At 74.8% G+C, this 115343-nt stretch carries 84 protein-coding genes, 1 tRNA gene and 9 pseudogenes (2 of these 94 running past the window's edge); 62 read left to right on the forward strand and 32 right to left on the reverse strand.

Going from position 1 to position 115343, the window contains the following annotated elements:
- Positions 1-1032, reverse strand: partial view of an APC family permease gene (locus AC1VL8_RS08505; protein WP_483076212.1) — the 5' portion only. Its footprint begins 567 nt before the window's first position; the window shows 1032 of its 1599 coding nt (coding positions 1-1032); it begins with the start codon at positions 1030-1032; the stop codon falls past the left edge of the window.
- A gap of 153 nt (positions 1033-1185) precedes the next feature.
- Positions 1186-1596, reverse strand: a pseudogene (locus AC1VL8_RS08510) (tRNA (cytidine(34)-2'-O)-methyltransferase); the annotation flags it as partial.
- 89 nt (positions 1597-1685) lie between these two features.
- Here AC1VL8_RS08510 and mgrA point away from each other — a divergent pair.
- Both mgrA and AC1VL8_RS08520 read left to right on the forward strand, forming a co-directional pair.
- The gene (gene mgrA / locus AC1VL8_RS08515) at positions 1686-2726 is read left to right on the forward strand and encodes an L-glyceraldehyde 3-phosphate reductase (protein ID WP_483074880.1); all 1041 of its coding nucleotides are present in this window, start codon (positions 1686-1688) and stop codon (positions 2724-2726) included.
- The gene (locus AC1VL8_RS08520; protein WP_483074881.1) at positions 2723-3526 is read left to right on the forward strand and encodes an alpha/beta hydrolase; all 804 of its coding nucleotides are present in this window, start codon (positions 2723-2725) and stop codon (positions 3524-3526) included. The genes mgrA and AC1VL8_RS08520 overlap by 4 nt, the downstream gene beginning before the upstream one ends.
- A gap of 112 nt (positions 3527-3638) precedes the next feature.
- Here the strand turns inward: AC1VL8_RS08520 and AC1VL8_RS08525 are convergent, their stop codons facing one another.
- Both AC1VL8_RS08525 and recQ read right to left on the reverse strand, forming a co-directional pair.
- Positions 3639-4598, reverse strand: a complete 960-nt coding sequence (locus AC1VL8_RS08525) for an AEC family transporter (protein WP_483074882.1) — start codon at positions 4596-4598, stop codon at positions 3639-3641.
- On the reverse strand, positions 4598-6751 hold the full coding sequence (gene recQ / locus AC1VL8_RS08530) for a DNA helicase RecQ (protein ID WP_483074883.1): 2154 nt from the start codon (positions 6749-6751) through the stop codon (positions 4598-4600). The genes AC1VL8_RS08525 and recQ overlap by 1 nt, the downstream gene beginning before the upstream one ends.
- 607 nt (positions 6752-7358) lie before the next feature.
- Between recQ and mgtE the strand changes: the two genes are divergently transcribed.
- From mgtE to AC1VL8_RS08550, 4 genes are all read left to right on the forward strand, one after another.
- Complete coding sequence (gene mgtE, locus AC1VL8_RS08535; RefSeq protein ID WP_483074884.1) at positions 7359-8759, forward strand: magnesium transporter; 1401 nt, start codon at positions 7359-7361, stop codon at positions 8757-8759.
- Positions 8760-8783: 24 nt separating this feature from the next.
- On the forward strand, positions 8784-9575 hold the full coding sequence (locus AC1VL8_RS08540; protein ID WP_483074885.1) for an IclR family transcriptional regulator: 792 nt from the start codon (positions 8784-8786) through the stop codon (positions 9573-9575).
- Between the two features lie 351 nt (positions 9576-9926).
- Positions 9927-10574, forward strand: a complete 648-nt coding sequence (gene eda, locus AC1VL8_RS08545) for a bifunctional 4-hydroxy-2-oxoglutarate aldolase/2-dehydro-3-deoxy-phosphogluconate aldolase (RefSeq protein WP_483074886.1) — start codon at positions 9927-9929, stop codon at positions 10572-10574.
- Between the two features lie 76 nt (positions 10575-10650).
- Complete coding sequence (locus tag AC1VL8_RS08550) at positions 10651-11751, forward strand: sugar kinase (RefSeq protein ID WP_483074887.1); 1101 nt, start codon at positions 10651-10653, stop codon at positions 11749-11751.
- Between the two features lie 123 nt (positions 11752-11874).
- Here the strand turns inward: AC1VL8_RS08550 and glpK are convergent, their stop codons facing one another.
- The 3 genes from glpK to AC1VL8_RS08565 all read right to left on the reverse strand — a co-directional run bounded on the left by glpK (position 11875) and on the right by AC1VL8_RS08565 (position 16287).
- Complete coding sequence (glpK, locus tag AC1VL8_RS08555) at positions 11875-13395, reverse strand: glycerol kinase GlpK (RefSeq protein WP_389225705.1); 1521 nt, start codon at positions 13393-13395, stop codon at positions 11875-11877.
- Positions 13396-13613: 218 nt separating this feature from the next.
- Positions 13614-14360, reverse strand: coding sequence for an MIP/aquaporin family protein (locus AC1VL8_RS08560; RefSeq protein WP_483074888.1), 747 nt, complete (start codon positions 14358-14360; stop codon positions 13614-13616).
- 109 nt (positions 14361-14469) lie between these two features.
- A complete protein-coding gene (locus tag AC1VL8_RS08565) occupies positions 14470-16287 on the reverse strand; it encodes a glycerol-3-phosphate dehydrogenase/oxidase (RefSeq protein WP_483074889.1) in 1818 nt (605 codons plus the stop codon).
- A 194-nt stretch (positions 16288-16481) separates the two neighbouring features.
- On the opposite strand from AC1VL8_RS08565, the gene AC1VL8_RS08570 reads away from it, so the two are divergent.
- The 3 genes from AC1VL8_RS08570 (at position 16482) to AC1VL8_RS08580 (ending at position 18799) form a co-directional block, all read left to right on the forward strand.
- Positions 16482-17432, forward strand: a complete 951-nt coding sequence (locus AC1VL8_RS08570) for a sugar-binding transcriptional regulator (protein ID WP_389225714.1) — start codon at positions 16482-16484, stop codon at positions 17430-17432.
- Positions 17433-17504: 72 nt separating this feature from the next.
- On the forward strand, positions 17505-18209 hold the full coding sequence (locus AC1VL8_RS08575; RefSeq protein WP_483074890.1) for a TetR/AcrR family transcriptional regulator: 705 nt from the start codon (positions 17505-17507) through the stop codon (positions 18207-18209).
- A gap of 41 nt (positions 18210-18250) precedes the next feature.
- Entirely contained in the window at positions 18251-18799 is a 549-nt protein-coding gene (locus AC1VL8_RS08580; protein WP_483076213.1) for an amino-acid N-acetyltransferase, read from the forward strand.
- Between the two features lie 2 nt (positions 18800-18801).
- Here the strand turns inward: AC1VL8_RS08580 and AC1VL8_RS08585 are convergent, their stop codons facing one another.
- Positions 18802-19770, reverse strand: coding sequence for an HhH-GPD family protein (locus AC1VL8_RS08585; RefSeq protein ID WP_483074891.1), 969 nt, complete (start codon positions 19768-19770; stop codon positions 18802-18804).
- Between the two features lie 282 nt (positions 19771-20052).
- Here AC1VL8_RS08585 and AC1VL8_RS08590 point away from each other — a divergent pair, with 282 nt between their 5' ends.
- Entirely contained in the window at positions 20053-20610 is a 558-nt protein-coding gene (locus AC1VL8_RS08590; protein ID WP_483074892.1) for a hypothetical protein, read from the forward strand.
- A gap of 58 nt (positions 20611-20668) precedes the next feature.
- Here AC1VL8_RS08590 and disA read toward each other — a convergent pair whose 3' ends face one another.
- Entirely contained in the window at positions 20669-21745 is a 1077-nt protein-coding gene (gene disA, locus AC1VL8_RS08595) for a DNA integrity scanning diadenylate cyclase DisA (RefSeq protein ID WP_389225726.1), read from the reverse strand.
- Between the two features lie 147 nt (positions 21746-21892).
- Here disA and radA point away from each other — a divergent pair, with 147 nt between their 5' ends.
- From radA to AC1VL8_RS08610, 3 genes are all read left to right on the forward strand, one after another.
- The gene (gene radA, locus AC1VL8_RS08600) at positions 21893-23302 is read left to right on the forward strand and encodes a DNA repair protein RadA (RefSeq protein WP_483074893.1); all 1410 of its coding nucleotides are present in this window, start codon (positions 21893-21895) and stop codon (positions 23300-23302) included.
- A 151-nt stretch (positions 23303-23453) separates the two neighbouring features.
- A complete protein-coding gene (locus tag AC1VL8_RS08605) occupies positions 23454-24659 on the forward strand; it encodes a hypothetical protein (protein WP_483074894.1) in 1206 nt (401 codons plus the stop codon).
- Between the two features lie 150 nt (positions 24660-24809).
- Entirely contained in the window at positions 24810-25745 is a 936-nt protein-coding gene (locus AC1VL8_RS08610) for an aldo/keto reductase (protein WP_389225735.1), read from the forward strand.
- Between the two features lie 13 nt (positions 25746-25758).
- On the opposite strand, the gene AC1VL8_RS08615 is transcribed toward AC1VL8_RS08610, so the two are convergent.
- The 4 genes and pseudogenes from AC1VL8_RS08615 to AC1VL8_RS08630 form a co-directional block, all read right to left on the reverse strand.
- Positions 25759-26253, reverse strand: coding sequence for a sensor histidine kinase (locus AC1VL8_RS08615; RefSeq protein ID WP_483076214.1), 495 nt, complete (start codon positions 26251-26253; stop codon positions 25759-25761).
- Between the two features lie 94 nt (positions 26254-26347).
- Positions 26348-27253 (reverse strand): annotated as a pseudogene (locus AC1VL8_RS08620) (histidine kinase dimerization/phospho-acceptor domain-containing protein); the annotation flags it as partial.
- A 104-nt stretch (positions 27254-27357) separates the two neighbouring features.
- Positions 27358-28092: a response regulator transcription factor gene (locus tag AC1VL8_RS08625; protein ID WP_389225741.1), complete on the reverse strand. Its 735-nt coding sequence runs from the start codon at positions 28090-28092 to the stop codon at positions 27358-27360.
- Between the two features lie 79 nt (positions 28093-28171).
- Positions 28172-28552, reverse strand: coding sequence for a VOC family protein (locus tag AC1VL8_RS08630; protein WP_483074895.1), 381 nt, complete (start codon positions 28550-28552; stop codon positions 28172-28174).
- Between the two features lie 181 nt (positions 28553-28733).
- Between AC1VL8_RS08630 and AC1VL8_RS08635 the strand changes: the two genes are divergently transcribed.
- The 3 genes from AC1VL8_RS08635 to topA all read left to right on the forward strand — a co-directional run bounded on the left by AC1VL8_RS08635 (position 28734) and on the right by topA (position 33199).
- Positions 28734-29150, forward strand: a complete 417-nt coding sequence (locus tag AC1VL8_RS08635) for a hypothetical protein (RefSeq protein WP_483074896.1) — start codon at positions 28734-28736, stop codon at positions 29148-29150.
- Positions 29151-29259: 109 nt separating this feature from the next.
- Complete coding sequence (locus tag AC1VL8_RS08640) at positions 29260-30282, forward strand: phosphatase PAP2 family protein (protein WP_483074897.1); 1023 nt, start codon at positions 29260-29262, stop codon at positions 30280-30282.
- A gap of 106 nt (positions 30283-30388) precedes the next feature.
- Positions 30389-33199 (forward strand): type I DNA topoisomerase, encoded by a 2811-nt coding sequence (gene topA, locus AC1VL8_RS08645; protein ID WP_483074898.1) that lies wholly within the window; start codon positions 30389-30391, stop codon positions 33197-33199.
- Between the two features lie 6 nt (positions 33200-33205).
- On the opposite strand, the gene AC1VL8_RS08650 is transcribed toward topA, so the two are convergent.
- Together AC1VL8_RS08650 and AC1VL8_RS08655 are read right to left on the reverse strand one after the other, a co-directional pair.
- Positions 33206-34558 carry an alpha-amylase family protein gene (locus tag AC1VL8_RS08650; RefSeq protein ID WP_483074899.1) on the reverse strand — a complete coding sequence of 451 codons (1353 nt, stop codon included), beginning with the start codon at positions 34556-34558 and terminating at the stop codon, positions 33206-33208.
- A complete protein-coding gene (locus AC1VL8_RS08655) occupies positions 34558-35715 on the reverse strand; it encodes a glycerol dehydrogenase (RefSeq protein ID WP_483074900.1) in 1158 nt (385 codons plus the stop codon). Before AC1VL8_RS08655 ends, AC1VL8_RS08650 begins: the two co-directional genes overlap by 1 nt.
- Positions 35716-35825: 110 nt before the next feature.
- Here AC1VL8_RS08655 and AC1VL8_RS08660 point away from each other — a divergent pair, with 110 nt between their 5' ends.
- Complete coding sequence (locus tag AC1VL8_RS08660; protein ID WP_483074901.1) at positions 35826-36830, forward strand: Gfo/Idh/MocA family protein; 1005 nt, start codon at positions 35826-35828, stop codon at positions 36828-36830.
- Between the two features lie 25 nt (positions 36831-36855).
- Here AC1VL8_RS08660 and AC1VL8_RS08665 read toward each other — a convergent pair whose 3' ends face one another.
- On the reverse strand, positions 36856-38622 hold the full coding sequence (locus AC1VL8_RS08665; protein ID WP_389225768.1) for a GAF domain-containing SpoIIE family protein phosphatase: 1767 nt from the start codon (positions 38620-38622) through the stop codon (positions 36856-36858).
- Positions 38623-38697: 75 nt separating this feature from the next.
- Between AC1VL8_RS08665 and tmk the strand changes: the two genes are divergently transcribed.
- The 4 genes and pseudogenes from tmk (at position 38698) to AC1VL8_RS08685 (ending at position 42233) form a co-directional block, all read left to right on the forward strand.
- Complete coding sequence (gene tmk / locus AC1VL8_RS08670; RefSeq protein ID WP_483074902.1) at positions 38698-39375, forward strand: dTMP kinase; 678 nt, start codon at positions 38698-38700, stop codon at positions 39373-39375.
- Positions 39372-40507: pseudogene (locus AC1VL8_RS08675) on the forward strand (DNA polymerase III subunit delta'). The gene tmk and the pseudogene AC1VL8_RS08675 overlap by 4 nt, the downstream one beginning before the upstream one ends.
- 30 nt (positions 40508-40537) lie before the next feature.
- Positions 40538-42070: an alpha/beta hydrolase gene (locus tag AC1VL8_RS08680; protein WP_483074903.1), complete on the forward strand. Its 1533-nt coding sequence runs from the start codon at positions 40538-40540 to the stop codon at positions 42068-42070.
- Between the two features lie 90 nt (positions 42071-42160).
- Positions 42161-42233 (forward strand) — tRNA-Thr (locus AC1VL8_RS08685).
- A 49-nt stretch (positions 42234-42282) separates the two neighbouring features.
- On the opposite strand, the gene AC1VL8_RS08690 is transcribed toward AC1VL8_RS08685, so the two are convergent.
- On the reverse strand, positions 42283-42597 hold the full coding sequence (locus AC1VL8_RS08690; RefSeq protein ID WP_483074904.1) for an STAS domain-containing protein: 315 nt from the start codon (positions 42595-42597) through the stop codon (positions 42283-42285).
- Between the two features lie 136 nt (positions 42598-42733).
- On the opposite strand from AC1VL8_RS08690, the gene AC1VL8_RS08695 reads away from it, so the two are divergent.
- Positions 42734-43123, forward strand: coding sequence for a VOC family protein (locus AC1VL8_RS08695; RefSeq protein WP_483074905.1), 390 nt, complete (start codon positions 42734-42736; stop codon positions 43121-43123).
- Positions 43124-43205: 82 nt separating this feature from the next.
- A complete protein-coding gene (locus AC1VL8_RS08700) occupies positions 43206-43499 on the forward strand; it encodes a hypothetical protein (protein WP_483074906.1) in 294 nt (97 codons plus the stop codon).
- A gap of 8 nt (positions 43500-43507) precedes the next feature.
- On the opposite strand, the gene AC1VL8_RS08705 is transcribed toward AC1VL8_RS08700, so the two are convergent.
- Genes AC1VL8_RS08705 through AC1VL8_RS08715 form a run of 3 tightly spaced genes read right to left on the reverse strand, consistent with a single transcriptional unit; the run spans position 43508 to position 48176 of the window.
- Positions 43508-44494, reverse strand: a complete 987-nt coding sequence (locus tag AC1VL8_RS08705) for an NAD-dependent epimerase/dehydratase family protein (protein WP_483074907.1) — start codon at positions 44492-44494, stop codon at positions 43508-43510.
- The gene (locus AC1VL8_RS08710) at positions 44491-47157 is read right to left on the reverse strand and encodes an alpha/beta fold hydrolase (protein WP_483074908.1); all 2667 of its coding nucleotides are present in this window, start codon (positions 47155-47157) and stop codon (positions 44491-44493) included. The genes AC1VL8_RS08705 and AC1VL8_RS08710 overlap by 4 nt, the downstream gene beginning before the upstream one ends.
- Complete coding sequence (locus AC1VL8_RS08715; protein ID WP_483074909.1) at positions 47154-48176, reverse strand: 3-oxoacyl-ACP synthase III; 1023 nt, start codon at positions 48174-48176, stop codon at positions 47154-47156. Before AC1VL8_RS08715 ends, AC1VL8_RS08710 begins: the two co-directional genes overlap by 4 nt.
- 252 nt (positions 48177-48428) lie before the next feature.
- Here AC1VL8_RS08715 and AC1VL8_RS08720 point away from each other — a divergent pair, with 252 nt between their 5' ends.
- Entirely contained in the window at positions 48429-49262 is an 834-nt protein-coding gene (locus AC1VL8_RS08720) for a sulfurtransferase (RefSeq protein ID WP_483074910.1), read from the forward strand.
- Between the two features lie 24 nt (positions 49263-49286).
- Here the strand turns inward: AC1VL8_RS08720 and AC1VL8_RS08725 are convergent.
- The 3 genes and pseudogenes from AC1VL8_RS08725 to tkt form a co-directional block, all read right to left on the reverse strand.
- Positions 49287-50373, reverse strand: a pseudogene (locus AC1VL8_RS08725) (DNA polymerase domain-containing protein).
- 83 nt (positions 50374-50456) lie between these two features.
- The gene (nrdI, locus tag AC1VL8_RS08730; RefSeq protein ID WP_389225812.1) at positions 50457-50894 is read right to left on the reverse strand and encodes a class Ib ribonucleoside-diphosphate reductase assembly flavoprotein NrdI; all 438 of its coding nucleotides are present in this window, start codon (positions 50892-50894) and stop codon (positions 50457-50459) included.
- A 291-nt stretch (positions 50895-51185) separates the two neighbouring features.
- Positions 51186-53351 carry a transketolase gene (gene tkt, locus AC1VL8_RS08735; RefSeq protein WP_483074911.1) on the reverse strand — a complete coding sequence of 722 codons (2166 nt, stop codon included), beginning with the start codon at positions 53349-53351 and terminating at the stop codon, positions 51186-51188.
- A 215-nt stretch (positions 53352-53566) separates the two neighbouring features.
- Here tkt and AC1VL8_RS08740 point away from each other — a divergent pair, with 215 nt between their 5' ends.
- Positions 53567-56242 (forward strand): phosphoenolpyruvate carboxylase, encoded by a 2676-nt coding sequence (locus AC1VL8_RS08740; protein WP_389225818.1) that lies wholly within the window; start codon positions 53567-53569, stop codon positions 56240-56242.
- Positions 56243-56327: 85 nt separating this feature from the next.
- Here the strand turns inward: AC1VL8_RS08740 and AC1VL8_RS08745 are convergent, their stop codons facing one another.
- The 3 genes from AC1VL8_RS08745 to AC1VL8_RS08755 form a co-directional block, all read right to left on the reverse strand.
- The gene (locus AC1VL8_RS08745; protein WP_483074912.1) at positions 56328-57536 is read right to left on the reverse strand and encodes a cobalamin-independent methionine synthase II family protein; all 1209 of its coding nucleotides are present in this window, start codon (positions 57534-57536) and stop codon (positions 56328-56330) included.
- Between the two features lie 118 nt (positions 57537-57654).
- A complete protein-coding gene (locus AC1VL8_RS08750) occupies positions 57655-58338 on the reverse strand; it encodes an alpha/beta fold hydrolase (RefSeq protein WP_389225821.1) in 684 nt (227 codons plus the stop codon).
- Positions 58339-58476: 138 nt separating this feature from the next.
- Positions 58477-61464 (reverse strand): helix-turn-helix transcriptional regulator, encoded by a 2988-nt coding sequence (locus AC1VL8_RS08755; protein WP_483074913.1) that lies wholly within the window; start codon positions 61462-61464, stop codon positions 58477-58479.
- A 397-nt stretch (positions 61465-61861) separates the two neighbouring features.
- Between AC1VL8_RS08755 and AC1VL8_RS08760 the strand changes: the two genes are divergently transcribed.
- Together AC1VL8_RS08760 and AC1VL8_RS08765 are read left to right on the forward strand one after the other, a co-directional pair.
- Positions 61862-62578 carry an HAD-IA family hydrolase gene (locus AC1VL8_RS08760; protein WP_483074914.1) on the forward strand — a complete coding sequence of 239 codons (717 nt, stop codon included), beginning with the start codon at positions 61862-61864 and terminating at the stop codon, positions 62576-62578.
- A gap of 121 nt (positions 62579-62699) precedes the next feature.
- Complete coding sequence (locus tag AC1VL8_RS08765; RefSeq protein ID WP_483074915.1) at positions 62700-63032, forward strand: PspC domain-containing protein; 333 nt, start codon at positions 62700-62702, stop codon at positions 63030-63032.
- Here AC1VL8_RS08765 and AC1VL8_RS08770 read toward each other — a convergent pair.
- Entirely contained in the window at positions 63029-63778 is a 750-nt protein-coding gene (locus AC1VL8_RS08770; RefSeq protein ID WP_483074916.1) for an amino acid deaminase, read from the reverse strand. The two genes, AC1VL8_RS08765 and AC1VL8_RS08770, sit on opposite strands and share 4 nt — an antisense overlap.
- Before the next feature lie 156 nt (positions 63779-63934).
- On the opposite strand from AC1VL8_RS08770, the gene AC1VL8_RS08775 reads away from it, so the two are divergent.
- The 6 genes from AC1VL8_RS08775 (at position 63935) to AC1VL8_RS08800 (ending at position 69046) form a co-directional block, all read left to right on the forward strand.
- On the forward strand, positions 63935-64741 hold the full coding sequence (locus tag AC1VL8_RS08775; RefSeq protein ID WP_483074917.1) for an HAD family hydrolase: 807 nt from the start codon (positions 63935-63937) through the stop codon (positions 64739-64741).
- Between the two features lie 2 nt (positions 64742-64743).
- The gene (phnD, locus tag AC1VL8_RS08780; protein WP_483074918.1) at positions 64744-65721 is read left to right on the forward strand and encodes a phosphate/phosphite/phosphonate ABC transporter substrate-binding protein; all 978 of its coding nucleotides are present in this window, start codon (positions 64744-64746) and stop codon (positions 65719-65721) included.
- A gap of 71 nt (positions 65722-65792) precedes the next feature.
- A complete protein-coding gene (gene phnC / locus AC1VL8_RS08785) occupies positions 65793-66548 on the forward strand; it encodes a phosphonate ABC transporter ATP-binding protein (RefSeq protein ID WP_483076215.1) in 756 nt (251 codons plus the stop codon).
- Positions 66545-67375 carry a phosphonate ABC transporter, permease protein PhnE gene (gene phnE / locus AC1VL8_RS08790; RefSeq protein ID WP_483074919.1) on the forward strand — a complete coding sequence of 277 codons (831 nt, stop codon included), beginning with the start codon at positions 66545-66547 and terminating at the stop codon, positions 67373-67375. The genes phnC and phnE (AC1VL8_RS08790) overlap by 4 nt, the downstream gene beginning before the upstream one ends.
- A 20-nt stretch (positions 67376-67395) precedes the next feature.
- On the forward strand, positions 67396-68205 hold the full coding sequence (gene phnE, locus AC1VL8_RS08795; protein ID WP_483076216.1) for a phosphonate ABC transporter, permease protein PhnE: 810 nt from the start codon (positions 67396-67398) through the stop codon (positions 68203-68205).
- Positions 68189-69046, forward strand: a complete 858-nt coding sequence (locus AC1VL8_RS08800; protein WP_483074920.1) for a MurR/RpiR family transcriptional regulator — start codon at positions 68189-68191, stop codon at positions 69044-69046. Before phnE (AC1VL8_RS08795) ends, AC1VL8_RS08800 begins: the two co-directional genes overlap by 17 nt.
- Before the next feature lie 7 nt (positions 69047-69053).
- Here the strand turns inward: AC1VL8_RS08800 and AC1VL8_RS08805 are convergent, their stop codons facing one another.
- Both AC1VL8_RS08805 and AC1VL8_RS08810 read right to left on the reverse strand, forming a co-directional pair.
- The gene (locus tag AC1VL8_RS08805) at positions 69054-69302 is read right to left on the reverse strand and encodes a hypothetical protein (RefSeq protein ID WP_389225847.1); all 249 of its coding nucleotides are present in this window, start codon (positions 69300-69302) and stop codon (positions 69054-69056) included.
- A 103-nt stretch (positions 69303-69405) separates the two neighbouring features.
- Positions 69406-70884 carry a DHA2 family efflux MFS transporter permease subunit gene (locus tag AC1VL8_RS08810; RefSeq protein WP_483074921.1) on the reverse strand — a complete coding sequence of 493 codons (1479 nt, stop codon included), beginning with the start codon at positions 70882-70884 and terminating at the stop codon, positions 69406-69408.
- A 120-nt stretch (positions 70885-71004) separates the two neighbouring features.
- Between AC1VL8_RS08810 and AC1VL8_RS08815 the strand changes: the two genes are divergently transcribed.
- A complete protein-coding gene (locus AC1VL8_RS08815) occupies positions 71005-71451 on the forward strand; it encodes an ATP-binding protein (protein ID WP_389225853.1) in 447 nt (148 codons plus the stop codon).
- Between the two features lie 7 nt (positions 71452-71458).
- On the opposite strand, the gene AC1VL8_RS08820 is transcribed toward AC1VL8_RS08815, so the two are convergent.
- On the reverse strand, positions 71459-72244 hold the full coding sequence (locus AC1VL8_RS08820; RefSeq protein ID WP_483074922.1) for an endonuclease/exonuclease/phosphatase family protein: 786 nt from the start codon (positions 72242-72244) through the stop codon (positions 71459-71461).
- 57 nt (positions 72245-72301) lie between these two features.
- On the opposite strand from AC1VL8_RS08820, the gene AC1VL8_RS08825 reads away from it, so the two are divergent.
- The 9 genes and pseudogenes from AC1VL8_RS08825 to AC1VL8_RS08865 form a co-directional block, all read left to right on the forward strand.
- The gene (locus AC1VL8_RS08825; protein ID WP_483074923.1) at positions 72302-72943 is read left to right on the forward strand and encodes a nucleotidyltransferase family protein; all 642 of its coding nucleotides are present in this window, start codon (positions 72302-72304) and stop codon (positions 72941-72943) included.
- Positions 72944-73037: 94 nt separating this feature from the next.
- Positions 73038-73559 (forward strand): RNA polymerase sigma factor, encoded by a 522-nt coding sequence (locus AC1VL8_RS08830; RefSeq protein ID WP_483074924.1) that lies wholly within the window; start codon positions 73038-73040, stop codon positions 73557-73559.
- A 99-nt stretch (positions 73560-73658) separates the two neighbouring features.
- Positions 73659-75101 carry a hypothetical protein gene (locus AC1VL8_RS08835; protein ID WP_483074925.1) on the forward strand — a complete coding sequence of 481 codons (1443 nt, stop codon included), beginning with the start codon at positions 73659-73661 and terminating at the stop codon, positions 75099-75101.
- A gap of 545 nt (positions 75102-75646) precedes the next feature.
- On the forward strand, positions 75647-75811 hold the full coding sequence (locus AC1VL8_RS08840; protein WP_483074926.1) for a hypothetical protein: 165 nt from the start codon (positions 75647-75649) through the stop codon (positions 75809-75811).
- Positions 75812-76152: 341 nt separating this feature from the next.
- Positions 76153-78171: a beta-galactosidase gene (locus AC1VL8_RS08845; protein ID WP_389225872.1), complete on the forward strand. Its 2019-nt coding sequence runs from the start codon at positions 76153-76155 to the stop codon at positions 78169-78171.
- Between the two features lie 130 nt (positions 78172-78301).
- Positions 78302-79546 carry a sugar ABC transporter substrate-binding protein gene (locus tag AC1VL8_RS08850; protein WP_483074927.1) on the forward strand — a complete coding sequence of 415 codons (1245 nt, stop codon included), beginning with the start codon at positions 78302-78304 and terminating at the stop codon, positions 79544-79546.
- A gap of 101 nt (positions 79547-79647) precedes the next feature.
- Positions 79648-81282, forward strand: a complete 1635-nt coding sequence (locus tag AC1VL8_RS08855; RefSeq protein ID WP_483074928.1) for an ABC transporter permease subunit — start codon at positions 79648-79650, stop codon at positions 81280-81282.
- Between the two features lies 1 nt (position 81283).
- A complete protein-coding gene (locus tag AC1VL8_RS08860) occupies positions 81284-82162 on the forward strand; it encodes a sugar ABC transporter permease (protein WP_389225882.1) in 879 nt (292 codons plus the stop codon).
- Between the two features lie 247 nt (positions 82163-82409).
- A pseudogene (locus AC1VL8_RS08865) lies at positions 82410-83696 on the forward strand (glycosyl hydrolase 53 family protein); the annotation flags it as partial.
- A gap of 35 nt (positions 83697-83731) precedes the next feature.
- On the opposite strand, the gene AC1VL8_RS08870 reads toward AC1VL8_RS08865, so the two are convergent.
- Entirely contained in the window at positions 83732-84595 is an 864-nt protein-coding gene (locus AC1VL8_RS08870; RefSeq protein WP_483074929.1) for a hypothetical protein, read from the reverse strand.
- A gap of 485 nt (positions 84596-85080) precedes the next feature.
- On the opposite strand from AC1VL8_RS08870, the gene AC1VL8_RS08875 reads away from it, so the two are divergent.
- Together AC1VL8_RS08875 and AC1VL8_RS08880 are read left to right on the forward strand one after the other, a co-directional pair.
- Positions 85081-86091, forward strand: coding sequence for a LacI family DNA-binding transcriptional regulator (locus AC1VL8_RS08875; protein WP_483074930.1), 1011 nt, complete (start codon positions 85081-85083; stop codon positions 86089-86091).
- A 55-nt stretch (positions 86092-86146) separates the two neighbouring features.
- The gene (locus AC1VL8_RS08880) at positions 86147-87139 is read left to right on the forward strand and encodes a 5'-3' exonuclease (RefSeq protein WP_483074931.1); all 993 of its coding nucleotides are present in this window, start codon (positions 86147-86149) and stop codon (positions 87137-87139) included.
- A gap of 314 nt (positions 87140-87453) precedes the next feature.
- Here the strand turns inward: AC1VL8_RS08880 and AC1VL8_RS08885 are convergent, their stop codons facing one another.
- Positions 87454-91653: a S8 family serine peptidase gene (locus tag AC1VL8_RS08885; protein WP_483074932.1), complete on the reverse strand. Its 4200-nt coding sequence runs from the start codon at positions 91651-91653 to the stop codon at positions 87454-87456.
- 545 nt (positions 91654-92198) lie between these two features.
- Here AC1VL8_RS08885 and AC1VL8_RS08890 point away from each other — a divergent pair.
- The 17 genes and pseudogenes from AC1VL8_RS08890 to rplB all read left to right on the forward strand — a co-directional run.
- Complete coding sequence (locus AC1VL8_RS08890; RefSeq protein ID WP_483074933.1) at positions 92199-93722, forward strand: M15 family metallopeptidase; 1524 nt, start codon at positions 92199-92201, stop codon at positions 93720-93722.
- Between the two features lie 104 nt (positions 93723-93826).
- Entirely contained in the window at positions 93827-94264 is a 438-nt protein-coding gene (locus AC1VL8_RS08895) for an OsmC family peroxiredoxin (protein WP_483074934.1), read from the forward strand.
- 255 nt (positions 94265-94519) lie between these two features.
- Positions 94520-97441: an FAD-binding and (Fe-S)-binding domain-containing protein gene (locus tag AC1VL8_RS08900; protein ID WP_483076217.1), complete on the forward strand. Its 2922-nt coding sequence runs from the start codon at positions 94520-94522 to the stop codon at positions 97439-97441.
- Positions 97442-97799: 358 nt separating this feature from the next.
- On the forward strand, positions 97800-98330 hold the full coding sequence (gene rplJ, locus AC1VL8_RS08905) for a 50S ribosomal protein L10 (protein ID WP_389225903.1): 531 nt from the start codon (positions 97800-97802) through the stop codon (positions 98328-98330).
- Between the two features lie 81 nt (positions 98331-98411).
- Positions 98412-98805, forward strand: a pseudogene (rplL, locus tag AC1VL8_RS08910) (50S ribosomal protein L7/L12).
- Between the two features lie 307 nt (positions 98806-99112).
- A pseudogene (rpoB, locus tag AC1VL8_RS08915) lies at positions 99113-102620 on the forward strand (DNA-directed RNA polymerase subunit beta).
- 131 nt (positions 102621-102751) lie between these two features.
- Positions 102752-106616: pseudogene (locus AC1VL8_RS08920) on the forward strand (DNA-directed RNA polymerase subunit beta').
- A 376-nt stretch (positions 106617-106992) separates the two neighbouring features.
- Positions 106993-107362, forward strand: a pseudogene (rpsL, locus tag AC1VL8_RS08925) (30S ribosomal protein S12).
- Positions 107363-107366: 4 nt separating this feature from the next.
- Positions 107367-107837, forward strand: coding sequence for a 30S ribosomal protein S7 (rpsG, locus tag AC1VL8_RS08930; protein ID WP_179687208.1), 471 nt, complete (start codon positions 107367-107369; stop codon positions 107835-107837).
- Between the two features lie 42 nt (positions 107838-107879).
- Complete coding sequence (fusA, locus tag AC1VL8_RS08935) at positions 107880-109997, forward strand: elongation factor G (protein ID WP_389225917.1); 2118 nt, start codon at positions 107880-107882, stop codon at positions 109995-109997.
- A gap of 119 nt (positions 109998-110116) precedes the next feature.
- Positions 110117-111307, forward strand: coding sequence for an elongation factor Tu (gene tuf, locus AC1VL8_RS08940; protein WP_483074935.1), 1191 nt, complete (start codon positions 110117-110119; stop codon positions 111305-111307).
- A gap of 1044 nt (positions 111308-112351) precedes the next feature.
- Positions 112352-112516, forward strand: a complete 165-nt coding sequence (locus AC1VL8_RS08945; RefSeq protein ID WP_483074936.1) for a hypothetical protein — start codon at positions 112352-112354, stop codon at positions 112514-112516.
- Between the two features lie 471 nt (positions 112517-112987).
- Complete coding sequence (gene rpsJ, locus AC1VL8_RS08950) at positions 112988-113296, forward strand: 30S ribosomal protein S10 (RefSeq protein ID WP_122147693.1); 309 nt, start codon at positions 112988-112990, stop codon at positions 113294-113296.
- Positions 113297-113318: 22 nt separating this feature from the next.
- The gene (rplC, locus tag AC1VL8_RS08955) at positions 113319-113978 is read left to right on the forward strand and encodes a 50S ribosomal protein L3 (RefSeq protein ID WP_389225927.1); all 660 of its coding nucleotides are present in this window, start codon (positions 113319-113321) and stop codon (positions 113976-113978) included.
- A 5-nt stretch (positions 113979-113983) separates the two neighbouring features.
- On the forward strand, positions 113984-114676 hold the full coding sequence (rplD, locus tag AC1VL8_RS08960; RefSeq protein ID WP_483076218.1) for a 50S ribosomal protein L4: 693 nt from the start codon (positions 113984-113986) through the stop codon (positions 114674-114676).
- A complete protein-coding gene (gene rplW, locus AC1VL8_RS08965) occupies positions 114673-114975 on the forward strand; it encodes a 50S ribosomal protein L23 (RefSeq protein ID WP_389225934.1) in 303 nt (100 codons plus the stop codon). The genes rplD and rplW overlap by 4 nt, the downstream gene beginning before the upstream one ends.
- 33 nt (positions 114976-115008) lie before the next feature.
- On the forward strand, positions 115009-115343 hold the 5' end (the start) of the coding sequence (gene rplB, locus AC1VL8_RS08970; protein WP_389225937.1) for a 50S ribosomal protein L2. 502 nt of this gene lie beyond the right edge of the window; the window shows 335 of its 837 coding nt (coding positions 1-335); the start codon lies at positions 115009-115011; the stop codon falls past the right edge of the window.

A 115343-nucleotide genomic window follows, 5' to 3' on the forward strand; every position in this document is an offset into this window, starting at 1 on the left:
GGAGGTCAGTCCGACGAGGATGCCGATGGAGATGACCTTGCCGGCCCAGTCGGCCCCGACCAGGACGAACGCGGTGGTCAGCGACGGGGACCCGGACGCGGCGAGGTCGGTGTAGGACACCATGCCGGTGACCACGACGGTGACCAGGATGTAGAGCACGGTGACGATGGCGAGACCGCCGAGGATGCCGCGGGGGACCGCACGCTGCGGGTTCTTCGTCTCCTCCGCGGTGGTCGCGACGACGTCGAACCCGATGAACGCGAAGAACACCAGCGCCGCGCCGGACAGCAGGCCCATGACGCCGTAGGTCGACGGGTCGAACCCGGACAGGAACGCGAACAGCGGCTGGTGCAGACCGGACTGGCTCTCCGCGGGCTGCGACGGCGGGATGAACGGCGTGTAGTTCTCGGCGCGGACGTAGAAGAAGCCCGCGACGATGACGAACAACGTGATGCCGACCTTGATGATCGTGAACACGCTGTTGATCCGGGTGCTGAGCTTGGTGCCGATCGCCAGCAGGGTGGTGAACACCCCGACGACGAGCACCGGGCCCCAGTCGAGGTCGACCGGCCCGAGGCTGACGGTGGTCGGGATGTCGACGCCGAACAGGGAGAACGCGTCGCCCAGGTACACGCCCCAGAACTTCGCGATCACGGCGGCCGCGAGCAGCATCTCGAGGATGAGGTCCCAGCCGATGATCCAGGCGACGAACTCCCCGGCGGTCGCGTAGGAGAACGTGTACGCCGACCCGGCGACCGGCAGCGTCGAGGCGAACTCGGCGTAGCACATGATCGCCAGGGCGCAGACGACGGACGCGATGAGGAACGAGACGATGACGCCCGGTCCGGCGTAGTTCGCGGCGGCGGTCGCGCCGACGGAGAAGATGCCCGCGCCGACCGCGACGGCGACGCCGAGGACGGCGAGGTCCCAGGCGGTCAGGTCCCGCTTGAGGGACCGGTCCGGGTCGTCCGTGGTGGCCAGCGAGTCCTCGACGGACTTCCGGCGCAGGATGCTGCGGTTCGTGGTGGCCACCGGGAGGCTCCCTCGGTCGACGGTGCGTGCCGCGTGAGCATGGCGGACCTCGTGCGGCGCTGCACGAGATGGTCCGGCATGTAAGACCCGATCGGGCGACTTGTCAGATACCGCCCGGGAAGCCTGCTGCCGCCACGCCTCGTAGACAGCGGTGGCGGCCGCGTTGGTGAGGTTGAGCGACCGGCGGCCCGGCTGCATGGGGATGCGCAGCTGCTCGGTGACGCGGGGGTGCGCGAGGGCCTCCGGCGGCAGGCCGGTGGGCTCGGGGCCGAACAGCAGCGCGTCGCCGTCCTGGTAGGCGACGTCGGTGAACCGGGTCGTCGTGTGCGTGGTGAACGCGAACACCCGCCCGGGGAGTGCCGCCATCGCGGCGTCGAGGTCCGCGTGCACGACGACGTGCGCGAGGTCGTGGTAGTCGAGGCCGGCGCGCTTGAGGCGGGGCTCGTCCATCACGAACCCCAGCGGCTCCACGAGGTGCAGTGTCGCCCCCGTGGCAGCGGCCAGACGGATGGCGTTGCCGGTGTTGCCGGGGATGCGGGGCTCGAAGAACACGACGTGCAGCACCGGGCGATCCTCTCACCTGCCGGGACGTCGGTGGCGGCGGCTAGCGTGGTCCCGGGTGCTCCCGCCCGCCTACGAGAAGAGGATCGTCGATGCCGACCATGCCCGTTCACCGCGCCGCGGACGACCGGTACGCGTCCATGCCGTACCGCCGCACCGGACGCAGCGGACTCGACCTGCCCGCGCTGTCGCTGGGTCTGTGGCACAACTTCGGCGACACCACGCCGATGGAGACGCAGCGCGCGGTCATCCGGCGGGCGTTCGACCTGGGCATCACGCACTTCGACCTCGCGAACAACTACGGCCCGCCCTACGGCTCGGCCGAGGCGAACTTCGGGCGGCACCTGGCGCAGGACCTCGCTCCCTACCGCGACGAGCTCGTCATCTCCTCCAAGGCCGGCTACGACATGTGGCCCGGGCCGTACGGCGACGGCGGCTCGCGCAAGTACCTGCTCTCCTCGCTCGACCAGTCGCTGACCCGGCTCGGTCTCGACTACGTCGACGTCTTCTACTCGCACCGGCCCGACCCGTCCGTCCCGCTGGAGGAGACGATGGGCGCGCTGCACACCGCCGTGACCAGCGGCAGGGCGCTGTACGCCGGGGTGTCGAACTACTCGCCGTCCCGGACGCGCGAGGCCGCGCGGATCCTCGCCGACCTGGGCACGCCGCTGCTCATCCACCAGCCGTCGTACTCGATGTTCAACCGCCACGTGGAGCGGGTCGCCGAGGGCGAGTCCGAGTCGCTGCTCGACGCCGTGGGCGACCTCGGCGTCGGCATGATCGTGTTCTCCCCGCTGCAGCAGGGGCTGCTCACCGGCCGCTACCTGTCCGGCGAGGTGCCCGCGGGCTCCCGCGCCGCGACCAGCCACTTCCTGTCGGCCGACACCATCGACGAGCCGTACCTGAGCCGGGCCCGGGCCCTGAACGAGGTCGCCGCCGGCCGCGGGCAGTCCCTGGCGCAGCTCGCCCTGTCCTGGGTGCTGCGGGACGACCGCGTGACCTCGGCGATCATCGGCGCGTCCTCGGTCGCCCAGCTGGAGGACAACGTCGCCGCCCTGTCCGCGCCGCCGCTGTCCGCCGACGAGCTCGCGGCCATCGAGCCGCACGCCGTCGACGGCACCGCCCGCCGGTGAGCAGCACCGGGGGCCGTCGGGCGCCGGTGCCGGTCGTCCTGCTGCACGGGCTCACCGACTCGTCCGCCTGCTGGCCCACCGTCCTGCCCCGGTACGCCGCGGCGGGTCGGCGGGTCGTGGCGCTCGACGCCCGCGGGCACGGCGGCACGCCGCTGCCGGACGAGACGTTCTCGATCGGCGCGCTCGCCGCGGACGCCGCCCGCGCGCTGCGGGAGCTCGACCTCGGGCCGGCGCTGGTCGTCGGGCACTCGATGGGCGGGGTGACCGCCGAGGAGCTCGCGCTGGTGGCCCCCGAGCTGGTGGCCGGGCTGGTGCTCGAGGACCCGGCGTGGGTCGGGCCGGACCCGGGCGCCGGGGCGGATCCGGGCGCTGCCGCGGACGCCGTGCACGCGGGCGGTGGCCGCCCCGCGTGGCTCGCCCCGGCGCTCGCCGCGGTCGCCGGGCGGTCGGTCGCCGAGATCGCGGCGGTCGGCCGGCGGGAGAACCCGGGCTGGTCGCCGGAGGAGGTCCTCGGGTGGGCGGACGCGAAGAGCCGCCTCGACCCGCGGCTCGCGGACGTGCCGCACGACTGGACCGGCCGCGACTGGGTGGGTGCGCTCGCGGACGTCCGTGTGCCCGTCACGCTGCTCACCGCGGCGCCGGGCGCGGGTGTCGTGACCCCCGCGCAGGCCGCCCGCGCGGCGGCGGTGCTGGGCGACCGCCTGACCCACGTCCCGGTCCCGTCGGCGGGCCACAACATCCGCCGCGACGCCCCCGGGGCGTACCTGGCGGCCCTCGACGCCGCGGTCGCCCGCGCCTGATCCACCCCGCGGGTCCCGAGGTCGAGGGTTTCGTCACCGTGTGCGGCGTGTCGCCCGGCGTGTCGCGCGAAACCCTCGACCTCGGCTGCCGCGCGCCCGCGGGGAGCGCGGGTCAGCCGAGGACGGCCGCGACCACCAGCAGCGCCGGGACCGCGAGGACCGTCGTCACCAGGCCGGCGTCGCGGGCCAGGGCGGTGCCGTGCCGGTACTGGATCGCGTACACGAGGACGTTCTGCGCGGTCGGCAGGGCCGAGACCACGGCGACCGCGAGCAGCGCGTGGCCCTCGAGGCCCAGCAGCGTGCCGAGCCCGATCGCCAGCGCCGGGTGCACCACCGACCGCAGCACCGCGACCAGCACGACGTCCCCGCGCGGCGCCGACTCGGCCGCCACCCGGGGCGCGGCCAGCGACATCCCGAACGTCAGCAGCGCGAGCGGCGGGGCGGCGGCGCCCAGCATCGACAGCGGCTGGAACACCACGGCCGGCAGCGACCACGGCAGGGCGGCGAGCGCGAGCCCGGTCAGCGTGCCGATGATGACGGGGTTGCGCAGGGTCCGGCGGACGACCGAGCGCACGGCGGCGAACCGGTGCCGGTCGGTCGGGGTGGCGACGTCCGCGCCGCGGGCCCGGCGGTTCCGGGAGTCGAGGACGACCAGCGCGAGCGGGCCGAGCAGGAGCTGCTGGTAGAGCGTCGGCGGCACGACGCTGACGACGCTGCCCAGCAGGTACGCGGTCAGCGGGATCCCGATGTTCCCGGCGTTGACGTACGACGACGCGAGCACGCCCACGACGACGTCGCCCGCGGACCGGCGGCGCACCACCCCCAGCACCAGGGCCGCGACCAGCGCGACGACCGTGGTGCTCGCGAACGTCACCAGGGCGGACCGGGACACCAGGAGGTGCAGGTCGGCGTGCGCGATCGTGTCGACCAGCAGGGCGGGGGTCGCGACCGTGAACGCCGTGGCGGCGAGCACCCGCTGCGCGCCGTCGCCGAGCGCGCCCGTCCGGCCGACGAACCAGCCCACCCCGACGATGACGGCGATCGTGCCGAGCGCGGACAGGACGGCGAGCATCAGGCGCCGGTGCCGCCGTCCTGCGCGAACAGGCCCGACGCGGCGGCCGCGGCGGCGGTCTCCTCGGCGGTCGGCGGCTCGCGCCCCTCGACGGTGGCGATGACGCCCGGGCCGTAGCGGTCGAGCTTCGCCTGGCCGACCCCGCCGATCTGCGCGAGCGCGGTGACGTCGGTCGGGCGAGCCGTCGCGATGTCGCGCAGCGTGGCGTCGTGGAACACCACGTACGCGGGCACGCCCTGCTCCTTGGCGGTCGCGGCACGCCAGGCGCGCAGCCGCTGGAACAGCGCGGCGGCGTCGTCGCCGAGCTCGACCTCGGGGGCCGCGGCGGCCCGGCTGCGACCCCCGCCGCCGGAGCGGGACGACCGCCCGGCGGGCTTCGCGTCGTGCCGCAGCGGGACGGGCCGGTCGCCGCGCAGCACCTCGGCGCTCGCCTCGGTGAGCCGCAGCGTCCCGTAGCCGTCGCCGTCCACGCCGAGCAGCCCCTGCGCGAGCACCTGGCGGACCACGCCGCGCCACTGCGTGTCGGACAGCTCGGCGCCCAGGCCGAACGTCGACAGGGCGGTGTGCCCGAGCTGCTCGATCCGCGGGGTGCGCTTGCCGACCAGGATGTCGACCAGGTGCCCGGCGCCGTAGTGCTGGTTCCGCTCGCGCTCCAGCCGGACGACCGTGGACAGCAGCTTCTGCGCGGGGACGGTGCCGTCCCAGGTCTCGGGCGGCGACAGGCAGGTGTCGCAGTTCCCGCACGGCCCGGTCTCCTGACCGAAGTACGCGAGCAGCTGCACCCGGCGGCAGGTGACGGTCTCGCAGAGCGCGAGCATCGCGTCGAGGTGCTGCGAGAGCCGGCGCTTGTGCGTCGCGTCGCCCTCGGACGTGTCGATCATGCGGCGCTGCTGGACGACGTCCTGCAACCCGTACGCGAGCCAGGCCGTCGACGGCTGCCCGTCGCGCCCGGCACGGCCCGTCTCCTGGTAGTAGCCCTCGACGGACTTCGGCAGGTCGAGGTGCGCGACGAACCGCACGTCCGGCTTGTCGATGCCCATGCCGAACGCGATGGTCGCGACCATGACCAGGCCGTCCTCGCGCAGGAACCGCGACTGGTTGCGCGCGCGCACCTGCCGGTCCAGGCCTGCGTGGTACGGCAGCGCGGGCACCCCGTTGGTGGACAGGAAGTCCGCGGTCTGCTCGACCGAGTTCCGGGACAGGCAGTAGACGATGCCGGCGTCGCCCGCGTGCTCGGTGCGCAGCAGGTCCAGGAGCTGCTGGCGCGGGCTGGCCTTCGGGACGATCCGGTACTGGATGTTCGGCCGGTCGAACGACGCGACGAACTGCCGCGCGTCGGTGAGCTCCAGCCGCTCGGCGATCTCGGTGCGCGTCGCGGCCGTCGCGGTGGCGGTGAGCGCGAGCCGCGGGACGCCCGGCCAGCGCTCGTGCAGCACGGACAGCTGCAGGTAGTCGGGCCGGAAGTCGTGGCCCCACTGGGACACGCAGTGCGCCTCGTCGATCGCGAACAGGCTGATCGCGGCGCGGTCGAGCAGCGCGAGCGTCTCCGGCACCCGCAGCCGCTCCGGGGCGAGGTAGAGCAGGTCGAGCTCCCCGTCGAGGAGCGCCTGCTCGACCGCGCGCCGCTGGCCGAGGTCCTGCGTGGAGTTGAGGAACCCGGCGCGCACGCCCAGCGCGGACAGGGCGTCGACCTGGTCCTGCATGAGCGCGATCAGCGGCGAGACGACCACGCCGGTGCCGGGGCGCACGAGCGCGGGCACCTGGTAGCAGAGCGACTTGCCGCCGCCGGTGGGCATGAGCACGAGGGCGTCGTCGCCGCGGACGACGGTGTCGATGATCTCGGCCTGCTCGCCTCGGAACGCGTCGTAGCCCCAGACCTCGCGGAGCACGTCGGCGGGGGAGCGGCCGGTGGTGGTGTCGTGCGCCGGGCGGGCGACGGGGCGTGCGACCGCCGGGTCGCCGTGGGCTGCGGCGTCGCGGGCGTCCCCGGGTGCGCTGCTGGTCCGGGCGGGCGACGCGACCGACGAGCGGGCGGCACGGCGCGCCGGCTCGGGCTCGTACGGCGGCTCCTCGGACGGGTCGTACGGGGGCTCGGCCGGCGGCTCGTCCGGGAAGGGCCACTCGTCGTCCCATGCCTGCGTCACGCCGTCCACCCTAGTGGCGGTGGGGGGACCGGCCGCCCTCGTCCACAGGCCCGACCGCGGGCACCCGAGCACCCACCGGTCGTCCTCGGGCGGGGGTTGGCACGGCCCGCGTCGCGGCGTACGGTGCCACCGGGCAACCGGCCGACGGCGGCCCGGCACCGCACGACGCGAGGAGGTGGACGCATGGACGACAGCGCGAGCAGTCGGCATCCGTCGACGCCCGTCGTGCCGCGCACGCAGGCCTGAGCCGCCCCGCACCGGGGCGAGCCCGCCCGCGTGCGTCGCAGGGCCGGCGTCGTCGGAGCACCGGCGTCGCCCACGGGCGGCGCACCCGGTCCCCGCGCGCGTCCCCGCGCCGAGGGCCTCCGCCCGGGCCGAGCCCGGGATCCGCCACGGCCCCGCCGTGACGTCCGTCCGCCCCGCGACCTCCCGACCGTGCCGCGCCGCCCTCGGCGCGCCCGCCCGTGCCCCGCACGCGACGAGCGCGCCGCCGACGGTGCCGCACCGGTGCGGGGAGCGCCCGGCGGAGCACCGCCGCCCCGGCGCGCCCTCGTGCGCTCCGGGGCCCGGCGGTGTGGGCGTCCGCGCGCGGCCCCGCCCCGCCTAGGAGTGCGACATGACCCCCACCACCACCCGCACCAGCCGCCGCCCCGACGCGACGCTCCCGATCGACCTGCACGACGTGGTCGCGATGGGCACCCGCCGGGCCCTCGAGGTCTGGCTCGCGTCGACCCCGGGGCCGCGCGCCCGCGCCGACGAGCTCGCGGACCTGTCCGACGCGCAGGTCCGGACCCTCGTCGGGCTGCTCGACCCCACCAGCGCCGCGGACCTGCTCGGCTCGCTCGACGCGCACGCCGTCGCCGAGGTCGTGCACGTCGTCCCGCCGACGGTGGCCGCCGGCCTCGTCGACGCGCTCGACCCGGACGAGGCCGCGGCGCTGCTGCGGGTGCTCCCGGACGCCGAGCGCGCGTCCGTGCTCGCGGCGCTGCCGGTGGTCCGGTCGGCCGTCGTCCGCGGGCTGCTCGCGTGGCCGGCGGAGTCCGCGGCCGCCCGGATGAACCCCGACGTCGTCACCGTCCGGCCCGCCATGACCGTCCGCGAGGCGGTCGACGCCCTGCGCGCGCAGCCCGCGTCCACGGCGGAGGCGGGCGAGGTCTACGTGACCGGCGACCCGGTCGCCGGGGACGGGGTCGCCCTGCTCGGTGTCGTGACGTTCCGCGACCTGGTGCTCGCCGAGCCGGGTGCCCGCGTCGCGGACCTGATGCGCGAGGACGTCGTGACCGTCGCGCCCGAGGCGGACCGGGAGGTCGCGGCCCGGCTGCTGCAGGACCACCAGCTCGCCGCGCTGCCGGTGGTGGACGACGGCCGCCTGGTCGGTGTCCTCACCGGGGACGACGTCGCGGACATCCTCGAGCGGGAGGCCACCGAGGACGCGGTGCGCCAGGGCGGCGCGGAGCCGCTCGACGTGCCCTACCTGCGGGCGACGCCGCTGATGCTCTGGCGCAAGCGGATCGTCTGGATGCTGGTGCTGTTCGTGGCGGAGATGTACACCGGCACCGTGCTGCGGTCGTTCGAGGACGAGCTGGAGACGGTCATCGCGCTCACGTTCTTCATCCCGCTGCTGATCGGCACCGGCGGGAACGCGGGGACCCAGATCACCACCACCGTGATCCGGGCGATGGCCGTCGGCGAGGTGCGGCTGCGGGACCTCGGGCGCGTCGTCCGCAAGGAGGTCGGCACCGGCCTGCTCGTGGCGGTGACGATCGCCGCGCTCGGCTGGGTGCGGGCGTGGATGCTCGGCGTGGGGCCCGAGGTGTCGCTGACCGTCGCGGTCACCGCGGCCGCGGTGATCGTGTGGGCGTCGCTCGTCGCGTCCGTGCTGCCCCTGCTGCTCCGCGCGGTGCGGGTCGACCCGGCCGTGGTGTCGGGGCCGATGATCACCACGCTGGTCGACGGGACCGGGCTGATCATCTACTTCGAGGTCGCCCGGCTGCTCATCTCGTCGATCGGCGGCTGACCGGCGCGCCGTAGGGTGGGCGCCGTGGTGGACGAGCAGGCCGACGGCGCGACGACGGCGGGGTCCCCGGTCGAGAGCGTCGACCGGGCCCTGCGCGCGCTCGACGTCGTCGCGGGCGCCGGTCCGGCGGGTATCGCGCTCGTCGACCTGGCCGCCGCGCTCGGGGTGCACAAGACGACCGTGCACCGGTCGCTCGCCGCGCTGCGGCACCGTGACTACGTCGCGCAGGACCCGCTGACCGGACGCTACGGGCTCGGCCCGGCGGCCGTCGGGCTCGCCGACCGGTACTTCGCCGAGGACGACCTGCCCGCCCGCCTGCACGGTGCGCTGACCGCGCTGTGCGCCGCCACCGACGAGCTCGTGCACCTCGGGGTCCTCAGCGGCGTGCAGGTGGTGTACCTCGACAAGGTCGAGCCCGAGCGTCCGGTCCGCGTGTGGTCCGCCGTGGGCCGGCGCAACTGGGCGGCGACGACGGCGCTCGGGCGCGCGATGCTGGCGTTCCGGGACACCCCGGCGTCCGCGCTCGACGGGTACGTGGACGCCGTCGAGCCCGCCGGCCGGGTGGATGTCGCGCACCTGGCCGACGAGCTCGCCCGCGCCCGCGACCGCGGGTACGCCGTGGAGCTGCAGGAGAACGAGCCGGGCATCGCCTGCCTCGCCGTCCCGGTGCTCCGCGGCAGCCGGCCGGTGGCGGCGCTCAGCATCACCGCGCCCGCCGACCGGATGACCCCCGCGCGCATGGCCGACCTGCACGGCCGGGTCCGCGCGGTCGTGCCCCCGCTGCTCCCCGCCGGCCTGGCGCTGCCCCCGGCCTGACGCCACCCCGGGTCACCGGCGCGCGGGCGTCCGCCGCCGAGGGAGGACCGGCGCGTCGACTTCCGGCGCCGAGGTAGGACCGGCGCGTCGACTTCCGACGCCGAGGTAGGACCGGCGCGTCGACTTCCGACGCCGAGGTAGGGCCGGCGCGTCGAGACAGGGCGCCCGGCGGACCTACCTCGTGCGAACGGACCGATCTCGGCGCCCGCCGGTCGGATCCGGCGCCCGCCGGCCGCTCGGCGAACCCGGGCGGCCCGGCGAGTCCGGCGTTGCCGCGGGAGGTCGCCGTGTGCCACGATGCGTTGCGGAGAGCGCAGCGCGCGTTGCGCCTAGCGAAACGAAGGAGTTCCGATGTCCGAGGTGCTGGAGCAGCTGGCGGCCCACCGGATCGTGCCGGTGGTGGTCCTGGACGAGGTCGCGGACGCCGGCCCGCTGGCCGAGGCGCTGGTCACCGGGGGTCTGCCCGTCGCGGAGATCACGTTCCGCACGGCCGCCGCGGCCGACGCGATCCGGGTCATGGCCGACCGCGGCGACGTCCTCGTGGGCGCGGGCACCGTGGTCAGTGCCGACCAGGTCGACCGGGCCGTGGCCGCCGGCGCCCGGTACGTGGTGTCCCCGGGGACGTCGCGCGCGGTGGTCGAGCGCGCCCAGGAGCACGGCGTCCCCGTGCTGCCCGGCGCGGTGACGGCCACGGAGGTGCAGGCCGCGCTCGAGCTCGGGCTCGGCACCGTGAAGTTCTTCCCGGCCGGCACGTCCGGCGGCCCCGCGGCGATCGCGGCGCTGGTGGCCCCGTTCGGAGCGGTGCGGTTCGTGCCGACCGGCGGTGTCGGCCCGGCGGACCTCGACCAGTACCTCGCGCTGCCGTGCGTCGCCGCGGTCGGTGGCTCGTGGATGGTGCCCCGCGACCGGGTCCGCGCCGGCGACCTCGCGGGCGTGCGGGCCCTGGTGGCCGAGGCCGTCGCGCTCGCCGCGAGCCTGCGTCCGCTCGTCCACGCCTGACCCGGCCGTCCGCCGCAGCCCCGGCCCGCACCCCGACCCGACACCGCCCCGACACCGCCGTCCCGAGGAGGACCCCGTGACCCTGCAGATCCGCCCCGCCGCCGACACCCGCTACGACGCCGTCTCCCTCGGCGAGGTGATGCTGCGCCTGGACCCGGGGGAGGGCCGGATCCGCACCGCCCGCCAGTTCCGCGCCTGGGAGGGCGGCGGTGAGTACAACGTCGCGCGCGGGCTGCGCCGGGCGTTCGGGCTGCGCACCGCGGTCGTGACGGCGCTCGCGGACAACGAGGTCGGCCGGCTGGTCGAGGACCTGGTGCTCCAGGGCGGCGTCGACACGTCGTACATCCGGTGGGTGCCGTACGACGGCATCGGCCGGGGGGTGCGCAACGGGCTGAACTTCACCGAGCGCGGGTTCGGGGTGCGCGGCGCGGTCGGGGTGTCGGACCGCGGGCTGACCGCGGCGAGCCAGATGGCGCCCGGCGACGTCGACTGGGACCACCTGTTCGGCGAGCTGGGTGTGCGGTGGCTGCACACCGGCGGCATCTACGCGGCGCTGTCGGAGTCGACCGCGGAGGTGGTGGTCGAGGCGGTCACCGCGGCGAAGCGGCACGGGACCGTGGTCTCGTACGACCTCAACTACCGGCCGAGCCTGTGGAAGGCGATCGGCGGCCAGGCCCGCGCGCAGGAGGTCAACCGCGAGATCGCCGGTCTGGTCGACGTGATGATCGGCAACGAGGAGGACTTCACCGCCTCGCTCGGGTTCGCCGTCGAGGGCGTGGACGAGCACATCTCCGCGATCGAGGTCGACTCGTTCGCCGCGATGATCGACCGGGTCGCGGCGGCGTACCCGAACTTCCAGGTGATCGCGACGACGCTGCGTACCGTGCGGTCGGCGACGGTCAACGACTGGGGCGCGCTCGCGTGGTCGCGGGAGTCGGGCCTGGTGCAGGCGACGCACCGTCCGGGGCTGGAGATCCTCGACCGGGTCGGGGGTGGGGACTCGTTCGCGTCGGGCCTGGTCTACGGCCTGCTGGAGGGCGAGCCGCTGGCGACGGCCGTCGAGTACGGCGCCGCGCACGGTGCGCTGGCGATGACCACCCCCGGCGACACGACGATGGCGTCGAAGGCCGAGGTGCTCAAGCTGGCCGGCGGCGGGGGAGCGCGCGTCGACCGCTGAGGACGTCCGCCGCGCCCGACGGTCCCGCTCCTCCACGCCCGACGGCCCCGCTGCTCCACGCCCGACGGCCCCGCCCCCACGCAGGAGGGACGGGGCCGTCGGCCGTGCTGGTGCGGTGCGGCGTCAGCGCACGTCGTCGTCGACCCAGTCGAGGGTCTTCGTGACGGCCTTCTTCCACAGCCGGTACTGGCGGTCGCGCTCGTCGGACTCGAGGTTCGGCGTCCAGCGCTTGTCCTCGGCCCAGTTGTCGATGACGTCCTGCTCGCCCTCCCAGAACCCGACGGCGATGCCCGCGGCGTACGCGGCACCGAGGGCGGTGGTCTCGGCGACCTTCGGGCGGATGACGGGCACGTCGAGGATGTCGGCCTGGAACTGCATGAGCAGGTTGTTGGCGGTCATGCCGCCGTCGACCTTGAGCTCGGTGAGGTCCACGCCGGAGTCCGCGTTCATCGCGTCGAGCACCTCGCGGGTCTGGAAGGCCGTGGCCTCCAGCGCCGCGCGGGCGATGTGGTTGCGGTTCACGTACCGGGTGAGGCCGACCAGCGCGCCGCGGGCGTCGGAGCGCCAGTGCGGGGCGAACAGGCCGGAGAACGCCGGCACGAAGTACGCGCCGCCGTTGTCGTCGACCTTGTTGGCCAGGTACTCGATGTCCGGCGAGTCGGTGAACATGCCGAGGTTGTCGCGCAGCCACTGCACGAGCGAGCCGGTGACGGCGATCGAGCCCTCGAGCGCGTAGACCTGCGGCTTGTCGCCGATCTTGTACGCGACGGTGGTGAGCAGGCCGTTCTTGGACTGCACGGGCTCGGTGCCGGTGTTCAGCAGCATGAAGTTGCCGGTGCCGTAGGTGTTCTTCGCGGTGCCGACCTCGAAGCACGCCTGGCCGAACGTGGCGGCCTGCTGGTCGCCGAGGATGCCGGCGATCGGCACGCCGGGGACGAACCCGCCCTTGCGCCCGTGGCCGTAGACCTCGGACGAGGACCGGATCTCGGGGAGCATCGACAGCGGCACGCCCATCTCCGCCGCGATCTCCTCGTTCCAGGTGAGCGAGTCGACGTTCATCAGCATCGTGCGCGACGCGTTGGTGACGTCGGTGACGTGGATGCCGCCGTCGACGCCGCCGGTCATGTTCCACAGCACCCAGGAGTCGGTGTTGCCGAACGCGAGCTCGCCGCGCTCCGCCTTCTCGCGCGCGCCCTCGACGTTGTCGAGGATCCAGCGCACCTTCGGGCCGGAGAAGTACGTGGCGAGCGGGAGGCCGACGCGCTCCTTGTAGCGCTCCGCGCCGCCGCCGAGCGCCGCGAGGTCGTCGCAGATCTTCTGGGTGCGGGTGTCCTGCCAGACGATCGCGTTGTAGACGGGCTGGCCGGTCGTCCGGTCCCAGACCACGGCGGTCTCGCGCTGGTTGGTGATGCCGACCGCGGCGATGTCGGCGTAGGTCTTGTTGGCGCGCGACAGGGCGACGCTGACGACCTCGCGGGTGTTCGTCCAGATCTCGTTCGGGTCGTGCTCGACCCAGCCCGCCTTCGGGAAGATCTGCTGGTGCTCGGTCTGACCGACGGAGACGATCTGGCCGCCGTGGTCGAAGATGATCGCGCGGGTCGAGGTCGTGCCCTGGTCGATGGCCAGGACGTACTGCTCGGACATGTGTCTTCCTTCGCGTCGAGGTGGCCCACGTCGGGTGTGGGCGCGGCACCGCGGGGGCGGCGCTGCCGGGAGCGGTGCGGCACGGGGCCGCGGGGTGCGGCGACCGGGGCCGCCGCGGGTGACGGCCTGCGCCGTCGGGGGTGACGGCTCGCGCCGCCGGGAGTGCCGGCCCGCCCGACCCCGCAGGGGTGGGGACGGGCGGACCGTGCGTCAGGGGGTCAGGCGACCCAGGACAGCGACATCGCGACGAAGCCGCCGAGCACCCCGCCGACGACGGGACCGAGCACCGGCACCCACGCGTACGACCAGTCGGACGAGCCCTTGCCCTTGATCGGCAGCAGCGCGTGGGCGATGCGGGGGCCGAGGTCACGGGCGGGGTTGATGGCGTAGCCGGTGGGGCCACCGAGGCTCGCGCCGATCGCGACCACGACGAGCGCGACGCCCAGCGGGCCGATCTCGGCGGGGGTGTTCCCGCTGATCGCGACCCAGAACACCAGCACGAAGGTCGCGACGACCTCGGTGACGAAGTTCCAGCCCTTCGAGCGCAGCTCCGGTCCGGTGGAGAACACCGCGAGCTTGATGCCGGGGTCGGCGTCCTCGTCGAAGTGCTTCTTGTAGACCAGGTAGGCCAGCGCCGCACCGACGGCCGCGCCGGCGAACTGCGCCGCGATGTACATGAACCCGTTGGCGGCGTTGACCTCGATGCCGGGGGCGAACTCGTCCTTGCCGGCGGCCCACAGGCCCAGCGTCACCGCGGGGTTGAGGTGCGCGCCGGACTGGAACGCCACGTACACACCGGTGAAGACCGCGAGGCCCCACCCGAAGTTGATGAGGAGCCAGCCGCCGCCGAACCCCTTCGTCTTCGGCAGGATCACGTTGGCGACCACGCCTGCACCCAGGAGGAGCAGGATCGCGGTGCCGAGGAACTCGGAGATGGCTGCATCACCGATCGAGATGGACTCCACGGTCGACCTCTTTCTTGACGGACGTCGTTGTCTCGCAGGGATCCGGCGGGTCGATCTGCGGCCTGCCGGAGTGCGGCCGGGGGACCGCGTCTACTTCAGGTACTGCTGATCATGTCCCTGCCGGGCCTGCGCTGGCAGGGGTCTGGGTCGACGAACCGGGCTTGGTCCCGGGCCGCACGGGGGTGGTGTGCAGGTCGACCAGCGGGGCGAGGTCCTCGGCGACGTCGCGCGCGGCCTGCGCGGCGGCGTCGTCGGGCTGCTGCGCCGCGGCGTTCTCGGCGTCCGCGCGCTGCCGGTAGGCGTCGATCTCGCGGGCGCGGGTCGCGTCGTCCCAGCCGAGGCGGGGGGCGACGAGGTCGGCGATCTCCTCGAGGGCGCCGACGCCCTTGTCCACCTGCTCGTAGTTAAGCCGGGTGCGGTGCATGAGGATGTCGTCGAGGTGCAGGGCGCCCTCGTGGGTCACCGCGTAGACGGCCTCGGCGCCGATGTAGGCGGGCGCGTGCGTCAGCGGCTCGCCGAGGCGCGGGTCCTCGTCGACCATCTCGAGCAGCTCGCCGAGCAGGGAGCCGTACCGGTGCAGCAGGTGGTCCATCCGCCCGCGGTCCCAGCCGTAGCGGCCGCCGATGTCGCGGGACTGGCGCTGCAGGACCTCGAGGCCCTCGGCGCCGACCAGCGGGATCTTGTGCGTGATGGACGGCAGCGTGGTGGCGCGGGAGCCGATCGCGAAGTCGACGGCGTCCTTGGCCATCACCCGGTAGGTGGTGAGCTTGCCGCCGGCGATCACCGTCAGGCCCGGGGTGGGGGAGGCGACGGTGTGCTCGCGCGACACCTTGGCGGACGACGTGCCCTCCTTGGTGCCGGGCTGGAGCAGCGGCCGCAGGCCGGCCCAGGTGCCGATGACGTCCTCGCGGGTGATCGGCCGGGACAGCACCGCGTTCGCGTGGTCGATGACGTAGTCGATGTCCTCGCTGGTCGCCACGGGGTGCGTGAGGTCCTGCTCGTACGGGGTGTCGGTGGTGCCGATCACCCAGTAGCGCGACCACGGGATGACGAACAGCACGGACTTCTCGGTCTGCAGGATCAGACCGACGTTGCCGGCGATCCGGTCCCGGGGGACGACGATGTGGATGCCCTTGGACGCCAGCACGCGCAGGCCGCCCTCGGTGCCGGCGAGCGACTCGGTCTGCTCGGTCCACACGCCGGTGGCGTTGATGACGTGCCGGGCGCGGACGGTGAACCGCTCGCCGGTCTCGAGGTCCTGCAGCTCGGCGCCGGTGACGGCCCCGCCGGAGGTGGTCGTCAGGCCGACGACCTGGGTGCGGGACGCGGCGTGCGCGCCGTACGAGGCGGCGGTGCGGACCAGCGTGGACACCAGGCGGGCGTCGTCGACGTTGGCGTCCCAGTACTGGATGGCGCCGACGGCGGCGTCGTGCCGCAGGTCGGGGAACTTGCGCTCGAGGCCCTTGCGGGTGACGTGCTGGTGCAGCGGCATGGCGCGCTTGCGGCCGCCGACGCTCGCGAGGGTGTCGTACAGGGCGATGCCGGCGCCGACGTACGCGCGCTCCCAGACCCGGTTCTCCAGCGGGTAGAGGAACGGCACGGGCTTGACGAGGTGCGGGGCGAGGTCGCTGATGAGCAGGTCGCGCTCGGTCAGCGCCTCGCGGACCAGGTGGAAGTCGAGCATCTGCAGGTAGCGCAGCCCGCCGTGCACGAGCTTGCTGGACCGGCTGGACGTGCCGGACGCCCAGTCCTGCGCGTCGATGATCGCCGTCGACAGCCCGCGGGTCACGGAGTCGAGCGCGATGCCCGCACCGGTGACGCCGCCGCCGATGACCAGGACGTCGAGCTCCGGCCCGCCCTCCGTGGTCGCTCGCAGGGTCGCCAGCGCGTCGTCACGCAGTCGGGGGGTCAGTGCTGCGGTCCTCATGTCCCACTCCATCGCGGTGTCGCCGTGCTCGGCCGCCGGTCGCCGAGTCGCGGGGGACGAGTCGCCCGCAGACCGGGACCTCGGTCCTGTCTGTCCGCTATCGTCACCACAGACGAACAGACGCGCAACCGCAGTGCACGAATGTGCAGGACCGAGGTCCCAGGGATGGGACGACGACGAGGAGGTCGTGGGTCGTGGCAGACCGGGAGCAGGACGTGCTGCGCGCGGCGTCCATGTACTACCTGCAGGACGTCAAGATGGAGGTCATCGCCCGGCACCTGGGGACCTCCCGGTCGACGGTGTCCCGGCTGCTGAAGCGCGCCCGCGACACCGGGCTCGTCGAGATCACGCTGCGGCCGTCCAGCACCCGCGCGCCGAGCCTCGGCCGGTCGATCTCCGCGGCGTTCGGCATCGACACCTACGTCGTGCCCGTCCCGGACTCCGGGGAGCAGCTCGACACGCTCGACCAGGTCGCCCGCGCCACCGCCCGGCTGCTGGCGTCCTGGTTCGACTCCGACATGATCCTCGGCGTCGCCTGGGGCACCACGCTCGCCGCCGTGTCCCGCCGGCTCCAGCCCAAGGTCACCCACGGCTCGGTCGTCGTGCAGCTCAACGGCGCCGCGAACACCCGCACCTCCGGCATCGAGTACGCGAGCGACCTGATCGCCTCGTTCGGCACCGCCTTCGGCGCGACCGTGCACCACTTCCCGGTCCCCGCGTTCTTCGACTACCCGGAGACGAAGCAGGCGATGTGGCGCGAGCGGTCCGTGCGGCGCGTGCTCGACGAGCAGTCCCGCGCCGACATCGCGCTGTTCTCGGTCGGCTCCGTCGCCGGGTCGGTGCCCTCGCACGTGTACTCCGCGGGCTACCTCGACGACGACGACGTGACGCTGCTGCACGACCAGGCAGTGGTCGGCGACGTGTGCACGGTGTTCCTGCGCGCCGACGGGTCCTGGCGCGACGTCCCCCTGAACGCGCGCGCGACCGGGCCGTCCCCCGACCAGCTCCGCCGCATCCCGCGCCGGCTGTGCGCGGTCGCCGGGGACAACAAGGCCGTGCCGCTGCTCGCCGCGCTGCGCGCCGGGACGATGACCGACCTGGTCGTGGACGAGCGCACCGCCGCCCGGCTGCTCGAGATCGCCTGACCGGGTGAGCCCGCGCGGGGCCGCCCGGCTCGGACACACCCGCGTGACACGCGGCTGCTAGCGTCCGCGCGCATGACCCCGCCCTCCGGCCGCCCCCGCACCGGGGCCGACCGCGACACCCGCGGCGCCGTGCTCGCCGCCGCCGCCGTCCTGTTCAGCAGCGTCGGCTACACCGCGACCTCCACCTACGCGATCGCCGACCGGGCCGGGGTGAAGCAGGCGTCGATCTACCACCACTTCCGCGGCAAGGACGCCCTGCTGCGCACGCTGCTGCTCGAGACGGTGCGCCCCTCGCTGGCGCTCGCGGACCAGCTGCTCGCCGAGCCCGGCGACCCGGCTGCGCGCCTGTGGGCGCTGTGCGACGCCGACGCGCGGTGGCTCGCGGACGGCCCCGTGAACATCGGCGGGCTGATGCAGCTCCCCGAGGTCGAGGGGGAGGCGTTCGGCGAGTTCCACGAGGAGCGGGCGGCGCTGCGCGGGCGGTACGACGCGCTCGTCGCCGCGGTGCTCCGGGCGGTGCACGGCCCGGACCGGGTCACCACGGGGGTCGCGCCGCCGGAGGCCACGCTGGTGTTCGGGCTCGTCGAGAGCGTCATCACCGCGCGGCGCACGGGCGGGACCTCCGCGGTCGCCGACCTGGCGCCGGTCGTCGCGGACGCGGCGCTGCGGGTGCTCGGCCTCCACGGACCCGCGCTGGACGGGGCCAGGACCGCCGGCGCGGCGCTGGTGCCGGGCCTGGACCGCTGGGCGTCGGCGCCGGTGCACGACGTAGGTTGAGGGGCGTGACCGAGCCCGCCGCACCGCCGTCCGCCGCACCGCTGTCCGCAACGCCGTCGTCGTCCGCACCCACGGCGCCCGCCGCGTCGTCGTACCGGGTGCGACCGGCCCGGCCCGCGGACGTCCGGGGCATCCGCGACCTGGTGCAGCCCTACGCCGACGAGCGCATCCTGCTCGCCAAGGAGTGGGTCGGCTACTACGAGGCCGTGCAGGAGTTCGTCGTCGCGGAGGCGGAGGACGGCACCCTGATCGGCTGCGGCGCGCTGCACGTGATGTGGCAGGACCTCGCCGAGATCCGGACACTCGCGGCCGCCCGCGCCTGGCGCGGCCGGGGTGTCGGGCACGCGCTGCTCGAGGCCCTGACCGAGCGCGCCCGCGACCTCGGCCTGCGGCGCCTGTTCTGCCTGACCTTCGAGGTCGACTTCTTCGCCGCGCACGGCTGGGGCACGATCGACGGCGCGGCCGTCCCGCCCGAGGTCTACGCGGAGCTGCTGCGGTCGCACGACGACGGCGTCGCGGAGTTCCTCGACCTGGCGCGCGTGAAGCCGAACACGCTGGGCAACACCCGGATGATCGTCGACCTGGACTGAGCTCAGGCGGTCGGGGCGGTCGGGTCCGTGGCAGCCGTCGCGACCGCTGCCGGCAGGCGGTACCGGGGCTGCTCCGGGTCCTCGCCCGGGACGACCTCCACCAGGCGGTCGACGAGCAGCGACGCCAGGCAGCGGTCGCGCTGCACGTCGTCCGGCCACACCGCGGCCACCGCGTGCGCCGGCGCGGGCTCCAGGGCGTCGCGCAGCAGCGCCATGATCCGGCCACGCACCTGCCGGTCGGTTCCCGCCCACGCCTGCGTCCGGCGGCGCAGGGCGTGCACGTCCGGCGGTGATCCGGCCCGCCGCCACGCGCAGACGTCCCGCACCGGGCAGGCGTCGCACCGCGGGGCGCGCGCCGTGCACACCAGGGCGCCGAGCTCCATCGACGCCGCCGCCCACCGCGCCGCGCCCGCGTCGTCGGCCGGGACCAGCTCCTCGGCCAGCCGCCGCTCGCCGACCGTCAGCGCCGGCGCGGGCAGCGCCTCGCCCGCCACCACCCGGGCCAGCACCCGCCGCACGTTCGTGTCCAGCACCACCGACCGCCGCCCGAACGCGAACGCCCGCACCGCCGCCGCCGTGTACGAGCCGATCCCGGGCAGCGCCAGCAGCGCCTCTTCGTCGTCCGGCACCGCGCCGCCGTGCCGCTCGACGAGCGCCCGCGCGCAGTCCTGGAGCCGCAGCGCGCGCCGCGGGTAGCCGAGCCGGTCCCACGCCCGCAGCACGTCCGCCGGGCTCGCCGCCGCGAGGTCCGCGGGCTCCGGCCACCGCGCCAGCCACGCCCGCCACGCCGGCTCCACCCGGACCACCGGGGTCTGCTGCAGCATCACCTCGCTGACCAGCACGCCCCACGGGGTGCGGTCCGGGGCGCGCCACGGCAGGTCGCGCGCGTGCTCCTCGAACCACGCGACCACCGGCTCGCGGACCGCGGCGGCGGGCAGGGGCAGGACGGGGGAGGACGGCACGGGGGCCATCCTCACCCGCCGGCGCCGCGCGACCGAATCGCCGCCCGCCCGCCCGCCGGTCGGTCAGCGCCGCCGAGATAGCACCGCGCCGCCGAGACAGGGCGGTAGGGCGCCCTGTCCCGGCGCGGAGGCCCTGTCTCGGCGAGCGGCAGGGGGGGCCAGGAGGCCAGGCGTGTCCTCGGGCGGGTCCCCGGGGGGTGCGGCGCGGCGGGCTACCGTGTCCGCGTCGACCGAATCGAGAAAGGCCGGGACATGGGCGTGCTGCGGCCGGAGGGTTCGCTCCCTCCGCGCGTGTACTGGGTGCGCCGGGCGGTCGTGCTGCTCGTGCTGGTGGCGGTGGTCGTGCTGGCCGTCGTCGGGATCGGGGCGCTCGTGCGCGGCGGCGGCTCGGGCGGCGACGACACCGCGACCGGTGGCGGCACGACGACGCAGACCCCCGCGCCGGAGGAGACCGAGACCGGGACGCCGGTGTGCGCCACAGGGGACCTGACCGCCGAGCTCAGCGCGGACGCCACGACCTACGCCGAGGGCGCGCTGCCCACGTTCACGCTGCGGTTGACCAACGCCGGCAGCGTCGCCTGCCTGGTCGACGCGGGCGGCCCGAACCAGCAGGTCGCCATCACGTCGGGCAGCGACCGGATCTGGGCGAGCACGGACTGCGCGCCCACGGAGCCGCTGCAGCTGCTGCTGGCGCCGGGTCAGGCCGACGAGCGGCAGGTCCAGTGGGACCGGGTGCGCTCGGTCGAGGGCTGCGCGGGCGGGCAGTCGGACGCCCAGCCGGGGACCTACCAGGCGGTGCTCACGCTCGCCGGGGTCGTCACCGAGCCGGTGGTGTTCGGGCTGGAGTGAGCCCGGCGCGGCGGCCGGGTCCGGGCGGACCGCCCGGGCTCAGACGTACCGCTCGGGCTCAGACGTACCGCTCGAGGATGCTCGACTCCGCGAGCCGGGACAGCCCCTCGCGCACGGCGCGGGCGCGCTGCTCGCCGACGCCGTCGACGGCCATCAGGTCGTCGATGTTCGCGGCCAGCAGCTTCTGCAGGCCGCTGAAGTGCCCGACGAGGCGGTCGACGATCGCCGCCGGCAGGCGGGGGACCTTCGACATCAGGCGGTAGCCGCGCGGCCCGGTCGCGGCGTCGAGCATCTCCACGCCGGACGGCAGGCCGAGCACGCGGGCGATCAGCGCGAGGTCGAGCAGCTCGGTGGAGTCCAGCGCGGCGAGCTCGCCCTGGACGGCGTCGACGTCGCGGCGGGCCGAGTCCAGGTAGTCGCGGATCACGAGCTCGCTGTCGCTGGTGATGCCGCCGGTGAGCTCGTCGAGCTGGAGGGACAGCAGGCGCCCGTCGGTGCCGAGCTCGACGACGTAGCCGGCGATCTCCTCCGAGATGCGGCGCACCATCTCCTGGCGCTGCACGACGACGCACACGTCGCGGACGGTCACCAGGTCCTCGATCTCGAGGGCGGACAGCGTGCCGCTGACCTCGTCGAGGCGGGACTTGTACCGCTCGAGCGTGGCGAGCGCCTGGTTCGCGCGGGACATGATCGCGTCGGCGTTCTCGAGCACGTGCCGCTGGCCGCCGACGTACAGCGCGATGATCCGCATCGACGCGGACACCGAGATGACGGGCAGGCCGGTCTGCTTGGCGACCCGCTCCGCGGTGCGGTGCCGGGTGCCGGTCTCCGACGTGGAGATCGACGGGTCCGGGAGCAGCTGGGCGCCCGCGCGCACGATGCGCTGCGACGTCGGGTCCATCACGATGCCGCCGTCCATCTTGGCGAGCTCGCGCAGCCGGGTCGCGGAGAACTCGACGGCGAGCTCGAACCCGCCGGAGCAGATGCTCTCGACCGTGGCGTCGACGCCGAGCACGATGAGCGCGCCGGTCCGGCCGCGCAGGATGCGCTCGAGGCCGTCGCGGAGCTCGGTGCCGGGCGCGACCGCGGCGAGCGTGTGCCGCAGCAGGTCGTCGGGCGGCGTGGGTGTGGGCACGGCGCGATCCTACGCAGCCGGGCGCCGCCGCGGGGGCTCGCCGCGCGCCGCGGACGTTGCGATGCGGTCACGGGTCGTCGCCCTGCCGCCCGGGTGGGTGCCGGGTGGCGGGCCGCGTGTCGGTGGCGGCGGCTAGCGTCACGACCCGTGAGCACCACGACCACGAAGAGCGCCAAGCCCGTCTTCCGCTGCGCCGAGTGCGGCTGGACGACGTCCAAGTGGGTCGGCCGCTGCGGCGAGTGCCAGACGTGGGGCTCGGTGACGGAGGACACCGGCCCGGGCGGCGCGGCACCGCGGACCGCCGTGATGGTGCCGCTGCGCGGGGCGGCGCGGCCGATCGCCGAGATCGACGTCGAGACGAGCCGCTCCCGGCCGACGGGGGTCGGGGAGCTGGACCGCGTGCTCGGCGGCGGGCTGGTGCCGGGCGCCGTCGTGCTGCTCGCGGGCGAGCCCGGCGTGGGCAAGTCGACGCTGCTGCTCGACGTCGCGAGCCGGGCCGCCGAGGGCGGTCGCACGGTCCTGTACGTGACCGGTGAGGAGTCCGCGGGCCAGGTGCGGCTGCGCGCGGAGCGGATCGGGGCGCTCGCCGCGACGCTGCTGCTGACGGCCGAGACGGACCTCGGGACGATCCTCGGCCACCTCGCGCAGACCGAGCCCGACCTCCTGGTGCTCGACTCGGTGCAGACGGTGGCGTCCTCCGCCGTCGAGGGTGCGCCGGGCGGTGTCGCGCAGGTCCGCGAGGTGGCGGCGGCGCTGATCTCGGCGGCCAAGGAGCGCGGGCTGCCGGTGGTGCTCGTCGGGCACGTCACCAAGGACGGCTCGGTCGCCGGACCGCGGACCCTCGAGCACCTGGTGGACGTCGTCTGCCAGTTCGAGGGGGACCGGCACTCGCGGCTGCGGCTGCTGCGCGCGACCAAGAACCGATTCGGCCCGACGGACGAGGTCGGCTGCTTCGACCTGACCGAGACCGGGATCGTGGGGCTGGCCGACCCGTCCGGGCTGTTCGTCTCGCACGAGCGGCACCACGTCCCCGGCACGTGCGTCACGGTGACCCTGGAGGGGCGCCGGCCGCTGGCGGTCGAGGTGCAGGCGCTCGTCGCGCCGAGCATGCTGCCGAACCCGCGGCGCACCACCAGCGGTATCGACGGCAGCCGGCTCGCGATGGTGCTCGCCGTCCTGCAGCGGCGTGCCGGACTGAAGGTCGGCGACCAGGACGTCTACGTCGCGACAGTCGGCGGCGCGCGCCTGGTCGAGCCCGCGGCCGACCTCGCGCTGGCGCTGGCGACGGTCAGCAGCCGGGAGAACGTGGCGCTGCCGCCCCGGCTGGTCGCGATCGGGGAGGTCGGGCTGGCGGGCGAGATCCGCCCGGTGACCGGGACGGCGCGGCGGCTCGCGGAGGCGGCGCGCCTGGGGTTCACGCACGCGGTCGTGCCGGCGGGGTCGATCGAGCCGGGCCAGGTCCCCGAGGGGATGCAGGTCGGGCAGGCGGCGGACCTCGGCGAGGCGGTGCGCCTCACCCGACCGGACGCGGTGCGGGTGCGACCGACGGCGGGCTGAGCGGGCGGCCTCGGGCGCAGCGGCGCGGGCCGGGGGGAGCGCAGCGGCGCGGGGTCCCGGGCCGGGACGGCGGCGGCCAGTAGGCTGCCGCGCGGACGACGGGAGGGCGGGTGCGCCCCGCACCCGTGCAGGCGGCGCAGGGAGTACGTGCATGACCGACACCGACGGCACCCACGACGGGCGGGGCCCGGGCGGGACGACGCCCGAGGGCCCCTCCACGTGGAACCGGCCCACATGGGCCCGGCTCTCCGGGGACGCCGACTCCCCGCCGCCGGTCGCCGCCGCGCCCACGACCCCGGCGCCCACGCCCCCCGCACCCACGCCCCCCGCACCCACGACCCCTGCTCCAGCTGCCCCGGCGCCCGGCCTCGCCGCGCCGATGCCCACCCGGCGGCAGATCCGGACCGGGCAGATCCCCGTGGTGCCCGCGCCGCCCGCCACGCCCGCCGCCTCGCCCGCGCCCGCCGCCTCGCCCGTGCCCGGGGCCCCGACTGCGCCCGCCGCCGCGCCCGCCGCCTCCGCGGACCGTCCCGGCGAGGAGCCCCGCGCCGGCTGGACGCACCCCAACCTCGTGGGCCGCGAGCCCGGCCTCGCCGCACCCTCGTCCGCCGTCCCCGGGCCGGGTCCCGTGCCCGGTGACGACGCCGACGCCGGCGGCCCCGGTGACGGGACGCCCGGCCTCCAGGACGAGCCGCGCCGTCGTCGCTGGCCCCTGGTCGTGGCGCTGGTCGCCGCGGTCGTGGTGGTCGGCGGGGGCGTCGCCGGCTACGTGCTGACCCGCGAGGACGCCCCTGGGGCCGCGACCCCCGCGGACGTGGTGCTGCCGTCGCCCACCGCGACCGTCGAGCCGGCCGCCCGCGCGGCGACGACGGCGTTCGCCACGGCGCTGCCCGCGACCGTGCTGCAGTACGCGCTGGCGTCGTCGGCCGACGACGCGGCGTGGCTGGGCCAGGGTGCGATCGAGGCGTACACCGAGACCTACACGGACGGCGGCTCCGGCCAGGTCACGGTGCAGGCGGGCCAGTGGGAGACGCCCGAGGAGGCCGACGCGGTGCTCGCGGGCCTCGCGGCCGCGCTGCCGACCGCCCCCACGGCCGACGCCGATGGCGACGGCGACCCCTCGACAGCCACCACCTCCGCCACCGCGGGCGCCGGCAGCACGGGCGCCGGCAGCGCGGCCCCCGCGGTGCTCAGCAGCGGCGAGGTCACCGTCGACGGCACCGCGGTCGGCACGGTCACCGTCGTCGACGCGGGCGACGGCACCGGCGTGGCGCTGTGGCGCAACGGCTCGGCGGTGTTCCTCGTCACGGGTCCGGCGGCGGACATCGCGAACCTCTACGCCGCGTACCCGCTCTGACCTGCGGCTCCGCTCGGCCACGCGACCCCCTCCGCCCCGGCGGTGGGGGTCGCGTGCGTCGGGCCCGGATCGCGTCCGGACGGCCGGGGCGATAGGACGGACCGTGCACGCGCGGCCCCCGGCGGCCGCGACACCCGACCGAGGAGGACCATGACCCGCATCGGCACCACCGACCTGGACGTCCTGCCGCTGAACCTGGGCGGCAACGTGTTCGGCTGGACCGCGGACGAGGCCGCGTCGACGGCCGTCCTGGACGCGTTCGTCGCGGAGGGCGGCAGCTTCGTCGACACCGCGGACGTCTACTCGCAGTGGGCGCCCGGGCACGCCGGCGGCGAGTCCGAGGAGGTGCTCGGCCGGTGGATGGCGTCGCGCGGCAACCGCGCGGACGTCGTGCTCGCGACGAAGGTCGGCAAGCTCGACGGGTACCTGGGCACGTCGCGCGCGACGGTGCGGGGCGCGATCGAGCAGTCGCTGAAGCGTCTCCAGACGGACTACGTCGACCTGTACTACGCGCACATGGACGACCAGGACACCCCGCTGGAGGAGACGGTGGCCGCCCTGGGCGAGGTCGTCCGGGAGGGCAAGGCCCGGTACGTCGCGGCGTCGAACTTCAGCACGGAGCGCCTGGCGGAGGCGCTGCGGATCGCCGACGAGCTCGGCGTGCCGCGGTTCGTCGCGCTGCAGCCGCACTACAACCTGGTGCACCGTGACGAGTACGAGGGCCCGCTGCAGGAGCTCGCGGTCCGCGAGGGGCTGGGCGTGCTGCCGTACTCGTCGCTGGCGAGCGGGTTCCTCACGGGCAAGTACCGCGAGGGCGGCCCGGCCGTCGACAGCCCGCGCGCGGGGTCGGCGGGGCGCTACCTCGACGACCGGGGCCGGCGGGTGCTGGGCGTGCTCGACGAGGTCGCCGCGGCACACGGGACGTCGGTGACGGCCGTGTCGCTCGCGTGGCTGCGCGTGCAGCCCGGCGTGGTCGCGCCGATCGCGAGCGCCCGCACCGTCGAGCAGCTGCCCGACCTGCTGGCGGGCGCGCGGCTGGAGCTGACGGCGGAGGAGATCGGCGCGCTGTCCGCCGCGTCGGCCTGATCGGGTCGGGCCGTCAGGCGACCGAGCCGGCGCCGTCCCCGCCGCTGCCGTCACCGTCGTCCGCCCGCGGCAGCCGCACGGTGAACGTCGTCGCGCCGGGGGTGCCGTCGACGTCGATGGTGCCGCCGTGCGCGGTGACGACGGCGTGCACGATGGCGAGCCCCAGGCCGGTGGACCCGGCGGCCCGGTTGCGCGACTCGTCGCCGCGCGCGAACCGCTCGAACAGCCGGGACCGCAACGGCTCCGCGATGCCGGGCCCGTCGTCGCGCACCCGGAGCAGCACCTCGTCGCCCTCGGTCAGGACGGACACCACCACGGTGGTCCCGGCCGGGGTGTGCACCCGGGCGTTGGACAGCAGGTTCACCAGCACCTGGTGCAGCCGGTGCTCGTCGCCGCGCACGAGGGCGGGCTCGGCGTCCTCGTCCTCGTCGCCGACGGGGAAGCTCGAGGAGCCACGTGTGGTCGGGTCCCGCGACGTGGGCGTCCGCGACGGCGTCCGCGGCGACACCCCCGAGGTCGACCTCGTCGAGCTCCAGGTCCCGGCCCGCGTCCAGGCGTGCCAGCAGCAGCATGTCCTCGACCAGCGAGGTCATCCGGCGCGCCTCGGACTCGACGCGGCTCATCGCGCGCAGGGCGTCGTCGGGCAGGTCGCCCGGGAGCCGCTGCACCAGCTCGGCGTAGCCGCGGATCGACGCCAGCGGGGTGCGCAGCTCGTGGCTGGCGTCGGCGACGAACCGGCGCACCTGCGTCTCGGACTCGTGGCGGGCGGTCAGTGCCTGCTCCACGTGGCCGAGCACCCGGTTCAGCGCGGCGCCGACCTTGCCGACCTCCGTCGTGGGGTCGGTGTCCTCGTCGGGGACGCGCTCGCGGATGGCGACGGCCCCGCGGCTCAGCGGCAGCTCCGAGACGCGTGCGGCGGTCGCGGCGACCCGGTCCAGCGGGCGCAGCTCGCGGCGGACGAGCACGGTGGCGAGCGCGGCGGCCACCAGCAGCCCGGTCGCGGCGACGGCGACCTCCACGACGACGTACTCGTCGACGGTGGCCGTGACCCCGGCGACCGGGATCGCCGTCACCGAGGTGTCACCCCCGGACGAGATCACCGAGATCGCCCGGTAGGAGCCGAGCCCCGGCAGGTCGACGGTCTGCTGCTCGCCGTCCGGGGCGATGCTGAGCAGCACGTCGAGCTGGGCGTCGTCGAGCTCCTGCACCGCAGCGTCCTCGTCGAGGTAGCCCGCCTGGAGGGTGCCGTCGGAGCGCTCGAACACGCTGACCGTCCCGACGTCCTGGCCCGGCAGCCCGAACGCGGGCGGCACGCCGTCGCCGCCGGACCGGGGGACGAGGACCTCGCCGGTCGCGTCGTCGGTCGGCGCGTCGGAGGGGATGCCGTCGGCGCCCGCGCGGTCCAGCCGGTCGGGTGCGGACGAGGCCCGCTCGCTGGCCGCCTCCAGCCGGTCGTCGATCTGGCCGAGCAGCGACGACCGCAGCGCGAGCGTCGACACCAGGCCCATCACCGCCGCGACCGTGGCCAGCAGCACCACCACGATCGCGACCAGCCGCCGGCGCAGCGTCCAGCGCGACCGACCCGGTCGGGCGGAGGTCGGCCCCGTGGGGGTCACGCCGCGGGCTTGAGCACGTACCCGACGCCGCGCAGGGTGTGCAGCATCGGCTCGCGGCCCTTGTCGATCTTGCGGCGCAGGTACGACACGTACAGCTCGACGATGTTCGCCTGGCCGCCGAAGTCGTACTGCCACACGCGGTCGAGGATCTGCGCCTTGGACAGCACGCGCTTGGGGTTGCGCATGAAGTAGCGGAGCAGCTCGAACTCGGTCGCGGTCAGCCGGATGTCCACACCGGCGCGGGACACCTCGTGTGCGTCCTCGTCCATCCGCAGGTCGCCGACGGTGAGCACGGCCTCCTCGCGCTCCGAGACCGCCCCGGCGCGGCGCAGCAGCGCGCGCAGCCGCGCGACGACCTCCTCGAGGCTGAACGGCTTGGTCACGTAGTCGTCGCCGCCCGCGGTCAGGCCGGCGATGCGGTCCTCGACGGCGTCCTTCGCGGTGAGGAACAGCACGGGCACGTGCGGGTGGGTGGCGCGGATCCGGCGCAGCACCTCCAGGCCGGACAGGTCGGGCAGCATCACGTCGAGCAGGATGACGTCCGGGTCCAGCGTCTTCGCCTGCTTGATCGCCGTCTGCCCGGTCAGGGCGTGCTCCACCTGCCAGCCCTCGTACCGCAGCGCGGTGGAGAGCAGCTCGGCGAGGGTGGCCTCGTCGTCGACGACGAGGGCGCGGACCGGCTGGCCGTCGGCTCGGGTGAGGGCGTCGCGCTGGAGCGTGGAGGTGGTCATGGCACGAGTGTGCGTGCGCGACCTGAGTCGTCCCTGACGTCGCCCTGTGGGTTTCCTGTGTGCCGGGACGACCGGGTGCTCACTCGTCCTCGATGACCGACAGCACGTTGCCGGACGGGTCGGTGAACCACGCGATCAGCGGCCCGCCGCCCCGGAACACCCCGTCCTCGTCGGTCTGGGTCGGGGTACCCTCGTACCGCTCGAACACCACGCCCCGACCCCGCAGCTCCGCGACCGCCGCCGGCACGTCCGGGACGGGGAAGTTGAGGATCGTGAACGAGGCGGGCGTGTGCGCGTCGCCCTTCGGGTAGGCGAGCACGTCGCGCCCGCCCGCCAGGTGCAGCACGAGCAGGCCGTCGCGTTCTTCGGCGTCGAGCCCGAGCACGTCGCCGTAGAACGCGCGCGCCGCGGGCACGTCCGCGACCGAGAACCCGCTGAATCCGTTGCTGAGGTCGAGCACGGTGGCCTCCGACGTCGTCGTCCTGTAGGTGCCCCCAGGGTGCACCCGGCGGGGGTGCGGCGTGAAGGTCCCGCGGCGCTCAGGTGCCCGAGCGCGTGTCCCCAGCCGGTCCTCAGGGTCCGCGCGTTCGCTGGGTCCCACGTCGCCCCGCACCGGGGCACCAGCGACCCGGGAGCTCACCATGACGGTCCTCGACGCACCTGTGCCCGCCGCCACCGTCCGTCCCGCCGAGACCGCCGCGCCCGCCACGCTGCCCGGCGACGACGGCGCGGGCGCGTGGCTCACCGCCACGGTCCGCCCGGCGGGCTCGTTCGGTCGCGCCGACGCGGGTCGGCTCCGCGCGCTGCTCGACGCGCTGTCCGCGTGCGCCTCGATCGTCGTGCTGGACCTGCGGTCGGCCCGTCTGCGCAGCCGCCGCGCCGCCGACGCCGTCGACGAGGCCGCGACCCAGCTCGAGGCCCGGGGCGGCTGCCTGCTGTGCGTGCACGCCGACCCCGAGACCCGCGCGCACCTCGCCGAGGCCGGCCGGCACGCGGTGCTGCTCGACGGCGACCAGGACGAGGCGCTCGCGGGGCGGCGGGTGTCGACGGCAGAGTGAGCCCCCCACCCGCCCGTCCGCGCACGCCCCCCGGCGGTCGGGTGGAGGAATCGTGCGCGGCGCCCCGTCCGGCGGGGCTGCTGCGCCACCACCGCCTACGGTGGGCCCCATGACCCGCCCGACCGCTGCCCCGCCGACGTCCTGGCGCGGCCCCGAGCCGGACGGCGGCGCGCCCGGGCGTGCCGTCCCCGCCGACCGTCCCCGGCTGCCGGCCCGTCGTGCCGGGGCGATCGTGCGCCGGGTGGTCGCGGCCCTGGTCGTCGCCGCCGTGGCGGTGGCCGGCGTCGCGGTGTCGTGGCGGGTGTTCGTCGGGTCGGAGCGCGGCCAGGCCGTCGACCAGGCCGCGCTGGACGGCGCGCACATCGGGCAGAACCGGCTGTGGGAGGTCGCGGAGCCGGTGCTCGACGTGGTGTCCGTCGGGTTCATCGCGGGCGCGATCATCGCGTGCGCGGTCATCGCGTTCGTCCGGCGCCGGTGGGCGCTCGCGCTGGTCGCGGGCGGGGTGCTGGTCGGGGCGAACGTCACGACGCGGGTGCTGAAGACGATGCTGCTGGACCGGCCGGACCTCGGGTACGGGCCGGACTTCAACACGCTGCCGAGCGGGCACACCACCGCCGCGGCCTCGGTCGCCGCCGCGGTGCTGCTCGTGGTGCCGCCCCGGGCGCGCCCGTGGGTGGCGGTGCTCGGCGCGACCTACGCGGGCGCGACCGGCGTGAGCACCCTGGTCGGGCAGTGGCACCGGCCGTCCGACGTGATCGCCGGGCTGCTCGTCGTGCTGCTCTGGGGCGCGCTCGGGTGCGCGGCCCTGGCGCTGCGCGTCGGGACGACGGTCGACCGGCACCCGCCGACGGCCGCGCTGCCGGCGATCACCCGGGGTGGCAGCGGCACCGGGACCCGGGTCGCGGCGGTGCTGCTCGGGCTCGTCGCGGCGTTCGCCGGGGGCGCCGCGGTGGTCGCGCTGCGCCGCACCTGGTCGTCGCCGGACCCGGTCGGCACGACCGCCGCCCTCCTGACGTCGTACGGTGGCGGGGCGCTGGGCATCGTCGCGACGGCTGCCGCGGTGTTCGCGGTGCTGCTGGTGCTGCGACGGTCCGCCACATCCGGGTCGGACGCCGTGGGACCGACGTCGTAGAGTCACCCCGCACGGGCGGTGGCATGCTGTCCCCGCCTGGCCCCCGGCGCCGCTGACGGTGCCGTCGCCCCGGCAGGTCCGGGAAGTTCTGAGGAAGCAGGAGCGTATGTCGTCAGGTCGCAAGCTGGTCATCGTGGAGTCGCCGGCCAAGGCGCGCACGATCGCCGGGTACCTCGGCGACGACTTCGAGGTCGAGGCGAGCGTGGGTCACATCCGTGACCTGCCGCAGCCGAGCGAGCTGCCCGCGGACATGAAGAAGGGCCCGTTCGGCAAGTTCGCGGTCGACGTCGACAACGGGTTCGAGCCGTACTACGTGGTCGACTCCGACAAGAAGAAGAAGGTCGCGGAGCTCAAGCGGCTGCTCAAGGAGTCCGACGAGCTCTACCTCGCGACCGATGAGGACCGCGAGGGCGAGGCCATCGCGTGGCACCTGCTCCAGGAGCTCAAGCCCAAGGTCCCGGTCAAGCGCATGGTGTTCCACGAGATCACCCGCGAGGCCATCACCCGCGCGCTGGAGAACACCCGCGAGCTGGACACGCGCCTGGTCGACGCGCAGGAGACGCGCCGCATCCTCGACCGCCTGTACGGGTACGAGGTCAGCCCGGTGCTGTGGCGCAAGGTCCGCCAGGGCCTGTCCGCGGGCCGCGTGCAGTCCGTCGCGACCCGCCTGGTCGTCGAGCGCGAGCGCGAGCGCATGGCGTTCCGCGCCGCCGACTACTGGGACCTGACCGCGACGTTCGCGGTCGAGGACACCGCGGAGCCGTCGTTCGACGCGCGCCTGGTCCAGCTGGACGAGCGCCGCGTGGCCACGGGCCGCGACTTCGGCGACGACGGCGTGCTCAAGGGCTCGGCGTCGGCCCGCCCGGTGCACCTGGACGAGGGGGCCGCCACCGCCTGGGTGTCCGCGCTCGACGGCGCGGCGTTCGGCGTCCGGTCGCTGGAGACGAAGCCGTACACCCGGCGCCCGGCCGCGCCGTTCACCACGTCGACCCTGCAGCAGGAGGCGAGCCGCAAGCTGCGGATGGCCTCGCGCGCCACGATGCGGACCGCGCAGACGCTGTACGAGAACGGCTACATCACCTACATGCGTACCGACTCGCCGGTGCTGAGCACGCAGGCGGTCGACGCGGCGCGGCGGCAGGCCGCCGAGCTCTACGGCGCGGACCACGTGCCCGACAAGCCGCGCGTCTACGCGTCGAAGAGCAAGGGCGCCCAGGAGGCCCACGAGGCGATCCGCCCGGCGGGGGACAACTTCCGCACGCCGGCGCAGGTCGCCCGCGAGCTGTCCGGCGACCAGTTCCGGCTGTACGAGCTGATCTGGAAGCGGACCGTCGCCTCCCAGATGGCCGACGCGCGCGGCTCGACCGCGTCCGTCCGGATCGCGGCGACCGTCCCGGCGCCGGCGCTGCCCGACGGCAGCACCGCGAGCGACGGCCCCGCGGCGGGCGCGCCGACCGCGGCGGTGTTCGCGGCCAGCGGCACCGTCATCACGTTCCGCGGGTTCCTCGCTGCGTACGAGGAGGGTCGCGACGTCGACCGCTACTCCTCCGACGCGGCCGACGGCGCGGACGCGGCCGAGGGCTCCGGCAAGGGCGCGGCGCGCGAGACCCGCCTGCCGCAGATGGCCGAGGGCGACGCCGTGCAGGCGTCTGACCTCACCGCCGACGGCCACCGCACGTCCCCCCCGCCGCGGTTCACGGAGGCGAGCCTGGTGAAGGCGCTGGAGGAGCGCGGCATCGGCCGCCCGTCCACCTACGCCGCGACCATCTCGGTCATCCAGGACCGCGGGTACGTGACCAGCCGCGGGCAGGCCCTGGTGCCGACGTGGCTGGCGTTCGCCGTGACCCGCCTGCTGGAGGAGAACTTCGACCGGCTGGTCGACTACGACTTCACCGCCGGCATGGAGGAGGACCTCGACGCCATCGCCGCCGGCCAGAAGGACCGCGTCGACTGGCTGACCCGGTTCTACTTCGGGCAGCACGCCGCGGACGGCCCCGACGGCGACGGCCTGCGCGACCTCGTCGCGAACCTCGGCGAGATCGACGCCCGCGAGGTCAACTCCATCGCGATCGGCGACGGCATCACGCTGCGTGTCGGCCGGTACGGGCCGTACATCGAGGAGACCGGCGGCGAGCCCGGCCCGGACGGCAACCCGCGGCGCGCGTCGGTGCCGGACGACCTGGCCCCCGACGAGCTGACCCCGGAGCACGCCCGCGAGCTCCTGGAGAACGAGCCCGAGGGCGACCTGGTGCTCGGCACCGACCCGGTCGCGGGGACGACGATCGTGGCGAAGAACGGCCGCTACGGCCCGTACGTCACCGAGCTGCTGCCCGAGCCCGAGCTCGACCCCGGCCTGTCGGCCGCCGCGAGGAAGAGGGCGCTGGCCGCCCTCCCGAAGCCGCGCACCGGCTCGCTGCTGAAGTCCCAGAACCTGCAGACGATCACCCTCGAGGACGCGCTGCAGCTGCTGAGCCTGCCGCGGGTCGTCGGGACGGACCCGGAGACGGGCACGGAGATCACCGCGCAGAACGGCCGGTACGGCCCGTACCTCAAGCGGGGCACGGACTCGCGCACGCTGCCGTCGGAGGAGGCGATCTTCACCACGACGCTGGAGGAGGCGCTGGCGATCTACGCGCAGCCCAAGCGCGGTCGCGGCGCCACCGCGACCCCGCCGCTGCGCGAGCTCGGGGAGGACCCGACCTCCAAGAAGCCGATCGTGGTGAAGGAGGGCCGGTTCGGCGCGTACGTCACCGACGGCGAGACCAACCGGACGCTGCCGCGCGACGTCACCCCGGAGTCGATCACCCCGGAGCAGGCCGTCGAGCTGCTGGCCGACAAGCGCGCCCAGGGCCCGAAGAAGAAGCCGGCGGCCCGCAAGGCGGCGGCCCCGCGCAAGAAGGCCGCCGCCAAGAAGTAGGTCGCCTCAGACCTCCAGCACGACCCACCCGAGCGGGGCCACGTCGACGACGTGGTCCCGCTCGGTCGTCCCGGGCCCGTCCTGGGCGACGACCCTGGCGCCGTCGGGCGTCGCCAGCGACCAGGTCCCGGCGTCCAGGTTGAGCGCGACCAGCAGGGCGGGGCCGGTGCCGTCGGACGTCGCGCCGGCCGGACGGGCCTCGTACACGAGGCGGGTGTTCGTGACCTCGACGACGCGGGTGCGCGCGGTGTGCAGCCACGGGTGGCGGCGGCGCAGGCCGATCAGCGCCTGGTGCCGGTGGTAGGCGGCCCACGCGTCGGGAGCCTCGTCCGGTCCGGGGAGGTCCGCGGGGCTGGGCGGGAACGCAGGGCGCACCGCGTCGTCGCCGCCGGCCCGGTCCTCCTTGACCCCGCGGTACGCCAGCTCGTCGCCGGAGTAGACCGCCGGGGTCCCGCCCACCGTCATCAGCACCACGAGGGCGTGGCCCGCGAGTGCGGGGTCGCCGACCTGGTCGGCGATACGCGTCACGTCGTGGTTGCCGACGAACGTGTACGGCACGAAGGAGTCCAGGAACGCGTCGTGCCGACCGAGGGTCCAGACGAGCTCGTGCCAGTTCCGGTCGCGGACGGCGCTCCAGGTGGCCTTCCAGAGCTCGTACTGCGTGACGCCGTCCAGCCCCGACTCCGCGACGAACGCCGGGTAGTCGCCGTGGATCACCTCGCCCATCAGGTACGCGTCGGGGTGCCGCTCGCGGACCCGGGCGACGACCTGCGCCCAGAACCCTGTCGGCACCGCGTACGCGGCGTCGAGCCGCCAGCCGTCGGCGCCCGCGTCCAGCCAGTGCGTCATCACGTCCGCGACCAGGTCGACGACCTCGGGGGCGTCGTGGTCCAGGGCGACCAGCGACCGGTGGCCCTCGAAGCAGTCCCAGTCGGGTGCGCCGCCGTCGTCCGGCCAGCGGATCCGGAACAGCCGGGCCTCGGGGGAGCCGGGGCCGCCCGCCAGCGCGGCGCGGAACAGCGGGTGCTCCTCGCCGACGTGGTTGAACACCCCGTCGAGCAGCACCCGGACCCCGCGGTCGTGCGCGGCGGCGAGCAGCCGGTCCAGGTCGTCCCGGTCGCCCAGGCGCGGGTCGACCCGCGGGTGGTCGACGGTGTCGTAGCCGTGCGTGCTGGAGGCGAACACCGGCCCCAGCGCGAGACCGTTCAGCCCCAGGTCGACGACGTGGTCCACCCAGGCCTCGACCTGCGCGAGGCGGTGCGTCACGGGGGTCGCGTCGTCCGCCACCGGCTCGGCGCCGGTGAAGCCCAGCGGGTAGACGTGCCACCACATCGCGTGGTCCACCCAGGTGGGCGCCATCAGCCGGCCCGGTGCGGGGTCGGCTCCGGCAGCCCGGCGTCCGCGCGGACCTGCCGGGAGAACCCCTCGATCGACCGCAGCGCGTCGACCAGCGCCGGCACCCGCACGGTGAACGGCATCGCGTGGATGGTCTCGCCCTCGGCGGTCGCGGCCTCGGCCACGCGGGTCAGGTCGTCGACGTCGTCCACGCCGAGGCCGACCTCGGTCAGGGTGTTCGGCAGCCCGACGCGGGTGGTGAACTCGACGAAGTCGCGGACCTCCTGGGTCGGCGCGCCCTCGAGGACCAGCTGGGTGACCGAGCCGATGTTGACCTTCTGCCCGTGGGTGAGGCCGTGGGTCTGCGGGGCGGCGGTCAGGCCGTTGTGGATCGCGTGCGCCGCGGCCAGCCCGCCGGACTCGAAGCCCAGGCCGGACAGCAGGGTGTTCGCCTCGACCACCTTCTCGACCGACGGGGTGACGAGGTGGTCGCGCACCGCGGCCACCGCGGGCAGCGCGTGCTCCCAGAGGATGTCCCACGACAGCCGGGCCAGGGCGGTGCCGGTGGTCGTCGGGATGCCGCCGGCCATCGTGGTGGCGTCGGTCCGGGCGACCGCGCGCGCCTCGATCCAGGTCGCGAGCGCGTCGCCCACGCCGGCGACGAGGAACCTCACCGGGGCGTTCGCGACCAGCTGCGTGTCGACCAGCACCAGGTCGGGGTTGCGGGGGAAGAACCGGTACTCCTCGAACCCCCCGTGGTCGTCGTAGATGACCGACAGGGCGGAGCAGGGCGCGTCGGTCGAGGCGACCGTCGGCACCGACACCCAGCGGACGCCCGCGAGGAACCCGGCGGCCTTGACCGCGTCGATCGTCGAGCCGCCCCCGACGCCCACGACGACGTCGGCGCCGGTCTCGCGGATCCGGTCCGCGATCCCGTCGACCACCGCGGCGGTGGCGTAGGTCCCGAACCCGTCCCGGGTGAGCGGGAGGCCCGCGGACGCGAACGACCGCGTCACCGCCTCCCCGACGAACGACCAGACGACGTCGTCCGCGACCACCAGGGGCGTGCTGCCGATCGGCTCGACCAGCTCCCCGAGCCGGTCGATCGCACCGACCCCCTGCGCGTAGCGGGCGGGGCTGATCAGGGTGCGGACGGGCGGGTGCTGCAGGAGCGCGGACACGGTTCCTCCTCGGGTGGTGGGTCGGCCGACGTCTCCACCGTAGGGACCGGCACCGACCGGCGCAGGAGGACGGAGGTCCCTGCGTCGGGACCGGCCGCTAGGGTCGGCGCATGGCACTCACCGAAGACCCGCGCTCCGCGCCGCCGATCCGCTGGGGGATCCTGGGTGCGGGCGGCATCGCCGCCGCGTTCGCCGACGCCGTCCGGTCCAGCACCCGGGCCCAGCTGGTCGCGGTCGGCTCCCGCGACCACACCCGCGCCGAGCGGTTCGCCACCGCCCACGGCATCCCGACGACGCACCTGGGGTACCGCGACCTGGTCGAGGACCCGCAGGTCGACGTCGTGTACGTCGCGACCCCGCACTCGGAGCACCGCGAGCACGCGCTGCTCGCCATCGCCGCCGGCAAGCACGTGCTGGTGGAGAAGGCGTTCACCCGGAACGCCCGCGAGGCCGAGGAGGTGCTCGCCGCGGCCCGCGCCGCCGGGGTGTTCGTGATGGAGGCGATGTGGACGCGGTTCCTGCCGCACGTCGCCGCGATCCACCAGGTGATCGACTCCGGGGAGATCGGCCAGATCGTCTCCGTGCACGCCGACCACGGGCAGTACTTCCCGTTCGACCCGGCGCACCGGCTGTACGACCCGGCGCTCGCGGGCGGCGCGCTGCTCGACCTCGGCGTGTACCCGGTGGCGTTCGCGCAGGACTTCCTGGGCGTGCCCACGTCGATCCGGTCGGTCGGCGCGCTGACCGAGACCGGTGTCGACGGTCAGCTGGCGATCGTCCTGAGCTACGGGGACCGCACGCAGGCCGCGCTGACGACGACGCTGTGGTCGCGGACGCCGACGACCGCGGCGATCAGCGGCACCGAGGGGACCATCACCGTCGAGGGCAGCTTCTACGCCCCGACGTCGTTCCGCGTGCAGCGCCGGGACGGCCGGACGTGGTCGTTCGACCAGCCCGTCGCGCACGGCCTGCAGTACGAGGCCGCGGAGGTGGCGCGCCGCGTCGCGGAGGGCGCGGTCGAGAGCCCCCGGATGTCGTGGGCGGACACGCTCGGTGTGCTGCGCACGATGGACGAGGTCCGCGCGCAGGTCGGGGTCGTCTACCCCGGGGAGTGAGGGCGGCCCGTCGGGCCCGGCGGCGTCAGGGGGTCGGCGGCAGGACGCGGACCGCGAGCACCGCGACGTCGTCGGCCGGCTGCCCGTCCACGAGGGCGGCGGCGAGCTCGCGGACGAGCTGCTCCGGCTCCCGGTCCGCGAGCCCGCCGGCCGTCCGGGCGAGGCCCACCAGCGCGTCCGGCAGGGGCACGCCGCGGCGCTCGACCAGGCCGTCGGTGTAGAGCACCAGCGTGTCGCCGGGCCGCAGGTCGGCGTGGTGGTCGGCGCGGGCCCGCGCGGGGTCGACGCCGAGCAGCATGTCGGTCCGCCGGTCCAGCACCCGGCCCTCGTCGCCGGGACGGACCAGCACCGGCGGGAGGTGGCCGGCGGTGGACCACTGCGCGCGGACCACGTCCTGGTCGCGGGTGCTGAACCGCACCGCGAGCGCGCTCGCGACGGTCGCGAGGCCGAGCCCGGCGACGGCGCGGTCGAGCCGGGCGAGCCACGACGACGGGGACGCGTCCGGGCGGTCCCACGCGAACGCGCGCAGGGTGGAGCGCAGCTGGCCCATCCGGGCGGCGGCGTCCATGTCGTGCCCGGTGACGTCGCCGACCATCACCGCGAGGTCGCCGTCGGGCAGCACCAGCCCGTCGTACCAGTCGCCGCCGACCTGGTCGGCCTGCGCCGCCGGGAGGTAGCGGGCGGCGAGGCGGAACCGGGCGGGCTGGGGAAGCTCGGTCAGCATCGCGTCCTGGAGCGTCCGTGCCACGGTGCGACGCTGGTCGAGCAGCAGCGCCCGTTCCAGCGACTGCGCGGTGTACGCGGCGAGCGCGGCCTTGACCTCGCGGTTCTCCTGCTGGAAGTCGCGCGGCCCTGGCCAGCCGAGGGTGAGCACGCCGAGGACGCGCCCGCGGGAGGACAGCGGCAGCACGGCGAGCGCCCCGGGCGGCGCGGGCTGGTCGCGGCGCACGTCGCGCGCGACCGCCGGGAACCGCGCGAGCAGCGCGTCCCAGTCGCGGAAGTACATCGGCAGGCGGGTGCGGACGACCTGGGTCGACGGGCGCTCGTCGGTGAGGCGCGCGTGCCGCAGCGACTCGAAGCCGTAGCCGTCGAACGCCTCCAGCGAGGTGTAGGTGAGCCCCTGGGCGTCGGGGTCGAGCAGCGCGACGCCGGTCATGGTCGCGCCGAGCCCGATCGCGCCGACCCGGGAGACCGCACGGGTCACCTCGTCGACGGTGGCGGCCGCGGTGAACGCCTCGGCCATCGTCAGCAGCAGCCGGCTGTGCCGGACGGCGTCGGTCGCCTTGTGCTGCGCGCGCTGCGCCCGCTCCCGCTCGGCACGCAGCCGCAGCTCGCTGCTGCACGCGGCCGCGAGGTCGGCCAGGTAGTCGAGCTGGTCCGCGGTCCAGCGGCGGGGCACCGAGTCGATCGCGCAGAGCGAGCCGACCACCTGGCCGGCGTCGTCGTGCAGCGGGCAGCCGGCGTACGCCACGACGTCGAGGTCGGTGACCGCGGCGTGCGCGGCGAGGGCGTCGTGGTCGCGCGCGTCGTCGACGACCACCGGCGCGCCGGTGCGGACCACCTCAAGGCACAGGGCGTGGGTGAGCGGGAGCCGGCGGGCGGCGTCGATCGCGGGGGGCAGCCCCACGGCGCCGAGGATGAGCTCCTCGGTGGGGGTGACGACCGAGACCATCGCGACCGGCACCCCGAGGTGCCCGGCGACCAGGCGGCCGAACCGCTCCAGGTCGGGGTCGGCCCCCGGGTAGGGCTCCGCCGGCAGCGGGAGGTCGCTCTCGACCCACGGGGTGGCCATGCCTCAGTGTGGCAAACGCGACGGGTGTGCGGGGAGTCGACGGCGCTGTCGGTCCGGGTCGTTACCCTGACGACCGTGACGCTGCCCGCCCCGCCCCCGCCCGTGACCGCCCCGAGCGGGTTGTTCGTCTCGTTCGAGGGCGGCGACGGCAGCGGGAAGTCCACCCAGTCGCGCCTGCTCGGCGAGTGGCTGACCGCGTCCGGGCGCACCGTGGTGCTCACCCGCGAGCCGGGTGGCACCGAGCTCGGGCGGCTGCTGCGCCGCGAGATCCTGCACGGGGGGCACATCGACGCCCGCACCGAGGCGCTGCTGTACGCCGCGGACCGCGCGCACCACGTCGCGTCCCTGGTGAGGCCTGCGCTCGAGGCGGGGTCCGTGGTCGTGACGGACCGGTACCTCGACTCCTCCGTGGCGTACCAGGGCACCGGCCGCGAGCTCGGCGGCGACGAGGTCGAGGGCCTGTCGCTGTGGGCGACGGGTGGGCTGCTGCCCGCGCTGACCGTGCTGCTCGACCTGGACCCGGCGACCGGCATGGACCGGCTCCGTGCGCGGCCCGACCGGCCGGACCGGCTGGAGAGCGCGGGCGCGGAGTTCCACCGGCGGACCCGGGAGGCGTTCCTCGCGCGTGCCGCGGCGGACCCGGGACGGTGGCTGGTGCTGGACGCCGCGCGACCCGTCGACGACCTCGCGGCCGAGGTCCGGGCTCGGGTCGAGGCGCTGCTCGCGACCGCCGGGCACGGGGACGCCGCGTGAGCACCGTCTGGGACGACGTGGTCGGGCAGGAGCCGGCCGTCGCGGTGCTCCGGGAGGCGGCCGCGGACCCGTCGCGGATGACGCACGCGTGGCTGCTCACCGGCCCGCCGGGCTCGGGGCGGTCCAACGCGGCGCGCGCGTTCGCCGCCGCGCTGCAGGACCCGTCCGGCGACCCGCGCAGCCCCGGGTGCGCGACGGTCCTCGCGGGGACCCACCCGGACGTGTCGTTCGTGTCGACCGAGGGCGTCGTCATCCGCGCGGACACCGTGCGCCCCCTGGTCGAGCTCGCGCAGCGCGCGCCGTCGCAGGGCCGGTGGCGGGTCATCGTCATCGAGGACGCGGACCGGCTGAACGAGACCTCCGGCAACGTCCTGCTCAAGGCCATCGAGGAGCCGCCGCCGCGCACCGTGTGGCTGCTGTGCGCGCCCAGCCCGCAGGACGTGCTCGTCACGCTGCGCTCCCGGAGCCGGTCCGTCGCGCTGCGGGTGCCGCCGGTCGAGGCCGTCGCCGAGCTGCTGGTCCGGCGCGACGGCGTGGACCCGCAGGTGGCGCTCGTCGCCGCGCGGGCAGCGCAGTCCCACGTGGGGGTCGCGCGTCGGCTCGCCCGCGACCCCGAGGCCCGCGCCCGCCGCGCCGCCGTGCTGCGCATCGCCCCGCGGGTCCGCGGGGTCGGCGACGCGGTGCTCGCCGCGGGGAGCTCGTCGAGACCGCGCAGGCCGACGCGAAGGCCGCCACCGAGGAGCGGGACGCCGTCGAGCGCCAGCAGCTGCTGCGGTCGCTCGGCGCCGAGGGCCTGGCCACCGTGCCGCCCGCGCTGCGCGGCGCCGTCAAGCAGCTCGAGGAGGAGCAGAAGCGTCGCGCCACCCGCGCGCAGCGCGACGTCCTCGACCGCGCCATGATCGACCTGCTGTCGTTCTACCGCGACGTGCTGGTGCTCCAGCTCGGCTCCGAGGTGCACCTCGTCAACGCCGAGCACGAGGAGGCCGCCCGGTCGATCGCGGAGTCCACGACGCCCGAGCTCACGGTCCGGCGGATGGACGCGATCGGGGAGGCCCGCACCCGGCTCGACGGGAACGTGGCGCCGCTGCTCGCCGTCGAGGCCATGCTGATCGCCCTGCGGCCCCAGGCCTGACGTGTCGGACGGGACCGTTACCGTGGTCCGGTGACTCCCGACCCGAGAGCCCGGTCCTCCGCGCTGCCCGCCCGCTCCGCCGCCCTCGTGGCCGTCCTCGCGCTGGTCCTCGTCGCCTGCACCGGCCCGCGCCAGCAGACCGCCGTGACCGAGCGCCCCTCCGCCGCACCCGTCGTGGACCTGGACAGCGCGTACGCGCAGCAGCTCGACTGGCAGGCGTGCGGCGACCTCGAGTGCGCGACGCTCGTCGTCCCGATGGACTACGACGACGCCACGGGCGAGATGATCGACATCGCCGTCAGCCGGCACGTCGCGACCGGCGACCGGCTCGGCTCGCTGCTCATCAACCCCGGCGGCCCCGGCGCCTCCGGGATCGACGCGCTGTCGAGCATCGCCGTGCCGTCGTTCGGCAAGCAGGTCGTCGAGCGCTACGACCTCGTCGGCTTCGACCCGCGGGGCGTCGCGGCGTCCACCCCGGTCGAGTGCGTCGACGGCCCCGGCATGGACGCGATCACGTCGACCGACTTCGACTTCGCCACCGACGAGGGCATCGCCGCCGCCGAGGCCGCGTACGGCGAGTTCGGCGCCGCCTGCCTCGCGAGCTCGGGGCCCGTCCTGGAGCACGTCGACACCGTCAGCGCCGCGAAGGACATGGACGTGCTGCGGGCCGTGCTCGGCGACGACACGCTCACCTACGTCGGCTACTCCTACGGCACGCAGCTCGGCGCCACCTACGCCGCCCTGTTCCCGCAGAACGTCGGCCGCCTCGTCCTCGACGGCGCGCTCGACCCCACGCTGTCCTCCCTCGAGCTGTCCGCGGGCCAGGCCGCCGGGTTCGAGTCCGCCCTGCGCGCCTACGTCGAGGACTGCCAGGCCGGCGCCCAGTGCCCCCTGCGCGGCGACGTCGAGGACGGCCTCGCGCAGGTGAAGTCCGTGCTCGACAAGGCCCGCCGGTCCCCGCTGCCCGGCGACGGCCGACGGTCGCTCACCGGCCAGCTCGCGTTCAGCGGCATCGCGCTGCCGCTCTACAACGAGCAGTCCTGGCCCGCGCTCACCCAGGGCCTGTCCGCCGCGATGTCCGGCGACGGCTCGGTGCTGCTCCGGCTCGCGGACCTCTACAACGACCGCAGCGACGACGGCACCTACGCCAGCAACTCCATGCAGGCGTTCTGGGCGATCGGCTGCGCGGACGACCGTGGGACCACCGACGTCGCGGAGATGCGCGCCCAGGCCGCCGAGATCGAGCAGGCCGCGCCGACCGTCGGGTACTTCTTCGGCTACGGCGGCGTGATCTGCGCGAACTGGCCCGTCCCCGAGGCCGGCGGCCTCGACGACTACTCCGCCGCGGGCGCCGCGCCGATCCTCGTGGTCGGCACCACCAACGACCCCGCCACCCCGTACGCCTGGGCGCAGAGCCTCGCCGAGACCCTCGACTCCGGCACCCTGCTCACCTACGAGGGCGAGGGCCACACCGCCTACGGCCGGTCCAACGCGTGCATCGGCGACGCGGTCGACGCGTACCTGCTCGACGGCACCGTCCCCGACGACGGCACCCGCTGCTGACCCCGCCCGGCACGCCGCGCGCGCTCGCTTTGGAGGACGCGCGGTGTGCCGGGTACAGTGGCTCTGCCCGTCCGCCGGTATGGCAGACGTGCCGCCTTAGCTCAGTCGGCAGAGCGTCTCACTCGTAATGAGAAGGTCAAGAGTTCGATTCTCTTAGGCGGCTCAGACCAGAGGCCCAGGATCATCTCGATCCTGGGCCTCTGTCGTGCGCCTCACGCGTCGCCCGCCCCGAGCACCTCGTCGAGCCCCAGCACCCGCAGCACCTCGGCCGCGCGCGGCGGGACGTTCCGGACCGAGAACCCGACGCCGAGCTCGGCGCAGGCGCGGCGGCACTGCAGCAGGAACGCGACCCCGGAGGAGTCGAGGAAGGCGACGTCGTCCAGGTCGGCGACGACGGGGACGCCGCCGCGCACGGCGTCTGCGAGGGCGCTGCTCGCCTGGTCGCGCATCGTCGCGTCGATCTCGCCGGACAGGACGACGACGGTCGTGCTGCCGTCGACGCGGGCGCTGATGGTGCCGGCCGTCATCGGGGACCGCCCTCCACGGGTCGGTGCGGTGCCGCGCCAGGTCCCCACGCGATGCGCTCCGAGCGTGCCACCGATGCATGGCGACGGCCAGCCGGCCGCAGGGCGAGGACCGCGCGGGCGCGGTAGGAAGGTGCGCATGGAGCCCCGCATCAGCCTGGTCACGCTCGGTGTCGACGACCTCGACCGGGAGGTCGCGTTCTACGAGGCGCTCGGGTGGCCCGCCCCGCAGCGGCCGGACGACGAGGTCGCGTTCTTCCAGGCCGGCGGGATGGTGTTCGCGCTCTGGACGGGGGTGGCAGGCCGCGGCGCACCCGGGGTCGAGCTCGCGTACAACGTGCGCGCCGCGGCGGACGTGTCGGCGGTGCTGGACGCCGCGGCGGCCGCGGGCGGGTCGGTCGTGCGGGCCGCGGAGCGCGCGGAGTGGGGTGGGACGTCGGGCGCGTTCGCCGACCCGGAGGGCTACGTGTGGGAGGTCGCGCACAACCCGGCGTGGACGATCGGGGCGGACGGGTCGGTCACGATGTGACGCCGGTTGGCGGACGGGCCCGCGCCGGTGAGAGGGTCGGCCCGCCGGTGCACGTCGCCCGGCCCGACCGAGGGAGACCCGGGTGCCGTCGTACCGCGTGACGCTGGCCGTCGGCGTGCTGCACCCCGGCACGGACCCGGCGGCGGTGCTGCCCGCGGCTGCGGCCGCTGCGCGGCAGCTCGCGAAGGTCGAGGCGCAGGACGTGGCGGTCGTGGCGGGGGAGGCGCGCGTCGTCGTGCGGTTCCTCGCGCTGGGCGACCCGGGCGCCGAGCGCGTAGGGCGGCGGGTGCTCGACCGGGTGCGCGAGCTGGCGGAGGTCGGGCGTGCCACGGTGGCGCGACGCGACGGGCCGCGCTGGGTCCCGCTCCGGGGCTGACGCGGCGGTCAGCGCCGCCCGCGGTAGTGCGCCGCCAGCCGCGCGAACCCCTCGTCCAGGCCGATCGCCGGCGTCCACCGCAGGTCCGCCCGGGTCGCGCGCTGGTCGAACCAGTGCGCCGTCGACAGCTGCTCCGCGAGGAACCGGGTCATCGGGGGCTCGTCGGTGCCGGGTCGGAGCCGCCAGACGGCCTCGACCAGTCCGCCCGCGGTCCGGGCGAGCCCGGCGGGGACCCGCCACGCCGGGGGACGGACGCCGCCGGCGCGGCAGATGCCGGTGAGCAGGTCGGCGACGGTCCGCGGCTCGCCGTTGGTGAGCACGTACGCGCGGCCGTGCACGTCGGGGGCGCGGTCGAGGGCCGCGGCGATGCCGTCGGCGGCGTTGTCGACGTACAGGGTGTCGATCAGCGCGCCGCCGTGGTCGAGCAGCGGGAGGCGGCCGCGGGCGGCGCGGTCGAGCACGCGCTCGACGAGCTGGGCGTCGCCGGGACCCCAGACGAGGTGCGGGCGCACGGCGACGACGCTCATGCCCCCGGGCAGGTCGCCGCGGTCGCGGTCGAGGGCCAGCAGCTCGGCGGCGGCCTTGGTGCGGGCGTAGTCGCCGCGGGCGTGCGCGGGGTCGGCGGGTTCGGCGCCGACGCCGACGAGCGAGCTGCCGCCGTGCGCGACCGACGGGGACGACACCTGGACGAACCGGGTGGCGCCCGCGCGCTCGGCGGCGTCGAGCAGCACGGTCGTGCCGCCGATGTTCACGGTGTCGAACTCCTGCGCGGGGCCCGCGAGGGACACGCGGGCGGCGAGGTGCACCACCGCGTCCACCCCGTCGACCGCCGCCGCGACGGCGGTCGGGTCGGTGATCGACCCGGCGACGTCGTGCGCCCCGGCGACGCCCGACGGACGGCGCTGCAAGGTGCGGACCGCGTGGCCGCGCTCGACCAGCACGCGCGCGACGGCGCCGCCGAGCAGGCCGGACGCCCCGGTCACCAGGACGGTCACGGCGCGCCCACCCGCCCGCCGGCCAGCACGCGCGACGCCCAGGCGGCGAGGCGCGTCCGGTCGATCTTCGAGTTGTGCCGGATGTCCGTGGGCATCCGGGGCACCACCAGGACCGCGGCGAGGGGCACCGGCGACTCGGTGCGGACCGCGGCGGCCAGGGACGCGGGCGCGAGGCCCGCGCGCCGGACGCCGAGGACGGTCTCGACGACCGCGACCGGCTGCTGGACGCCCGCCGGACCGACCCCGACGACCGCGGCCCGGCGGACCCCGGCGACGCGCTCGACGTGCTGCTCCGGTCCGACCGGCGCGAGGGGGCCGTCGGCGGTCACGAGCACGTGCGCGAGCCGCCCCTCGATCCACAGCCGGCCGTCGGCGTCGAGGTGCCCGACGTCGCCGGTGCGGTGCCAGCGGCCCGGCGGGGTGTCGCGCTCGGCGGCGCGGTCCGTGAGCCACAGCCGGTCGTAGCGCTGCTTGAGGTGCGGGGCCCGGACCAGGACCTCGCCGAGCACGCCGGGGGTCGACGCGGGAGTCCCGGTCGCGGCCCCGTCGGCGTCGAGCGCGCCGACCAGCACCTCGCCCGGGCCGACCGGGCGGCCGACGCACACCCCGGCGTCGGGGGCGGTGGCGGCCTCGCGGATGCCGTCCAGCGTGATGTCCGTGACCAGCAGGCACTCGGTCATCCCGTACGGGGTGTGCGCGCTCGCCGCGGGCATCAGCTCGGCGGCGGAGCCCAGCAGACCGGCGCCGATCGGGGCGCCGGTCGACAGGAACGTCCGGACCCGGCCGAGGGCAGCGCGGTCGTCGTCGTCCAGCGCCGGCGCGGTGGCGACGACGTTGAGGATCGCGGCGGGGGACAGGAACACGATCGCCCCGTCCGAGGCGCGCACCGCGGCGGCGACCGCGCGGGCGGTCAGCGTGCGGGGCGCGGAGACGTCCATGTCCGGGGTCACCGAGCGGGTGCCGAGCGCAGGGCCCAGCAGCGCGAACGGGGCGAACCCGGTGACGAGCCCGGTGTCCGGACGCACGTCGAAGTGGTCGCGCAGCACGTCGCGCAGCGCCGAGAGCTGCGCGTGCGTGTACAGCACGCCCTTCGCGGGGCCCGTCGAGCCGGAGGTGAACAGCACCGCGGCGTCGTCGCCCGGGGCGGGCTCCGGCGGCAGCACCTCGTCGCGGCCGGCGTCGGCGACGTCGACCAGCAGGTGCGTGACGCCCAGGGCGCGGCGGGCAGCGGGCGGCAGGACGTCGGCGGCGATCCGCACCCCCGGCCAGCCGAGGGCGCGCGCCGCGGCGAGGCCCTTCGTCTGGCCGATCACCCAGTCGGGCTGCGCGCCCCGCTGGGCGCGGGTCAGGCCGCGCGGGCCGAGACCGGCGTCGGCGACCACGACCACCGCGCCGATCCGCAGGCACGCGTAGACCAGGGCGGTGAGCGTCGGCCCCGGCTGGACCAGCAGCGACACCCGGTCCCCGCGGCGGACGCCGACCGCGTGCAGGCCCGCGGCGATGCGCCGCACCTGGCGGGCCAGCAGCCGCCAGCTGACGGTGCGCGGGCCGTCGGCCGCGGCCATGTCGAGGACCGCGGGGCCGGGGTCGTCGGCGCGGGCGTCGAGGGCGGCCCACAGCGGGGCGGACGCGGGACGGTCGTCGGCGGTGGCGTCGGCAGCGGCGTCGGCGGGCGCGGGGGTGCCCGCGACCTCCTCCGTCAACCACGCGAGCAGCGCGGGTGCCCAGTCGACGTCCTCGGCCACCAGGTGACCGGCGCCCTCGTACCGGTGCACCCGGGCGTGCGGCAGCCGGTCCAGCAGGTCGTCGAGGTAGCGGTCCCGGAACACCGGGTCGCGCGGCCCCCACAGCAGCAGCGCGGGGACGTCGAGGCGGGCGACGCCCGCGGCGATCCGGTGCAGCTCGGGCGCGCTGGGGTGCGACGACGGCGCGGGGATGTCGGCGACGAACCCCTCGATGCCGTGCCGGTCGTCGGCGTACCGGTAGGGCGCCCGGTAGGCGTCGGCGACCTCGCGGACCAGCGGGGGGCGCGCGATCGCCAGTGTGGTCTCCAGGAACGCGCGGGTGGTGCTGGTCGCCAGCCGCAGCACGGGGCCGGCGGTCGCGGCGCGCAGCGGGGCGGGGATCGCGTCGCCGTCGGGGTGCGCGACCGCGGTGTTCAGCAGGGCGACGCCCGCGAGGCGGCCGGGGTGGTCGACCGCCCAGCCCATCGCGACGACCCCGCCCCAGTCGTGCCCGAGGACGGTGACCGGGCCGTCGAGGCCCAGCGCGTCGGTGAACGCGGCGAGGTCGCGCACCCGCTCGGCCAGCGTGCGGTGCCGGCCGGTCCGCGCGGAGAAGCCCATGTCGAGCTGGTCGACCGCGACGACGCGCCACGCGGGGCCGCCCGCCGCGGCGGCGTCGACGCTCGCCGTCAGGAGGTCGCGCCACAGGTAGGACCAGGTGGGGTTGCCGTGCACGGCGAGCACCGTGCCGACCGGCTCGATCCCGCGCGCGGCGAGCTCCGGGCCGGTGTCGAGGTAGTGCCAGACGGGCACCCCCGGGCCCAGCGACCCGTCGGCGCCGTCGACGGCCAGCACCTGGCTGAACCGCGCGTCGAGGCCGGGCAGCCCGGTGGGGGCGTGGGTGGCGGGACGGACGGGGAGCGGGGCGGACCCGCTCACCACTGCAGCTCCATCATCGCGGTGTTGATGCCCGACCCGACGCCCATCAGCAGCACCCGGTCGCCGGCGCGCAGCGCGTCCTGCTCCTCGACCAGGGTGATCGGGATCGACGCGGGGCCGACGTTGCCCAGGTGCGGGAACGTCGTCGGGACGCGCTTGCGGTCCAGGCCGACGGCCTTGACGATCGCGTCGGTGTGCACGCGGGACACCTGGTGCGTGATGTAGCGGTCCATCGCGTCCCAGTCCCAGTCGCCCGCCGCCTCGTGCCAGGCGTCCGTCACCAGGTCGAGGCCGCCCTCGAGCAGCGCCCGGGCGTCGGTGAACATGCCGTCGGTGCTGCCGACGCACAGGTCGTGGAACTGCGTCGCGGCGCGGGTCACGCCACCGAGCAGCCGGTGCCCGCCCGGGTTCTCGTCCGTGCGTCCCAGGACCGCCGCCGCCGAGCCGGACCCCAGGGTCAGCGTGGCGAACTCCTGCATGAAGTCCTCGCGGCCCACCTCCGGGCGCAGCAGCCGGTCGATCGTCGTGCGCTGGATGTCGTCCGCGTCCTCGCCGTTCACGACGACCGCGTACCGGATCTGGCCGGCCTCGATCATCGTCGCCGCGAGGCTCATGCCGTTGACGAACCCGAGGCACGCGTTCGCGATGTCGAAGTTCACCGCGGAGCTCGGCAGCCCGATCTCGTGGTGCAGCCGCACCGCCACCGACGGCTCCAGGTGCTTGCGGGTCACCGAGGTGTTCACCAGCAGGCCCACGTCCGCGGGGTTCACCGCCGCGTCCCGCAGCGCCTCCCGCCCGGCCGCCACCGTCGCGCTGTCCGCGTCCTCGCCGTCCGCCCAGTTGCGACGCTCGGTCACGCCCGCGACGCGCTCGAGGACCGTGCGCGGCAGCCGGAGCCGGCGCAGCGCCGACCCCAGGCGCTCCTGGATCTCGGCGGACGTGGTGATGCGGCTCGGGAGGCGGCTCGCGACGGACAGCAGCGAGACGTTCCCGAACCGGGTGGTGGCGTTACCGGACACACAGGCTCCAGAGGCGACGGCGCGAGCAGGGCTCGCAGGATGTGGCGAGGACGCCAGCATGCGGCACCGCGGCACGTCGCGCGCCACGAGAGGGACTGCGGCAGCGGCGGTCGGCGCTCGCAGGTCCGCCTGCGGGGGCTCCAGGAGGGGAACGGGCGAGCGGGCCCCGGTGTTCCAGCACGACGGCGTGGCCTGGGCCACGTGGCGCGGGGGCCTCGCCCGTGACCAGGGCCGCGACGTAGCGTGGACGGCATGACCGACGTCCTCGTGACCGCGCCCGCCCTCGCCGCCGAGCTCGCCGGGCCGCGCCCGCCCCGCCTGCTCGACGTCCGCTGGCAGCTCGGCGGTCCGCCCGGCGTCGAGGCCCACCGGGCGGGTCACCTGCCGGGTGCGGTGTTCGTCGACCTGGACGCCGAGCTCGCCGCCCCGCCGAGCGCCGCCGACGGCCGGCACCCGCTGCCCGACGTCGCCGACCTGCAGGCCGCCGCACGCCGGTGGGGGCTGCGGGCGGGTGAGCGGGTCGTGGTCTACGACGACACCGGCGCCACGTCGGCGGCGCGCGCGTGGTGGCTGCTGCGCTGGGCGGGGGTGGCGGACGTGCGGATCCTCGACGGCGGCCTGCCGGCGTGGGTCGCGGCGGGCGGCGCGGTCGAGCCCGGGGACGTCACGGTCGAGCCCGGTGACGTCGTCCTGACCGGCGGGCAGCTGCCGACGGTCGACGCCGACGGGGCCGCGGCGTGGGCGGCCGACGGGGTGCTGCTCGACGCCCGGGCGGCCGAGCGGTTCCGCGGTGAGGTCGAGCCCGTCGACCCGCGCGCCGGTCACATCCCCGGCGCCGTGAGCGCCCCGACGGCCGACAACCTCGACGCGGACGGCCGGTTCCTCGCCCCCGACGCCCTCACGGCGCGGTTCGCCGCGCTGGGCGTGCCCGAGGGCGGCGACGTCGCGGTGTACTGCGGGTCCGGCGTCACCGCGGCGCACGAGGCGGCGGCGATCGTCCTGGCCGGCCGGAACCCCGTCCTGTACCCCGGCTCCTGGTCCCAGTGGTCCAACGACCCGTCCCGCGAGGCGGCCACCGGCGCCTGACCTCCCGCCGCGGCCGGGCGGGGCTCAGTCCGCGGGGGCCGCCTGCGGGCGGTCGCGGTCCTTGCTCGGCTGGACCCGCTTCGGCTCGCCCGGCATCTTCGGGTACTCCGGCGGGTACGGCAGGTCGCCGAGGCCGTGGTCCCGCTCGTCCTTCGCGGCGAGCTCCAGCAGGCCGTCCAGCGACCCGCGGTCCGCGGCACCCGCGACGAGCGGCGCGAGCAGGTCGCCGACCTCGGCGAACCGCGCGGGCATCGTCGTCACGTCGAAGTCGTCCGGGTGCACGTCGGGGACCTCGTCCCAGCGCAGCGGGGCCGAGACCGTCGCGCGGCGGTTCGGGCGCACCGAGTACGCGGACGCGATCGTGCGGTCGCGGGCCATCTGGTTGTAGTCGACGAAGATCGCCTCGCCGCGCTCCTCCTTCCACCACTTCGTCGTGACCTGCCCCGGCAGCCGGCGCTCGAGCTCGCGCCCGACGGCGATCGTCGCCCGGCGGCACTGCGTGAACGTCCACCGGGGCTCGATGGGCACGAACACGTGGATGCCGCGCCCGCCCGACGTCTTCGGGTAGCCGGTGAGACCGTGCTCGGCGAGGACCTCCCGGACGTGCGGCGCGACCCGTGCGGCGTCGTCGAAGTCCGTGCCCGGCTGCGGGTCGAGGTCGATCCGCAGCTGGTCCGGTGCCTCGACGTCGGCGCTCGTGACCGGCCAGGGGTGGAACGTCAGCGTCCCCAGGTTCGCGGCCCACGCGACGACGGCGAAGCTCCGTGGGGGTGACCTCGTCGGCGGTGCGGCCCGACGGGAACGTGATGGTCGTCGACCCGACGTAGTCCGGCGCGCCCTGCGGCACCCGCTTCTGGAAGAACGCGTCGCCCTTGTTGTCCATCCGGGTCGACAGCCGGGCGCCCTCGAACCAGCCGCGCGGCCAGCGCTCGAGCGTCGTCGGCCGGTCGCGCAGCGCACCGAGGATGCCGTCGCCGACCGCGAGGTAGTACTCGACCACCTGGAAGCTGGTGATGCCCCGGTCCGCGAAGTACACCTTGTCGGGGCTGGACACCCGGACCGTGCGGCCGCGCACGTCGATCTCCACCGCGGGCACCTTCGAGGGGCTCATGGGCCCACCGTAGGGCGGGGCGCCCGCCCGCGCACGGGTCGCGGGCCAGGTCGGCGGGTCGGGTCGGCGGGTCAGGCGCCGCGTCAGGCGGCGGGCGCGTGCCCGTCCGCTTCGAGCGCGGCGTCGAGCTCCGCGAGGATCCGCGCGCACTCCTGGACGTCCCACGGCGTGCCGGCGATCTCGAACTCGAACAGCACCGGCCGCCGGGACTGCTCCGCGATCTGGCGGGCGGCCATCTGGTAGTACCGGCCGAAGTTCCGGTTCCCGGAGCCCATCACGCCGACCATCCGGCGGCGGTTCACCGGAGACCGGAGGAACCGGCGGACGCCCTCGGGGATCGTGTCGTTCCGGTCGTTGCCGGTCTTGTACGAGGGCGTGAGCAGCACCCACGGGCCGTCGACCTCGGTGTGCCGCACGTCCCGCTCGGCGAGGTTGAACACCGGCCGCCCGAGCCGCTCGGCGAACGACCGGACGACGCCGGACGCGGAGGAGTAGTAGTACACGGGGGTCTGCCGGCTCACGCCCCGACTCAACCCGCCCCACCCCGCGCCCCCGGAGGACGAAGGTCCCGACCCACGTCCACCCCGCCCCCGCACCCCCGCCGAGATGACAGCCCCCGCCTCTGCGCCCCCGCCCTCACGCAGGCGAGCATCGCCATCTCGGCGACGAGAGGTCACGACACGCCGGGCGCGGGACGGCGCGGCCAGCGTGTCGTGACCTCTCGTCGGGGTGCGGGGTGCGGGGTGCGGGTGCGGCGACGGCCGGGGCCCCCGTGGGGGTCCCGGCCGTCGCCGTGCTGCGTCAGGCGTGCGTCAGAGCTGGTCGCCCGTGCCGGACGCCGTGGGGGCGTCGGAGTCGGAGCCCGGCGTGGATCCACCCGCGGCGGCCGCGATCGACTCGTGCGCGGCGGCGACCACGGCGTCCGCCGTGATGCCGAACTCCTGGTAGAGCGTCTCGTACGCCGCGGAGGCGCCGTAGTGCTCGAGCGAGACGGCGCGGCCGGCGTCGCCGAGGATCTTCCACCAGGACAGCGCGATGCCGGCCTCGACGGAGACGCGGGCCTTCACCGAGGACGGGAGCACCGACTCGCGGTAGGCCTCGTCCTGCTCGGCGAACCACTCCAGCGACGGCGCCGACACCACGCGGGTGGGGACGCCGGCGGCCTCGAGCTGCTCGCGGGCCGCGACGGCCAGCTGCACCTCGGAGCCGGTGCCGATCAGGATGACCTGCGGCGTGCCGGTGGACGCGTCGAGCAGCGTGTACGCACCGCGGGCGACGCCCTCGGCGGACGCGTAGCCCTCCTCGCCGCGGGGGAACGTGGGGACGTTCTGCCGGGTGAGGATGAGCGCGGCGGGGCCGTCGGTGCGCTCGAGGATGGTCTTCCACGCCTGCGCGGTCTCGTTGGCGTCGGCCGGGCGGACCACGGCGAGGCCGGGGATCGCGCGGACGGCGGTGAGGTGCTCGACCGGCTGGTGGGTCGGGCCGTCCTCGCCGAGGCCGATGGAGTCGTGCGTCCACACGTAGATCGCCGGGACGCCCATGAGGGCGGCGAGGCGGACGGAGCCGCGCATGTAGTCGGAGAACGTGAAGAACGTGCCGCCGTACGCGCGGGTGAGGCCGTGCAGGGCGATGCCCGACAGGATCGCGCCCATGCCGTGCTCGCGGATGCCGAAGTGCAGCGTGCGGCCGTACTGGTCGCCCGCGAACTCGTGCGTGGAGCGCTCGGCGGGGATGAAGGACGGCTCACCCTTCATGGTGGTGTTGTTCGAGCCGGCGAGGTCGGCGGAGCCGCCCCACAGCTCGGGCAGCACCGGCGCGAGGGCCGAGAGGACCTCGCCGGAGGCGGCGCGGGTGGCGACGGCCTTGCCGGCGGGGAACGTCGGCAGGGCGTCGGCCCAGCCGGCCGGCAGCTCGCCGGCGCGCAGGCGCTCCAGCAGGGCGGCGCGCTCCGGGTTCGCGGCCTTCCAGGCGTCGAAGCCGACGGCCCACTCGGCCTGGTACGCCTTGCCGCGCTCGAGGGCCTTGCGGGTGTGCGCGATGACCTCGGGGGCCACGTCGAAGGACTTCTCGGGGTCGAAGCCGACGGCCTCCTTGAGGCCCTTGACCTCGTCGGTGCCGAGCTTGGAGCCGTGCGAGCCGTGCGTGTTCTGCTTGGTCGGCGACGGCCAGGCGATGATCGTCCGCAGGCCGATGAACGACGGGCGGTCGGTGACGGCCTTGGCGGCCTCGATCGCGGCGTGCAGCGCGTCCACGTTCTCCGTGTACTCGCCACCCTCGGTCCAGTCGACGAACTGGACGTGCCAGCCGTACGCCTCGTAGCGCTTGAGGACGTCCTCGGTGAACGCGATCTCGGTGTCGCCCTCGATCGAGATGTGGTTGTCGTCCCAGATCGCGATGAGGTTGCCGAGCTTCTGCGTGCCGGCGACGGACGAGGCCTCGGAGGAGACGCCCTCCTGCAGGTCGCCGTCGGAGCAGATCGTGTAGACGAAGTGGTCGAACGGGCTGGTGCCCGGGGCCGCCTCGGGGTCGAGCAGGCCGCGCTCGCGGCGGGCCGCCATCGCGAAGCCGACCGCGGAGGAGATGCCCTGGCCGAGGGGGCCGGTGGTGATCTCGACACCATCGGTGTGCTTGTACTCCGGGTGGCCGGGGGTCTTGGAGCCCCAGGTGCGCAGCGCCTCGATGTCCTCGAGCTCGAGCCCGAAGCCGGCGAGGTACAGCTGGATGTACTGGGTCAGCGAGGAGTGGCCCGCGGACAGGATGAACCGGTCGCGGCCCAGCCAGTGCGGGTCGGCCGGGTCGTGCCGCAGCACGTTCTGGTAGAGCAGGTACGCGGCCGGGGCCAGGCTGATCGCCGTACCGGGGTGGCCGTTGCCGACCTTCTCGACGGCGTCGGCGGCCAGGACACGCACCGTGTCGACGGCCTTGACGTCGAGCTCGGTCCATCCGACCTGCTGGGCCAGGGGAGCCTTCGCGTTCACCGCACCTCATTTCCGCCCGGACCTCGGCGGCCCGGATCATCGGGGGTTGCTGCTCGCCCGGTCGCGGGAGGCGACCGGCCGCGGGCACTGCCACCGAGCCTAGACTCCCGCGGGCGTCGCGCAGGACATACCGCCCAGGCGTCCGGTCCACGGACGCGGTAACCGGCATCCGGACAACCGTCTCGTGCGTCGGACGGTTGACCTACGCTTGACCGGTGACCGACCCCCAGCCCTCGCGCGAGGCCCGCCGCGGCCTCGCGCGCCACGAGGTCCCCGACCCGTTGCGCAACGACGTCCGGATGCTCGGCGAGCTCCTCGGCCGCGTGATCCGCGAGTCCGGTGGCGACGCCCTGTTCGACGACGTGGAGCGCGTCCGCGCGCTGACCATCCGCGCCCACGACGAGCAGGACCTCGCCGCGCTCACCGAGGCGGAGGAGCTCGTCGCCTCCTTCTCCATCGAGCGGGCGCAGCAGGTGGCGCGCGCGTTCACCTGCTACTTCCACCTGGCGAACCTCGCCGAGGAGCACCACCGCGTGCGCGTGCTGCGCGACCGCGAGGCGGAGCTGCCCGCCGGCGAGCTGATGCAGGACGACTCGCTGCCCGCCGCGATCGACGCGCTCGCGCACGAGGTCGGCCGCGACGAGGCGCTGCGCCGCCTGCAGACGATGGAGTTCCGTCCCGTCCTCACGGCGCACCCGACCGAGGCCCGCCGCCGGTCCGTGTCCCGCGCGATCCGCCGGATCTCGGACCTGCTGGCCGAGCGTGACGCGCTCGCCGCGGGCGGCACCTCGCGCGCCGAGAACGACCGCCGCGTGGTCGAGGAGATCGACACGCTGTGGCGGACGTCCCCGCTGCGGACCCAGAAGCCCACGGTGCTCGACGAGGTCCGCACCGTCATGAACATTTTCGACACGACGCTGTTCGAGACCTTCCCGACCGTCTACCGCCGGCTCGACGACTGGCTGAACGCCGACGGCGCCGGCCGCGAGGAGCCGCTGGTCCGGCCGTTCGTGCGGCTCGGCTCGTGGATCGGCGGCGACCGGGACGGCAACCCGAACGTCACCGCCGAGGTGACCCGGGCCGCCGCGGCGCTGGCCAGCGACCACGTGCTGCGTGCGCTGGAGGAGTCGGCGCGGAAGATCTCCGCGAAGCTCACCCTCGACGCGGCCGGGACCCCGGCCTCCGCGGAGCTCACCGCCCTGTGGCAGCGGCAGCGCGACCTGTCCGAGGACGCCGCCGCCAAGGCCGCCTCCGAGGTCCGCGACCAGCCGCACCGCCGGGCGCTGCGGATGGTCGCCGAGCGGCTGGCCGCCACCCGCCGCCGCGACGCCGACCTGTCGTTCTCCGGACCCGAGGAGCTGCTCGCGGACCTCGCGGTGGTGCAGCAGTCGCTCGTCGCCGCCGGTGCGCCGCGCGCCGCCTACGGGGACCTGCAGAAGCTGATCTGGCAGGTGCAGACCTTCGGGTTCCACCTCGCGGAGCTCGAGGTCCGCCAGCACTCGCAGGTGCACGCCGCCGCGCTGGCCGACCTCGAGGCGCACGGCATCGACGGCGAGCTGGAGCCGCGCACGCTCGAGGTCGTGGAGACCTACCGCGCGATCGGGGCGATCCAGCGCCGGTACGGCGTCGCCGCCGCGCGCCGCTACATCGTGTCGTTCACGCAGGCCCCGGAGCACCTGGCGACCGTGTACCGGCTCGCCGAGCTGGTGTTCCCGGACCCGGAGACCCGCCCGGTCATCGACGCCGTCCCGCTGTTCGAGACGTTCGCGGACCTCGAGGCGAGCGTCGACATCCTCGAGGAGATGCTGACGCTGCCCGCCGTCCAGGCGCGGCTCGCCGAGAACGGCCGGCACGTCGAGGTCATGCTCGGCTACTCCGACTCGTCCAAGGACGTCGGCCCGGTCGCCGCGACGCTGGCGCTCGACGTCGCCCAGAGCCGGATCGCCGACTGGGGCAGGCAGCACGACCTCAGCCTCACGCTGTTCCACGGCCGCGGCGGTGCCCTCGGGCGCGGCGGCGGCCCCGCGAACCGGGCCGTGCTCGCCCAGCCCCCGGGCTCCGTCGACGGCCGGTTCAAGCTCACCGAGCAGGGCGAGGTCATCTTCGCCCGGTACGGCAACCCGACCATCGGCGCCCGGCACATCGAGCAGGTGGCCGCGGCGACGCTGCTGGCCGGGGCGCCCTCGACCGAGCGCCGCAACGCTGGTGCGACCGAGCGGTTCGCCGACCTCGCCGCCGCGCTGGACGCGTCCTCGCGGACCCGGTTCTACGAGCTGGTCCGCGCCGACGGGTTCCCGCAGTGGTTCGCCCAGGTGACCCCGCTCGAGGAGATCGGCCTGCTGCCGATCGGCTCGCGCCCGGCCCGCCGCGGCCTGTCCGTGGAGTCGCTCGACGACCTCCGCGCGATCCCGTGGGTGTTCTCCTGGTCGCAGGCCCGGACCAACCTCGCCGGCTGGTTCGGCCTCGGCACCGCGCTGGAGTCGGTGGGCGACCTCGCCGAGCTGCAGGCCGCGTACGCGGACTGGCCGCTGTTCAGCACGATGATCGACAACGTCGAGATGTCGCTGGCCAAGACGGACGAGCGCCTCGCGGAGCGGTACCTCGCGCTCGGCGACCGCGACGACCTCGCCGGCCTAGTGCTCGAGGAGATGGCGCTGACCCGCACGTGGGTCCTCGCGATCACCGGCTCGGAGAGCATCCTGTCCCGACGCCGGATCCTCGGCCGCGCGGTGCAGCTGCGCAGCCCGTACGTCGACGCCCTGTCGCTGCTGCAGATCCGGGCGCTGCGCGCGCTGCGGACCGGCGAGTCGGACGACCTGGTCGAGGACAACAAGCGGCTGCTGCTGCTGTCCGTGAACGGCGTCGCCGCCGGCCTGCAGAACACCGGCTGACCCCGCCCGGCCCGCGACGACGACGGCCCGGCACCCCGCGTGGGGTGCCGGGCCGTCGTGCGTGCCGGGCGGTCGTGCGGGGTCGTCAGCGCCAGAGGCGCCGCGTGGCCAGCTCCGCACCCCGGACCAGCGTCTCGAGCTTCGCCCAGGCGATCTGGTGGTGGATCCGCCCGCCGAGGCCGCAGTCGGTGGCGGCGACGACGTTCTCCCGGCCGACCAGGTTCGCGAACCGCTCGATGCGGTCGGCGACGAGCTCGGGGTGCTCGACGACGTTCGTGGCGTGGCCGACGACGCCCGGGAGGATCAGCTTGCCCTCGGGCAGCTGGACGTCCTCCCACACGCGCCACTCGTGCTCGTGGCGGGCGTTCGCGGCCTCGAACGAGTACGCGCCGGCGTCGACCGTGAGCATCGTGCGGACGATGTCCTCCATCGGCAGGTCCGTGGTGTGCGGGCCGTGCCAGGAGCCCCAGCAGAGGTGGTAGCGGATCCGGTCCTGGGGGAGGCCCCGCAGCGCGTGGTTGAGCGCCTCCACGCGCATCTGCGTGAACCGGAGGTAGTCCTCGACCGTGGGCTCCGGGGTGATCTGGTCCCAGTTCTCGGCCATCGACGGGTCGTCGATCTGGAGCACGAGGCCGGCGTCGATGATCGCGACGTACTCCTCGCGCATCGCGTCGGCGAGCGCCCAGACGTACTCCTCGTCCGTGCCGTAGAACTCGTTGTCCATCCGTGCGGCGCTGCCGGGGGCGATGGAGGTCACGAAGCCCTCGCGCGCACCGGTCGCGTCGAGCGCGGTGCGCAGGTTCGCGACGTCCTGCGCCACGGCGTCCTGGCCGGTGTAGGTCACCGGGGCGACGGCCGTCGGGAACGGCTTGGGGTCGCCGCCGTGGAACACCCCGCTGGTCGGGTCGGCGTACGCCTCCTCGAACGCGGCGCGGTCGCGACGCCGGCCGAAGCCGGTCACCCGCACGTCGCCGGGGCCGGACTGCACGTCCTTGAGGATCCAGCTGGCGCCGTCGCGCAGCTCCAGGCCGCCGAGGCGCTGGAAGGAGTACGACCACCAGGCGCCGTAGTCGATGGCGCTGCTCATCGCCTTGCCGAACTCGCCGTCGCCGGGCACGTCGATGCCGAGGTCCACCTGGCGGCGGACGAGGTCGGTGACGGCGCCGCTGAGCAGCTCGGCGTAGCCGGCCGGGTCCTCGCCGGCCTCACGGGCGGCGTTGGCGGCGATCAGCTCGGGGGTGCGCGGCAGGCTCCCGGCGTGGCTGGTCAGGACGTGGTCGGTGCTGCGGATCATCGGGTCTCCCGGATCGGGGGTGTCGAGCCCCGTCATCGTGGCACGTCAGGTACCGGGCGGCCCGGGGCGTCCACGGCCCGGTCGCGCGGGTCGGGTCGCGCGGGTCGTGCGGGGTCCGTCAGGCGACGCGCAGGCCGGACCCGGGCAGGGCGCGGCGGGACAGGTCGCGCAGCACGTGCAGCAGGATCCGGTTGAACGTCACCGGGGCCTCGCTGTTCACGTCGTGCCCGGCGCCGGGTACCACCCACTGCCGGGCGCCCGGGTGCGCGGCGAGGTAGCGGCGGGCCTCGAGGCGCAGCGGGTCGCGGGCGCCGTTGACCAGCCACACCGGCAGGGCGAGGCGGCGCAGGTCGCCCAGCGGGGAGTAGCCGTGCATCGCGGCGAGCATGTCGGTCACGACGTGCCAGGTGCCGCCGCCGAGCCGCAGCGCCCGCGCCACGCGGCTGGACGCGTGCCGGTAGACGTGCAGCGGCTTGCCCTTGATCTCCGTCGAGCAGCCCGCGAGCAGCACGCCCGCGAGGCGGTCCTCGTGCCGCCCGGCGTACGCGAGCGACATGTAGCCGCCGAGCGACAGCCCGACGAGCAGCGGCGGCGCGTCGCAGGACCGGACCGCGTCGTCGATCGCGGCGAGCGCGCCCTCGAAGGTGAACCGCTCGTGCGCGCGGGTGCCGTGGCCGGGCAGGTCGATCGCCACGCTCGCGTGGCCGCCCTCGGTGAGGGCGCGGACCTGGTCGTCCCAGATGCGGGAGGACGTGCGGGTGCCGTGCACGAGCACGATCGGGTGCGGGCTGCTGGTGGGCATGCGGGCTTTCCGGTGCGAGGGGCGGCGGGGTGCGGGGCCGGGGCGGGTCGCCGCGACGTCGGGGCGTCCTCCCGGTGACCGCGGCCTGCCGCGAGCGTAACCCGGCGCCCTGGGAGCGCCCTGGGAACCCGGGTGGGTTCACCCGGGTGGAGCGCCGAGCAGCCCCCGTCGGTGCGCGACCGCGACCGCCTCCGCGCGCCCGCCCACGCCGAGCTTGTCCAGCACCCGCGAGACGTGCACCGAGACCGTCTTGCCGCTGATGTAGAGGCGCTCGCCGATCTGCCGGTTGCTCAGCCCCTCGGCGACGAGCGCCAGCACCTCGGCCTCCCGGCCGGTGAGCACGCCCGCGCCGCCGCCGGCCACGCCGGGCAGGTCGAGGCGCGCCCGCCGGGACAGGTCGGACAGGGCGGTCACGAGCGGGACGGCACCGATCTCCCGTGCCACGGCGAGCGCCGCGGCCGCCTGCTCGCGGGCCGCGTCGCGGTCGCCCGCCGCGAGCAGCGCCTCGGCCCACCGGCGGCGGGTGCGGGCGAGCTCGTACCGGTAGCCGTAGTCGAACTCCGCGGCGGCGCGCGCCCAGGCGTCCGGGTCGGCCTCCCCGAGCAGGCGGGTGTGCTCGGCGTGCGCGCGGGCGAGCCACGCGCGGCCCTCGGGTCCGATCTGCCCGCCGCGGGGCCGGCCCCGGTCGGCGGTGACGACGGCGCGGTCCAGCAGCGCGGCGCCGGCGACGAGGCGGACGGCGGGGTCGCGACCGGCGAGGCGGTCCGCGGCGGCGAGGTCCGCCAGCGCGGCGAGCCCGAGGGCGGACAGCCAGATGCCGCCGAGGAAGTAGTCGGACCAGACCCGGCTGATCTCGTCGATGAGCTCGTGGGCGAGCGCGACGGCCTCGTCGAGGCGGCCGTCCCCGGTGAGCGCGTCGACGGCGCAGCCCCCGGCGATGAGCGTGATCATCGTGTCGCCGTGCCGGCCGTGCAGCAGGTCCAGGCCGCGGGCCGCGGCGTCGGCGTCGCCACGGGCGGTGGCCGCGTACATCTGGACGCCCTCGATCGCGGACAGCGCGCGCGGCGGGCCGGGGTCGGCGCTCGGGGCCGGGGGCGTGAGGTCCCCGCGGGTGTAGCGGACGATCTCCTCGAACAGCCGCAGCTCGACGCCGTACGTGCTCCACGTGAGCCCGGCGCGTGCGGCGAGCGCGAGCCCGCTCGCCGCGGTGTCCGCGGCCTGGTCGAGCCGGCCCGCGTAGAACCGGTTCGCGGCGAGGTTGTAGGTGCAGCGCAGCTCGGTGGCGGTGTCCCCGGCGTCGCGGGCGCGGTGCAGGGCGTCGCTCAGCAGGTCGGCCGCGCGGTCGGCGTCCTCGACCACGAGCACCGCCAGCGAGATCAGCGCGTCCGCCTCGGCGTCGGCCGCGCCGGCGGCCCGGGCCTCCTCGACCGCGGCAGCCGCGGCGATCTCGGCCTGGTCGTCCAGGTCGGAGTTCAGCGCCGCGCGCGCGTGCGTGGCGAGCGCCCAGGCCCGGTCGGCGCTCGGCCCGCCGCCGGCGCCGCCCGCACGGTCGAGGTCGGCCAGCGCCCGGTCGGTCTCCCGCAGCGCCTCGTCCACCCGCTCGACGCCCAGCAGGTGCCGGGCCAGCGTCGTGCGGAGCGCCGCGACCCGTCCCGACGCCGGGGCGTCGTCGACCGCCTGCACGGCCTCCCGGGCCAGGGCCACCGCCCGGTCGCCGAGCCCGGCGCGCCCGCCGGCCGCCGCGGCCGCGAGCAGGACGTCGACCCGCTGCTCGCCGAGGTCGTCCGCCGCGGTCGGCACCCCGGACCAGAGACGCAGCACGGTCTCCAGGTGCCGGAGCTCCTCCGCGGGGGCGAGCACCCGGCCGGCCTCCCGCGCGGCGTCCCGGGACGCGAGCAGCGCGAGCCGGTTGTCGTGGGACAGCAGGGCGTGCCGGGCCCGCTCGGCGGACGTCGCGAGCGTCGGGTCCGCCGCGGACGCCTCCAGGTAGTCGCGGTGCAGCGCCACCTGCTCGCCGGGCAGCAGGTCGGCGTAGACCGCCTCGGCGAGCAGCGCGTGCCGGAACGCGATCCGGCCGTCCTCGCCGACCAGCACGTGGTGCGCCACGCCGTCCCGCAGCGCCGCGTCGAACGCCGCGTGCCGCGCGGGGTCCGCGCCCGGGGCCGACCCGTCGCCCGAGCCGGCGACCACCGCCCGCAGCAGGGGCTCGGCCACCCGGCGCCCCGCGGCCGACGCGGCCCGCGCCAGCCGCTGCACCTCCGGGTCGAGCTGCTCGAGCCGGGCGCGCAGCACGTCCGCGAGCGTGCCGGGCAGGTCGGTGCCGGCACCCCGGGCCTCCAGCAGCTCCTCGGCGAAGTAGGCGTTGCCCTCCGACCGCCGCACGATCCGCTGCAGCGCGTCCTCCGGCAGGGGCGCGCCCGCCAGCGCGGTGGTGAACGTGCGGACCTCGTCGGCGGTGAACGGCGGCAGGTCGATCCGCTCGACCCGCGGGTGCCGGCCCAGCTCGGCGAGCACGGGGCGCAGCGGGTGCCGGCGGTGGAGGTCGTCGGTCCGGTACGACGCGACCAGGAGCACGGGCTCGGACCGCAGCCGCGCGACCAGGAACCGCAGCAGGTCCCGGCTGGAGGAGTCCGCCCAGTGCAGGTCCTCGAGGACCAGCGCGAGCGGGGCGCCGGGACTGCCCGCGGCGGCGAGCACCGCCGCCACGCCGTCGAACAGCTGCAGGCGCTCGGTCTGCGCGTCCGGCGCGGCCGGTTCGGCACCGGCCGCCGGGAGCAGCCGCCGCAGCGCGGGCCGCGCGGCCACGACCTCCGCGACCCCGGGGCAGTCCGCGGCGGCGAGCTGGTGGAGCGCCTCCGCGAACGGCAGGTACGGCAGGCCGATCTCCCCGAGGTCGATGCTGTGGCTGACCACCACCGTCGCCCCGCGCCCGGTCGCGAGCCGCGCCGTGTGGGTGAGCAGCCGCGTCTTGCCGACCCCGGCGTCCGCCCCCAGCAGCACGAGGCCGGGCTCGCCCGCCCCGGCACGGTCCACGGCCGCGAGCAGCGCGGCGACCTGCGCGTCGCGGGCGACGAACGGGGCGTGCGGCACCGACCGGGTCATGAGGTCGATCGTGGCAGCAGCCACCGACACGCGTCTGCCCCCGGCGACCGCCGTCCCCGCCCCGCCCGGGCCGGCCCCGGTCAGCGCTGCCGCCGGCGCCGCCAGCGCCAGCCCAGGTCGGACCCGCGCACCGCGGCGCGGACCACCTCGTGCCGGTACGCCACCTCGGCGTCGAGCGCCGGTCCCCAGATCGTGTCCATCTCGCGTCCCCCGTCGTGCTCCTCGGCGGACCCGCGGGCGGCGGGTCCGGCCGGTTCCCCGGCACCTCCTACCGTGCTGCTGAGGCGGTGCCCCTCGGATCGGACGACCGCCGCGAGCCTGCGCCCCGGTCGCTGCCGATCCGCCCTGAGGTGCCCCTGAGGTGCCCCTGAGGCGGTGCTGAGGTGGACCGCGGTCACGGTCGCCGTGCGAGGCTCGGGGCATGACGACCGCGACCCACGGCCCGGACCGCAGCACCGCCGAGGGCGCGCGCGACGTCCTCGGCGAGACCTTCGACGCGGTGCTGTTCGACATGGACGGCACGCTGATCTCCTCGACCCGCTCGGTGGAGCGCTGCTGGCTGCGGCTCGCCGACGAGTACGGGATGCCCACCGCCGACCTGAGCCCGTTCGCGTTCCACGGCGTGCCCGCGCGCGACATCCTCGAGACCCTGCTCGCCGACCGGGACCCCGCCGAGCGCGCGGCGGCCCTGGCCCGCGTGGTCGAGCTGGAGGTCGCGGACACCGAGGGCATCGAGGTGCTGCCCGGGGCGGCCGACGCGCTCGCGGCGCTCGCCCCCGGCGGACGTGCTGCGATCGTCACGTCCTGCGGCGTGCGGCTGGCGGCGGCCCGGGTCGGGGCCGTCGACCTGACGGCGCCGGCCCAGGTCGTCACCGCCGACGACGTCAGCCGCGGCAAGCCGGACCCCGAGCCGTACCGGGTCGGCGCGCAGCGCCTCGGCGTGGACGTGCGCCGCTGCCTGGTGGTCGAGGACGCGGAGTCGGGCGTCCGCTCCGGCCGGGCGGCGGGTGCCGCGACGCTGGGCCTGCGCACCACCCACCCCGAGGGCCCGGGCGGCGGCGCGGACCTCGTGGTGGCCGACCTGTCGCGGGTGCGGTTCGTCGTCGGGGCGGACGGCGTCCGGGTGACCACCCGCTGACCCCTCAGGGTGCGGATCAGGGTCGCCCCAGGGTCCGCCCCGGATGTGCGGGGGTCGCCCGGCGGGGCACCGTAGGACGTGTCGTCAGGACGACGGCACGACCGACAGGAGTGAGACGACCATGACCGGCATCTACGAGTCCCTCTGGCGCAGCGGCCTGGTGCGACCGCTGGACGGCCGGGTGCTGGGCGGCGTGTGCGCCGGCCTCGCCCGACGGTTCGGCATGGACGCCTGGCCCATGCGCTGGCTGTTCCTCATCGTGCTCATCGTGCTGCCCGGCAGCCCGCTGATCATCTACCCGCTGCTCTGGATCTTCATGCCCGGGCAGGACTGGGTGGCCCGCACGCACGGACCGGCCGCGTACGCCCAGGCGTTCCCGCAGGCGTTCCCGGCGTACCCGACGTACGCCGCGCAGCCGCAGGAGCCCGCGCAGCCGCAGGACGGCCCGCGCTAGTCCAGCAGCACGTTGTACCGCGGGACCGGGGGGAGGGCCCCGGTCTCGCGGAGCCAGGACGGCGACGCCGTCACGGGGAACACGGTGACCGGACGGACCCCGTCCGGCCCGACCAGCCCGTAGAGCAGCGCCCCGCCCTCGCCCACGACGCCCTGCCCGCGGTGCACCACCGTGCGCAGGGCGTCGTGCGTGCCCGGCACCGGGTCGTCGCGGACCAGCAGGGTGCCGGGGACGTGGGGGTCGCGCAGCAGCGGCAGCACCGCGTCGGTGACGCGCTCGAGCAGCGTGCGCCCGTCGGGTCGGTGCCAGGGCAGGAGGTGGCGCGGGTCGTGGCCGAGCGCGACCGCGAGCGCACCGCCGGTCCACCGCTCGCGCTTGCGGCCGTAGGGAGTCGCGGCGGTCGACAGCAGGTACCCGTAGACGTGCGCGAGGCCGGCGTCGGTGCCGGGGTGCTCGACGGGCTGGCCCGCGCGCGCCTGGAGCCACGCCAGCACCGGGGCGTCCAGCACCGGCTCCCGGGTGTGCTCGTCGACGACGGTCGACCGGGCCCAGGTCCCGAACCCGCCGCGCGCCCGGTCGTCGTCGATCTGCCGGGCGAGCCAGCCGACCGGTCCGCGCGGGTCGAGCGCGGCCGCGGGGTCGTGCGGCGCGGCGGCCGCGGCGGCGTCGAGGTCGCGCAGGGCGCGGGCGTCGGCGTCGGCGGTCGCGGCGGTCGCGGGCGGCTCGGGTGGGTCGGTGGGGCGCACCCGCGCAGGCTAACCGGGCGGTCGGGGCCGGCCCGCGAGAGTTCTCCTGGAGTTCACACGATCGCGGTCAAATCGTCCATGAGCGACCCCTAGCGTGGGCGGAGCGTCCACACGGGCGTGACCCCGGGCCCAGCGCCCCCGCACGCAAGGCGATCCGTGAGCCGATCCGACACGCTCCTCCTGCTCGACTTCGACGGCACCGTCGCGGTCGGGCACGGCCCGGTGCACGCCTACGCCCGCGCCGCCGCCTCGGGCCTGGCGCCCGCCGCCGCCACCGCGTTCCGCGCCGAGGTGCACGCCGCCGTCGAGGCGCTCGGCGACCCCGCCCCCGCCGGACGCCCAGCCGGAGATCGTGCCGGACGCGGCCGGCGGTCGTCCGACGCCCTGCTCCCGCTGGACGGCTACGACCTGGTCCGGGAGCTCGCCGAGCGGCACGGCGTCGGGCCGCTCGCGCTGTCCGCCGCCTACCTCGCGAGCCGGCACGCGCTCGGCACCGACGACGCCCCCGTGAGCGCGCCCCGCGGGCTCGCCGCCGTGCTCGCCGAGCTGCGCACCGAGGCACGCGTCGTGCTCGCCACCAACGCGCCCGACATCCGGCTCGCGGAGACGCTCGCCGACCTCGGCCTCACCGGCCTGCTCGACGCCGTGCTCACCGACGTCGGCAAGCCCGCCGGCATGGACGGCGTCCTGGACCGGTGCGGCGCCGCGCCCGGCGGTCCCGTCCGCGTGCTCAGCGTCGGCGACGTCTGGGCCAACGACCTGGCGCCCGTCGCCGCCCGCGGTCACGCGACCGCCCTCGTCTCCCGGCGCCCGCCGCCGGAGGCCCGCCCCACGTGGACCGTCACCGAGCTGCCGGAGCTGTACCCGGCGCTGCGGGACTGGGTCCGCGACGGCGGGCGCACCGCGCTCACCGACCACGACACCCCCGCCCGGGCCACCGCGCGGACCACGAGTGAAGGATGACCATGAAGAAGCACGTCCTGCCCGGCGCCGCCCTGCTGGCCGCCGCCGCGCTCGCCCTGACCGCCTGCTCGTCCGGTGACGCCGAGGCGACGCCGTCGGCCGCCGGGACCGCCGCCGACCCCACCTCGCTGACCCTCGCGCTGGTCCCGTCCCAGGACCAGAGCGGGCTGGTCGACACCGCCGCGCCGCTGACCGACTTCCTCACCGAGGAGCTCGGCATCGAGGTCACCGGGGTCGTCTCCAAGGACTACCAGGCCGCCGTCGAGGCGATGGGCGCGGACCAGGCCCAGATCGGGTTCCTGCCGTCCCTGCAGCTGTGGCAGGCGAACGACATGTACGACGCCAGCGTCGTGCTGCAGACCGAGCGCAACGGCAACATCTCCTACCCGGCGCAGTTCATGACGAACAACCCCGACAAGTACTGCGAGGACGAGCCCGTCGAGCGCGACGGGATGCTGTTCTGCAACGGCGCCGACGCGATGCAGGGCCCCGCCGGCCTCGACTCGATCACGAAGGTCGAGGGCGCGAGGACCGCCCTGCTCGGCCCCGCGTCGCCCGCCGGGTACATCTACCCCGTCCTGGCGCTCCAGGAGGCCGGGCTCGACACGGACACCGACATCGAGCAGATCCCGGTGACCGCGAACGACGCCTCCGTGCTGGCGGTCTACAACGGCGACGCCGAGGTCGGCTTCTCGTTCTGGGACGCGCGCACCATCGTCGCCAAGGACGTCCCGGACGTCGGCCAGAAGGTCGTCGTGTTCGCCCTGACCGAGGAGATCCCGAACGACGGCGTCGCGCTGTCCGCGTCGCTGTCGCAGGACCTGCAGGACCGGATCACCACGGCGCTCGAGGACTACTCGAACACCGAGGAGGGCTCGCAGGTGCTCACCGACATCTACTCCATCTCGAAGCTCGCCCCGGCCGACCCGGCGTCCCTCGACGTCGTCGCCCGCGCGGCGGAGAAGCTCGGCCTGCAGTGAGCGCAGCCACCACGGCCGGCGCCGGCACCGCGACGCACGACGTCGCGGTGCCGGCCCCGTGGCCGGTCCGGATGCGCGACGTCGTCGTGCGGTACCCGAACGGCGTCGTCGCGCTGGACGGCGTCTCGCTCGACGTCGCCGCGGGGGAGATGGTCGCCGTCGTCGGCCTGTCCGGCTCCGGGAAGTCCAGCATGATCCGCACGCTCAACGGGCTCGTGCCGGTCACGTCCGGGACCGTCGAGGTCGGCGGCCACGACGTGCGCGCCGCACGCGGCCGGGACCTGCGCGCCCTGCGCGGGGAGGTCGGGATGATCTTCCAGTCGTTCAACCTCGCCGGCCGCGCGACCGTGCTGCAGAACGTCCTGGTCGGGCGGGTCGCGCACGCGCCGACCTGGCGCACGCTGCTCGGCGCGCACACCGCGCAGGACAAGGCCGTCGCCTACGAGGCCCTGGACCGGGTCGGGATGCTCGACCGCGCCTGGCACCGGGCGTCGCACCTGTCCGGCGGCCAGCAGCAGCGCGTCGCCATCGCCCGGGCGCTCGCCCAGCAGCCGCGTGCGGTCCTCGCGGACGAGCCGGTCGCCAGCCTCGACCCGCCGACCGCCCACGGCGTGATGTCCGACCTCCGGCGGGTCAACCGCGAGCTCGGGATCACCGTCGTGGTGAACCTGCACCTGCTCGACCTCGCGCGGGAGTACGGCACGCGCCTCATCGGCCTGCGTGCCGGGCAGGTCGTCTACGACGGCGCCGCCGCGGACGCGACCGACCGGGTGTTCGAGGACATCTACGGCCGGTCGATCCGCCCCGACGACGTGCTCGGCTCATGACGACCGACGTCCGCGCGGCCCCGGCCCCGACCCGACCGGCCCCGCTCCCGCCCGCCAGGCCCGCCGGCCGGTGGAAGGTCGTCGTCGGCGCGGCGGTCGTGCTCGGGATCACCGCGCTCACGCTGGTGCCGGGCATCGGCGTCGAGGTCGACCTCGGGGCCATCGTCCGGAACTGGACCAACGGCGCCGACAAGGTCCTGGCGCTGCTCCAGCCCGACTGGTCGTTCTTCCCGCGGACGGTGCAGCCGCTGCTCGAGACCCTGCAGATGGCGGTCATCGCGACCGCGGTCGCCGGGGTCGTCTCGCTGCCGCTGAGCCTGTGGGCGGCGCGCACCACCAACCCGCAGCCGCTGCTGCGCGGCGCCGTGCGGGCGGTGCTCAACGTGGTCCGCGCCGTGCCCGACCTGCTCTACGCGTCCGTGCTCGTCGCGATGGTCGGCGTCGGTGCACTGCCCGGCATCCTCGCGCTGGTGCTGTTCGACGTCGGCATCGTGGTCAAGCTCGTGTCCGAGCAGCTCGAGGCCGCCGACACCGGCGCGCTCGAGGCCGGCCGCGCCGCCGGCGGCACCCAGACCCAGGTCAACCGCGCCGTCGCCGTGCCCGACATGCTGCCGGGCTTCGTCACGCAGCTGCTCTACGTGCTCGAGCTCAACGTCCGCGCGTCCGCCGTGCTCGGCCTCGTCGGCGCCGGCGGCACCGGCCTGCTCATCGACGCCGTCCGGTCGTTCTACCGGTACGACCAGCTGTCGCTCATCATCCTGGAGATCCTCGTCGTGGTGCTCGTCCTCGAGGCCGTCAGCAGCGCCGCCCGGCGGAGGCTGGTGTGACCGCCGCGCCCGCCGCAGTCCTGGTGGCTGTCCCGCCCGCCCGCCCCGCGCGCCTCGGCCGCAGCGCGCTGTCCACCGCCGTCGTGGTCGTCGTCGTGCTGTCGTTCTGGTCCGTCGACATCCAGTGGGACCGGCTCGCCGACCTGCCGTCCGAGGTGGTCCGCTACCTGGGGCTGATGTTCTCCGACCCGGACTGGTCGAAGCTCCCCGAGGCGCTCCGGCAGACCTGGCGGTCCGTGGCGATGGCCTGGCTCGGCACCGTGCTCGGCGTCGTGGTCGCGACGCCCCTGAGCCTGCTCGCCGCCCGCGGCCACGCACCCGCACCGGTGCGGGGGGTGCTGCGGCTGCTGTTCGCGGTGATCCGCGCGGTGCCGGAGATCATCATCGCCATCGTCATCCTCTCGGTGACCGGACTGACGCCGCTCACCGGCGCGTTCGCCCTCGCGCTCAACGGCGTCGGGACGCTCGGCAAGTGGGGCTACGAGGCCATCGAGGGCATCGGCACCGGCCCGGTCGAGGCCGTCCGCGCGGCCGGCGGGTCCGGCACGCAGGTGCTGCGCTGGGGCGTCTGGCCGCAGGTGCTCCCCGCGTTCGGGTCGTTCTGGCTGTACCGGTTCGAGATCAACGTCCGGTCGTCCGCGGTGCTCGGCCTGATCGGGGTCGGCGGCATCGGTGACATGCTCACCTCCTACACGCAGTACCGGGAGTGGGGGGTCGTCGGCGTCCTGCTGCTCGTCGTCGTGGTCGTCACCGTCGCGATCGACGCCGCCTCGGGGGCGCTGCGCCGCCGGATCATGGAGGGAGCCCGTGCCCGTGCCGTCCAGCCCTGACGTCGTCGCGCACCCCACGGTGCGGATCAGCACCGCGCTGCCGAGCCTGCACGCCAGCGAGCGGCGGGTGCTCGAGGAGGTGCTCGCCCAGCCGGAGCGCGTGGTGGAGTCCACCGCGCAGGACCTCGCGGACCGGGTCGGCGTCGGCCGGTCGACCGTCGTGCGCGCCTGCCAGAGCATCGGCTACAAGGGCTACCCGCAGCTGCGGGTCGCGCTCGCGGCCGAGCTCGCGCACGCCGGGGACGCCGTCGACTACGGGTCCAGCGCCCTCGGCCGGCTGCGGGCGGACATCGCGGCGCTCGCGGCCGCGCTGCCGCAGATCACCGCGGTCCTCGACGAGGGCACGGTCGAGCGGGCCGTCGCGGCGCTGCTGGGCTCGCGGCGGCTGCTGGTCCTGGCCAACGGGCTGTCCGCGCCGCTGGCCACCGACATGGCGATGCGGCTCACCGCCGTCGGTCGGCCCGCCGACTGCGTGGCCGACTCCATCGGCCAGCAGATCGCCGCGCGCGGGCTCACCGCCGCGGACGGCTGCGTCGTGCTCAGCGGGTCGGGGGCGAGCGAGGCCAGCCTGCGCGTGGCCCGGGCGGCCCGGCAGGGCGGGGCGACGGTGGTGGCGGTGACGTCGTTCCGCGGGTCGCCGCTGGGCGCGCTCGCCGACGTCGAGCTGGTCGTCGCCCCCGCCGCGGCGACGTTCCGGCACGAGCTCGAGCGGACGTCGCGGATCGCGCTCGCGGTGCTGGTGGAGTCGCTGGTCGGCGTGGTCGCGACCCGGTCCGGCGCCGCCGCCGCGAAGACGCACGACCACGTGCTCGACATCCTCAGCGACAACCTGGCCGACTGACCGGCGTTCAGCCCAGGACGTCCACCGTCACCTCGAACGCGAGGTCGTCGAGGATCTCCGCCGCGTGGGTGTGCGCGGCCCTGACCGCGGTCTCCAGGTCCGGGGCCTCGCCCCGCAGGTCGAACGTCACCGGTGCCGGGCCCACGAACCCCGGCGGGGCGTCGTCGCGCAGCGCGCCGAGGGCGTCGCCCATCCCGGCGCGCGTCTCGTCGTCGGGGACGTCGGGGACGGTGAGGTGGGCGACGTAGTCGGGCATCCCGCGATGATGCCAAACCCCACTGACACCCCTCCCTGTGCGCCGAGACAGGACCTCCGCGCCGAGGTAGGGCCGTCCGCCGCCCTGTCTCGGCGCGACGGTCCTATCTCGGCGACGGGGACGACGGCGACGGCGGGGACGGGGACGGCGGGGGCGGGGGCGGTGGGGACACCGCGGACGCCGACGTCGGGATCGCGACCGCCGCGACCACCGCGCCCGCGGCCATCAGCCCCGCGCAGGTGAGCATCGCGACCGGGTGCGCGCCGGCGAGGACGTCGGGCTCGGACAGGCCGGTGCCGACGCCCGCGACCAGCGGCAGCACCGCCACGGCCAGCAGTCCGGCGACCCGGGACACCGCGTTGTTGGTGGCCGACGCGACGCCCGCGAGGTGGTCGGGTGCCGCGGCCAGGGCGGTGGACGTGAGGGGCGCCACCGTCAGCACCAGCCCGGCGCCGACCAGCAGCACGCCCGGCAGCACCCCGGTCAGGTAGGTCGTCCCGGCCCCGATCCCGCCGAGCAGCGCCGCCCCGGCCCCGGCGAGCAGCGGTCCGACGGTCATCGGGATCCGCGGCCCGATGCGCGCGCCGAGCGCGCCGCCCTGAGCCGAGAGCAGCAGCATCAGCAGCGTCACCGGCAGCGACGCGATCCCGGCGGCGAGCGGCGACCACCCGGTGACCACCTGCAGGGTGATCGGCAGGAAGAAGAAGATCCCCGACAGGGCCGCGTAGACCAGCAGCGTCGCGAGGTTGACCGCCGCGAACGGCCGCCACCGGAACAGCCCGAGCGGCAGCGCGGGGTGCCGCACCCGGCGCTCGGCGACCACGAACCCGCCGAGCGCGAGCAGCCCGGCGAGCCCGACGGCGCCCACCGACGCGTCCAGCGTGCCGGCCTCCGACCAGGCGGTGAGCGACCAGGTCAGGGCCCCCAGGCCGACGGCGGCCAGGGCGGTGCCGACGACGTCCAGCCCGCCGGTCGACTCCGCGTCGACGGACTCCGGCACCCAGCGCAGCGCGACGACGACCACCAGCGCGGCGAGCGGGATGTTGATGCCGAACACCCAGCGCCAGCCGGCCTGCTCGACGATCCAGCCGCCGAGGAACGGGGCTACCGCGCCGACCGCGCCGCCGAGCCCGGACCACGCGCCGATCGCCTTCGCCCGGTCCCCGGCGGCGAACGACGACTGCAGGATCGCCAGGGAGCCCGGCGTCAGGAGCGCGCCGCCGACGCCCTGGGCCGCGCGCGCGGCGATCAGCAGGCCGACCGTCGGCGCGAGCGCGCACAGCACCGACGCCGCCGCGAACGCGACCGTGCCGACCAGGAACAGCCGCCGCCGGCCGAACCGGTCGCCGAGCGAGCCGCCGAGCAGCAGGAACGCCGCCAGGGTCAGCGCGTAGCCGTTGACGGTCCACTGCAGGCCGGCGGTGGTGGCGCCGAGATCGGCGGCGATCGCGGGCAGCGCGATGCCGACCACGGTGCCGTCGAGGAACACCAGCGCGGACCCGAGGACGGTCGCCAGGAGGGTGCCGCGACCGGCGGTGCTGCGCAGCGTCAGCGCAGGCGCGGCGGGTGGGTGCGCTGCCATCGACGGGCCTCCTGCGGGACGGTGCGTGCCTGCGACGGTACGGCCCGGGGTCGCCGTTCCACCCGGCGTCGGCGTGTCGTTCGCGCGGCAGACCGCCGTCGCGTCGGGCACAGTAGGCGGGTGGGTGATGTCAGGGACCTCCGATCGGCACCGGGAGAGCGGCGCGCCGACGCGCGCGCGGAGCACGACGAGCTGGTCCTCGACGCCCGTCGATCCGCCCCGCGGGCGGCCCGGCACTGGATCATGCACCGGGTCGCCGCGGCGGGTGTCGACGGCTCCGCGAACCAGGTGATCGAGCTGCTGACCGGCGAGGTCGTGGCGAACGCGGTCGTGCACGGCCCCGAGCACGGCCGGGTGCGGGTCGCGGTGCGGATCGACCACCGCGGGGTGCGGGTGGCCGTCACCGACGAGAGCCACGTGCGCCCGCAGGTGCAGCACCCGGCGCCCACGGCCGTCAGCGGCCGCGGCATGGCCCTGGTCGAGGCGCTGTCGCGCACCTGGGGCGTCGACCTGCACGAGGGTGCGGGCAAGACGGTGTGGTTCCTGGTCGACCCCGAGACGGACTGACCCGGCCTCAGCGCCGGTCGCGCGCCCCCGGGCCCACCGCGAGGTCCACGACGAGCGCGCGGTGGTCGGACATCCCGGTGTGCACGGACACCGCCGCGCTCGTCGGCGCGACGTCCCCGTCCAGGAGCACGTGGTCGATCTGCCGGGTCGGCGCGTCGACGGGGAACGTGTCCGCCAGCCCGGCGGAGCGCCAGCCGGTGACCCGGGCGGGCGTCGCGCCCTCGAGGTTGAGGTCGCCGGTGACCACGACGGGCCGGGGGAGCGCGCGGCAGGCGCGGACCAGGTGCCGCAGCTGCACGACGTTCCAGCCGGTGATGAACGTCAGGTGGGTCGCGACGACGGTCACGGGCCCGTCCGGGCTCTGCACGACGGCGGCGAGCGCCACGCGCTGCTCGTCCTGCACGAGCGAGGGGCGCCGGTTGCCGCGGTGGATCATCGGCACGCGCCGGCGCAGCGTCGGGAGCGTCAGCACGCGCCACGCCGACACGGGGTGCCGGCTGAGCAGCGCGATCCCGTAGGCGGCGATCGCGGGCTGGTCCTCGCCGGTGGCGGCGGTCCACGTGCCCGGGTGCCCGTGCAGCGTCGCCGCGAACCGGTGGTGCGGTGCGCCCATCGCCTCCGCCGCGACCGCCGTCAGGTCGGCCTGGTGGGACCGGGGCTGGTCGCGGTCGACCTCCTGGAGCGCGAGGACGTCGGCGTCGAGCCCGCGCACGGCGCCGGCGAACCGGTCGAGGTCCACCCGGCCGTCGTCGAGGCCACGGCCGTGCAGGATGTTGAACGTCGCGAGTCGCACGCGCCGATTCTTCCCGTCGCCCTGCGGATGCGCGCGTCGTCGGGCACGATCCTCGCCATGACCTCCGACTCCCCGGCCGCCGGCGACGGGCCCGCGGGCGGCACCGCGGGCGTGCAGGCGGGCGCCGCGGCCCCGCCCGACCCGCGCACCGCGCTGCAGGACGCCCTGCGGATGACCGCCGTCGCCCTGGAGGACGCCGGCATCCCGTTCGCCCTGGTCGGCGGGTACGCGGCGTGGGCGCGGGGCGCGCCGGAGCCGAGCCACGACGCGGACTTCGCGGTGAGCGAGCAGGACGTGCCGCGCGCCCAGGAGGCGCTCGCGGCCGCCGGGCTCGAGGTCCGGGAGCCGGCGGAGAACTGGCTGTTCAAGGCGTTCCACCACGGCGCGCTGGTCGACGTGCTGTTCCGGATGGTCGGCGAGCCGATCACCCGCGAGATGCTCGACCGCAGCGACGTGATGGAGGTGCTCGCGGTCCGGATGCCGGTGCTGGACGCGACGGACATCATCTCCGCGAAGATGCGGGTGCTGGGCGAGCACTACTGCGACTTCACGCGGATGATCGCGATCGTGCGGGCGCTGCGGGAGCAGGTCGACTGGCACCGGGTGCGGCGCGAGACGGCGCAGACGCCCTACGGCCGGGCGTTCCTGCTGCTGGTGCACGAGCTCGGCGTCTCCCCGGTCGGGCCGGAGCCGCGCTGACCGGTGTCGCGTGGGCTGCAAGGCCGGGGCCCGACACGACACAGTGAGGGCAGGAGCCGTACCAGGCGCCGCTTCCCGACCCGAGGGGACCCCCGTGCAGAGCAGCCACCAGCCGGCCGCCGGAGCGACCGACGGCGCGCCGCGCCGGGACGACACGTGGTTCGAGACGCTGTTCGCCCGGCACGCGACCGCCGTGCACCGCTACCTGCTGCGCCGCGGCGCGGGCGACGACGCCGAGGACCTGGCGGCCGACGTGCTGACCGTCGCGTGGCGCCGCCGGGACGAGGTGCCGGACGGCATGGAGCTGGCCTGGCTGTACCGGACCGCGGGCTACGTGCTCGCGAACCACCGCCGCAAGGGCCGGCCGGTCCCGGTCGCGGAGCTGCCCGACGAGCCCGACCCGTCCGACCCCGCCGTGCTCGCGGTCCGCGACGAGCGGGTGCGCGAGGTCCTGGGCCGCCTCGGGGCGCGCGACCGGCAGGTGCTGCTGCTGACCGCCTGGGAGGGACTGGGCGGCGACGACCTGGCCGTGGTGCTCGGCATCTCCCGCGGCGGCGCGGACGCCGCGCTGTCCCGCGCGCGGTCCCGGCTGCGCGAGGCGTGGGGCACGGACTGACCGCACCGCGCGTGCAAGGTCCGCGCACCGGGGGACACAGACGGGGTGGACGCGCCCGACCCACCGGCGGTGGGGCGCCAGGACACCAGGAGGCACCCCGTGGACGAGCACCGCGCGCAGCACCCGGACGGCACGTCGCCCGACGACGAGGCCCTCGCCCGGCTCCGGGCCGCCGACCCCGCCGCCGACGCCCGGCTCGACACCGCCGCGCTGCGGGCCGAGGTCGCGCGCCGCGCCGCCACGGACGGGTCCGGGCCGGTCGGGCGCGACGCCGACCCGGCCGACGGCGTCGTGACCGAGCTCGCCCCGCGCCGCCGCGCGCGCTGGCTGCAGGTCGCCGCCGTCGGCGTCGGGGCCGCGCTGCTCGCGGGTGCGGGCGGCTACGCGGTCGGCGCGACGGGTGGCGGCGACGGCACGGGCGTCGGCGCGCCGATCGCGCTGCCCGCCCCCGGCGGCGTCGCCCCGATGACCGGGCAGGGTGCGTCCGAGCAGGCCCTGTCCGCGGCGGGCGGCGCGACCGCGGACCTGCGCATCGCCCCCGGGTTCGGGATGCGCGCGGAGTTCACCGCCGCCGGGCTGCCCGACGACGCCACGACGGCGCACGCCTGGGCGCTGGACGCCGCCGCGGTGTTCTCGGCCGAGACCGCCGCGCGGGTGGCGGGCGTGCTGGGTGTCCCGGGCGAGCCGCGCCAGGAGTACGGGTCGTGGTCGGTCGGCGCCCCGGACGGCTCGGGCCCGAGCCTGTCGCTGCAGCCCGACGGCACGGCGAGCATCAGCTACTACGACCCGACCCGAGACCCGTGGTCCTGCACGGCGTCGGCGACGGACACGCCCGACGCGTCCGGCGCGCAGCCCGACGTCGCGCCGGTCGACCCGGGCGTGCTGGAGCCCGCGCTGCCCACCGACCCCGCCGGGCTGCCGGCCTGCGACCCGGCGCCGCGCGACGCCCCGACCGGTGACGCCGCGGTCGGGCAGGTCCGGGAGCTGCTCGGGTCGTTGGGGCTCGACCCGGACGCGTTCGCGTACGAGGTGCTGGACTCCGGCGACCTCACCACGATGACGACGGTGAGCGCGGCGCTGGTCGTCGACGGCCAGCAGAGCGGGGTGACCTGGAGCGTGACGCTGGTCGACGACGGGGTGCAGTCCCTGTACGGGTCGCTGGCGACGCTCGTCGACCTCGGCGAGTACCCGGTGATCGGCGCCGCCTCGGCGGTCGACCGGCTCAACGACCCGCGGTTCGGCGCGGGCTACGGCGGCGTCATGCCGCTGGCACGCGAGGGCGCCGTGGCGGACGACATGATGACGACGCAGGAGGCCCCGGCGCCGTCCGACCCGACCGTGCCGCCCACGGTCGCGCCCGGGTCGGCGCTGTCGTGGCCCGTCCAGCAGGTCACCATCACGCAGGCGCGGCTCGGCCTCAGCCTCGTGACCCAGGCCGACGGCGCCGCGGTGCTCGTGCCGGCCTACGAGCTGACCGCCGACGACGGCTCCACGTGGAGCGCGATCGCGGTGGACGAGAGCGCGCTCGACCTCGCCGGCTGACGGCGGGGCCCGGCCGGAGGGTGGCCGGGCCGACGCGGGGGAGCGGGGCGTCGGTGGTGCCGGAGGGGCACCACCGGCGCCCCGCTGTCGCCCGCGGGGGCGTGTGCCCGGGTGTGTGCCCGGGCGCGTCCCCGGGTTGCCGTCCGTCCCGGTCGGGGCGACGGTCGTGACATGGCCCGTCGACACCGCCCGCACGTCCACCACGGCCGGCACCGTCCGGCCGCCGGCCCCGGCCCGGTCGCCGCGCACGCCGGCGCCGGCGCACCCGGCCTGCCGCCCGTGAGCCTGCTCGGCCTCGGGCTGCGCAGCGCCCTGCTCGGGGTCGCCGCCGGCAGCCGGGCGTCGCTGGCGCTCGCGGCCCCGACGCTGCGGGACCCGGCCCGGGGCGCCGTCGCCCGCACGGTCGCGCGCCTCGGCGTCGTCGGCGAGCTGGTCGGCGACAGCTGCCGTCCGCCCCGAGCCGCGTCGTCCCACCGGGCCCGCAGAGCCGGGCGCTCGCCGCGGCGCTCGGCGGTGCCGCGCTCGCCCGGCAGCGGGGCCGCGCGGTGTGGCTACCGGCGGCGACCGCGGCGGCGTTCTCGCTGGTCGGCACGGTCGGCGGCGCCGCGTGGCGCGGCTGGGTGGCGCAGCGCGGCGCCCCCGACTGGCCGGCGGCCCTCGCGGAGGACGCCACGGCCCTCACCCTGGCCGCCCTCGCCACCCGCCCCTGACCCCCCGGCACCCCCACCCCGCACCCCGCACCCCGCACCCCGCACCCTCACCCTCCGCACGGCCCCGACCCGGCGCCGAGGGCGCATGAGACACCACGAGGGCGTACTCGGTGGGTTATGCCCTCGTGGTGTCTCATGCGCCCTCGCGGAAGGTGCGCGGCGCGGGAGGCGGGCGGGAGGTGCGCGGCGCGGGAGGCGGTGGCGGGGCGGCCGGCTGTGCGCGGGCTGTGTGCGGCCGTGCACGATCACAGTTCGGTCACGACCGACGCCGCCCGCTTCCGCCGCTGCGCGCCCTGTGCCTACTGTGACCGTGCACAGGCAACGCGAGGGAGCGGGAACGCATGACGGAGTTCGGCTGGCCGACCGGGGGCATCTCCTACGGTGGCGACTACAACCCGGAGCAGTGGCCCCGCCACGTCTGGGACGAGGACGTCGCGCTGATGCGCCAGGCCGGGGTGAACCTGGTCAGCGTCGGGATCTTCTCGTGGGCGCTCCTCGAGCCGCGCGAGGGGGAGTTCGACTTCGGCTGGCTCGACGACGTGCTGGACCTGCTGCACCGCAACGGGATCGCCGTCGACCTCGGCACCCCCACGGCCGCGCCGCCGGCCTGGTTCTACGACGCGTACCCGCACGCCCGGGTCGTCACCCGCGACGGCGTCGCGCTCGGCCCCGGCTCGCGGGGCATGGTCTCGCCGAGCTCGCCGGAGTACCGCGCCGCGGCCGTCCGGGTCGCCGGGGAGCTGGCCCGCCGGTACGCCGACCACCCCGCCGTCGTCCTGTGGCACGTGCACAACGAGTACGGCGCCCCGGTCGGCGAGGACTTCTCGCCCGCGGCGGTGGCGGCGTTCCGGGAGTGGCTGCGCGAGCGGTACGGCACCCTCGACGCGCTGAACGCCGCGTGGGGGACCGCGTTCTGGGGCCAGGTCTACGGCTCCTGGGAGCACGTGGGCGCGCCGGCCGCGACGGCCTCGACGCCGAACCCCGCGCAGCGCCTCGACTTCGCCCGGTTCACCGACCACCAGCTGCGCGCGTCCTTCTGCGCCGAGCGCGACGCGATCCGCGCGCACGCCGCCCAGCCGGTCACCACGAACTTCATGGCGCACCAGTCCTGGAACACCGACCTGTGGCGCTGGGCGCAGGAGGTCGACATCGTGTCCGACGACCACTACCTGTGGTCGCCGGACCGGGACGCGCACCTCGGCCTGGCCATCGCCGCCGACCTCACCCGCTCGGTCGCGCGCGGCAAGCCGTGGATGCTCATGGAGCACTCCACGTCGGCGGTGAACTGGCAGGGCCACAACATCGCCAAGCGCCCGGGGGAGATGCACCGCAACGCCCTGACCCACCTGGGCCGCGGCGCCGACGCGATCATGTTCTTCCAGTGGCGGGCGTCGCGGTCCGGCGCGGAGAAGTTCCACTCCGCGATGCTGCCGCACGCCGGCACCGGCTCCCGGGTGTTCCGCGAGGTCGTCGACCTCGGGGAGAAGCTCGGCCGGCTGGCGGAGGTGCAGGGCTCGCGGGTCCGCGCCGACGTCGCCGTGCTGTACGACTGGGAGTCCCTGTGGGCCCAGGACCTCGAGTGGCGCCCCTCGGACGAGCTCGGCTTCCGCGAGCGCGTCCGCGCCTACTACGAGCGGCTGTGGCGCGACGGCGTGCCCGTCGACTTCGCCCACCCGGAGGACGACCTGTCGGGGTACCGGCTCGTCGTCGCCCCGGCGTCCTACCTGCTGACCGCCGCGGCCGCGAAGAACCTCACCGGCTACGTCGAGCAGGGCGGCACGCTGCTGGTCTCCTGCTTCTCGGGCGTCGTCGACGAGCACGACGCGGTCCACGAGGGCGGGTTCGGGGCGCCGCTGCGCACCGCGCTCGGGGTGGCCGTCGAGGAGCTGCTGCCGATCCGCGGCGAGGACACCGCCCACGTCGAGCTCGACGGGACGCTGCTGCCCACGGACGTGTGGAGCGAGCACCTGGTGCTCGACGGCGCCGAGGTGCGCGGCACGTACCGCGGCGGCCCCGCGGACGGCCTGCCCGCCGTGACCCGGCACGCGCTGGGCGCCGGCACCGGCTGGTACGTGAGCACCCGCCTCGGCGTGGCCGCGCTCGCCCCGGTGCTCGCCGCGGTCTACGCCGACGCGGGCGTGACCCCCACGGCGCCGGGCGACGGCGTCGAGCTGATGACGCGCCACGGCGCGGACCACGACTACCTCGTGGCGGTCAACCACCGCGAGGACGCCGCCACCCTCGAGGTGGTCGGCACCGAGCTGCTCTCGGACACGGTCGCCGAGGGCTCCTACCGGCTCGCGCCGGGCGACGTCGCGGTGTTCCGCACGTCGGCGACCGCACCGGGGGGTGGTCGCTGACCGACTCCCGGCGCACGGCCGGCACGGCCGTGCACCGGGGCCCCTGGCGGGGGCGCTCCACCCCCGCACCCACCCCGGGTCGCAACGACGCGACGACGCGACGCGGCGACCCCCCTGAAAGGACGAACACATGCGCAGGCACTTCGCAGCCGGCGTCGCCGCAGTGGCGACCGTCGCCCTCCTCGCCGCGTGCAGCGGCGACCCCGCCCCCTCGACGTCGGAGTCCGCCCCCGCGGCCGACGGCGCGGCCGGCGAGCTCGTCATCTGGTCCGACGCCGAGCGCGCCGAGGCCATCAAGAACGCCGCGGCCGACTTCGAGGCCGACACCGGCGCGACCGTCACCGTCGTGCAGAAGAACTTCGAGGACCTGCGGGCCGACTTCCTCGCCCAGGTCCCGACCGGCGAGGGCCCGGACATCACCGTCGGCGCCAACGACTGGCTCGGCGAGTTCGTGGAGTCCGGCGTGGTCGACACGATCAGCCTCGGCGCCCGGGCCGACGACTTCGACCAGGTGACGGTCGACGCCTTCACCTACGACGGCCAGCTCTACGCCCTGCCGTACGCGCAGGAGTCCGTCGCGCTGATCCAGAACGTCGCGCTCGTCGGCTCCGAGCCGCCGGCCACGTTCGACGAGATGATCCAGATGGCGACCGACGCCGGGTTCGCCGAGCGGCCGTTCGTGCTCTACACCAACGGCGCCGAGGGCGACATGTACACGTCGTACGCCTTCCAGACGTCGTTCGGGGCGCCCGTGTTCGAGCAGGACGCGGACGGCTCCTACACGACCGAGGTCGGCATGGGCGGCGAGGCCGGCCTGGCCTACGCCCGGTGGATCCAGGCCAACGGCTCCGCCGGCACCGGCTACTTCACCGACACCGTCGACTACGACATCGGCAACGAGCTGTTCGCCTCGGGCCAGTCGCCGTTCATCGTCCAGGGCCCGTGGACCATCCCCACGTTCCAGGACGCGGGCGTCGAGGTCGCGGTGAACCCGATCCCGTCGGCCGGCGGCGAGACCGCGGCGCCGTTCGTGGGCGTGCAGGGCTTCTACCTGTCGGCGCAGTCGTCCAACGCGCTGCTGGCCAACGAGTTCCTCGCCAACTACGTCGCGACCGACGAGGCGCAGCAGGCGCTGTACGAGGCCGACCCGCGCATCCCCGCGCTCACCGCCGTGGCGCAGGACGTCGCCGACGACCCGATCATCGCCGGGTTCCTCGCGTCCGCGCAGAACGGCGTCCCGCTGCCGAACATCCCCGAGATGGGCGCCGTGTGGGACTACTGGAACGCCGCGCAGATCGCGCTCATCACGGGCCAGGACCCGGACGCCACCTGGACGTCCGCGATCGGCAGCATCGAGTCGACGATCGGCGGCTGACCGCCCCCGACGCCCGACCCGCCGGCGGGCGGGGACGTCCCGCACGTCCCCGCCCGTCGGTGGCCCCACCCGCACGACCCCCACCCGCACGAGGAGCAACGATGTCCGTCGGCCAGCGCACAGCGGAGCGTCCGCCCGGCACCCCGCCCGGGGAGCCCGACGCGCCGCGCGAGTCCCACGCCCGCGACTGGCGCGGCCTCGGCGGGGGGTTCGTCGCCAAGCTCCTGCTGATGATGCTGGTCAACGCGGCCGGCGTCACCGCGATCCTGTCGGCGTACCACGCCGAGGCGTGGGTGGTGCTGGGCCTGCTGGTCCTGCTGCTCGTCGTCGCCGACTGGGTGTACTTCGCCCGGCGGACCGTCCCGCTGAAGTACCTGCTGCCGGGCCTGGTGTTCCTCGCCGTGTTCCAGGTCTTCACGCTCGGGTACACCGGGTACGTCGCGTTCACGAACTACGGCACCGGCCACCTCGGCTCGATGCAGCAGGCCGTCGACGCCGCCCTGATCCAGGACGAGCGCGAGGTCGAGGACTCCCCGCAGTACCCGCTCGCGGTCGTGCGCGACGGCGACGTGCTCGGGTTCGCGGTCGCCGACGCCGAGGCCGACGAGGTCCTGGTCGGCACCGCCGAGCAGCCCCTCGAGGCGGTCGACGGCGCGCAGCTCGACGACCGCGGTGCCCCCGCGTCCGTGCCCGGCTGGGAGGTCGTGCCGCGGGCGCAGCTGTTCTCCGACGCCGACCTGCAGGCCGCCGTCGTCGCGCTGCGGGTGCCGGTGTCCGACGACGCCGAGGACGGCTCGCTGCGGACCCGCGAGGGTGCGACCGCCGGGGTCTACACGTCGCGGCTGGTCTGGGACCCCGACGCGGAGACGATCACGAACACCGAGACCGGCGTCGTGTACTCCGCGAGCGACCGGGGCCAGTTCGTCAGCCCCGACGGCGACCGGCTCGCCGCCGGCTGGTACGTCAACGTCGGCTTCGACAACTTCGTCCGGGCGTTCACCGACGCGACCTACGCGAACCCGCTGGCCAAGGTGGCGCTGTGGACGTTCGCGTTCGCGACCCTCACGGTGCTCACCAGCTTCGGGCTGGGCCTGCTGTTCGCGCTGATCTACAACGACCCGCGCATCCGCGGCCGCAAGGTGCTGCGGACCATCTTCATCCTCCCGTACGCGTTCCCGGCGTTCATGTCCGCGCTGCTGTGGCGCGGGATGCTCAACTCCGAGTTCGGGGTCGTGAACGAGTGGTTCTTCCTCGGGGCGAACATCGGCTGGCTCAGCGACCCGTGGCTCGCCAAGCTCGCGATCCTCTGGGTCAACCTGTGGCTCAGCTACCCGTACTGGTTCCTCGTCACCACCGGCGCGCTGCAGGCGCTGCCCGGCGACGTGATGGAGGCCGCGCGCGTCGACGGCGCCGGCCGCTGGCGGCAGTTCCGGTCGATCACCCTGCCGATGCTCATGGTGTCCACCGCGCCGCTGGCGATCGCCTCGTTCGCCTTCAACTTCAACAACTTCACGATCATCTACATGCTCACGGACGGCGGGCCCGCGTTCCCCGGCGCGAGCACCCCGATGGGCTCGACGGACATCCTCATCTCCGCGATCTACCAGATCTCCGGGGTGTCGGGCGGCCGTGCCGACTACGGCCTCGCGAGCGCCCTGTCGATCGTCGTGTTCGTCGTGATCGGCATCATCTCCGCCCTGGCGTTCCGCCGGACCCGCAAGCTCGAGGAGATCTGAGATGGCCGACGTCGCCGTCCGCAGCACCCGCACCCGGCGCGCCCGCTGGTGGGCCGACATCGGCTGGAAGTACCCGGTCGCGGTCGTCATCGTGTTCTACGCCGCGTTCCCGCTGGTCTACGCGCTGTCCGCGGCGCTGGACCCCGCCGGCTCGCTCGCCGGGTCGAGCAGCCTGTTCCGCCGGATCGGCCTGGACAACTTCGCCGCGCTCGGCGACACCATGTACTGGACGTGGGTCACCAACACGCTGCTGATCGGCGGCGTCGCGGCGTTCGGCGCGGTGCTGATGGGCGCCGCGGCGGCGTACGCGTTCTCGCGGTTCCGGTTCCGGGGCCGGCGCGTCTCGCTGACCGCGCTGCTGATCATCCAGATGTTCCCGCAGACCATCGCGTTCGTCGCGGTGTTCCTGCTGCTGATCGCGCTGGGCAACGTGGTGCCGGCGCTGGGCGTGAACTCCCGGGTCGCGCTGATCTGCGTCTACCTGGGCGGGGCGCTCGGGGCGAACACGTTCCTCATGTACGGGTTCTTCAACTCCGTGCCCCGTGAGATCGACGAGGCCGCCCGGATCGACGGTGCGAGCCACGCGCAGATCTACTGGCGGCTCATCATGCCGCTGGTGACCCCGATCCTCGCCGTGGTCGCGCTGCTGGCCTTCATCTCCGCGTTCGGCGACTTCATCCTCGCCCGCATCGTGCTGACCAGCGAGGAGAACTGGACCCTCGCGGTCGGCATGTACCAGTGGGTGTCGAACCAGCTGACGTCGCGCTGGGGGCTGTTCGCCGCCGGCGCGGTGATCGGCTCGATCCCGGTGCTCGCGCTGTTCCTGTCGTTGCAGCGCTACATCGTCGGCGGGCTGTCCGCCGGCTCGGTCAAGGGCTGACCCGCCCGCCGCACCACCGCACGGCACGACCCCGGGGCGCTCGGTGCGCCCCGGGGCGATCCACCACGACCGGAAGGACACGTCAGTGACGACGAGACCACGACGACGGACGGCCCTGGGTGTCACCGCCCTGGCCGCGGTGCTGGCCCTGGCGGCCACCAGCGGAGCCACGACCGGGGCCGCCGGTGCCGCGGCCGCAGTGCCCGAGCCGGTCCCGGCGGGCATCACGGTGCCGCGCGTCGACGGGATGGGCCCGGACTGGATCAACGGCGCCGACTTCTCGAGCGTGCTGTCGCTCGAGGAGTCCGGGGTGGTGTTCCGGGACTTCGGCGGCCAGCCGGCCGACCTGTTCGAGGTCCTCGCGGACAACGGCGTGAACTGGGCGCGGATCCGCGTGTGGAACGAGCCGTTCGCCAGCACCGACCCGACCCAGGGCTACGGTGGCGGGGACGTCGACGCGGCCCGCGCGGTCGAGATCGGGAAGCGGGCCACCGCGGCCGGCATGAAGGTCCTGGTGAACTTCCACTACTCCGACTTCTGGGCGCACCCGGGTCAGCAGGAGTCGCCGCGCGCGTGGCGGGGGATGGACCTGGACCAGCGCGTCCAAGCCCTGCACGACTACACCGCGCAGACCCTGCAGGCGTTCGAGGACGCCGGCGTCGACGTCGGCATGGTGCAGATCGGCAACGAGACCACGGGCGGCGAGGTCGCGGGCGAGTCCGGCTGGGACCGGACCGCGCGGCTGTTCCAGGCCGGGTCGCAGGCCGTGCGCGAGACCCTCGGGCCGGACGTCAAGGTCGCGGTGCACTTCACCAACCCGGAGCGCGCCGGGCAGTACGCGGCGGTCGCGAAGGCCCTGGACGACCGCGGCGTCGACTACGACGTGTTCCTCAGCTCGTACTACGCGTTCTGGCACGGCAGCCTCGCGAACCTCACGGCCGTGCTCGACCACGTCGCGACCACGTACGACAAGGAGGTCGCGGTCGCCGAGACGTCCTGGGTGCACACCCTCGAGGACGGCGACGGCTACCCGAACGCCGTCCGCACGGTGCCGACCGCCTACTCCGCGTCGGTGCAGGGTCAGGCCCTCGCGGTCCGGGACGTCATGCAGGCCGTCGCGGACGTGTCCGGCGGGCGCGGCATCGGCACCTTCTACTGGGAGCCCGCGTGGCTGCCGGTCGGCCCGCCGGACCAGGTCGACGCCAACCGCCTCCTGTGGGAGCAGCACGGCTCGGGCTGGGCGAACCCCGCCGCGCAGGAGTTCTACGACCCCGACGGCTCGCTCGGCGGGGTGTGGGCCGACGAGTACGGCGGCTCCGGCTGGGACAACCAGGCCCTGTTCGCGTTCGACGGCACGCCCCTGGAGTCGCTGCGGGTGTACGAGTACGCGCGGACCGGCTCCGTGGCCCCGCGGCAGGTGGACGCCGTGGAGCAGCCGCAGCTGACCGTCGCGGCGGGCGACCCGGTCGCGCTGCCCGGGACCGTCCGCGTCGCGTACACCGACGGGACCGCCGAGCAGCAGGCCGTGACGTGGCAGGGCGACCCCGCGTGGGTGCTCGGCCCGGGCGCCTACACGTTCGACGGCGTCACCGCCGACGGCCAGCCGACCACCGCCACGGTCACGGTGCTGGCCGACGCCTCCGAGGGCGCCAACCTCGTCGTGAACCCCGGGTTCGAGTCCGGCACCGCCCCCTGGACGGGCACCGGCACCGGGTACACGATCAGCTCGACGAACGACCCGTACGCCGGGAGCCGGTCGACGCACTTCTGGTCGGCGACGCCGTACTCCTTCACCGTCGAGCAGACGGTGCGGGACGTGCCGCCGGGGCAGTACCGGCTGTCCGCGCGGGTGCAGGGCGGCGACGCGGGCCCCACGGACACCGTGCGGGTCGTCGCGAGCTCCGGCATCTCGTCGGTGTCCGCCGACGCGCGGCTCCAGGGGTTCGTGAACTGGCAGCAGCCGCAGACCGCGCCGATCACGGTCGCGGCGGACGGCGTGGTCGTCGTGTCCGCGTCGTTCGACCTCAGCGGCGGCGCGTGGGGCACGCTGGACGAGGTCGCGCTGGTCGCGGTCCCCGCCCAGGCGACGGTCGACACGGCCGCGCTGCGGGCGCTGGTCGCCGAGGCCGACGGCGTCGACCCCGCCGCGTGGACGGCCGGCTCGGTCGCCGTGCTGGACGCGGCGCGCGACCGGGCGGCGTTCGTGCTGCGGGCGGCTGCGCCCGCGCAGGCGAGCGTGGACGGGGCTGCGGACCAGCTCCGCGCGGCGCTGGCCGGGCTCGTCGCCGCACCGACGCCGGGTCCGACGCCGGGTCCGGCCCCGACCCCGGGCCCGACGCCGACGCCCGCGCCCGCGCCCGGGGCGACGGCACCCACGCCCGGCATCGTCGCCTCGGCGACGACGCTGCGCCCCGGCCAGCCCGTGACGCTCACGCTGACCGGCCTGCCCGCCGGCGAGGTCGAGGTCGGGATCGCGTCCGAGTACCGCCGCCTGGCGACGGTGCCGGTCGTGGGCGGCACCGCCACGGTGACCGTGACGATCCCGCAGGACCTCGCCGCCGGCACGCACCACCTCCAGGTGCGCGACGCCGCGGGCACGCTCCTGGTCGAGCTTCCCGGTCACGGTCCTCGCGGCCGGCGGGTCGCTCGCCACCACGGGGGCGTCCGTCGGGCTCGCCCTCGCGGGTGCCGCCGCGCTGCTCGGCCTCGGGGCGGGCATGGTCCTGGTGCGCCGCCGGGCCCGTGGCTGACCGGCGATGACGGGGCAGGGGGTGCCGACGCCCGGCACGGGCCCACGGCACCCCCTGCCCGCGACGGGACCCGGCGCGCTGCCGGCGACCGGACCCGGCGCGCTGCCGGCGACCGGACCCGGCGCGCTGCGCCGTCCGGCCCGCGGCGGAGCCGTAAGGTCAGGGGTCGTGGACACGACCGCGCGACGGCGCCCGACCATCCGCGACGTCGCGGCGACGGCCGGTGTCTCCCGCGGGACGGTGTCCCGGGTGCTCAACGGCGGGCACTGGGTGTCGCCGGAGGCGCTGGCCGCCGTGCAGGAGGCCATCCGCACCACCGGCTACTCCGCGAACCAGCACGCCCGCAGCCTGGTGACCGGCCGGGCGAACTCGGTGGCGTTCCTGCTCACCGAGCCCCAGCACCTGCTGTTCGAGGACCCGACGTTCTCGATCCTGCTCCGCGCCGCCGCCGAGGCGCTGGCCGCCCGCGAGATGCCGCTGCTCCTCATGGTCGCGGGCACCCAGCAGGAGCGGCGCCGCATCACCGACTACGTCGCCGCCGGGCACGTCGACGGCGTGCTGCTGATCTCCTCGCACCGCGGCAACCCGGTCGTGGGGGACCTGCTGCGCCAGGGCGTGCCGACGATCGCGTGCGGCGAGCCGCTGGGCTACGAGGACCGGATCGGCTGGGTGTCCGCCGACGACCACGGCGGCGCGCGCCGGATGACCGAGCACCTGCTGTCCCGCGGACGCACCCGGATCGCGACGATCACCGGCCCGCAGGACACCCCCGGCGGGCTGCGCCGGCTCGCCGGCTACCGGGACGCGCTCGGCGACGCCTACGACCCGGAGCTCGTCGCGCACGGCGACTACACCCGCGCGTCCGGGCAGGCCGCGATGCGCGAGCTGCTGGACCGGCGGCCCGACCTCGACGCCGTGTTCGTCGCGTCCGACCTGATGGCCGCCGGCGCGCTGGTCGCGCTGCGCGACGCCGGCCGGACCGTGCCCGGCGACGTGGCGGTCGGCGGGTTCGACGACTCCGGCGTGGCCGCGACGCTCGAGCCGCCGCTGACCACGATGCGGCAGCCGTTCGAGCGGATCGCGGCCGAGATGATCCGGCTGCTGCTCGAGGTCGTCGAGGGCGAGGAGCCCGCGCGCATCACGCTGCCGACGTCGCTGGTGGAGCGGGCCTCGACCTGAGCGGGCGCGCCCGTCCACCGCCCGCGGCGCGGTCGGGTCGCGTAGGTTCGGCGGCATGGCCGACCGTCACGCGCTGATGCTGCTCGACACCGCGTCCCTGTACTTCCGGGCCTACTACGGCGTGCCCGACTCGGTGAAGGCCCCCGACGGCACGCCGGTGAACGCGGTGCGCGGGCTGCTCGACATGATCGCCCGCCTGGTGACCGACCACCGGCCCGACCGCCTCGTCGCGTGCTGGGACGAGGACTGGCGACCGGAGTTCCGCGTCGCGCTGATCCCGTCGTACAAGGCGCACCGGGTGGTCGGCGGGGCCGACGCCGCCGACGCGGCGCGGTCCGGCGGTCCCGACGCGGTGGAGGAGGTCCCGGACACCCTCGCCCCGCAGGTCCCGGTCATCGCCGACGTGCTCGCCGCGCTCGGTATCGCGCGGGCCGGGGCCGCCGGGTACGAGGCCGACGACGTCATCGGCACCCTGACCGCCCGCGAGGTCGCCCGGCCCGCGGGGGAGCGGTCGCCGACGCTGGTCGTCACGGGCGACCGCGACCTGTTCCAGCTCGTCGACGACGACGTCCCCGTGCGCGTGCTCTACACGATCCGCGGGATCAAGGACATCGAGGTCGTCGACACCGCGCGGATCCGCGAGAGGTACGGGGTGGACTCCGGCGCCGCGTACGCCGACATGGCCGTCCTGCGGGGCGACCCGAGCGACGGGCTGCCCGGGGTCGCCGGGGTCGGGGAGAAGACGGCCGCGACGCTGCTCGGCCGGTACGGCACGCTCGACGCGATCCGCGCGGCCGCCGCCGACCCGGGGGACAAGGGCCTGACCGCGACCCAGCGCCGCCGGCTGCTCGACGCCGCGGACTACCTCGACGTCGCCCCCACGGTGGTCCGGGTCGCGGACGACGCCGCAGTCGAGGTCACCGGCGGCTCGGGCGCGTTCGAGCTTCCCCGCGAGCCCGCCGACCCGGAGGCCCTCGTCGACCTCACCGCCCGCTGGGGCCTGGAGTCCAGCGTCCGCCGCGTCCTGCACGCCCTCGCCACCCGCTGACCCCCCGCACCCCCGCACCCCCGGGAGCCCCGGAACGCCGAGGGCGTACGAGACACCGCGAGGGCGCACTCCACGGCGTACGCCCTCGTGGTGTCTCGTACGCCCTCGCGGGCGCGGGGACGCCCTCGCGAGCCGGGGACGCACCGAGGGGGGTCACCGCCCCCCGGTGACCCCCCTCGTCCGCGGCCGGCGGGCCGCGGTGCGGTCGGACGGCGCCTGGATCACCCCGGCTCGTCCGACCGCCCCCTCGCGCGGGTTGCGGGTGCGGCCGACGGTCCCCCCGGCAGCCGGCCGCACCCCGCGCGCGTCCGGGCTCAGCGCACCCGCAGCACCCCCAGCGCGAGGGTCGGGGTGTAGCCGCCGTCGCCCGTGTACAGGGCGGTGACGGCGGTGGTCCCGCGGACGGCGGGCAGCGTGACCGTCGCCGTGCCGTCGGTCAGCGCGACCGTGGCGACCGGGCGGATCCCCGCCAGCACCGTGACCTTGCCGCCGGCGACGGGGCCGCCCTCGACGCCGGTCACCGTGACCGTCACCTCGGGGGTGGCACCGCGGGACACGGTCCAGGACGCCGTCTCCAGGGAGATGCCCGGGATCGCGGGGAGTACCCGGTAGGCGCGCTGGGTCTTCGACCCGGCGACGTCCGCGCTGCCCGTGTAGACGGCGGTCAGGGTGTGCGACCCGGCCTTGAGGTCCCGCGGCAGGGCGATCGTCGCGGTGGCGACGGTGCCCGCCCCGGCGACGAGCTCGCCGGTGGCGAGGACGGTGTCGCGCTCGCGGATCTCCACCGTGCCGGTGGGCAGCGCGCCCTGGCCGGTGACGGTCACGGTCGCGCTGACCTCCGAGCCGTAGCCGCCGGAGTTCTTCGACAGCGTGACCTTGGTGGTCGACCCGGCCTGCTTGACGTCGACGGTCACCGGCTCCGAGGTGGAGCCGGCCCACGCGCCGCTGTCCGGGGTGTAGACGGCCGTCAGCGTGTGCGTGCCGCCGCCCAGCCGGGCGGTGGCGGTCGCGGTGCCACCGGTGACCGGGGCCGTGGCGACCTCGGTCTCGCCGTCGCGGAACGACACGGTGCCGGTGGCCTCCGCCGGAGCGACGGTGGCGGTGAGCGTCAGGTCGGAGCCGACCTTCTTCGGGCCGGACACCGCGAGGGTCGTGGTGGTCGCGGTCGCGGCCGGCACGGCGACGTCGAGCACCTGGGCCCGGGTCGTCGGGTCGGCGTTGTGGCTGTGCAGCACCAGCAGCTGCGCGGGGGTCGCCGCGGTCGTGGACCGGTGGGTCGTGATCGCGGTGTCGTCGGCGCCGACGTACCAGAGCGTGTCGGGCGTGGCCGCCTCGAACCACAGCGGCGGGTCGTACGGGTCGACCGTGAACGGCTCGGTCGCGTCGACCTGCCCGCTCGGGTCGGCGGCGTACTGCGACAGCGTCCAGACCGTCACCTGCGGCTGCTGCCCCGGCTCCAGGCCGAGCGCGGCGATGCCGACGGGGGCGACCAGGACGGAGTTGTCGAACACCGTGGTGTCGACGTCGCCGAAGTAGCCGTTGACCGCCTGGATGTCGAGCGTGTCACCGGTGGCGTAGTCGAACGTCGCGGCGACCGTGACGTCGGTGGCGGCGCTGAGCTTCTGCACCACCGTCTGCGCCTCGGGCGTGCCGTCGCCGTCGACGTCCCAGTCGATGACCGGCCGGACGGCCTGGCCGAGCGTGGCCCAGTCCCCGTCGACGGCGATGCCGACGCCGAGGTACCCGTCCGCGGGGTCGCCGCCCGCCGCCGCGTGCTGCGGGGCGGTGGAGGCCCAGCCGGCCCAGCGGATGTCGCCGGACGCGACCGCGGAGTCGGAGGTGATGAACCCGGGGACCTCCTCGAGCTTCGGGGAGGTGGCGCCGAGGTTCAGCGGGGCGACCAGCGACGTCCAGCCGCCGGAGTCCACGCCGCGGCCCGACAGGGTGAGCGGGGCGGTGCCGGTCGCGGCGTCCGGGAACGCCAGCGGGTCGGCGGTGAGCTCGCTGACCAGGCGCGGGGCGGCCTGCACCGGGACCCGCAGCTCGGAGTCGCCGTCGGTGAGCACGAGCCGGCCGGACAGCGCCGCCACGTACTCGCGCGGCACGCCGCCCTGGGTGGCGGCCGACGTCGGGTCGAGCTCCCGCTCCAGGGTGGCCGGGTCGGCGGTGAGCGTCAGCGTGACCAGGCCCTGCCGGCCGGCGGGGACCGTCAGCGAGGCGGGCGAGGTGGTGACGGTCGCGCCGCCGGCGGTGGTCGCGGCCGCGAACGCGGTGTCGTACGTGACGGACTCCGTGCCCGTGTTCTGCACGGTGACCGTCTTCTGGACGGTCACCGGCGCGGAACCGACGTCGACGACGCCGAAGGTCACGGACACCTGGTCCGGGTCCTCGGAGGCGTACGCGAGCACCGTGTCGGCGACCGCGGCGCGGGCGTCCACCCGGCCGGAGCCGACCCGCTGCGGGCCGTACTGCTCGCCGGTCTGGCCGGGGCCGTTCCAGACGTCGTGCGTCGCGGTGTTCATGACCGCGGCCTTGACCTGGGCGGGCGTCCAGCCGGGCTGCGTGGCCCGGACCAGCGCGGCGATGCCGGCCACGTGCGGCGCGGACATCGACGTGCCGGACAGCGAGTGCGCGGCGTTCCCGGTCCCGGAGGCCGCCGAGAAGATCAGCGTGCCGGGCGCGGCGACGTCGGGCTTGGCGATGCCGAGCGAGCCGTGCGCCCCGCGGGAGGACCCGGGGTTGAGGGCGTCGCCGATCTCGTCGACCACGACGGTGGCGGCGAGCGACGGGCCGATGTGCGCGGTGACGCCGCCGGCCTGGATGGCCGGGAGCAGGGCCGCGGTGGACGAGGCGGTGAGCTGGGCGCCGGGCAGCGTGGCGTTGCCCGCGATGCCGGCCGAGAACACGGTCGACGTCGTGCCGATCAGCACGCCGGCCGCGCCGGCGGCCTCGGCGTTGTTCCACCGGGCGCCGCTGCCGCACGCGCGGGTCGCGTCGTCGTCGTCCCACCACAGGTAGGCGATGTTCCCGGCGAGCTGGGCGGCGTACTGGTCGAGGGGCGCGCAGCCGTCGACGCCGTCGCCGAGGTAGACCACCGGGGCGGTGACGTCGTCGGTGCCCGTGTAGGAGATCGAGTTCTGCGCGGACCAGGACTTCACCAGGGCGGGGTCGGGGGCCGCGGTCACCTCGACGCCGTCGTAGGTCTGCGGGCTGCCGACGGAGTTCGCGACGGTCAGCCCGGACGCTGCCGAGCCGGGGGAGCCGCCGACGTCCGTGATGTCACCGGAGTTGCCCGCGGACAGCACGGCGAGGACGCCGAGGTCGGACAGGCGGTCGATCAGCAGGTTGTCCGGGTCGTCCGACGGGACGGCCGAGGCGCCGAGCGACAGGTTGATGACGTCGAGGTGGTCGTTGAAGTCGCCGTCGCCGTCGGGGTCCGCCGCCCAGTCCAGGGCGAGGCCGGTCAGGTCGGTCGACCCGCCGATGTCGCCGAACACCTTGAGGCCGTAGAGCCCGGCGCCGGGCGCCGAGCCGGGGCCGACCTCCCAGTCGGACAGGTCGGTCAGCGTCGCGTAGTCGCCGCGGAACGTGGTGCCGTCCGCCTGGACGCCGTAGCCGGCGGCGGTGCCGGCGACGTGCGTGCCGTGCCCGGAGTTGTCCGAGGTGTAGAGGCTGTCGATCGGGTTGTCGTCCGGCGTGGGCGTGAGCGTCGCGCCGGGCAGCACCGAGTCGGGGTCGGCGTCGTAGAGGGGCCCGGCGAAGTCGTAGCCGCCGAGGTACTTGGTCGGGTCGTACAGGCCCTCGGGGACGGGCTGCGTGCCGTCCTCGCCGTAGGCCGCGGCGTACGCCTCGAGCGTGCCGGGACCGCCGAACGCGGCGTGGGTGTAGTCGATGCCGGTGTCGATCACGCCGACCCGCACGCCCTCGCCGGTCTGGCCGGTGTCCTGCCACACCTGCAGCGCGCGGGTGAACGCGTCGGAGGAGGAGTTGTCCGCGGTCTTCGACGTCACGCGGTAGACGGCGACCACGGAGTCGGAGCCGGCGAGGTCGCGGACCCGGGCGGCGTCGCCGGTGACGAGCGTGCCCGACACCAGGTTCGACAGGGTGGCGATCCGCTGCGGCTCGGCGGCCGCGGACCGGGCGCCGGGCTGCTGCTCCGCGGGGACGACCTGCTCGGCGACCTGCTCGACCTGCGCGGTGGCCTCCTGGACCGCCGCGGCGTCGCCGCCGTCCTCCGCCACGTCGAGTCCGGAGGGGGTGTCGAGCTGCACGAACGCGGTGACGGTGCCCTCGGCGTCCGCCAGGTCGGGTGCGACCTTGCCGGTGAACCCGCCCAGCACCTCGTCGGACGCGACCGGGTCGCCCGCGCCGAGCGCGAGACCCCCCGGCGACTGGGGTCGTGGTGGCTGAGCGGGGGCCGGGCCGACGGCGCCCGCGGCCCCTCCCGCCCCGAGCGTGGTGGTGGCGGCGAGCGCCAGGACGGTGAACGAGGCACGCAGGGAGCGACGCGTCATGGGGGATCCGTTCTTCGGGCAGGTCCAGACGGGCACCGCCACATGACTGGCCGTCATGGGATGGGTGACTGCGGGCTCACGGTACAAACTTCTGGGCGATTCGTCACGGTTTCCCCACACATTGCTCGCCCAGCGGGCGCACAGGCGTCGCTAGAGTGGGTGACGCGGGCCACACGCGATCCCCGGTCCGACGGCGTCGTCGGGCCTCGACCGCGCTCGTCACGCGCCGCAGGGGCTGCGGGGCCGCGACCAGCGGGTTTCCCGACCGAGCGGTCCGGGTGTGTGCATCCCGTGAAGGTCGGGCCGTGCCATCGTCACGGGATCTGCGCGTGACGGTCGCGTCCCTCGCGCCTGACGCCGAGGTCCGTTCCCTAGCGTCGACCCCCGTGAGTGACCGCATGCCCGCCGCGCGGGGCACGTCCCCCGGCCGGCACGCAGCTCCGCGAGGTCCCCTGGACCCGGCCTCCGTCGCCCCCTCCGCGACGGCGCTCACGCCGTCCGCGTCGAGCCCGACGACCCCGACCGAAGGTGCAGCCCCCGCTCTCGTGACGTCTTTCCCCTCCGCCCCCGGTTCCACCCCGCCCGTCGACGCACCGGCCACCCGCGCCCGCGGCCGGCGCGCCGCCGGTCCCGTCGACGCCCCGCGTCCGGCCGGGTCGACGCCGCCGCCCGCACCGTCGGGTCGCCGCGCCGCCCGCCTCGCCGACGCCGAGCGGGCCGCCCGCGTGGCCGCGGCGGCCCCTGCCGCACCTGCCGCTCCGACGGACCCCGCTGCGGTCGCGCTCCCCGTCGCCGTCGGCGACCTGCCGCCGGCCGCGCACGCGGTCGCCCGTGCCGTGCACGGGGCCGGCCAGGGCGCGGGCCACGTCGCCCAGCGCGGCTCCCACCGCGCCGACCCGGTCCCCGCCGCGCCCAACCGGGCCGAGCGCCGGCGCCGCCGGGAGCCGCGCCGCCGCGCGACCCGCGTCGCGCAGGGCGCCGTCGCGGTCGGCCTGGCCCTCGGCGTGGGCGGGTTCGCCCTCGCGCCCGTCGCCGCCGACCGCACCGCGACGACCGAGCAGCCCACGACGACCACCGACGCCGACACCGCCGCCCAGGGCCCGCGCCTCACCCCGCAGGTCGTCGAGGCCCGTCAGGCCGCCGTGGTGCTCGCGAGCTCGACGGTGCAGAGCGCCGACACCGTGAAGGCCGACGCGGTCGCGTCCGCCGTGCCCGCCGAAGCCGTGGCCGCCCTGACCACCGCGGTCGCCGACCTCGACACGCTCATCACCACGACGCAGTCGACCCAGCCCGCGCTGACCGCGCTGCTCCCGGCCCGGCTGCCCGCGCCCGTGCTCGCCGGCGACCGGCTCGACTCGGTGGCCGCAGCCGCCGCGTCCGCCGCTGAGGCGGACGCCGCGGCCGCGAGCGGCGCGACGTCGACCTCCGACCAGGTGAGCCCGACGGGGGGCGCCGGCGCCGCGCCCACAGCCGACGCCACCACCGGCACGGGCGACTCGTCGTCGGCGACCGCCGACGACACCGCCGCCGCACGCCTGACCGCGGCCTCGGAGCGGGTCGCCACGCTCACCGCCGAGCTCCAGGTCGTCACCGTGCAGACCCAGGAGGCCGCCGCGGCCGCTGCGGCCGCCGCCGAGAAGGCGCGCAAGGAGGCCCAGCGCACCTCCCTCGACTCCTACGACAACGGCCGGATCCCGGCGTCCGCGCTGGCGGACCTGGCCTTCGCCCCCGGCCAGCAGCTGCGCGCCGACGCCGCCGAGAGCCTCGAGCAGCTGAACGTCGCCTTCGCCGCCGCGTTCGGCCGGAACCTGGTCATCACCGACTCGTACCGGTCGTACAGCCAGCAGGTCGCCTGCCGCCAGCAGAAGGGCAGCCTGTGCGCGACGCCGGGTACGTCCAACCACGGCAACGGCACGGCCATCGACCTGGGTGGCGACGCCTACCGGTTCGGCTCGGACGAGCACGACTGGATGCTGGCCCACGCCGAGGAGTACGGCTGGACGCTTCCCTCCTGGGCGCGGGCCACCGGCTCGAAGCCCGAGCCGTGGCACTGGGAGTTCACGGGCTGACCCGGTCGGTCGGGCAGCCGGGTGCGCCCCGGCCGGGCTCGTCCTACCGTGGGGGCGCGGCGGCCGACCGGTCGCCCGACCCGTTCTCGTGAGGAGCCCTCGACATGCCCACACGCACCGCACGCACCGCCTGGAACGGCACCCTCGAGCAGGGCGGCGGCCAGGTGGAGCTCGCCAGCTCGAAGGTCGGCACGTACGACGTGTCGTTCCCGAAGCGCGCGGCCGACGAGGCCGGGGGCACCACGAGCCCCGAGGAGCTCATCGCCGCGGCGCACTCGTCCTGCTACGCGATGCAGCTGTCCGCCCTGATCGGTGAGGCCGGCGGCACGCCGGACGCCCTCGAGGTCACCGCCGACGTGACGCTGAGCCCCGACCCGGCCGGCGGTGTCCGGATCAGCGGGATCGCCCTGAAGGTCCGCGGCGAGGTCTCCGGGCTCGACGAGGCCGGCTTCCTCCAGGCAGCCCAGGACGCGAAGGCGACCTGCCCGGTGAGCAAGGCCCTGACCGGCACCGAGATCACGCTGGACGCCGCGCTCGACTGAGCCGCGCCGCGCACCACACCGCACCACGCCGACGCCCCCGCCGCCCGTCCCCTCGGGTGCCGGGGGCGTCGCTCGTCCGCCCCGCCCGCGCCCGTCCCCGTCCCGCCGCCCACGCCCCGCCGCCCGCGTGCTGGACGCCGTCGCCCGCGCGCGCAGCGGCGGTGGAACACTGGCCGCGTGTCGACCGCCACGTCCCTTCCCCCGGGCGGCAGCCCCGCCACCGGCCCCGACGCGCCCGGGCCGGACGCCGCCGAGCTGGTCCGTGCCCTGCGCGCCGCCGTGGCCGGCGGGGTCGACGACTCCGTGCGCCGCCGCGCCGAGTACTCGACCGACGCGTCCAACTACCGCGTGGTGCCGTCCGTCGTGGTGTTCCCGCGCGACGTCGACGACGCCCTCGCCGCGCTGGAGGTCGCCCGCGGGCTCGGCGTCCCGGTGACGTCGCGCGGCGGCGGCACCTCCGTGGCGGGCAACGCGGTGGGCACCGGCGTCGTGCTCGACTGGTCCCGGCACGTGAACCGGGTGCTCGACGTCGACCCCGACGCGCGTACCGCGCGCGTCGAGCCGGGCGTCGTCATGGCGGTGCTGCAGCGCGAGGCCGCGCCGCACGGCCTGCGGTTCGGCCCCGACCCCTCGACCCAGGCGCGCGCGACGCTCGGCGGGATGATCGGCAACAACGCCTGCGGCCCCCGGGCGGTCGCGTACGGGCGCACCGCCGACAACGTCCTCGAGCTCGACGTGGTCGACGGCCGGGGGCGGCGGTTCACCGCGGGCCGGGGGCTGGAGCCGGTCGCCGGGCTCGACGCGCTGGTCCGCTCCGAGCTGGAGGTGCTGCGCACGGAGCTCGGCCGGTTCGGCCGGCAGGTGTCCGGCTACTCGCTCGAGCACCTGCTGCCCGAGAACGGCGCCGACCTCGCGAAGGCGCTCGTGGGCACCGAGGGCACGGTCGTCACGCTGCTCGGCGCGACCGTGCGGCTGGTGCCCGTGTCCGCGGCCCCGGTGCTGGTCGTGCTCGGCTACCCGGACATGGCGACCGCCGCCGACGCCGTCCCCGCGCTGCTGGCCCACCGCCCGCTGGCGATCGAGGGGATGGACGCGCGCCTGGTCGACGTGGTCCGCCGCGTGAAGGGCGCGTCCGCCGTGCCGCCGCTGCCCGAGGGCGCCGGCTGGATGATGGTCGAGGTCGGCGGCGACACCCTGGACGAGGCGATGGACCGGGCGCGCGCGCTCGCCGCCGACGCCGGGACCCGCGCGGTCGGCGTCTTCCCGCCCGGGCCGCAGGCGGCCGCGATGTGGCGGATCCGCGAGGACGGCGCCGGGCTGGGCGGCCGCACGCCGTCGGGGGAGCAGGCCTGGCCCGGGTTCGAGGACTCCGCGGTCCCGCCGGAGCGGCTCGGCGCGTACCTGCGCGACCTCGAGGCGCTGATGGCGCAGCACCGGGTCGACGGGCTCGCCTACGGCCACTTCGGCGACGGCTGCGTGCACCTGCGGCTCGACATCCCGCTGGAGCGGTCGGGCGACCCGCTGCGGGCGTTCATGTCCGACGCGGCGCACCTGGTCGCGTCCCACGGCGGCTCGCTGTCGGGGGAGCACGGCGACGGCCGCGCGCGGTCCGAGCTGCTGCCCGTCATGTACTCCGAGCGCGCGATCGGCGTGTTCGAGGCGTTCAAGGCCCTGCTCGACCCCGACGACCTGCTGAACCCGGGCGTGCTCGTGCGCCCGAACGCCCTGGACGCCGACCTGCGCCGACCGCACGCGCACCCGCTGCCCGCGGCCCGCGGCGGGTTCGCGTTCGAGCACGACGGCGGGGACTTCACGACCGCGGTGCACCGCTGCGTCGGCGTGGGCAAGTGCCGGGCCGACTCCACCGCGACCGGCGGGTTCATGTGCCCCTCGTACCTCGCCACCCGCGACGAGAAGGACTCGACCCGCGGCCGTGCGCGCGTCCTGCAGGAGATGGCGAACGGCACGCTCGTGTCCCGCGGCTGGTCCTCCCCGGAGGTGCACGAGGCGCTGGACCTGTGCCTGTCCTGCAAGGCGTGCTCCTCGGACTGCCCGGCCGGCGTCGACATGGCGCAGTACAAGGCCGAGGCGCTGCACCAGACGTACCGCGGCCGGCTGCGGCCGGTGAACCACTACGTGCTCGGCTGGCTGCCGCGGTGGACCCGGCTGGTCACCCGCGTCCCCGGCCTCGCGCGCCTGAGCAACGCGGTGCTCGGCGTCCGGCCGCTCGCGCAGGTCGTCCTGCGGCTCGGCGGCATGGACACCCGCCGGAAGATGGTCGACTTCTCGCCCGCGCCGTTCCGGTCCCGGGTGCGCCGCGGCGAGGTCGACGTGCGCCGGGGGAGCGCCCCGCCCGCGACCTCGGACGGCACGACCCTGTCGGTTACCGGCACGTCCGGGCGTCCGCCGGTGCTGCTGTGGACGGACTCGTTCAGCGACGCGCTCGCCCCGTCGATCCCCGTCGCTGCCGTCCAGGTGCTGCGCGCCGCCGGGTACGAGGTGATCGTCCCCGACCACGACGCGTGCTGCGGCCTGACCTGGATCTCCACCGGCCAGCTCGACGGCGCCCGCAAGCGGCTCACCCACCTGCTCGAGGTGCTGGGGCCGTTCGCGGTGAACGGGGTGCCGATCGTCGGGCTCGAGCCGTCGTGCACCGCGGTGCTGCGCTCCGACCTGCTGGACCTGCTGCCCGGCGACCCGCGCGCGGTGGCCGTCGCCCGCGCCACCCGGACGCTCGCGGAGCTGCTGACCGCTCCCGCGCCCGTCGGCCCGGGGGACCGGTGGCAGCTGCCCGACCTGTCGGACGTCACCGCGGTGGTCCAGCCGCACTGCCACCACCACGCGGTGATGACGTACACCGCCGACCGCACGCTGCTCCGGGAGGCGGGCGCGTCGTTCTCCACGCTGGCCGGCTGCTGCGGGCTCGCGGGGAACTTCGGGATGGAGGCCGGGCACTACGACGTCTCGGTGCAGGTCGCCGAGAACGCGCTGCTCCCGGCGCTGCGCGCGGCGGCCCCGGGGGACGTCCTGCTGGCGGACGGCTACTCGTGCCGCACGCAGGCGGACCAGCTCGCGGGCGTCCAGGGCGTCCACCTCGCGGAGCTCCTGGCCGCCCACCTCCCGTCGCCCGTCGACTCGCCCCCGCCGCACCAGCCGCCGCCCCCGCCGCCGAGATAGGACCTCCGCGCCGAGTCAGGGCCTCCGGACGCCCTGTCTCGGCGGCGGGGTCCTATCTCGGCGCACCTGAGGCGGGAGGCGCTCGGGGCGGAGAGGCGGGGCGGATTTGGCCCGGCGCGGGGCGTGGCGTAGTCTGGCCGCTGCCCAAAGACCGCAGGTCGTCGGCTCCCGTGCTCTCCCGCTTCCGCGGGGTGCGCCCGCGGGCCGCCCGAAGTCCCGCTCCGGCGGAGGCCCGCGCAGGTTGAGTTTCGATGGTCGTGCGTGAAGACGCACGTGCAACGAGCCCCGGCCTGCGCCGGGGCTCTTCTCGTGTTCGGGGTCGAGGACGACCGGCGGCACCACCATCGGAAGGATCGACATGGCGAGGCCGGACAAGGCAGCCGCAGTCGCAGAGCTCGCGGACCAGTTCCGCGAGTCGAACGCGGCCGTGCTGACCGAGTACCGCGGGCTCACCGTCGCGCAGCTCAAGACGCTGCGTCGGTCGCTCAGCGGAAACGCGAACTACGCCGTGGTGAAGAACACGCTGACCGCCATCGCGGCCAAGGAAGCCGGCATCGAGGGTCTCACCGACGGTCTCAAGGGCCCGTCGGCGATCGCCTTCGTCACCGGTGACCCGGTCGAGGCGGCCAAGGGTCTGCGTGACTTCGCCAAGGCGAACCCCGCGCTGGTCATCAAGGGCGGTGTCCTCGACGGGCGCGCCCTGACCGCCGCGGACGTCACCAAGCTCGCGGACCTCGAGTCCCGCGAGGTCCTGCTGGCCAAGGCGGCCGGTGCGATGAAGGCCAAGCTGTTCCAGACGGCTTACCTCTTCACCGCGCCCGCCTCGAAGGCCGTGCGCACCGTCGAGGCGCTCCGCGCCCAGCAGGAGACTGCCGACACCGCAGCCTGAGCCACCCCGGCTCACGCGCTCCCCACACTGCCCCCACCGGTCGCCGTGACCGGTGAGGACCGAACGGAAGGAACCGCCATCATGGCGAAGCTCACCACCGACGAGCTCATCGAGCAGTTCAAGGGCCTCACCCTCATCGAGCTTCTCCGAGTTCGTGAAGGCGTTCGAGGACGTCTTCGAGGTCACCGCCGCCGCTCCGGCCGCCGTCGCGGTCGCCGCCCCCGCCGGCGGTGCCGGTGACGCTGCCGCCGCCGAGGAGGAGAAGTCGGAGTTCGACGTCATCCTCGAGTCGGCCGGCGACAAGAAGATCCAGGTCATCAAGGAGGTGCGCGCCCTGACCTCCCTCGGCCTGAAGGAGGCCAAGGACCTCGTCGACGGCGCCCCGAAGCCCGTTCTCGAGAACGTCGCCAAGGACGCCGCGGACAAGGCGAAGGCCGCCCTCGAGGGCGCCGGCGCCACCGTCACCCTCAAGTGACCCGCTCCGGGGTCGGCGCGTCCGCGCGCTGACCCCGGGACGCCTCGCACGCAGGCCCGCACCCCTCGGGGTGCGGGCCTGCGTCGTGCGGGGGAGCGGTCGAGGTGGGGGTGCCCATACCACGGAGGTTGGACATCGCGCCAGGTCTGTACTACGCTATCGCTTTGCGCTGGCCTGTGCCCGCGACTCCGTATAACCCAGGCTCACCGGCATCGTAGTACGCGATGTCCCGGGGGGCCCGAGGCCGGGGGGTCGCGAACCGCCGGGACCCGCGCAGGGAATCTCGATCTGCTGGGAAGGACCCCTCTTGGCTGCCTCGCGCACCCCCTCCGACCGCTCCGAAGCCATCGCGAACCGCACCATCTCCCGCCGCGTCTCGTTCGCCCGGATCGACGAGCCGCTCGAGGTCCCGGACCTCCTCGGGCTGCAGACGGAGAAGCTTCGACTGGCTGCTCGGCAACGAGAAGTGGCAGGCGCGTGTCGCCGCCGCTCTCGAGCACGGCCGGCAGGACGTCCCGGAGACCGCTGGACTGGAGGAGATCTTCGAGGAGATCTCCCCGATCGAGGACTTCGGCGGCACCATGTCGCTGTCGTTCCGCGAGCACCGTTTCGAGCCGCCGAAGTACACGGCCGACGAGTGCAAGGAGAAGGACTTCACCTACGCCGCGCCGCTGTTCGTCACCGCGGAGTTCGTGAACTACACCACCGGTGAGATCAAGAGCCAGACGGTCTTCATGGGCGACTTCCCGCTCATGAGCGAGCGCGGCACGTTCATCATCAACGGCACCGAGCGCGTCGTCGTGTCGCAGCTGGTCCGTTCCCCCGGCGTGTACTTCGAGCGCACCGCCGACAAGACGTCCGACAAGGACATCTTCTCCGTGAAGATGATCCCGAGCCGCGGCGCCTGGCTCGAGTTCGAGATCGACAAGCGCGACAACGTCGGCGTCCGCGTCGACCGCAAGCGCAAGCAGAACGCCACGGTGCTGCTCAAGGCGCTCGGCATGACCGAGTCGGAGATCCGCGAGGAGTTCGCGCAGTTCCCGGCCGTCATCGACACCCTGGAGAAGGACCACGTCCAGACCCAGGACGAGGCCCTGCTCGACCTGTACCGCAAGATCCGCCCGGGCGAGCCGCCCACCGTCGAGGCCGGTCGCGCGCTGATCGAGAACTTCTACTTCAACCCGAAGCGCTACGACCTCGCGAAGGTCGGCCGCTACAAGCTGAACAAGAAGCTCGGCATCGACGTCCCCCTCGCGGACTCCGTGCTGTCCAAGGACGACATCGTCGCGGCGATCAAGTACATGGCCGCGCTGCACGCCGACGTCACGACCCTGCCGGGCACGCGCAACGGCGAGGCCGTCGAGGTCCGCGTCGAGACCGACGACATCGACCACTTCGGCAACCGCCGCATCCGCGCCGTGGGCGAGCTCATCCAGAACCAGGTCCGCACCGGCCTGTCCCGGATGGAGCGCGTCGTGCGCGAGCGCATGACGACCCAGGACGTCGAGGCGATCACGCCGCAGACGCTGATCAACATCCGCCCCGTCGTGGCCTCCATCAAGGAGTTCTTCGGGACGTCGCAGCTGTCGCAGTTCATGGACCAGAACAACCCGCTCGCCGGCCTGACGCACAAGCGTCGTCTGTCCGCGCTGGGCCCGGGTGGTCTGTCCCGCGACCGCGCCGGCATGGAGGTCCGTGACGTCCACCCGTCGCACTACGGCCGCATGTGCCCGATCGAGACCCCTGAGGGCCCGAACATCGGCCTCATCGGCTCGCTCGCGACGTTCGGGCGGATCAACCCGTTCGGCTTCGTCGAGACCCCGTACCGCAAGGTCGTCAACGGTGTCGTCACGGACGAGGTGCACTACCTCACCGCCGACGACGAGGACCGCTACGTGATCGCCCAGGCCAACGCGGCCGTGCGCGAGGACGGCCGGTTCGCCGAGGACCAGGTCCTGGTCCGCGTCAAGGGTGGCGACACCGAGGACGTCCCGGCCGAGGTCGTGGACTACATGGACGTCTCCCCGCGCCAGATGGTGTCGGTCGCGACGGCCCTGATCCCGTTCCTCGAGCACGACGACGCCAACCGCGCGCTCATGGGCGCGAACATGCAGCGCCAGGCCGTGCCGCTGGTCCGCTCCGAGGCGCCGCTCGTCGGCACCGGCATGGAGTGGCGCGCGGCGGTCGACGCCGGCGACGTCATCGTGGCCTCGAAGGCCGGTGTGGTCACCGAGGTGTCCGCCGACCTCATCACGGTCGCGAACGACGACGCCACCACGTCGACGTACCGCGTCGCGAAGTTCCGCCGCTCCAACCAGGGCACGTCCTACAACCAGCGCGTGCTGGTCGACCAGGGCGCGCGCGTCGAGGTCGGCTCCGTGCTGGCCGACGGCCCGGCGACGGACGAGGGCGAGCTCTCGCTCGGCCGCAACCTGCTGGTCGCGTTCATGTCGTGGGAGGGCCACAACTACGAGGACGCGATCATCCTGTCGCAGCGCCTCGTGCAGGACGACGTCCTGTCCTCGATCCACATCGAGGAGCACGAGGTCGACGCCCGCGACACCAAGCTCGGCCCGGAGGAGATCACGCGGGACATCCCGAACGTCTCCGAGGACGTGCTGGCGGACCTGGACGAGCGCGGCATCATCCGCATCGGCGCCGAGGTCTCCGCGGGCGACGTGCTGGTCGGCAAGGTCACGCCCAAGGGCGAGACCGAGCTCACCCCGGAGGAGCGCCTGCTGCGCGCCATCTTCGGCGAGAAGGCCCGCGAGGTCCGCGACACGTCCCTCAAGGTGCCCCACGGCGAGTCCGGCACGGTCATCGAGGTCCGCACGTTCAACCGCGAGGACGGCGACGAGCTGCCCGCCGGCGTGAACGAGCTGGTCCGGGTCTACATCGCCCAGCGCCGCAAGATCACGGACGGCGACAAGCTCGCCGGCCGCCACGGCAACAAGGGCGTCATCTCCAAGATCCTGCCCGTCGAGGACATGCCGTTCCTCCCGGACGGCACCGCGGTCGACATCGTCCTGAACCCGATGGGTGTCCCCGGGCGCATGAACGTCGGCCAGGTGCTGGAGGTCCACCTCGGGTGGATCGCCAAGCAGGGCTGGAACGTCGAGCTGGCCGAGGGCGACCTCAGCTGGGTCGACCAGGTGCCGGACATCGCGAAGTCGTCGACCCCGGGCGTGCCCGTGGCGACGCCGGTGTTCGACGGCGTGCCGGAGGAGACCCTCACCGGTCTGCTCGGCGCCACGCTGCCGAACCGCGACGGCGAGCGCATGGTCGGCGTCAACGGCAAGGCCCGCCTGTTCGACGGCCGCTCCGGCGAGCCGTTCCCGGACCCGGTCGCCGTCGGCTACATGTACATCCTCAAGCTCCACCACCTCGTGGACGACAAGATCCACGCCCGGTCCACCGGCCCGTACTCGATGATCACGCAGCAGCCGCTGGGTGGTAAGGCGCAGTTCGGTGGCCAGCGGTTCGGCGAGATGGAGGTGTGGGCCCTCGAGGCGTACGGCGCCGCCTACACGCTGCAGGAGCTCCTGACGATCAAGTCGGACGACATCCCCGGCCGCGTCAAGGTGTACGAGGCGATCGTCAAGGGCGAGAACATCCCCGACTCGGGCATCCCGGAGTCCTTCAAGGTGCTCCTCAAGGAGATGCAGTCGCTCTGCCTGAACGTGGAGGTGCTGTCCTCGGACGGCGTGTCCATCGACATGCGGGAGAACGACGACGAGGTCTACCGGGCCGCGGAGGAGCTGGGCATCGACCTGTCCCGCCGCCCCAACGCCGCCAGCACCATCGACGAGATCTGACGCCGAGCGTCCGCCGGCCCTGCGCCCCTCACCGGGCGGTGGGCCGGCGGCCCGCCCGCACCCCTTGCACCATTCCGTTCCGCCGGACCGCCTCGACAGCGGGAACCGGCAAGCGAAGGAAGTAGGACCCCTTGCTCGACGTCAACGTCTTCGACGAGCTGCGCATCGGTCTGGCCACGGCCGACGACATCCGGACCTGGTCGCACGGCGAGGTCAAGAAGCCCGAGACCATCAACTACCGCACCCTGAAGCCGGAGAAGGACGGGCTCTTCTGCGAGAAGATCTTCGGCCCCACCCGGGACTGGGAGTGCTACTGCGGCAAGTACAAGCGCGTGCGCTTCAAGGGCATCATCTGCGAGCGCTGCGGCGTCGAGGTGACCCGCTCGAAGGTCCGCCGTGAGCGCATGGGCCACATCGAGCTCGCCGCGCCCGTCACGCACATCTGGTTCTTCAAGGGCGTCCCGTCGCGCCTCGGCTACCTGCTCGACCTCGCCCCGAAGGACCTGGAGAAGGTCATCTACTTCGCGGCGTACATGATCACGTGGGTCGACGTGGACGGTCGCCAGGAGGACCTCCCGAACCTCCAGAACGAGATCGACCTGGAGCGCAAGGAGATCGCGGACCGCCGCGACAACGACATCAACACCCGCGCCGCCAAGCTCGAGGCCGACCTGGCCGAGCTCGAGGCCGAGGGTGCCAAGGCCGACGCCCGTCGCAAGGTCCGCGACTCCGCGGACCGCGAGATGGCGCAGGCGCAAGCGTGCCGACGCGGAGATCGACCGCCTCGACACGATCTGGGACCGGTTCAAGAACCTCAAGGTCGCGGACCTCGAGGGCGACGAGCTGCTCTACCGCCAGCTGCAGGACCGCTACGGCAACTACTTCGAGGGCTCGATGGGCGCCGCGGCGATCCAGAAGCGCCTCGAGGCCTTCGACCTGGAGGCCGAGGCCGAGTCGCTGCGCGAGACCATCCGCAGCGGCAAGGGCCAGCGCAAGACCCGCGCCCTCAAGCGCCTCAAGGTCGTCAACGCGTTCCTCACCACGACGAACTCGCCGACCGGCATGGTGCTGGACGCCGTCCCGGTCATCCCGCCGGACCTGCGCCCGATGGTGCAGCTCGACGGTGGCCGGTTCGCCACGTCCGACCTGAACGACCTGTACCGCCGCGTCATCAACCGGAACAACCGCCTCAAGCGGCTCCTGGACCTGGGCGCGCCGGAGATCATCGTCAACAACGAGAAGCGGATGCTCCAGGAGGCCGTGGACTCGCTGTTCGACAACGGCCGCCGCGGCCGCCCGGTCACGGGCCCCGGCAACCGCCCGCTCAAGTCGATCTCCGACATGCTCAAGGGCAAGCAGGGCCGGTTCCGCCAGAACCTGCTCGGCAAGCGCGTCGACTACTCGGGCCGTTCGGTCATCGTGGTCGGCCCGCAGCTGGAGCTGCACCAGTGCGGTCTGCCCAAGCAGATGGCGCTCGAGCTGTTCAAGCCGTTCGTGATGAAGCGCCTGGTCGACCTGAACCACGCGCAGAACATCAAGTCGGCCAAGCGCATGGTCGAGCGCGCGCGCCCGGTCGTGTGGGACGTGCTCGAGGAGGTCATCACCGAGCACCCGGTGCTGCTGAACCGTGCGCCCACGCTGCACCGGCTCGGCATCCAGGCGTTCGAGCCCCAGCTCGTCGAGGGCAAGGCGATCCACCTGCACCCGCTCGTCTGCGGCGCGTTCAACGCCGACTTCGACGGTGACCAGATGGCCGTGCACCTGCCCCTGAGCGCGGAGGCGCAGGCCGAGGCCCGCATCCTCATGCTCTCGAGCAACAACATCCTGAAGCCGTCCGACGGCCGCCCGGTGACCATGCCCTCGCAGGACATGATCATCGGCCTGTTCCACCTGACCTCCGACAAGGAGGAGCCGGTGGGCGCGGGTCGCGCGTTCAGCTCGGTGTCCGAGGCGATCATGGCGTTCGACCAGGGCTCCCTGGACCTGAACGCGGTCGTGCGGATCCGCATGGAGGGCCTCGTGTTCGCCGCGGGCCAGGAGCCCGAGGGCTTCTCGCCGGACGCGCCGTACCTGTTCGAGACCACCCTGGGTCGGGCGCTGTTCAACGAGCTGCTGCCGGTCGACTACCCGTACGAGAACGGGGTCGTCGACAAGAAGCGCCTGTCGGTCATCGTCAACGACCTGGCGGAGCGGTACCCGAAGGTCGAGGTCGCCGCGTCGCTGGACGCCCTGAAGGAGGCCGGCTTCCGCTGGGCCACCCGCTCGGGCGTGACGATCGCGATCTCGGACGTCGCGGCGCCGAACCAGAAGGCGGAGATCCTCGCCGAGCACGAGGCGCGCGCGACGAAGGTGCAGGGCCAGTACGACAAGGGCCTCATCACCGACGACGAGCGTCGTCAGGAGCTCATCGAGATCTGGACGCAGGCCACCGACAAGGTCGCCAAGGCGATGCAGGAGAACTTCTCGGCCCGCAACACCGTGTTCCGCATGGTCGGCTCCGGTGCGCGTGGCAACTGGATGCAGGTCCGGCAGATCGCCGGTATGCGTGGTCTGGTGGCGAACCCGAAGGGCGAGATCATCCCGCGCCCGATCAAGGCGAACTACCGCGAGGGCCTGTCCGTCCTCGAGTACTTCATCGCGACGCACGGTGCTCGCAAGGGCCTGGCGGACACCGCGCTGCGGACCGCCGACTCGGGCTACCTGACCCGTCGTCTGGTGGACGTCTCGCAGGACGTCATCGTCCGCGAGGAGGACTGCGGCACCGAGCGCGGCCTGACCATGCCGATCGGCGTGCCGGGCACCAACGGCCTGCGTCGTCACGACAAGGTGGAGACCTCGGTCTTCTCCCGCACGCTGGCGACCGACGCGGAGATCGACGGCGAGATCATCGGCAACGCCGGTGACGACATCGGCGACGTCCTGCTCGACCGCCTGCTGGCGGCCGGCGTCGAGTCGCTCAAGGTGCGCTCCGTGCTCACCTGCGAGTCCCGCGTGGGCACCTGCGCGAAGTGCTACGGCCGCTCGCTGGCCACCGGCAAGCTCGTCGACATCGGCGAGGCCGTCGGCATCATCGCGGCCCAGTCGATCGGTGAGCCCGGCACCCAGCTGACGATGCGTACCTTCCACACCGGTGGTGTCGCGTCGGCGGAGGACATCACGCAGGGTCTGCCGCGTGTCCAGGAGCTCTTCGAGGCCCGCACCCCCAAGGGTGAGAGCCCCATCGCGGAGTTCTCGGGCCGCATCACGATCGACGAGGCCGACCGGACCCGCCGCCTGGTGCTCACGCCGGACGACGGCTCGGAGGAGATCGCCTACCCGATCACGAAGCGCTCGCGCCTCCTGATCAGCGACGGCGACCACGTCGAGGTCGGCACGCAGCTCGTCCAGGGTGCGGTGGACCCGAAGAAGGTCCTGCGCATCCTCGGCCCGCGCGCCACCCAGAAGCACCTGGTGGACGAGGTCCAGGAGGTCTACAACTCCCAGGGCGTGGACATCCACGACAAGCACATCGAGGTCATCGTGCGGCAGATGCTGCGTCGCGTGACCGTGCTGGACTCCGGCGACACCGGCCTGCTCCCGGGCGAGCTGGCCGAGCGCGGCCGGTTCGAGGACTTCAACCGCCGTGCGGTCGCCGAGGGTGGCCAGCCGGCCTCGGGCCGTCCGGAGCTGATGGGCATCACGAAGGCGTCGCTCGCGACGGACTCGTGGCTGTCGGCGGCGTCCTTCCAGGAGACGACCCGCGTCCTCACCGAGGCCGCGATGTCGGGCCGCAGCGACCCGCTGCTCGGCCTCAAGGAGAACGTCATCCTCGGCAAGCTGATCCCCGCCGGTACGGGCCTGCCCCGCTACCACGAGGTGTCGGTCGAGCCCACCGAGGAGGCGAAGGCCGAGCTGTACCCGTCCTTCGGCTACGACGAGATCGACTTCCCCGCCCTGGGCCTCGGCTCGGGCGAGGCGATCCCGCTCGAGGACATCGACTTCGGCGACTTCCGCTGAGGTCACGCCTCACCACCCCGAGGGGGTCCGCCGTGCTCGTCACGGCGGGCCCCCTCGGGCGTCCGGGCCCTGCCACCTCCTGCTTTGACGGTGTGCGGACCGGCGAGTAACGTTGGACACCGTGCCCGCGCCGTCGGGCCCTCGCGCGCGCTCTTCCCTGAGCGCCGGGTGATCACCCCGCCCGCACCGCAGACCGACCCCGTGAGGGGCCCGGGACGCGGAGCAGGACGGGGGCGACACGCCCGAGCGCGGGGGTCGGTTCGGGACGCAAGACCCCACCGGGGTAGCCGCGCGACGGGCGGCGAACCGGACCAAGCCGGCCGTCCAGGGTGACGGGTGCCGGTCAGACCAGACTCATCAACGTAATGGAGACGTAGTGCCTACGATCCAGCAGCTGGTCCGCAAGGGCCGGACGCCGAAGACCAACAAGTCGAAGACCCCTGCGCTGCAGGGGAGCCCGCAGCGCCGCGGCGTCTGCACCCGCGTGTACACGACCACCCCGAAGAAGCCGAACTCGGCGCTCCGCAAGGTCGCGCGCGTCAAGCTTCTCCTCGGGCATCGAGGTCACGGCCTACATCCCCGGTGAGGGCCACAACCTGCAGGAGCACTCCATCGTGCTCGTCCGCGGCGGTCGCGTGAAGGACCTCCCCGGTGTGCGGTACAAGATCATCCGTGGCGCGCTGGACACCCAGGGCGTGAAGAACCGTAAGCAGGCGCGTAGCCGCTACGGCGCGAAGAAGGGCTGAACCGATGCCTCGCAAGGGTCCGGCCCCGAAGCGGCCGCTCATCATCGACCCGGTCTACGGATCGCCGGTCGTCACCCAGCTGATCAACAAGGTCCTCCTCGACGGCAAGAAGTCCGTCGCCGAGGCCATCGTCTACGGCGCCCTCGAGGGCGTCCGTGAGAAGACCCAGGGCGACCCGGTCGTCGTCCTCAAGCGCGCGCTGGACAACGTCCGCCCGTCGCTCGAGGTCCGGTCCCGGCGCGTCGGTGGCGCGACCTACCAGGTCCCGGTCGAGGTCCGCCCCGTCCGCCAGACCACGCTCGCGCTCCGCTGGCTCACGGACTACTCGCGCGCTCGCCGCGAGAAGACCATGACCGAGCGTCTGATGAACGAGATCCTCGACGCGTCCAACGGCCTCGGTGCCGCGGTGAAGCGCCGCGAGGACATGCACAAGATGGCCGAGTCCAACAAGGCGTTCGCCCACTACCGCTGGTAATCCCAGCTGTGGCGCGAACCCCACTAACGAGGGGCTGAACCTGTGGCACTGGACGTGCTGACGGACCTGAACAAGGTCCGCAACATCGGCATCATGGCGCACATCGATGCCGGCAAGACGACGACGACCGAGCGGATCCTGTACTACACGGGCGTCAACTACAAGATCGGCGAGACCCACGACGGGGCGTCGACCACGGACTGGATGGAGCAGGAGCAGGAGCGCGGCATCACCATCACGTCCGCTGCTGTCACCGCCTTCTGGAACAAGGGCAAGGCGAACGAGACGCAGATCAACGTCATCGACACGCCCGGCCACGTGGACTTCACCGTCGAGGTGGAGCGCTCGCTGCGCGTGCTCGACGGCGCGGTCGCGGTGTTCGACGGCAAGGAGGGCGTGGAGCCCCAGTCGGAGACCGTGTGGCGCCAGGCCGACAAGTACGAGGTCCCCCGCATCTGCTTCGTCAACAAGATGGACAAGCTGGGCGCGGACTTCTACTTCACGGTCGACACCATCGTGAACCGCCTCAAGGCCAAGCCGCTGGTCATCCAGCTGCCGATCGGCGCCGAGAACGACTTCATCGGCGTCGTCGACCTGGTCGAGATGCGCGCGCTCGTGTGGCGCGGCGAGACCGAGATGGGCGCGAAGTACGACATCGAGGAGATCCCGGCCGACCTGCAGGACCGGGTCGACCAGTTCCGCGCGGAGCTGCTCGAGGCCGTCGCCGAGACGGACGACGCGCTGCTCGAGAAGTTCCTCGGCGGTGAGGAGCTGACGGTCGCCGAGATCAAGGCCGGCATCCGCAAGCTCACCATCTCCGGCGAGGCGTTCCCCGTCCTGTGCGGCTCGGCGTTCAAGAACAAGGGCGTCCAGCCCATGCTCGACGCCGTCGTCGACTTCCTCCCGTCGCCCCTCGACGTCCCGGCCATCCAGGGCCACGACGTCAAGGACGAGGAGGTCGTCATCGAGCGCCACCCGGACGCCACCGAGCCGTTCTCGGCCCTGGCGTTCAAGATCGCGGCGCACCCGTTCTTCGGCAAGCTCACCTTCATCCGGGTGTACTCGGGCAAGGTCGTGCAGGGCGCCCAGGTGCTCAACGCGACCAAGGGCAAGAAGGAGCGCATCGGGAAGATCTTCCAGATGCACGCCAACAAGGAGAACCCGGTCGACGAGGCCACGGCAGGCCACATCTACGCGTTCATCGGCCTGAAGGACGTCACCACCGGTGACACCCTCTGCGCCCTCGACGCGCCGGTGGTCCTGGAGTCCATGACCTTCCCGGAGCCCGTCATCGACGTGGCGATCGAGCCGAAGACCAAGGGCGACCAGGAGAAGCTCTCCACGGCGATCCAGAAGCTCGCCGAGGAGGACCCGACGTTCCGCGTCCGCCTGGACGAGGAGACCGGCCAGACCGTCATCGGCGGCATGGGCGAGCTCCACCTCGACATCCTCGTCGACCGCATGCGGCGCGAGTTCAAGGTCGAGGCGAACGTCGGCAAGCCGCAGGTGGCCTACCGCGAGACGATCCGCCGCAAGGTGGAGAAGATCGACTACACGCACAAGAAGCAGACCGGTGGCTCCGGGCAGTTCGCCAAGGTCCAGATGACCTTCGAGCCGCTCGAGTCCGAGGACGGCGCGATGTACGAGTTCGTGAACGCCGTCACCGGTGGTCGCGTGCCTCGCGAGTACATCCCGTCCGTGGACCAGGGCATCCAGTCCGCGATGCAGCTCGGCGTGCTGGCCGGCTTCCCGCTGGTGGGCGTCAAGGCCACGCTGCTCGACGGTGCCGCGCACGACGTCGACTCCTCGGAGATGGCGTTCAAGATCGCCGGTTCCATGATCCTCAAGGAGGCGGCCCGCAAGGCCGACCCCGTGCTGCTCGAGCCGGTCATGGCCGTCGAGGTGCGCACCCCCGAGGAGTACATGGGCGACGTGATCGGCGACATCAACTCGCGGCGCGGCATGATCCAGTCCATGGAGGACGCCACGGGCGTGAAGGTGATCCGCGCCCAGGTTCCTCTCTCCGAGATGTTCGGGTACGTCGGTGACCTGCGGTCGAAGACCCAGGGTCGCGCGGTGTACTCGATGCAGTTCGACAGCTACGCCGAGGTTCCTCGGAATGTTGCCGACGAGATCATCAAGAAGACCCGGGGCGAGTAGTCCCACAGGTCGAACCGAGTACGACCAATCAACCCGACCCGTAGGACCGCACGTCCGCGGGGGCGCTGAGCCCCCGCATCGTTCGGCAATCTCTACACCAGAGTCCTGAGGAGGACCCAGTGGGTAAGGCCAAGTTCGAGCGGACCAAGCCGCACGTCAACATCGGGACCATCGGTCACGTCGACCACGGCAAGACGACGCTGACTGCTGCGATCTCGAAGGTGCTGCACGACAAGTACCCCGACCTGAACCCCTTCACGCCTTTCGACGAGATCGACAAGGCCCCTGAGGAGAAGCAGCGCGGCATCACGATCAACATCGCGCACGTCGAGTACCAGACGGAGAAGCGTCACTACGCTCACGTCGACGCGCCCGGTCACGCCGACTACATCAAGAACATGATCACGGGTGCGGCGCAGATGGACGGCGCCATCCTCGTGGTCGCGGCCACCGACGGCCCGATGGCCCAGACGCGCGAGCACGTGCTGCTGGCCAAGCAGGTCGGCGTGCCGTACCTGCTCGTCGCGCTCAACAAGTCCGACATGGTCGACGACGAGGAGATCCTCGAGCTCGTCGAGATGGAGGTCCGCGAGCTGCTGTCGTCGCAGGGCTTCGACGGCGACGAGGCCCCGGTCATCCGGGTCTCCGGCCTGAAGGCCCTCGAGGGCGACCCGCAGTGGGTCAAGTCCGTCGAGGACCTGCTGGACGCCGTGGACGAGTCCGTCCCGGAGCCGGTCCGCGACATGGACAAGCCGTTCCTCATGCCGATCGAGGACGTCTTCACGATCACCGGTCGTGGCACCGTCGTCACCGGCAAGGTCGACCGCGGCAAGCTGCAGATCAACTCCGAGGTCGAGATCGTCGGCATCCGCCCGGCGCAGAAGACCACGGTCACCGGCATCGAGATGTTCCACAAGCAGATGGACGAGGCGTGGGCCGGCGAGAACTGCGGCCTCCTGCTCCGTGGCACCAAGCGTGAGGACGTCGAGCGCGGCCAGGTCGTCGTGAAGCCCGGCTCGATCACGCCGCACACCGAGTTCGAGGGCCAGGTCTACATCCTGGCCAAGGACGAGGGCGGGCGTCACAACCCGTTCTACTCGAACTACCGTCCGCAGTTCTACTTCCGGACCACGGACGTCACCGGCGTCATCACGCTGCCCGAGGGCACCGAGATGGTCATGCCCGGCGACAACACGGAGATCTCCGTGACGCTGATCCAGCCCATCGCGATGGAGGAGGGCCTCGGCTTCGCCATCCGCGAGGGTGGCCGCACCGTCGGCTCGGGCCGCGTCACCAAGATCAACAAGTGATCTGACCCCTTCGGGGGAGCAGGACCAGGAGGGCCCGGGTGCTACGGCACCCGGGCCCTCCTGCCGTGCCCGCCCCGCGCACCTCACCCCCGCGCACCCCACCCCCCGCGCGCCACTCACCCGCGAGGGCGCACGAGACACCACGAGGGCGCATGAGATCTCCTACGCCCTCGTGGTGTCTCGTACGCCCTCGTGAGACGGGGCGAGCTCGTGCTGGGGACGACGGCGAGGAAGGGGAAAGTGCGGGGGAGGGTGGGGGTGTGGATCAGGTGAGGCACGGGGCCGCGCGCGCGGCGGCGGGGCGGGGTGACGTGCTCGACGTCCCGACGGCGGCGGTGCGAGGGGTCGACGGCGCGGCGCTACGGGCGGCGGCGCGGGACGGTGCGCTGGTCCGGGTCCGGTACGGCGCCTACGTCGACTCGGTGCGCTGGGACGCGCTGCCCGACGGGGCCCGCTACCGGCTCCGCGTGCGCGCCGCGGCCCGGCGGCTCGACGACGCGGTGTTCAGCCACGACTCCGCGGCGGTGCTGCACGGACTGCCGCGGATCGGCGCGTGGCCGACCGACGTGCACGTGGTCGTGCCGCGGACCGGGGGCGGGAGGTCGTCGCCCGGGGTCCGTCGGCACGCGGTCCGCGCGATGCCGCCCGGCTGCGTGGTCGACGGGGTCCGGTGCACGTCGGCGGCCCGGACGGTGGTCGACGTCGCGCGGACCTGGGGCCTCGCGGGTGGTCTCGTCGCAGCCGACCACGCGCTCGCCGCAGGCACCACGGATCTGGCGGGCCTCGGCGCAGAGCTGCGGGCGGCCGGCGACGGACGTGGCACCCGCGCGGCGAGGTGGGTCGTCGCCGCGGCGTCGCCGCTGTCGGAGTCGGTCGGGGAGTCGCTGAGCCGCGCGCGCATGCTCGAGCTCGGATTCCGTCTCCCGGTGCTCCAGCACGAGGTGCGCGACCGCGGCGAGCTGGTCGCGCGGGTCGACTTCTGGTGGCCGGACGTGCGGCTGGTCGGGGGAGTTCGACGGCCGGCTCACGTACCGCGCCGGCGGTGTGCCGGACCCGCGGGCAGCGGAGGACCGGGTCTGGGCGGAGAAGCGCCGCGAGGACCGGCTGCGGGCGCTGGGCCTGCGCGTGATCCGCTGGACCTGGGACGACGCCCTCCGCTCCACCCCCCTGGCGACCCTCCTGACCCGCGCCGGCGTCCCCGCCGCGTGAGAGCACCCAGCACCACCCCGCGCCGTCCCGCACGTCGAGGGCGCACGAGACACCACGAGGGCGTACGCCGTGGGCTACGCCCTCGTGGTGTCTCGTGCGCCGTCGGGCAGCGGCGCTCCCGGGGCGCGCGGGTGCGTGGCGCGCCCTCGGGCGGCGCGTGATCGTGCGGGTGTGACGGAGCACCGGTTGGACCTTTGGGGAACCGCCTGGCACACTAGACAAGTTGCCCGACGACGGGGGTGCCTGCGCGCGTGCGCTCGGTGCGCCACCACGGTCAGGGCAGGGAACGCGTTGCGAGTCCAGCAGGCCCGGGGTCACCCGGCGTCGGACTCCATCACCACAACGACCTCGTTCCCTCCGGCGCGCCCCGCGTGCTGGACGGGAGCCGGCGTGAAGGTATGTCGCGAAGAGCGACACGCCCGAGTGCGGGGGTCGGACGTCAAGCAGTTCGAGAGAGAAGCAGACGACGCCATGGCGGGACAGAAGATCCGCATCCGGCTCAAGTCCTACGACCACGAGGTCATCGACAGCTCGGCGCGCAAGATCGTCGACACGGTGAGCCGCGCTGGTGCGACGGTCGTTGGCCCGGTGCCGCTCCCGACGGAGAAGAACGTCTTCGTCGTCATCCGGTCGCCCCACAAGTACAAGGACAGCCGCGAGCACTTCGAGATGCGCACGCACAAGCGGCTCATCGACATCATCGATCCCACGCCGAAGGCGGTCGACTCGCTCATGCGTCTCGACCTGCCCGCGGACGTGAACATCGAGATCAAGCTCTGACGCTGGGAAGGAACTGATCTTCATGGTTACCCAGCAGAACGCGCGCCCCGTCACGGCGGTGCTCGGCACGAAGCTCGGTATGACGCAGGTCTGGGACGCCGATGGCCGTCTCGTCCCCGTCACCGTGGTCGCTGTCGGCACCAACGTCGTCACCCAGGTGCGCTCCGCTGACGCGGATGGTTACTCGGCGATCCAGCTGGCCTACGGCCAGGTGGACCCCCGCAAGGTCACCAAGCCGCTCAAGGGCCACTTCGAGAAGGCCGGGGTCACCCCCCGCCGGCACGTGGCCGAGATCCGGACGTCCGACGCGGCCGAGTTCACCCTCGGCCAGGAGATCACCGCGGAGGCCTTCGCGGCCGGCGCGCTGGTCGACGTGATCGGCACGACCAAGGGCAAGGGCACCGCCGGTGTCATGAAGCGCCACGGGTTCTCCGGTGTCGGCGCCTCGCACGGTGCGCACCGCAACCACCGCAAGCCGGGCTCGATCGGTGGCGCCTCGACGCCGTCGCGCGTGTTCAAGGGCGTGCGGATGGCCGGTCGCATGGGCCACGCCCGCCAGACCACCCAGAACCTGACCGTGCACGCGGTCGACGTCGAGAAGGGTCTGCTGCTCCTCAAGGGCGCGGTTCCCGGTCCGAAGCGTGGCGTCGTCGTGGTGCGTACCGCCGTGAAGGGGGCATGAACCCCATGTCCGAGACGCTGACCGTCGACGTCGTCGACACCACGGGCAAGAAGGCCGGCACGGCCGAGCTGCCCGGTGAGGTGTTCGACGCCCAGACGAACATCCCGCTGATCCACCAGGTCGTCGTGGCGCAGCGCGCCGCTGCGCGCCAGGGCACCCACGACACGAAGAACCGTGGCGAGGTCCGTGGTGGCGGCAAGAAGCCGTACAAGCAGAAGGGCACCGGCCGCGCCCGTCAGGGCTCGACCCGTGCGCCGCAGTTCGCGGGCGGTGGAGTCGTGCACGGCCCCACGCCGCGTGACTACTCCCAGCGGACCCCGAAGAAGATGAAGGCCGCGGCGCTCCGCGGTGCTCTCTCGGACCGCGCTCGCGCCGGCCGCGTCCACGTCGTCACCGGTTTCGGTATCGACGCGGCGCCCTCGACCAAGGCCGCCGTGGCCGTGCTGGACCAGCTGTCCGGCCGCAAGCACGTGCTGGTCGTCGTCGAGCGTGCGGACGAGCTGGCCTGGAAGTCGCTGCGGAACGTCGAGCGGGTCCACCTGCTCGTCGCCGACCAGCTCAACACCTACGACGTGCTCGTCTCCGACGACGTCGTGTTCACCCAGGGCGCGCTCGACACGTTCCTCGCCGGTCCCGTCAAGGGCCGTGGCGCGACCGCCGTCGCGACGTCGTCCGAGGCCGAGGAGGACGTCAAGTGACTGCCGTCGCCAAGGACCCCCGCGACATCCTGATCGCGCCGGTCGTGTCCGAGAAGAGCTACGGGCTCCTGGACGAGGGCAAGTACACCTTCGTCGTGGACCCGCGTGCCAACAAGACCGAGATCAAGATCGCCGTCGAGCAGGTCTTCTCGGTCAAGGTCGACTCCGTCAACACGATCAACCGCAAGGGGAAGTCGCGTCGCACGAAGTTCGGCATGGGCAAGCGCAAGGACACGAAGCGCGCGATCGTCACCCTCCGCGAGGGCACGATCGACATCTTCGGCGGACCGGTCGGCTGACCGGGCCTGAGAGCAGATTGAGGACAGATCCCCATGGGAATCCGTAAGTACAAGCCGACGACGCCGGGGCGCCGCGGCGCGAGCGTCGCCGACTTCGTCGAGATCACGCGCTCGGTGCCGGAGAAGTCGCTGGTCCGCCCGCTGCACAAGACCGGTGGTCGTAACTCGACCGGCCGCGTCACGATGCGGCACCAGGGTGGCGGTCACAAGCGTGCCTACCGCGTCATCGACTTCCGTCGCCACGACAAGGACGGCGTGCCGGCCAAGGTCGCTCACATCGAGTACGACCCCAACCGCACCGCCCGCATCGCGCTGCTGCACTACTTCGACGGCGAGAAGCGCTACATCATCGCGCCGAACAAGCTGAA

This window comes from Cellulomonas sp. KU4C (genome assembly GCF_056868065.1).

What these genes read in the sequence shown, in the direction of transcription:
- mgrA (WP_483074880.1), top strand. Translation starts at nt 1,686, where the DNA reads ATGCCGACCATGCCCGTTCACCGCGCCGCGGACGACCGGTACGCGTCC.
- AC1VL8_RS08525 (WP_483074882.1), bottom strand. Translation starts at nt 4,598, where the DNA reads ATGCTCGCCGTCCTGTCCGCGCTCGGCACGATCGCCGTCATCGTCGGG.
- mgtE (WP_483074884.1), top strand. Translation starts at nt 7,359, where the DNA reads ATGACCCCCACCACCACCCGCACCAGCCGCCGCCCCGACGCGACGCTC.
- eda (WP_483074886.1), top strand. Translation starts at nt 9,927, where the DNA reads ATGTCCGAGGTGCTGGAGCAGCTGGCGGCCCACCGGATCGTGCCGGTG.
- glpK (WP_389225705.1), bottom strand. Translation starts at nt 13,395, where the DNA reads ATGTCCGAGCAGTACGTCCTGGCCATCGACCAGGGCACGACCTCGACC.
- AC1VL8_RS08565 (WP_483074889.1), bottom strand. Translation starts at nt 16,287, where the DNA reads ATGAGGACCGCAGCACTGACCCCCCGACTGCGTGACGACGCGCTGGCG.
- AC1VL8_RS08575 (WP_483074890.1), top strand. Translation starts at nt 17,505, where the DNA reads ATGACCCCGCCCTCCGGCCGCCCCCGCACCGGGGCCGACCGCGACACC.
- AC1VL8_RS08585 (WP_483074891.1), bottom strand. Translation starts at nt 19,770, where the DNA reads ATGGCCCCCGTGCCGTCCTCCCCCGTCCTGCCCCTGCCCGCCGCCGCG.
- AC1VL8_RS08605 (WP_483074894.1), top strand. Translation starts at nt 23,454, where the DNA reads ATGACCGACACCGACGGCACCCACGACGGGCGGGGCCCGGGCGGGACG.
- AC1VL8_RS08610 (WP_389225735.1), top strand. Translation starts at nt 24,810, where the DNA reads ATGACCCGCATCGGCACCACCGACCTGGACGTCCTGCCGCTGAACCTG.
- AC1VL8_RS08625 (WP_389225741.1), bottom strand. Translation starts at nt 28,092, where the DNA reads ATGACCACCTCCACGCTCCAGCGCGACGCCCTCACCCGAGCCGACGGC.
- AC1VL8_RS08635 (WP_483074896.1), top strand. Translation starts at nt 28,734, where the DNA reads ATGACGGTCCTCGACGCACCTGTGCCCGCCGCCACCGTCCGTCCCGCC.
- AC1VL8_RS08640 (WP_483074897.1), top strand. Translation starts at nt 29,260, where the DNA reads ATGACCCGCCCGACCGCTGCCCCGCCGACGTCCTGGCGCGGCCCCGAG.
- topA (WP_483074898.1), top strand. Translation starts at nt 30,389, where the DNA reads ATGTCGTCAGGTCGCAAGCTGGTCATCGTGGAGTCGCCGGCCAAGGCG.
- AC1VL8_RS08650 (WP_483074899.1), bottom strand. Translation starts at nt 34,558, where the DNA reads ATGGCGCCCACCTGGGTGGACCACGCGATGTGGTGGCACGTCTACCCG.
- AC1VL8_RS08660 (WP_483074901.1), top strand. Translation starts at nt 35,826, where the DNA reads ATGGCACTCACCGAAGACCCGCGCTCCGCGCCGCCGATCCGCTGGGGG.
- AC1VL8_RS08665 (WP_389225768.1), bottom strand. Translation starts at nt 38,622, where the DNA reads ATGGCCACCCCGTGGGTCGAGAGCGACCTCCCGCTGCCGGCGGAGCCC.
- AC1VL8_RS08690 (WP_483074904.1), bottom strand. Translation starts at nt 42,597, where the DNA reads ATGACGGCCGGCACCATCAGCGCCCGCGTCGACGGCAGCACGACCGTC.
- AC1VL8_RS08695 (WP_483074905.1), top strand. Translation starts at nt 42,734, where the DNA reads ATGGAGCCCCGCATCAGCCTGGTCACGCTCGGTGTCGACGACCTCGAC.
- AC1VL8_RS08720 (WP_483074910.1), top strand. Translation starts at nt 48,429, where the DNA reads ATGACCGACGTCCTCGTGACCGCGCCCGCCCTCGCCGCCGAGCTCGCC.
- AC1VL8_RS08745 (WP_483074912.1), bottom strand. Translation starts at nt 57,536, where the DNA reads ATGATCCGCAGCACCGACCACGTCCTGACCAGCCACGCCGGGAGCCTG.
- AC1VL8_RS08750 (WP_389225821.1), bottom strand. Translation starts at nt 58,338, where the DNA reads ATGCCCACCAGCAGCCCGCACCCGATCGTGCTCGTGCACGGCACCCGC.
- AC1VL8_RS08760 (WP_483074914.1), top strand. Translation starts at nt 61,862, where the DNA reads ATGACGACCGCGACCCACGGCCCGGACCGCAGCACCGCCGAGGGCGCG.
- AC1VL8_RS08765 (WP_483074915.1), top strand. Translation starts at nt 62,700, where the DNA reads ATGACCGGCATCTACGAGTCCCTCTGGCGCAGCGGCCTGGTGCGACCG.
- phnD (WP_483074918.1), top strand. Translation starts at nt 64,744, where the DNA reads ATGAAGAAGCACGTCCTGCCCGGCGCCGCCCTGCTGGCCGCCGCCGCG.
- phnC (WP_483076215.1), top strand. Translation starts at nt 65,793, where the DNA reads ATGCGCGACGTCGTCGTGCGGTACCCGAACGGCGTCGTCGCGCTGGAC.
- phnE (WP_483074919.1), top strand. Translation starts at nt 66,545, where the DNA reads ATGACGACCGACGTCCGCGCGGCCCCGGCCCCGACCCGACCGGCCCCG.
- AC1VL8_RS08805 (WP_389225847.1), bottom strand. Translation starts at nt 69,302, where the DNA reads ATGCCCGACTACGTCGCCCACCTCACCGTCCCCGACGTCCCCGACGAC.
- AC1VL8_RS08810 (WP_483074921.1), bottom strand. Translation starts at nt 70,884, where the DNA reads ATGGCAGCGCACCCACCCGCCGCGCCTGCGCTGACGCTGCGCAGCACC.
- AC1VL8_RS08825 (WP_483074923.1), top strand. Translation starts at nt 72,302, where the DNA reads ATGACCTCCGACTCCCCGGCCGCCGGCGACGGGCCCGCGGGCGGCACC.
- AC1VL8_RS08845 (WP_389225872.1), top strand. Translation starts at nt 76,153, where the DNA reads ATGACGGAGTTCGGCTGGCCGACCGGGGGCATCTCCTACGGTGGCGAC.
- AC1VL8_RS08850 (WP_483074927.1), top strand. Translation starts at nt 78,302, where the DNA reads ATGCGCAGGCACTTCGCAGCCGGCGTCGCCGCAGTGGCGACCGTCGCC.
- AC1VL8_RS08855 (WP_483074928.1), top strand. Translation starts at nt 79,648, where the DNA reads ATGTCCGTCGGCCAGCGCACAGCGGAGCGTCCGCCCGGCACCCCGCCC.
- AC1VL8_RS08860 (WP_389225882.1), top strand. Translation starts at nt 81,284, where the DNA reads ATGGCCGACGTCGCCGTCCGCAGCACCCGCACCCGGCGCGCCCGCTGG.
- AC1VL8_RS08880 (WP_483074931.1), top strand. Translation starts at nt 86,147, where the DNA reads ATGGCCGACCGTCACGCGCTGATGCTGCTCGACACCGCGTCCCTGTAC.
- AC1VL8_RS08885 (WP_483074932.1), bottom strand. Translation starts at nt 91,653, where the DNA reads ATGACGCGTCGCTCCCTGCGTGCCTCGTTCACCGTCCTGGCGCTCGCC.
- AC1VL8_RS08895 (WP_483074934.1), top strand. Translation starts at nt 93,827, where the DNA reads ATGCCCACACGCACCGCACGCACCGCCTGGAACGGCACCCTCGAGCAG.
- rplJ (WP_389225903.1), top strand. Translation starts at nt 97,800, where the DNA reads ATGGCGAGGCCGGACAAGGCAGCCGCAGTCGCAGAGCTCGCGGACCAG.
- rpsG (WP_179687208.1), top strand. Translation starts at nt 107,367, where the DNA reads ATGCCTCGCAAGGGTCCGGCCCCGAAGCGGCCGCTCATCATCGACCCG.
- rpsJ (WP_122147693.1), top strand. Translation starts at nt 112,988, where the DNA reads ATGGCGGGACAGAAGATCCGCATCCGGCTCAAGTCCTACGACCACGAG.
- rplC (WP_389225927.1), top strand. Translation starts at nt 113,319, where the DNA reads ATGGTTACCCAGCAGAACGCGCGCCCCGTCACGGCGGTGCTCGGCACG.
- rplD (WP_483076218.1), top strand. Translation starts at nt 113,984, where the DNA reads ATGTCCGAGACGCTGACCGTCGACGTCGTCGACACCACGGGCAAGAAG.